The sequence below is a fragment of the Paenibacillus sp. BR1-192 genome (assembly GCF_029542445.1).
In the GTDB taxonomy this organism is placed as follows: domain Bacteria; phylum Bacillota; class Bacilli; order Paenibacillales; family Paenibacillaceae; genus Paenibacillus_AQ; species Paenibacillus_AQ lautus_A.
On record NZ_CP120718.1, the window covers coordinates 1,960,001 to 2,075,343 of the forward strand.

The following is a 115,343-nucleotide window of genomic DNA, read 5'->3' on the forward strand; positions in this document are numbered from 1 at the left end:
CGATAGTGAAGCAGTACCGTGAGGGAAAGGTGAAAAGCACCCCGGAAGGGGAGTGAAATAGAACCTGAAACCGTGTGCTTACAAGAAGTCAGAGCCCGATCTATGGGTGATGGCGTGCCTTTTGTAGAATGAACCGGCGAGTTACGTTCCCATGCAAGGTTAAGGCGAGAAGCCGTAGCCGCAGCGAAAGCGAGTCTGAATAGGGCGATTTAGTATGTGGGCGTAGACCCGAAACCGTGTGATCTACCCCTGTCCAGGGTGAAGGTGCGGTAACACGCACTGGAGGCCCGAACCCACGTATGTTGAAAAATGCGGGGATGAGGTGGGGGTAGCGGAGAAATTCCAATCGAACTCGGAGATAGCTGGTTCTCCCCGAAATAGCTTTAGGGCTAGCCTCGGAATGAAGAGTCGTGGAGGTAGAGCACTGATTGGGTGCGGGGCCCGCAAGGGTTACCAAGCTCAGTCAAACTCCGAATGCCATAGACTTATATCCGGGAGTCAGACAGTGAGTGCTAAGATCCATTGTCAAAAGGGAAACAGCCCAGACCATCAGCTAAGGTCCCCAAGTGTGTGTTAAGTGGGAAAGGATGTGGAGTTGCACAGACAACCAGGATGTTGGCTTAGAAGCAGCCACCATTTAAAGAGTGCGTAATAGCTCACTGGTCGAGTGACTCTGCGCCGAAAATGTAACGGGGCTAAACACACCACCGAAGCTATGGCTTGATGCTTTGCATCAGGGGTAGGGGAGCGTTGTATGTAGGTTGAAGGTGTACCGTAAGGAGCGCTGGACAGCATACAAGTGAGAATGCCGGTATGAGTAACGAAAAGATCAGTGAGAATCTGATCCGCCGAAAGCCCAAGGTTTCCTGAGGAAGGCTCGTCCGCTCAGGGTAAGTCGGGACCTAAGGTGAGGCCGAAAGGCGTAATCGAAGGACAACAGGTTGAAATTCCTGTACCACCGTAAACCGTTATGAACGATGGGGTGACGCAGGAGGGTAGTGACGCGGACTGATGGATGTCCGTCCAAGCAGTGAGGCTGATGTGTAGGCAAATCCGCACATCGATAAGGCTGGGCTGTGATGGGGAGTGAAAATTACAGTAGCGAAGGTCATGATCTCACACTGCCAAGAAAAGCCTCTAGTCAGGTGAAGGTGCCCGTACCGCAAACCGACACAGGTAGGCGAGAAGAGAATTCTAAGGCGCGCGGAAGAACTCTCGTTAAGGAACTCGGCAAAATGACCCCGTAACTTCGGGAGAAGGGGTGCCTCGGTAGGGTGAATAGCCCGAGGGGGCCGCAGTGAAAAGGCCCAAGCGACTGTTTAGCAAAAACACAGGTCTGTGCGAAGCCGTAAGGCGAAGTATACGGGCTGACGCCTGCCCGGTGCTGGAAGGTTAAGGGGAGCGGTTAGGGGTTAAACCCGAAGCTGTGAACCGAAGCCCCAGTAAACGGCGGCCGTAACTATAACGGTCCTAAGGTAGCGAAATTCCTTGTCAGGTAAATTCTGACCCGCACGAATGGCGTAACGACTTGGGCGCTGTCTCAACGAGAGATCCGGTGAAATTTTAATACCTGTGAAGATGCAGGTTACCCGCGACAAGACGGAAAGACCCCATGGAGCTTTACTGCAGCTTGATATTGGATTTGGGTACGATCTGTACAGGATAGGTGGGAGCCTTAGAAGCATGAGCGCCAGCTTGTGTGGAGGCGACGTTGGGATACCACCCTGATCGTATCTAGGTTCTAACCTAGTACCGTGATCCGGTACGGGGACAGTGTCAGGCGGGCAGTTTGACTGGGGCGGTCGCCTCCTAAAGAGTAACGGAGGCGCCCCAAGGTTCCCTCAGAATGGTTGGAAATCATTCGAAGAGTGCAAAGGCATAAGGGAGCTTGACTGCGAGACCTACAAGTCGAGCAGGGACGAAAGTCGGGCTTAGTGATCCGGTGGTACCGCATGGAAGGGCCATCGCTCAACGGATAAAAGCTACCCTGGGGATAACAGGCTTATCTCCCCCAAGAGTCCACATCGACGGGGAGGTTTGGCACCTCGATGTCGGCTCATCGCATCCTGGGGCTGAAGTAGGTCCCAAGGGTTGGGCTGTTCGCCCATTAAAGCGGTACGCGAGCTGGGTTCAGAACGTCGTGAGACAGTTCGGTCCCTATCTGTCGTGGGCGTAGGAAATTTGAGAGGAGCTGTCCTTAGTACGAGAGGACCGGGATGGACGTACCGCTGGTGCACCAGTTGTTCCGCCAGGAGCATGGCTGGGTAGCTACGTACGGACGGGATAAGCGCTGAAAGCATCTAAGCGTGAAGCCCCCCTCAAGATGAGATTTCCCAATTAGTAAGACCCCTTGAAGACGACGAGGTAGATAGGTTGGAGGTGGAAGTGCAGCAATGCATGGAGCTGACCAATACTAATCGGTCGAGGGCTTATCCAAAAAACACCCCAAAAAGTGAAGCAAAGCTTTGAAGCAGATGCCGAATACTTTTCGGGGACCCCGATACCACATCGGGTGAATGCTACGGATTCTAATGTGCTGCAAATATCGTTTCGTATCTAGTTTTCAGGTGATCAAAACTGAATTGTAAGTGTACAAGCTATGCTTGCAAGGAGGATGGTCACGGCATTTGGCGATGCCGTATCCTGAATATACGTTTGGTGGCGATGGCGGAAGGGTTCCACGCGTTCCCATACCGAACACGACCGTTAAGCCTTCCAGCGCCGATGGTACTTGGACCGAAGGGTCCCGGGAGAGTAGGACGTCGCCAAGCGGTACATATTCCCTGATAGCTCAGTTGGTAGAGCACTCGACTGTTAATCGAGTTGTCACAGGTTCGAGTCCTGTTCGGGGAGCCATACGGAGAGGTGTCCGAGTTGGCCGAAGGAGCACGATTGGAAATCGTGTAGGCGCCAAAAGCGTCTCGAGGGTTCGAATCCCTCTCTCTCCGCCAGCAAGGACTTTATATACGGCCCGTTGGTCAAGGGGTTAAGACACCTCCCTTTCACGGAGGTAACAGGGGTTCGAATCCCCTACGGGTCACCACTTTCTTTAATGCATCAGGGGATGAGAATCCCGTCGGTTCGTCGGAGGATAACTTCGTAAGCATAGACTTCGCAGTCGAATGAAGTGAGAGTATCCCCTACGGGTCACCATTTTCTTTAATGCATGTAACAATCCAGATGGAGGCTTAGCTCAGCTGGGAGAGCATCTGCCTTACAAGCAGAGGGTCGGGGGTTCGATCCCCTCAGCCTCCACCATAATTCATCCCCATAAAGTGAAGCTCACGCTTCGCAGGTAATTCCGATTACTTTTCGGGGACCCCATATTAGCAACCCTTTTAATGACGCGGGGTGGAGCAGTTCGGTAGCTCGTCGGGCTCATAACCCGAAGGTCGTAGGTTCAAATCCTGCCCCCGCAACCAATTTATATCGCAATAGCGATAATGCCTCTTGGAACTGTGGTGTAGAGGCCTAACATGCCTGCCTGTCACGCAGGAGATCGCGGGTTCGAATCCCGTCAGTTCCGCCATTCTTATTAGCTTCAGGGATGAGAATCCATATTGGGTTCGTCGGAGCTTAGCTTCGTTAGCATAGACTTCGCAGTCTCGAACGAAGAGAGAGTATCCCGTCAGTTCCGCCATTCTTTAACTCTTAGTAATAAGAGCCATTAGCTCAGTTGGTAGAGCACCTGACTTTTAATCAGGGTGTCGAAGGTTCGAGTCCTTCATGGCTCACCATCTTTACCAAGAGAGCTGGAAACGGAATACATATCATATTTGCGGACGTGGCTCAGCGGTAGAGCATCGCCTTGCCAAGGCGAGGGTCGCGGGTTCGATTCCCGTCGTCCGCTCCATTTTGCGCCCTTAGCTCAGCTGGATAGAGCGTTTGACTACGAATCAAAAGGTCGGGAGTTCGAATCTCTCAGGGCGTGCCATTTTTACAATCAGATGCTTAACTTATGAAATTTCTTTGTGCCGGTGTGGCGGAATTGGCAGACGCGCGCGACTCAAAATCGTGAGGGAAACCGTGGGGGTTCGAGTCCCTTCACCGGCATTAATTAACGGGATGTAGCTCAGCTTGGTAGAGCACCTGGTTTGGGACCAGGGGGTCGCATGTTCAAATCGTGTCATCCCGATTCAAACCGAAAGATCGCTTTCAGTATATCTGAAGGCGATCTTTCTTTGTTATGGATAGAAAATGATGCCAACGGCAAGAGCGGAACTGAATATTTTGACAGCATCCCGGTCACAATATGAAAAACATTGAATAGAAGGGGATAACCTTGAGTGTTTTTCATTTCTTCAAGAAACTGTTCAGAAAACGGTGGAGACGTTGGAGACGCGCGATCTGGTCTTGTTCGATCGTAGTGCTCGTAGGTGTCATGGTATGGTCCGGCCAGAATATAACCGATCAGATGAAGAGGCTGCTCACCGCTACTTTCGATGAAACGCCGCTGGCTGTGGAAACGATGCAATACCTGCAAATCGAGGATGATAAGCAGGAGGAACGCAGGCAGGATCAGAGGGAATTCATGCAGAAGCTGAATACCTCGAAGGGAAAGAAGCATGTTCATGTCCGCATCACGTATGTCTGCGGCATTGAAGAGCAGGATATGGGAAAGCTTACGGCGGACGGCATTTATGAACTGATGAATAAAAATCCTTTATGGCAGGGACGGTTGGATAATAAAGGAAATGTCTGGCTCGAACAAACCGTATCCGACCTCTCACCCGCCTGCAAGCGGCAAGCCTATATGAGCATCGATGCCAACGGGAACTTAACGTTGTTTGACGGCCCGCCGGAAGAAGAGAAGGTCATGCGCACCTTCTTCCAACTGGATGTCGGCTCGATGGAATCCTCTTTGCCTAAAGACGTGATTCAGCAGCTTGAAGAAGGTATTCGAATTCAAGATATGGAAGAGTACAACAGTGTACTGTCAACCTTTAGCGACTATGCACGGGATATGGCCGAAAATGTCATGAGTCCTAGCCCTTGAAACGTCTATGCTTGTCGCTTCATCACCAAAGCCGCAGCTGCCCGGAATTTTTCCGGGCGGTTTTTTGGTGTTTAGCCGTTCCATCGGCGGTGCCGTCAGGGAAGATATAGAACTCTGGCTTACGGGATCAAAGTTTTTCCTCAATTGAGGCCGAACTTTTGTTATAATGGGAGAACGATACATATGTTCGCTTCATCAGAGGAGAGATTGGTTTGCGCATTTTAGGAATCGACCCGGGGATTGCGATTGTGGGCTTCGGGTTTGTCGATAAGGTTGGAAGCAAAGTCACGCCGGTCCAGTATGGCTGCATCCAGACGGAAGCCCATACACCGGATGAAGAGAGGCTGCATCACGTGTATGAAGGCATGCTGCAGCTTATCGATAAATATGAGCCGGAGGCCGTTGCGTTCGAGAAATTGTTTTTTAACCGCAACGTCACCACCGCGATGTCCGTATCCCAGGCGAGAGGAGTTCTCATACTGGCGGCGGTCCAGCGCGGACTCCCGATTGCAGAATATACGCCTATGCAGGTTAAGCAGGCCATCGTCGGCTATGGCAAGGCGGAGAAGAAGCAGGTACAGGAAATGGTCAGGATGTTCCTGAAGCTTCAGAGCATCCCAAAGCCCGACGATGTGGCGGATGCTCTGGCCGTGGCAATCTGCCACGCCCATTCCTACACACTTAATTCCAAATTAAATGAGGTATTGCGAAAATGATCGATTTTTTACGGGGACAAGTTGTCCACTTAGAGAGTGAATATATTGTGCTGGATGTTCAAGGCGTAGGATACCGGGTGTTTTGTCCGAATCCGTATGCTTTTGCCAAAACGGAAGGAACCGTGACGGTCTTCACCCATCATCACGTTCGTGAGGATGCCATTCTGCTGTTTGGGTTTCCGACGCGGGAGGAGCAGAAGCTGTTCCGTAAGCTGATCGAGGTCTCGGGAATCGGCCCGCGCGTGGCGCTCGGCATACTCGGCGGAGGATCTCCGGATCATGTGGTTTCCGCGATCTATCAAGAGAATATATCCTTCTTGATCAAACTTCCGGGAATCGGCAAGAAAACAGCGCAGCGCATGATTTTGGATCTTAAGGATAAGCTTGAGGGCTTCGGGAATGCGAGCATGATGACCGGTCTTTTTGCCATCCAGGAGCCGGAATCGGATGATGGCGGCTCGGCATGGTCCGAGGCTCGCGAGGGCCTGAAGGCGCTCGGTTATACGGATAGCGAGCTGGATAAAGTCTGGCTGAAGATCAAGGATTCCGGCGCAAGCGGCGAATCCGTCGATGTGCTCATGAAACGGGCACTGCAGCAGCTATTCGCTGGATAGATAGAGAATCGCTGCAAGAGAGGAGTTATATAGATGGATGATCGAATTATTTCCGCCAATCTGATGATGGACGAACAGGCTGTCGAACTTAGTCTGCGTCCGCGTTATTTGGCTGAATATATAGGACAGAATCAAGTAAAGGAAAATTTGAAGGTATATATCGAGGCTGCAAAAATGCGCAACGAGGCGCTTGACCACGTGCTGCTGTACGGTCCTCCGGGACTTGGCAAAACGACGCTGGCTAATATTATCGCCAATGAGCTTGGCGTTAATCTGCGGACGACGTCCGGCCCGGCCATCGAACGGCCTGGCGATCTGGCGGCGCTTTTGACCAATCTGCAGGAAGGAGACGTCCTGTTTATTGACGAGATCCACCGGCTGCACCGGACGGTGGAGGAAGTGATGTATCCGGCCATGGAGGATTTTGCGCTGGATATTATGATCGGGAAAGGGCCAAGCGCACGCTCCGTTCGCCTGGATCTTCCGCCGTTCACCCTAATTGGCGCCACAACCCGGGCTGGCCTGCTCTCAGCGCCGCTGAGGGACCGTTTTGGTGTAGTAAGCCGTCTGGAATTCTATACGGTAGATGAGCTGAGCTACATTGTGTCCCGCAATGCTGATCTTTTGGGGATCGAGATATTGGGAGAGGCTGCAGAAGAGATTGCCCTAAGATCTCGGGGGACACCGCGCATTGCGAACCGCCTCTTGAAGCGGGTACGCGATTATGCGCAGGTTCGGGGCGACGGCATGATCACGCCAAGCATCGCGCAGGAAGCGCTGAAGATGCTCCAAATCGATCCGATGGGCCTGGATTTTATCGATCACAAAATGCTGAACGCCATGATCAAGAGCTTCCGCGGGGGACCTGTGGGACTGGATACCATTGCCGCAACCATCGGGGAAGAAAGCCAAACCATAGAGGATGTTTATGAACCGTATCTTCTACAGATCGGTTATTTGCAGCGTACGCCTCGGGGACGCGTCGTAACGCCTACAGCTTATCAGCATTTAGGCATTCCCTTTCCGGAGGATCGCCGCTAACTGAAGGAATCATGACATTTATGCATATACCATATCCAATTAGTTACAGGAGGAAAGACATACATGGATAGGAACTGGACGAAATCATTATTCGGTTGGACCACCAAAGGACTCTTGTCGCTGGCTGTTGCCGGAAGCTTATGGAGCGCGCCCGCCGTGCAAGCAGCCGCCCCTTCGTTAGATACGATTCGGGTTGCGATGTTCCTGGATCTGGGAAGCCAGTATAAATCGACAACCAATGCCGTGACGCTGAAATCCGCCGAGGCTCTAACCGCATCGCTGCTTGCCTCCGGTATTCATCAGACCCTGATGAGCATCCCTGCGAACCAGCAGGTCCGGATGAGCGTGGATACATACCGCGTTAAGGTACTTGAGACAACGGATTGGAAAGCCGCTTCGGAAGCAGCGAAAAAGCTGCAGGCGACAAGTGACAAACCGATGCTGTTTGCGGATGGCAAGATGTACAAGCTGTACGCCGGCATGTACGGTACAGAAAAAGCGGCCGCGGATGCGGCTGCTCGGACAGCGAAGACAGCGGCTGCATATCTGAATGGGCAAACGCCAGCCGTTAAAGGCGCGCTGCATCTGTCTGCCGGATCGTACGGATCGGAGACTGAGGCGGAGACCGTGCGCAAAGCGTATGCCGATGCCGGTCTGGATGCATTCAATGTCATGGTGCCGTCCGGGGAAACTTCGGCTTATGAGGTGTGGGTAGGCGAAGCGGCAAACACGGCCGATCTCGCTGCCGTCAAGAAAGAAGCTGCCAAGGTATCCGGCAGCCTGGTTGAACAGAACGCCAATACGCCGGGTCTTATCATAAGAAGTGACGTAAGCCTGAATCTGGCGGCTCCCCAAGAGGTGACACATTACATGCTGTCAGGTAATCAATCCGTTCTGCGGGTTGATGGGAAGTCAGGAGCGGGAACGAATGTGAAGGAGCGATCCGATCGCTCATATCGGGGCGCTTTGGAGATCGGGCAAAAGAACGGTCAATTATACCTCGTCAACGAATTGCCGTTCCAGCAGTACCTATATTCCGTCGTGGGGGCGGAGGTGCCTTCTTCTTGGGGAACCGAGGCTCTGAAGGCACAGGCCGTGGCAGCGCGCAGCTATGCACTCTTCCAAGGTAATAAATTCGAAGTAGCGCATGTCGTGGACACCACGCTGAGCCAGGCCTATTATGGGACGGCTTATGAGTATCCAAGCATTATTCAGGCAGTGGATGCAACCGATGGCGAAGTCGTCATGAAAGACGGCAAAATCGTGGAAACCGTGTTTTCTTCCAACAGCGGCGGGATGACGGCGGACTCCACCGAGGTCTGGGGCAATCGTAACGATCTGTTTGCCGCGGTGGAAAGCCCTGGCGACTCCTCATCCCAGGCCGCGCTTAAAGCTTGGTATCATGTGCTTCTTCCGAGTGGCGTTACGGGTTACGTGCGTGAGGACAATGTAAAGGAAACCGGCAATGCAACATCGGCAGGTCTTCCTTATATGACTGTTACCGCGAAGGATACCAACGTGCGCCCGCTGCCGCTGATCCAATCGAACGTTGAGCCCGTAAGCAAGATGAATCCGGGAGAAACGGCCGTCGTCCTGAACAAAGTCGCGGAATCCAACAGCTTCGAATGGGTTCGAGGCCCTTATACTTCGGATCAATTGCTGGCCACTTTAAAAGGAAAAACCGCCAATAGCCTGCCGGCCTCCATTACTACGCTGGATGTAACGGAGCGAGGCCCGTCCGGACGGGCCCTCACGGTGAAAGCCAACGGTCAAGTGCTGGACGTAAAATATCCGGATATGTTCCGCTCGGCTTTTAACGGTCTGCCAAGCACATTGTTTGATATTGAATCGACCGGAAGTTATACTGTATTGAGCGCGAAAGGTGCGGTATCAACGGTTTCGAGCGGTCAAACGGTATCCGTCATTTCCGGAAGCGGAAACGGAAACGTCAAAGGCTCCGGCACCGTCGTGATGAATGGAACGGGGACAGCACGCGTAATCGAAAGCTCTCCGGGCTTTAAATTTACCGGTAAAGGCTTCGGCCACGGACTGGGCATGTCGCAATGGGGTGCCAAAGGAATGGCTGACGAAGGGTATGATTATAAGCAGATACTCCAACACTATTACCGCAACACGACTATAACGAAGGACTGACCGACATGAATGTGGATTTGTATGATTTTGAATTACCCGAACACTTAATTGCGCAGACGCCGCTGCTGGATCGAAGTTCTTCCAGGCTTCTCACGCTGAACAAAGAGAGCGGACAGATAAGCCACCAGACGTTTGCGGATATCATAGACAGCCTGAATCCGGGCGATACGCTCGTATTAAACGATACGAAGGTAATCCCGGCCCGATTGTTCGGCGAAAAGGAGGATACCGGCGCGAAAGCCGAGGTCCTTCTGCTGAAGAATATGGGAGAAGACCGTTGGGAAGCACTCGTAAAACCCGGCAAGAAGCTGAAAAAGGGAAACGTGATTTCCTTTGGCGAGGGGAAACTAAAGGCGGTCATCGAGGAGGAAGGAGAAATGGGTGCTCGCACCTTGTCCTTCTCGTATAAGGGGATTTTCCAAGAAATCCTGGATGAACTGGGCCAAATGCCGCTCCCGCCTTATATTAAGGAAAAGCTGGATGATCGCGATCGCTATCAGACCGTATACGCGAAGCATGAAGGATCCGCAGCCGCGCCGACGGCAGGCCTTCATTTCACGGAGGCTCTCCTGGAACAAATCCGGGCCAAGGGAGTGGACATCGCCTTCATCACTTTACATGTGGGACTGGGAACATTCCGCCCGATGTCCGTGGACCAGGTCGAGGACCATGTCATGCATGAAGAGTACTATTCCCTATCCCAGGAAACGGCAGACCTGCTGAATGAAACGAAACGGCGCGGCGGCCGGGTTATCGCCGTAGGAACGACCTCCTGCAGAACGCTGGAGACGGTAGGCTCACAGTTAAAGGGCGAGCCTCTGCGCGAGAGCAGCGGCTGGACAAGCATTTTTATTTATCCGGGATACTCTTTTACCGTGGTGGATGCGCTGATTACGAATTTTCATCTGCCGAAATCCACGCTGGTCATGCTGGTCAGCGCGCTGGCCGGACGCGAACACATCATGCATGCGTACAAGGAAGCCGTTGACAAAGAATACCGTTTCTTCAGCTTTGGCGACGCGATGTTTATCTATTAATTTCGGAGGTTGGTTATTACAATGGCAGCAGCTGTTACTTATGAACATATTAAAACGTGCAAACAATCGGGCGCCAGGCTCGGCAGAGTGCACACCACCCACGGCGTAATCGATACGCCGACATTCATGCCTGTCGGAACGTTGGCAACCGTAAAAACGATGAGCCCGGAAGAGCTTAAAGCGATGGATGCCCACATTATTTTGAGCAACACCTATCACCTCTTCCTGAGACCGGGACATGATATTGTGAAGGAAGCAGGCGGACTGCACAAATTCATGAACTGGGACCGGCCGATATTGACCGATAGCGGCGGTTTCCAGGTATTCAGCCTGGCGGAAATGAGAAAAATATCGGAAGAGGGCGTACATTTCCGTTCGCATTTGAACGGAGATAAACTGTTCATCTCTCCAGAGGTCGCAATGGAGATCCAAAACGCGCTGGGATCTGATATTATGATGGCCTTTGATGAATGCCCGCCTTTTCCTGCGGAGTATGAGTACGTCAAGCAATCCACCGAGCGGACTTCCCGCTGGGCTGAACGCTGCCTGAAGAGTCATGCCAGACCGGAGGACCAAGCCCTGTTCGGCATCGTGCAGGGAGGCATGCATGAGGATCTTCGCCGTCAGAGCGCCCGTGATTTGACTTCCATGGATTTCCCGGGTTATGCTATTGGTGGACTTAGTGTGGGAGAATCGAAGCAGCTTATGTATGAAGTGCTGGATTACACGGTGCCCCTGCTGCCGAACAATAAGCCTCGCTATTTGATGGGAGTCGGATCACCGGATGCGTTGATTGAGGGCTCGATTCGTGGTGTGGATATGTTCGATTGCGTGCTTCCGACGCGGATCGCCCGCAACGGGACAACGATGACAAGTCAAGGCCGTCTTGTCGTTCGAAATGCTCAATATGCCAGGGATTACGGACCGCTGGATCCGGAATGCGACTGCTATACCTGCCGTAACTACTCGCGTGCTTATCTGCGCCATCTGATCAAGAGCGACGAAACGTTCGGACTGCGATTGACGACGTATCATAATCTGCATTTCCTGATCAATTTGATGCGGAGCGTGCGTCAGAGTATTATGGAAGACCGTCTGCTTGATTTCCGCGATGAGTTTTTTGATAAGTACGGCCTACACGATAATGAAAAAGGGTTCTAAAGCAAGATCATGGCCATCATGATAAGTTTGTGAAAGGGGGAAAGAAATGTTTGGTTCATTTGAACTCGCAGCAGCGCAAGGTCAGGGTGGAGGCATTTTGGGGTTGATTTTGCCTTTCGTTCTGATGTTCGTCATCTTTTATTTTCTGCTTATCCGTCCACAGCAGAAGAAACAGAAAACAAGAAACGCAATGCTTAGCGCCTTGTCCAAAGGCGATAAAGTGGTAACGATCGGAGGCCTTCATGGGACGATCGTGGAGATTACCGACGACATCGTGGTTTTGAAAGTGAACGACGTAACGAAGTTGACGTTCGACCGCAACTCGGTAAGCCATAGCGTGAATACGGATGCATAATCTCGTTTCACCTACATATGGAAAGTCATCGCTATAAACAAAGGCCGACTCCTTTTAGGAATCGGCCTTTGTTTTTTTATCACTGGGCGTGAAGTGCACTAAAGTCGTTGCAAGGTTTTATTTTTTTAAGTTAACCCCGAACATTCCCCCGATGGCCCCGGCAGCAAAAACCGTGGCAATCAGCGTCAAATCTCCGAGTGACAAGGAACTATCCAAGGCTAGAAAGCCGATGACGAGCAGCGTAATCCCATATACCAGCCCGGTCAGGCAGCCATAATACCAGCCTTTGTTACCTGCGCGTTTGCCGCTCACACAGCCCCCAATAAAGGCCGCGACGGCATGTACCAGAAACGTGTAGAACGATAAATCATCCTCGGCCAGTCCGCTGCCCCACAGCAGCAGGGATAGCGCCAATGCGCCAAGAAACATCCAGAAATAAGAATACAAGAGTCCTGAAAGAATCGGATTGGTGATCCTGAAAGTGAATACTCGCCGGATCGGTTCCATGAATCATCCCCCTTAACAAATCTTGATAATTCCATTGTATGGCCAAGCCTGTACATATAGTACAAACTGAACATTTTGCATCGGGTTTTGCAGGATTACCATTAATTAATCAATTGTAATCGAATGGGAAGAGCTGCGGCAGGCCAGAATAGCTGTACATGAGAATGTTCGACAAGCTAGGGAGGGATTGTTTATGTCTCATATGACTATTCTGATTCTGCGGACCGTTCTGATGTATGTGGTTATCTTTGTTACCATGAGAATCATGGGCAAACGGGAAATCGGAAAGCTGTCTATCTTCGATTTGGTCATATCCGTCATGATCGCGGAGATCGCCGTTTTTGTCCTCGAAGATGTCCATAAACCGATTTGGGACGGACTAGCTCCTATCGCCGTGTTGGTTGCCATTCAGGTAGGACTTGCCTACATCGGCCTGAAAAATCGAAGCATACGGCTGTTTGCGGACGGAAAACCCAGCATACTGGTATCCCGAGGCAAGCTTCACCGCAAAGAGATGTCAAAGCTTCGCTACAATCTGGATGATCTGATGCAGCAATTAAGGGGAAAGGACATCGACAGTTTGGCAGACGTGGAATTTGCGATTCTCGAAACTTCCGGCCAGCTCACCGTTATTCCAAAAGATGCGGATAACGGTTCGAACCGCTCGAATAGTTCATCAAGTTCTTCCAACGCCTCAAGCTCCACTCATTCTTCAGGTGCTTTATCCAAGGCCAAATCCGAAACAGGAAACCCTACCGTTGTTGATATTCCATACGATAAAATTACGTACGAAGGACTGCCCATTCCGCTTATATTGGATGGAAAGGTGCAGGACGAAAACCTTGAACTGATTGAAAAAACAAGGTTCTGGCTGAAAAACGAGATTCAAAACCACGGAGCCAAGGATTTTAAGGATATCTTCCTATGCTCCATCGACCATAAAGGACGTATTTACATCGACCGCAAAGACAGGGACTAGCGGCGGCTAAACTTGTTGAACCAGGTACCGACGACAGGGACGCGTTCCAGATCCCGGGGCGTTACCAGCTTGGTCATGAAAATCATGATGAAATAGACCAGGATGCCAACCACGATCGAGGTCCAAAACTGCAGCCAGGGGGTCGTTGAGAACGGAAGATGTCTATACCCGTAAAGAACGCAGGCACCCATAATGATCATGACGGCAGCGATTTTGACATAGTCGAGCAGGCGGAAGCGAAAGCCGATCAGCCTGGAGAGACTAAAACCGTGAAGCAATGTAACCGCGATGCTGTTAACGATGATGGCAATGACGGCCCCTATGATGCCGAAGGCGGGGTTGGATGCCAAATATACGATAAGGCTCATCTTGATGATCGCACCGAATAAGGTATTCAACAATGCCCGTCCCGGGCGGTCCAATGCTTGCAAGGCAGCTTGAAGCGGGGACTGCACATACAGAAACAAGGCAAAGGGCGCCATGATTTTGAGCATATCGCTAATCTCGGCGTTGTCGTAGAGCAGCAGGCACAGCGGCTCAGCCAGGACAAACATAATGATGGCAAACGGAGCTCCCGAGACAAGAGCCAGCCGAAGGGATTGATTCATTCGCTTATGGATGGTAGGCCGGTCGTTGCGGGCCGCTGCCTCCGATAGGGAAGGCACCAGGGAGATGGCCAGGGAAACGGTCAACGCACCGGGCAATAGCAGGAGCGGGATGATCATGCCTTGCAGAGCGCCGTATTGGGCGGTGGCCACGGATGTCGCGATACCTGCCATGGCGAGGCTGCGATTGGTCAGTATCGTTTCCAGCAGGTAGGAGAAGGACCCTACCATCTTTCCGCCCGTTACAGGCAATGCAATGCCGAATAACCGCTTCAGGATGCCTTTATTCGAAGAAGAGTCTTCCGGCGCTTTTTTTTCAGATACGGCTTCTTGTGGCTTAGGTAAAAGTTTGTTCGTTCTTCGGCCCTCGCCGGAATATTGCAGCAGCAGCGCAATCATGCCAATCAGCTCGCCCACGGCTGTTCCAAGCATGGCCCCGGCTGCCCCGTAAGCGATGCCTTTGGGCATCAGGAGATGCGCAAACCACAACATGCAAATAATTCGGACTATCGTCTCGATAACGGAGGAGCTTGCAGAGGGGATCATATTTTGTTTGCCCTGGAAATATCCCCGGTAGACCGACGAAACGGCAATGATGATCATCATGGGCGTCATGCTGATGAAGGTTTGATATACACGCTCGTCCGGCAAAAGCACGCCGGTTACCCAAGGAGCAAGCAGCAGGCTGAGTCCCGTGAAGAGAGCTCCTGCCGTAATCGTCAGCATCAGGCTGACATGCAGAATTTGCTTGGAAGCATCAGGCTTCCCGGCACCTTCCGCTTCGGCGACCATTTTGGCAATAGCTAGCGGAATACCGCCCGTGATGATGGTCACGAGCACGATAAAGAAGGGGTACCCCAATTGGTAAATTCCGACACCCTCAGGTCCGATGATCCGGGGAAGGGCGATCCGGGGGATAAAACCGAGTAGGCGGTTTAATATGCCGGCTGCAAGTAAAATCAGCGTTCCTTTAATAAACGATTGCTTGTTCACTGTCCATCCCACTCCCTGGTTAAGGCTGAATACGTTGACACGACATGGCTATTCTTATGGATATGCCCTACCTGTCCCATCTGATGACTTTACTTTTTTTTCTGGACATGGTAGGAATAGAAGGAAAGCCATATGTCATGTCGAATGTAACTTAGGGACAACAGGGAGTCAGTGAGGAGGCCATATGCATGGAACTCGAGCAAATGAGCGAGGAAGAATTGATGAGCACCATTGAGATGATATGCTTGAGCAAGGTTGAGGAAATGCATTTGATTGGGTACGAGTATGTGACGAGCGACGATATTTGGAACTGTGTCAGCAGCAAGTACGAAAAGGAAGGCGTTCCGTCCCTCCACCAATTGGTCAACGACATTCTGTCCTTGAAAGCAACAGCCTTGATGAACTATATGACAATATCAGCATATAAGGGATCTTCTTTCGATTAATCGAAGAGGTCCCTTTTGCCTTGCGGATATAAGGGTTCATCCATAAGCCCGACAAATTTTGATAAATTGACTGGGTTTTATGACATCGCTATAATAGGAATATTGAGTAAAAAGGGGGAACAAGGGACGGCATGAAGAGAATTATCAGTTTCGTCGGAACCGTGCTCGTGATCACTATTTTAATGGCCGTTACAACTCCAGGCTTGCTGAAAGACGTCCGTCTAGGTTTGGATCTAAAGGGTGGATTCGAAATCCTTTATGAAGCAGAACCGTTGATGGAAGGGCAGCAGGTTACCAAAGAAGCGCTGCAGGAAACCGCAAAGAGCTTGCAAAAGCGTGCGGATGCGATGGGAACATCGGAGCCTGAGGTTACGCCGGAAGGGGCGAACCGGATTCGCTTGAAGGTGGCGGGCGTAACGGATGAGGCCGAAGTTCGAAAAACAATGAAAGAACCTGCGAACCTCACATTCCGAAGCAATGACGGCTGTAAAGAAGGCGAGGAGTTCTGTAAAATAGAGCTCCGCGGCGACGATTTCGTCGAGAACGGCGCATCGGTAGCCTATGACCAGCTTAATCAGCCTATGATAGATATTAAAGTGAAGGACAAAGGGAAGTTTGCTGAAATTACAGAACGTCTTCTCGGTCAAGAGCTGGCTATCTTCATGGACGACCAATTGCTGTCAGCTCCAACGGTACGAGCCGTATTAACGGACGGTACCGCGCAAATTACAGGGAACTACTCGCTTGATGAAGCGAAGCAGATCCGGGATACGATCAATCTCGGCGCCCTGCCGCTGAAGCTGGTCGAGAAATATTCGCAGAGCGTAGGGGCTACGCTTGGCATGCAATCTCTTACAAAAACTTTAGAAGCCGGTCTGATCGCTTCCGTCGCGATTTTGCTGTTCATGATTATCCGATATCGCGTACCGGGCTTGCTGGCAAGTTTCGCACTTATTTTGCACACATGGCTGCTGATCCTTATTTTCGTATGGGCTGACTTTACGTTGACGCTTCCAGGCATTGCGGCATTTATATTAGGTATTGGTATGGCGGTGGATGCCAACATTATCACCTATGAACGCATTCGGGAAGAGATCAAGACAGGCAAAAGCGTGCCATCTGCAGTGAAATCAGGCGGTAAATCCTCCCTGCGCGCCATTATGGACTCCAACTTGACGACGATTCTCGTTGCCGCTGTCATGTTCGGATTCGGTACCGGTGCGGTAAAAGGTTTTGCCCTTGTATTGATTTTGGAGATCATCGTTAGTATTGCCACGAACGTTTATTTCTCCCGTTTCCTGCTCAATCTGCTTGTGAATATCGGTTGGGCCCGCAAACCGAGCCATTATGGCGTAAAGGAGCGTGACATTCGTGAGCTTTAAGAACTTCGATTTCGTAGGCAAAAGCAGAATTTTCTACGTACTATCCATTGTAATTACGATTTTGGGCTTAGTTTTTCTCCTGACTCGCGGTCTTAACTACGGAGTTGATTTCCAATCCGGCTCGAACGTGGACATTTCACTCTCCAAACCGTTGACTACGGAGCAAATCAATACCGTATTAGAGGATGCCGGAATCGGGGAGGATGCGAGCGTTACTCCGGGTAATGACCGCGTCAACATCCGATTCAGCGAGGTGCTGACCGAGGATCAGGATCAGAAGCTTCGTTCCGGCATCGAGAAGCTGGACGAGAAGGCAACCTTTGAAATTAATACGGTTGATCCCGAGATGGCCAAAGAGCTGGGACGAAACGCAATTTATGCCGTATTGATTTCCTGTATCGGGATTATCATTTATGTCAGCATCCGCTTTGAATGGCGGTTTGCGATTGCAGCGATCGTAGCGCTCCTGCATGATGCCTTCGTTGTCATCAGTATCTTCTCCATCCTTGGATTAGAGGTGGACCTGACATTCATCATCGCCGTCCTGACCATCATTGGTTATTCGATCAACGATACCATCGTTATCTTTGACCGGATCCGGGAAAACCTGCGGTTTGCGAAGATTAAGAGGGTCTCGGATCTCAAGGATCTGGTTAACAAAAGTTTGTCGCAGACGATCGGGCGCTCGATCTATACGGCCTTGTCCGTATTCATCGCTGCATTCTTCATGCTCCTCTTGGGCGGCGAGTCGATCCAGATGTTCTCGCTGGCCATTTGTATCGGTTTGGCATTCGGCGCGTACTCTTCGATCTTTATCGCAAGTCCGTTGTGGCTCCTTCTTAAAGGCCGCAACGTGAGCAATAAGCCGAATTCGCCGAAGCCAAGCAAAGATAAAATCGAAATTTAATTAAACCGCTGAAGGGCGTTTGCAGTCCAGATATCAGAAGATCCTATACAAGTGAAAGCCGCGTCGCAGGCGACGCGGCTTTCTAAAGTTAGCAGCAGGCAGCATGACGAGTACAGGATCGACAGTGACATTGAGGGGGGCCTCAAGTGAGCAATGAACGCTTGAATCATACGGAGACTGTCCTATGGACAGGCATTGTAACGGATTTGGCATTAGCCTTGTGCAAAGGGATAGCCGGTTACTTATCCGGCAGCAAGGCTCTCATCGGAGATGCCCTGCATTCTGCGGCGAATGCCGTAACTTTATTGGTGGACCGGTTGCCAAGCCTTGGCATATTCGGTACGAAAAGTCCGATGCGGGACAAACGGAACGTTTCGAGTACGACGGAGCCCGTCATATCGATCTTATTTGCCGTGTTATTGATCATGGGCGGCATTCAAATTGCGGTATCCGCGATCCAGACCATGGCATCGGATAACCTCGAGCCGCCGGCCACATCGGCGCTCCTTGCAATTTTCATATCGATGGCGGTGAACGAAGCGGTATTCCAATATCAAAGCTGGCAGATGAAAAGACTGCATGATCCCCGGTACGAAATGCTGTCGGCTGATCATCGGTTTGCCTTATATTCATCGCTAACGGTATTGATCGGTGTGTCGCTATCCATGGCAGGCTCCTATTTTGAATGGTCGCCTCTATTCTACATGGATTCCATAGCGGCTCTTACCGTGGCTTGTCTCGTGGTCCGGAAAGGATATATACTCATCGTTCATTCCGTTTACGGCACGCTTGCGGAGGAGAAACGCCATGAACACGAAGCCGAGTTCATGGATACGATTCAGCGGGTTCACGGCGTGATCACGATCGAGGAGCTGAAGGTTCAAGAATACGGACAGATTCGCCACGTGAACATCGAAGTGAAAATCACCGTGAATCCGAGAACGTCCGTATTGGAAGCTCAGGAAATTGCCGAGCGAATCCGGAAGCTGTTGACCCATCGATTTATTCAGGTTACGGATGCCAAGGTTCACGTTGTGCCTTATGAACCCGGGTACCCGTATAAATCGAACTATGACTTGATGGACAACGATATGCCGACACTGCCGCAATAAGGGCGGAGCTTTTAAGACAGCAGGAAATAGGCAGGAAAAGGAAGGTGAATCCCTGTGCTGTATTCCAAATATGAATGGAGAATACGAGAGGCAGCGTCAACGATCACCGAACGGCTGGCCCATGATTTGTCGCTGCCACCCATCGTGGCTTCACTCATGGCGTCCCGGGGGATACAATCAGCCGAGGATGGCCGGGAATTTTTATATGGAACGTTTGAGCTGACGCACGACCCTTATCTCATGCAGGGAATGCGGGAGGCCGTGCCGCGCATCCGCAAAGCGCTGGAGGATCGGGAGCATATTCTGATCTACGGCGATTATGACGCGGACGGGGTTTCCAGCACATCATTGATGATTCATCTGATGCGTTATTTGGGAGCATCTTATGATATTTATATCCCTCACCGATCCAATGAAGGTTATGGCTTACATAATCATGCGCTGGATTGGGCCCATCAGCAAGGGGTCAGTCTGGTGATTACCGTAGATACCGGAATTAGTGCGGTCGAGCAAATCGCGTATGCCAACAGCCTTGGCATCGACGTCATCGTCACCGACCATCATGAACCGCCTGAGGTGCTGCCTGAGGCATATGCATTGATCAATCCGAAGATCCCGACATGCCCGTATCCCTTTAAGGGGCTGGCCGGCGTAGGCGTGGCTTACAAATTGGCACAGGCTCTCGTGGGTGACCCGCCGGAGGAATGGCTCCAGATCGTTTCGATCGGAACGATCGCTGACTTGATGCCGCTCACGGGGGAGAATCGGGTGCTTGTGAAGCACGGTATCGAATCGATGCGAAAAACGCGGTATGAAGGCATCCGCAGCTTGCTTGAGGTATCGGGAATTCATGTAGAGCAGGTGACGGCCGTTAACGTGGCCTTCTCCATGGCACCACGGATTAACGCCAGCGGCCGCTTGGACCATGCAGGCCGTGCCGTTACGCTGCTTACAACGGAGCACAGGGAAGAGGCAGAGCGCCTTGCTTGGGAGCTGGACGGACTGAACAAGGATCGGCAGCAAGTGGTCGAAAACATCGTCCAGGAAGCGCTGGGGATGGTTCAAGACCGCTGGAGAGGGCAGGAGATCCCGCCTGTTATCGTACTGGCGGGCGAGGGCTGGAATGTCGGCGTGGTCGGCATCGTGGCTTCCAAAATCCTGGAGCGCTTTTACCGCCCCGTTGTAATTCTCGGGATTGATCCCGAAACGGGAAACTGTAAAGGCTCTGCCCGTTCGATTCCGGGATTCGATATCTATGCGGCTTTGCTTTCTTGCAAAGACGTCATGGACCACTTTGGCGGCCATCCTTCCGCAGCCGGCATGAGCCTCCATCGAGACCGCTTGGCGGCATTCGAACAGGGACTTCATCGATATGCGGAGGATGCGCTCGAAGCAGAGCATCTGATTGCCGTTTGCGAAGCGGACCTTGAAGCCAGTTTGTCGGAGGTATCCGTACCCATTCTGGAACAGATGGAACAGTTAGGCCCGTTCGGCATGGCGAATGCCGTACCGAAGATCGTTTTTCGGGACGTTGTCATCAAGGACGTCCGCAAGATCGGCAAAGAAGGGAAACATCTGAAGCTTCGTTTGCAGCAAAAGCGGGAGGTTATCGATGCGATCTCATTCGGCTGGGGCCATCTTGCCGATATTCTGCCGGTGGGTTCGGTTGTGGATGTGCTTGGCGAGCTTTCCGTCAATGAATGGAACGGGAGCCGTAAAGTGCAGCTCATGATTCAGGATATCTGCGCCCCTTATCAGCAGGTGTTTGATTACCGCGGGATCAAAGAACCGATCCGGGAGATCCAGAGGTGGAGAGCTGAACTGGAGCCGCATCTGCGGTGCCCGGCTGTCCGTTCCGCGGTGGTGTACGCAAAAGATTCACATCCGGAAATAAAAAGTCAATTGTATGATATGTGCCTTTGGGTATATGATAGGAATGCTGGCATCGTGCCGGATAATGAAATCGCCGCGAGCGGCAGTCAAGAAGACATTTCCGTTTTGTTCGTACTGGATGTACCGGAGACGGCTGAGCAGCTCGCTGCATTCATGTCAGCCTTCCATTCCGTTCCCAATATATTTATGTTACATCCGACCCGGAACCTGCGCGAACGGCTGCAAATTCCGGACCGGGAACAGTTTAAGAAGCTGTACGTATCACTCGCTGGACTGACGTCCGCTCCCATGCCGGAAAAAGAGGTCGTAGCACGTCTACAGAAGCAGACTTCGTTGTCATCGCGCATGCTGGTCAAAGTACTGGATGTCTTTGAAGAATTGGCATTCATTCAGCGTGACCAGGGACAAATTACCTTTGTACCGAAGCCGGAGAAAAAACCGCTCGACGCATCCCGTCACTTCCGGGAATTAAGCGACTTGGCGGATATGGAGCAGCATCTGCTGCATGCCGGCACCGAACAGTTAACCCAGTGGATGACGTCCCGTACAAAAGGCGTATCTTAACCGCAACTATACAGGAGGAGATTATTTTGGATTTTAAAGATTATATTCGTGTCATTCCCGATTTTCCGCAAGCGGGGATCAGCTTCAAGGATATTACCACACTGCTGAAGAATGGTGAGGTATATCGCAAAGCCATCGAGGAACTGAAGGTCTTGGTTTCCGATCTCAAAATTGATGTGATAGCTGGTCCCGAAGCCCGTGGATTTGTCGTGGGTGCTCCGCTGGCTTACGCGCTTGGCGTGGGATTCGCGCCCATTCGCAAAAGCGGCAAGCTGCCTTACGAAACGATTGAAGTGGGATATGACCTCGAATACGGTAAAGATCGCTTGGCGATGCATACCGATGCAATCGAGAAAGGGCAAAATGTATTGATTGCGGATGATCTTCTTGCAACAGGCGGTACGATTGCGACTTCGGTTAACCTCATCCGTCAATTGGGCGGGAACGTTGTTGGCGCTGCTTTCATGATCGAGCTGACGGATTTGAACGGCCGTTCGAAGCTGGATGACATCGATGTATTTACGTTGATGCAGTACGAGTAAACGACACTATTCTTCCTGATTTTCCCGGGAAATAATAAAATGCCCTGAGCAATCAGCTCAGGGCATTTTTCTGTTTGCAATAAAGTTGTCGGTTCAATCCGGCGTTTTTTCCACGAGCGGCTCATCATTCTTTTCATTGGAGAGCCCGGTAATTTCGAAGAGTTTGAAGAGGACAGCCATTATGACACCTACGATGGTCGCCAATGCCATACCCTTCAGCTCGACCGTGTTAATCTTCAAGGTTACGCCGCTGATTCCTGTTACCAGTACGATTGTAGCCAAGATCATGTTGCTTGCTTTGGAGAAATCCACCTTCTGCTCCACGAAGATCCGTAGGCCGGAAGCTGCGATTACCCCGAACAGCAAGAGAGACACGCCGCCCATAACCGGTGTTGGAATGTTCGCTACAACGGCGGAAAATGTTCCTGAGAAGGAAAGAATAATGGCAATAATGGCGGCGCCTCCGATGACAAACACGGAGTACACCTTCGTCAAAGCCATGACCCCGATATTTTCACCGTACGTTGTATTCGGCGTGGAACCAACGAATCCGGACAAGATGGTGGAAATACCGTTGCCGAGCAGGGAGCGGTGAAGGCCAGGATCCTTGGAAAGGTCTTTGCCCACGATATTGCTGGTGACCAGCAGGTGGCCGATGTGCTCCACGATAACTACGAGCGAAACCAGAATGATGGTCCAGATCGCCCCGCTATCAAAAACCGGGGTTGTCAGCTCCGGAGCCGACAGGAACTTCGCGTTTGCGATTTTTTCCGTGTCCACGACCCCAAGCGCGAAGGAAAGCGCATATCCGACCACGATCCCGATCAGGATGTGAATGATTTTGGCGAAGCCGCGGAACAAGATGGAACCCAACACCGTAACTCCGAGGGTAACGAGCGAGATGGTAATGATTTTAGGATCGATGGATTGCCCTTCTTCCGGCAAAAAACCAGCCATGCCTGCTGCAACCGGAACAAGCTCAAGCCCGATCATCGCAATGATGGCACCCATAACCGCAGGCGGGAAGACGAAGTCGATCCATTTGGTTCCCGCATATTTGACAATGAACGCCACAATACAGAAGATAATACCCGTCACGATAAAGGCGCCCAAGGCTTTGCCGTAATTGGCTTCCGGATCGCCTGCCAGTACGATCAGCACCGGTGAGATAAAGGCGAAGCTGGAGCCGAGGTAGGCCGGAATCTTTCCTTTACATAAAAAAATGTAGAGCAGCGTGCCGATACCGTTCATCAGCAGGATCATGCCGGGATCCACGCCGAATATGTTCGGTACAAGCACCGTGCTTCCGAACATGGCGAACAAATGCTGCAGGCTCAGAAGGAACCCGGGACCAAACGGAAGCTTCTCATCTACTTGAATTTCACGTTGCAAACCATTTCACTCCTCTATAGGACTTTAAATATAGGACCGTTCGCGTACGATCTTTAATAGATTAAATACAATCGTTCGTTTTTTCAACAATAATTTTTACAGTTCGTCAAAATATTCAATTCATGTCATGTTTTGATGTCCCCGTGCAGGAAAAGGGCATACTATAAGTGACCGAGCGCTCCACATGTTGACGTATAACGCCGCAAGCGTCATAATGATAGGAAAACAATCACGAGGGAACCTGCACGTTTTGACAAGGGCGGGTTCCATTTTATATAGAAAGGGAAGAGAAGGACTCCAAAATGGGCATAGAGCGATTACTCGAAAAGGCCAGCGCCTATATAAAAGAACCCGATCTTCTCCGCATCCAGGAAGCTTATGAATTTGCGGAGCAAGCCCACCACGGACAAGTGCGGAAATCGGGAGAACCTTATATTCTTCATCCGCTTGCGGTTGCAGACATCGTGGTGAACATGCAGATGGACACATTGTCCATTATTGCTGCATTGCTTCACGATGTCGTTGAGGATACAACCGTATCGCTCGAGCAGATCCGCGAGCGTTTCGGGGATACCTGCGCAATGCTGGTGGATGGTTTAACGAAGTTGGAACGCATCCAATTCCGATCCAAAGAAGAGCAGCAAAACGAAAATTATCGCAAGATGTTTATCGCCATGGCACGGGATATCCGCGTAATCGTCATCAAGCTGGCGGACCGGCTTCATAATATGCGTACTCTTAAGTACCAGTCCGAGGAGAGCCAGCGCCGCATTTCCTATGAAACCTTGGAAATCTTTTGTCCGATAGCCCATCGTCTCGGTATTTCCGCGATCAAGTGGGAGATGGAGGACATTGCGCTTCGTTACTTGAATCCGCAGCAGTATTACCGCATTGCGAATTTGATGCACAAGAAGCGTGCGGAGCGGGAGCAGTACATCGACAACGTCATCGTCTGCATCCGCGAGAAGCTTGACGAGATGGGCATTCAAGCCGATTTGTCGGGCAGACCCAAGCATATCTACAGCGTGTTCAAGAAAATGACGGTGAAGAACAAGCAGTTCAACGAAATTTACGATCTCCTTGCAATCCGCATTATTGTGGACAATATCAAGGATTGTTATGCCACGCTCGGCATCATCCACACCCTGTGGAAGCCGATGCCTGGCCGCTTCAAAGATTATATCGCCATGCCAAAAACGAATATGTACCAGTCCCTCCACACGACGGTGGTAGGGCCTAACGGGGAGCCGACGGAGGTTCAGATCCGCACCTGGGAGATGCATCGAACGGCGGAGTTCGGTATCGCGGCACACTGGGCGTATAAAGAAGGCTCAGCAGGCAACGGGGGCAGCTTCGACAACAAGATGACGTTTTTCCGCGAGATATTGGAGCTGCAGCATGAAACGAAGGATGCGTCGGAATTTGTAGAATCTTTGAAAATGGACTTTTTCTCGGATTTGGTGTTTGTGTTTACGCCAAAAGGCGAGGTGATCGAGCTGCCTTCCGGCTCCGTTCCCCTCGATTTTGCCTACCGAATTCATACCGAAGTAGGAAACCGCACCATTGGTGCCAAGGTCAACGGAAGAATCGTTCCGCTGGATCATCAGCTCAAAACCGGCGATATCGTGGAAATTTTGACGTCGAAGCATTCCTACGGTCCAAGCCAGGACTGGCTGAAGATTGCCCAATCCTCGCATGCCCGAAGTAAAATCAAGCAGTGGTTCAAGAAAGAGAAGCGCGAAGAGAATGTCGAGAAGGGCCGCGAGATGCTGGAGCGCGAAATCAAGCGCCTCGGTCTTGACGTGTCCGAGTGGACGACGGACGATAAATTAATGGAAGCGGCCAAGAAATTCGCTTTTAATGATATCGAGGATATGCTATCGGCGGTCGGCTTCGGCGGTATCACTGCCGCGCAGATCTGTACGAAGGTGACCGAGAAGCTGCGCAAGGAGCAGGAGGAAGCCAACCAGCTTGAATTAACCTCCGAGATGAAGGAAATCAAGCCGGCCGAGAAGCGCAGCCGCCCGACCAACGGCGTCCGCGTCAAAGGGATTGATAACCTGCTCGTGCGTTTCGCAAGATGCTGCAATCCCGTACCCGGCGATGATATTGTAGGCTATGTAACCCGCGGCCGCGGCGTATCGGTCCATCGTTCGGATTGCGCGAATCTGCCGACAACGGATGAGGGCGAGGATGCGGCACGCGTGATTGAGGTGGAATGGGAAACGGCCGTCGAAGCGAATTACAGCGTCGATATTGAAGTGACGGGACACGATCGCAACGGATTGCTGAACGAAGTCCTTCAGGCCGTCTCCGAGAGCAAGACGAACATTTCCGCCGTCACGGGTCGATCCGACAAGAACAAAATGGCCATGATCCACATGACCATCCTGATTCGCAATACGGATCATCTCCAATCCGTAGTGGAACGAATCAAGCGGGTGAAGGATGTGTATACCGTTCATCGGATCATGCAGTGACGGCACGATGCGCTAAGGGAATGGTCCCGGGGTTCATGACGATCCCGGAGGATAATACGAATGCGGTCTGTTATCCTGAGGGAGACAGGCCGTTTTATTTTTTGAAGATGAAGGAGCTAAACCGATGAGAGTGGTCATTCAACGATGCAAGAATGCGCAAGTCACAGTGGATAATGAAATCGTCGGCAAGATTGAAGCGGGATTGATGGTGCTGGTCGGCGTGACGCATGAGGATGAAGAGAAGGATGCCAAATACCTTGCGGAAAAGGTAGCGGGGCTGCGGATTTTTGAGGATGAGGACGGAAAAATGAATTTCAGCGTCCAGGACGTGGGCGGAGCGATTCTGTCGGTGTCCCAATTTACCCTCTATGGAGACACCCGCAAAGGAAAGCGGCCGAACTTTATGGCTGCCGCAAAACCGGATGAAGCGAATGCATTGTACGAGTCGTTTAACCGCGAGCTTTCGGCGAAGGGATTGCAGGTGGAGACCGGGGTGTTCGGAGCGATGATGGACGTGTCGTTGACCAACTGGGGACCGGTGACGCTAATTATCGACAGCCGATCCTAACCTGCGTGGAAAGGATAGCAGCATGCATCATATCGGAGAGATGGGGCATCCTGAGTGAATAATCGAAGGTTGTTATTCGCAAATAAAGGAGCCGTACGAAATGCGTCAATCCCCCAAATTTTCGATATGGAGCAGTTTGCCTGCGACGGTCGGGACCGGAGGCGTCAGGGAAGCAGCCAGCACGGAACGGATGGTTTCGGCGCCGGAAGAATCTGCACAGCTCATCAGCATCAAGGGAAATATGCGGAAGCAGCTGCCCCGATCGTAGATTCAGCACAGCGTCGCGTGTCATAAATGCGGATTTTTATAAGCGGAGCCTGAGATGATCTCAGGCTCTTTTTGGCGTTCGCCGATCATCGCCATACTCAAAGCTTCCTTCAGACAATGCCTGTTGCAGCCAAGCTCCGTTCATGGGCCTTTTTCGTGAATTCCGCTGTTATAAAAAAGAGATTCCAGGGTAATAACAAATCGAGGACATTTCAGGAAGGAGACATGCCAGATGAGTAAAGTAGCATTTCTACTAGCCGACCAATTCGAAGATTCCGAGATGAAAACTCCTTACGATGCCGTGAAGGAAGCGGGGCATCAGGCTGATATCATTGGATTGAAACAAGGACAAGAGGTAAAGGGCAAACAGGGCAAGGCTTCCTACACAACCGATAAAGCCATTGCGGACGTCAACATAAACGATTATGATGCGGTGGTTATTCCAGGCGGTTCTTCTCCGGAAAACTTGCGTCTGGATTCCCATATATTGCAGTTTGTTGCAGCAGCGGACAAGGCAGGCAAACCGATTGCCTCGATATGCCACGGGCCGCAAATTTTGGCAAGCGCCGACCTGCTGAAGGGACGCACGATCACTTCCTATCCTCCGCTTCAGGATGATATGGTAAACGCCGGCGCCAACTTTAAGGATGAGGAAGTCGTCGTGGATCGGAATTTCATTACGTCCCGGACTCCGAAAGACGAGCCGGCCTTCGTGCGCGAGCTGTTAAAAGCGCTGTAGGCGCTAAATTAGCTGTATGGTTGTCCATGTAATACCGATCTTTCAAACACGCGGGTTGAAAAAAAGGAGGAATGGACATGTCTAGACAAATTCAAGCTTATTTCAGGACGGAAGACGACGCTGAAGGCGCAAGGACGAGGCTGCTGACGTACAACACGGAACAGCTGGAAGTAGGACAGCTTCAGGATTCGGTCCGAAGCGGAGGGAATATCCTCGTGCCGCTGGTGCCATGGGGCAATGCCGGCACGGGTGGTGCTACGGCAGGGGCTACAACGATGGGGGCTCCCGGCGGCGTAGTCGGGGCTCCTGGGGTGATTGTGGGTGCAAGGGATACCAGCCGCGACATCGCCCAGGATCGGCCGGACAGGGATGATCTGCCCGGCGACGGATGGCGCGAAGCGGACGTGACCGACGGGGATTATGACGATCTCAGATATACCCTGTCCGTTAAGGTAAGGGACGAGGACTATGATCAGATCGTGCATGATTTGCGGGCGAATAACGCTTATGTGGAGCGATTTGATTAATGTCTGATTAGCAAATAGACGCGGCAGGCGATGAGTTACTAAGAGGGGGCTTATCCGCCCGAAACGCAAAAAAGGGCTGTTCCTTTGGTGGAGCGGCCCTTTTCAACTCTATGACATAAAAGCGCTTTCTTGCTTGTAATATAACTGTAATGTTTGTTCAATCTTTCTTTAATATTCCCTGTTTATAATAACAGCATGACCCCCTTTTTTATATAATATATGTTTTGGACCTACAACAGTGGTTTGTAGGTCTTTTTCTTTTTTCGGGAAATTTCTACAAAGTTTCTTGACTTTAGTGCGGCGGTTCATTAGAATCTAAAAATATAATGTTTTGGGTATACTATATTTATGAATAACGGATTTCATGACGGGAACAAGTACTCCATCCCCACAAGACCAGAGAAGAATCCCTTGGCTGTAAGGATTCGCTTGATGAGTGGACGAATGACCTCCCCGAGAACAGACGGCGAAGCAAGCACCGGTTAACCGGTGGGATAGACAGTAGCCGAACTGCGCGGCCGGGCGTTATACGGATGAAGCGGATGGTTGAACACATGTTAGGATGTGTCGCCGCCGGAATGTGGGTGGTACCACGGGTGATAAATTAAACATCTCTCGTCCCTGTTGTCTTAGGACAGCGGGACGGGAGATTTTTTGGTTTCACGGCTTGTTGAGAAATGACTCCCTAGGAGTTTTTCCATAGTTAAACAGATCTAGCAAGGGACATGTTCAAAATGTGAGTATGTCATAGGACGCGGAGGGATGAAGATGGCAAACGAGAAATTCGAGAAGCCGACAGGCACGCAGGACATCCTGCCAGGAGCCGTCGAGAAATGGCAGTTTATCGAGGAAAAGGCACGTGATCTATGCCGGAGGTACAACTACCGCGAAATTCGCACACCGATCTTCGAACAGACCGAATTGTTCGAACGCGGGGTCGGCGAAACGACGGATATCGTAGAGAAGGAAATGTACACGTTCAAGGACAAAGGGGATCGCAGCATGACTCTTCGTCCGGAAGGGACGGCAGGCGTCGTTCGGGCTTACGTGCAAAACAAGCTGTATGGAGAGCCCGATGTCACGAAGCTGTACTATATGGGGCCCATGTTCCGCTATGAGCGGCCGCAGGCGGGCCGATACCGCCAGTTCCACCAGTTCGGCGTTGAGGTGTTCGGCACCGCGGATCCGGCTATCGATGCCGAGGTCATTGCGCTGGGGTACAGCTTCTACAAGGAACTTGGACTGAACGGGGTAAAAGCAGAGATTAACTCCGTGGGAACGCCCGAGGTAAGGGCAGCTTACCGCAGCGCGCTGCTTGCTTTCCTGGAACCGATGAAAGACAGCCTTTGCTCGGACTGCCAGTCGCGCATGGAACGCAACCCGCTTCGCGTGCTGGATTGCAAGAAGGACCAAGGGAAGTTCGGTGATGCGCCTTCGATCCTGGACAGCCTGGACGAGGAGTGCAGCACGCATTTCGAGAAAGTCAAAGGGTACCTGGACGCCATGGGCATCGAGTATGAGATCAATCCAAGACTGGTTCGGGGATTGGACTATTACACGCATACCGCCTTCGAATTCAAGGCCCAGGGCATCGGCGCGATTGATACGGTAGGCGGGGGCGGACGCTTCAACGGTCTCGTCGGCCAGATCGGCGGACCGGATCAGCCGGGCATCGGGTTCGGCATCGGCCTTGAGCGTATCCAATTGATTCTGGAGCATCAAGGCGTCAATCTGTCGGCCTCGAAGCCTTTGGATGTCTATCTGGTGGCGCTGGGTGAAGCCGCCGAGCGGGAATTGGCGAAATTGATCTACGAACTCCGCAGCAATGGCGTGTCCGCGGAACGCGATTATCTCGGCCGGAAAATGAAAGCCCAGATGAAATCGGCCGATCGTCTGCAAGCCCGTTATACCGCCATTCTGGGCGACGACGAGCTGGTGCGGGGCGAAATCGCATTGAAGTCGATGGAGACCGGCGAGCAGCGAACCGTGAGGCTGGATAGCCTGGTACAGGAATTTGTTTAATCGCCGTAAAGCGGCTTAATTATACTAAAGGGGAATGATAACCGATGAAAAGGACGCATCATTGCGGTCACCTGACAACCGCGAACATTGGAGAAACTGTAACACTGAACGGATGGGTACAAACCCGCCGCGACTTGGGCGGCGTGCTGTTCATCGATCTTCGCGATCGCAGCGGCATCATGCAAATCGTATTTAACCCGGATTTCTCCGGCGAGGCTTTGGCCGTTGCCGATAAAGTCCGCAGCGAATTCGTGGTGGCCGTATCCGGGAAAGTCGTAAAGCGCGATCCGGAAACGTTCAACCCGAACCTGCCGACAGGCGAAATCGAAGTACAAGTAACCAGCATCGAAGTGCTGAACGCAGCCAAAACGCCTCCGTTCTTTATCGAAGACGGCGTGGAAGTGGATGAGCAGCTCCGCCTGAAGTATCGTTATCTGGACCTTCGCCGTCCGGAGATGCAAAAAACGCTGATGCTGCGCTCCAAAGCATCGAAAGTATTCCGCGACTTCCTCGATGATGAGGGCTTCGTGGATGTGGAGACGCCAATTCTGACCAAGAGCTCGCCGGAAGGCGCGCGCGACTATCTCGTGCCGAGCCGCGTACACGCAGGCGAATTCTTTGCGCTTCCGCAATCCCCGCAAATCTACAAGCAGCTCCTTATGGTGAGCGGGCTTGAGCGTTACTACCAAATTGCGCGCTGCTTCCGTGACGAAGACTTGCGGGCCGACCGTCAGCCGGAGTTTACCCAGGTCGACATCGAGACATCCTTCATGGATCGGGAAGACCTGCTGAACATGATGGAGCAGCTGATGGTGAAGCTGTTCAAGGAAACCATCGGCGTTGAGCTGGCGACGCCGTTCCAGCGTATCAGTTATGCCGACGCCATGGGCAAATACGGCTCCGATAAGCCGGATCTCCGCTTCGGCATGGAACTGATCGAAATGAACGATATCGTTGCAAGCAGCGGCGTCAAAGTATTCTCTTCCGTCATTGAAAAAGGCGGCGAAGTGAAGTGTTTGAACGCTAAAGGCTGCGGCACCTGGACCCGTAAGGAAATTGACGATCTGGGACCGTATGCAGCCCGTTACGGAGCGAAGGGGCTTGCCTGGATTCAAGTGAAAGAGGGCGAATTCAAAGGGCCAATCGTGAAATTCTTCAGCGAGCAGGAGATTGAAGCGGTAAGAGAACGCACGGGAGCCGAAGACGGAGACCTGCTGCTGTTCTCTGCAGACAACAAAAAAGTGGTTGCCGACGTGCTTGGCGCGCTCCGTTTGAAAATCGGACGCCAGCTTGGCCTGATCAACGACAACGAATACAAGTTTGCTTGGGTGCTGGACTTCCCGCTGTTCAGCTATGACGAAGAGGCGAAGCGCTATGTGGCCGAGCATCATCCGTTCACCCGTCCAAAAGACGAGGATCTGGAATTGATGGATACGGATCCGCTTGCCGTACGCGCCGAGGCTTACGACATCGTTCTGAACGGATACGAAGTAGGCGGCGGTTCCATGCGGATTTACAAACGCGAGATCCAAGAGAAAATGTTTGCGGCTCTTGGCATGTCGCCGGAAGTGGCGCACGACAAATTCGGCTATCTTATGGACGCCTTTGAGTACGGCACGCCTCCGCACGGCGGAATCGCCTTCGGGTTGGACCGTTTGGTCATGCTGCTTGCCGGACGCACCAATCTGCGTGAAACGATTGCGTTCCCGAAAACGGCAAGCGCAACGGATCTGTTGATGGACGCTCCTTCCCAGGTGGACGGAGGACAGCTGGAGCAGCTGCATATCAAACTCGCCAAGAAGCCGGGCGACGAGAAAAAATAAGCCTGTTGTTCTTGATAAAGGAGGTTGCTTGAATTATGCTGCACCAATTTTCCCGAACGGAATTAGCCATCGGTCCCGAAGGCCTTGAAGTGATGAAGAACAGCACCGTGGCGGTGCTCGGTATCGGCGGCGTGGGTTCCATTGCGGTGGAGGCCCTCGCCCGAACCGGAGTCGGCCGCATCATTCTGATCGACAAAGACGTGGTGGACATCACGAACATCAATCGGCAGATCCACGCGTTAACGACGACGGTGGGTCAGAAGAAAGCGGATTTGATGGTCGATCGGGTCAAACTGATCAATCCGGAATGTGAAGCGATCGCCCTGAACATGTTCTACACCGAAGAAACGTATGAAGAGCTGTTTAAGTACGAGCTGGATTATGTGATCGATGCCTCGGATACGATTATTTATAAAGTGCATTTAATCAAGGAGTGCCTGCGTCGCGGCATTCCGATCATCTCCAGCATGGGCGCGGCGAACAAAATGGACCCGACGAAGTTCCAGGTGGCCGACATCTCCAAAACCTCCATGGACCCGATTGCCCGGATCGTGCGCACCAAGCTGCGCAAGGACGGCATTAAGAAAGGGGTCAAGGTCGTGTTCTCTCTGGAAGAGCCGATGAAACCCCGCCAGGACGTGACGGAGAAAATCGTGCCCGAGAATGCTCCGGAAATCCGGAAGGCGAAGCAGCCGCCGGCAAGCAATGCATTCGTGCCGCCTGTGGCGGGACTGATCATGGTCAGCGTGACGGTGAAAGAGCTGCTCGAAAAAGGCGGCGTCTCGTTGTAACGGGGTGTCAGGACACATTAAACTCGGATCGAGAAAACGATAGACAAAAGGAAGGCAGAAAGAAAGAACAGCCTTTCGGCAAAATTGAGCGTGGTTAACCAAACGCAGTGTCCAGCAATGGACGCTGCGTTTTTTGCTGCCGTGGACAAGCGAATAGGACAGCAAACCCAAACAATACAATTCCTGTGACAGCGCTTTGCTAGTATATCCCGTTGAGTTGTGCTACAATGGAACTCCTTTTTGTGTCACGGCCCTAAAGCCAGACTTCGATACGAAAAAATATGTTCTTAGGAGGTAACTGAAAGTGTCAGAATCTTTTCAAAGTGCCTATCAAGAAGAAGAGTCAAGGCTAAACGAGGTTATCGTTGAAATTGACCGTCAGCTTGAACGGCTGCGCGGTATTCCGGTATACACGGGCCATGATTTTACGGAGCAGGTGCTCGAGGCAGGCCGGGAAGAGAAACGGCAGGCCCTCGCCAAAAGCTTGCCGGAGCCTTATTTCGGAAGGCTGGATTTTCAAGAGAACGGAACGGGGGCGAAGAAACCGCTCTACATCGGGAAGATAGGCTTCGACAAGGCGGACGCTGGTGATCACCCGATGGTGATTGATTGGCGGGCTCCGGTCGCGAGTCTATTCTACTCCTTTACGGGCGGTACCGATCCGGCTTCATTCGAAGCGCCTGAAGGAATCATCGAGGGGCTTGTGTATTTAAAACGAAACGTCGTGATCCGCAAGCAAATTTTGGAGCGGGTATCGGACACGTACAATCGGGAAAGCGGCGGACCTGCCGTATCCGATGAGTTTTTGGTCTACCGTCTCGGTGAGAACAAGGATAACCGGCTGCGGGATATCGTGTCCACGATCCAAGCGGAGCAGGATAAAATCATCCGGGCGGCCAAGAACACCGCCCTCATCATCCAAGGGGTGGCGGGAAGCGGAAAAACGACGGTGGCGCTGCATCGGCTGGCTTATTTGCTCTACCAGTACAAGGAGCAGGTAACGGCCGAGAAAATGATCATATTCGCGCCAAACCTCATGTTCCTGGATTACATATCCGATGTGCTGCCCGAGCTCGGAGTTGGCGATATTCAGCAGCGGACCTTTGGCGATTGGGCGGCGAAGCTGCTTGATATTCAGCTGTCCTCGGAGGATCATGCGCAGACGCTTCATCAGTGGTTCGAGACGGAACCGGGCCAAGGGACGCCGGATATCGACGATAATGTGAGCGGGCGCTATAAAGGCTCCTTAAGGCTGATGGATATCGTGCGGCGGTGCGTGGAGTACATCGAAGCAGAGGCCCTTCCGGACGGGGATTTCTCTCCATGGGATGGAGCCATCCTGAAGCAGGAGACGATTGCGGAATGGTTTTACCAGGAATATAAGCCCTATCCGCTGGCGAAACGAAAGGAACGGCTGCTCGCCAGATTGCATCGCTGGGTCGAGATGGAGCTGAAGAAATCGCCATCGGCGGCCGTGATGAAAGAACGGAAGAAAAAAGCGGCACAACGCGAAAAAGCTTATGCCAATCGCTGGCCGAAATTTGAGCCGATTTCCCTATATAAGCAATTGTTTGGAGCGGTCAAGGCGGCCGGCTCCTGGGTCGAAGAGCTCTCCGCTCTTATTCCGCCGGAGGTACTGGCCGCAACGCGCAAAGATCTGAAGAAGAATGTGGTCCGGGAAGAGGATTTGCCTGCCCTGCTGTATTTCCACTGCTTGCTGAACGATATTTCCTCAGAGCAGCGGTTTGACCACATCGTCATCGATGAAGCCCAGGATTTCTCTCCGTTTCAGGTGGCTGTGCTGGATCTGTTCGTAAGAGGACATTCCTTCACCATACTAGGCGATCTGTCGCAGGGCATTCATGCGTATCGCGGCGTGCACGCATGGGAAGAAATGAGCTCCCTGTTCAAGGAAGAGGAAACGGCTTATTTTGCGCTGACGCGCAGTTACCGTTCCACGATGGAGATCATTGAATTTGCCAATGGGATACTGGAGAAGGGGGTCGCAAGCGACCTGCTCGCCGTGCCCGTATTCCGTAGCGGCGATGCCGTCCGCCTCATTCCTTATGATGCCGCGAACGCCAGAAGGAAGGATTTGGAGCGGGCCATGGGGGCGCTCATTGCCAAGGAATACCGGACGGTAGCCATTCTCACCCGCACCTTGCGGGAAGCGAAAGAGCTGCATGAGGAGTTAAGCCCGTCCTGGCCGATGTTGAATCTGATCGATGGCAGCAAAGGAACGTATCAGGGCGGATATTCCGTGCTCCCCGTGTACTTGTCCAAAGGGCTTGAGTTCGATGCCGTTGTGGTGGCGGATGCGGACCGGGCGCATTACGCGGAGAAAGCTTGGGATGCCAAGCTAATGTATGTAGGCTGTACGCGTGCACTGCATGAGCTGTGGCTGCTGCACGGGGAGCCGCTGCCTTCGTATATCATGGCAGAGAATTCAGAGATCATGGCGAGCGGTTGGCCGGCGGACTAATCGTGCGATTGCGCAGCGGCTGTCGGCTCCCGGAATGTCAATAGAGAGAGTCGGAAGTCCCGCAGGGATTCACATGGCAGCATGTGTTAGCCTCTGCGGGACTTTTTTGTTGTGCAGGGGCTTGCTAGGGGTTTAACCAAGCATTTGGTAGGAGGAGCCCAGATTTTCGATAAACCGGATCAAAGTCCAGACAGCAAGGATGGAACAGGCAGCGGCCAGAAGGATGAAGAGGGTCATTTTTCGCATAGGCTTTCGTTTCAATTCCATAGTCTCCCTTCGTGGATAGTGGTTAAGCGACACGCTTCATAACAAGACCTCGTCGTCATCCTCACCCCGGATTCCCTGCCTGTACTCGTAAAGCATGATGGCTGAACGTATGAAGACGTACAAGCCGAGCAGGAACTGCAGGATAAGAACGGCATACAGCAGGTTCATCGCCAGTCTCTCATCGTCGAGGTAACCGGGGCCGAATGTTTCTTGTAAAAGATGATAGGTGCTGGCATGAAGGTAGAGCCCCAGTATACTGAACGTCATATGGATCACCGCGTTATACAATTTGCGTACGGATTTTTTGCGAGTCGTCATCACATTCTCCCCAGATCAGGCTTTTCAAACGCTTCCCTATTATATGAAACGCTTCCGGTTCGATAAAAGTTGGATATGATCAAAATAAAATGCAATATCCGAGCCATGGGACGAATGAAGCGTAGGACAGGAAGTTGCCGCAGCGCAGGCACGGCGAATTCGAATATGATATGATAGAGCGTGATGGATTGAATGGAAACGACTTATTTTTGCATCGATATCAGACAAGGAAGTGTAGCCATGGATTTATTCAGTATCGGGCGTGAAGGGGACCGGGACTCCCGGCTGCTGGCCGATCGGATGCGCCCTTCGTCGCTGGATGAATATATAGGACAAGAGCATATTATCGGACCGGGCAAACTGCTCCGGCGGGCCATAGAGGCAGACCAGGTCTCGTCGATTTTATTGTACGGCCCGCCGGGATGCGGCAAAACAACGCTTGCGCATATCATATCCCAGCAAACGAAGGGGCATTTCGTTCGGCTGAACGCGGTGGAAGCCACGGTCAAGGACGTTAGGGAAGTCATTGAACAAGCCCAGAGCAACCGCAGCCTGTACGGCACCAAAACGATCCTGTTTTTGGATGAGGTGCACCGCTTCAACAGCTCCAGACAGGATGCCCTGCTACCTGCCGTGGAGAACGGCACCATCATATTTATCGGCGCGACGACCGAGAACCCCTTTCATTATGTCAACGGGGCTCTAATGAGCCGGTCCACTTTGTTTCAGCTTCAGCCGCTGACCAAGGACCATTCCATGATCGCGATGCGGCGCGCGCTGATCGATCAGGAAAAGGGTCTTGGGTTCATGGATCTCAAGGCCGATGAGGAAGCGCTGGAGCACATTGCAGCCATGGCGAACGGGGATATCCGGCGTGCACTCAATGCGCTGGAGCTGGCCGCGATGACGACGCCGCCGGACGCAAGCGGTACGGTCCATATCACGCTGGAGGTGGCGGAGGAATCGATTCGCCGGCCTACCGTGCGTGCGGACGAGTCCACGCAGTATGATGTGCTGTCCGCCTTTCACAAGAGCATTCGGGGCTCCAGCGATGCAGCGCTGTTCTGGTTTTTGTATGCAGTCGAAAAGCTCGGCATGGACCCGATGGTGTTCATCCGCCGCCTGATTGCTGCCAGCAGCGAGGATATCGGGCTGGCCAATCCCCAAGCCATGGTGCAGGCGGTAAGCGCATTGGATGCCTACCGGAACAACGGCTGGCCGGAAGCCAAGCTGAATATCGCCCAGGCGATCCTGTTCGCCGTGGAGAGCCCGAAATCCGATGGCGTTGTATCCGCCATATCCCGGGCGATGTCCGCCATGGATGAAGTGAAATCGGCGGAGGTTCCGCTGCATCTGCGCGATGCGCATTACTCGGGGGCGGTTAAGCTGGGACATGTGGGCTACAAGTACCCGCACGATTATCCGGGCCATTACGTGAAGCAGGAGTATTTGCCGAAGGAGCTCTCCCGCCGGGTGTTCTATCAGGCCACGGAGCAGGGGAACGAAGCCAAGATCGCCCACAACCAGCGATTACGACGCGAAGAATAGGGTCGTACGGCGATAACGGGATTTACGGCCGCTAGCTTAATTAAATGGAGGAAATGAATGATGAAAACAGGGAAACAACGGTTTGTCATCCTGCTGCTGTCCGCCGGCCTTATGCTGAGCGGCTGTTCGGGAAAAAGCGCCCAGGAGCAGGTCGTTGGTGGACAGGCAGCCGAGGCGGCGCATGAGCACGGACATCAGACGCAGCTGTCCAACGGGGATATCCAGGAGGCGACGTCTTCGATCGATGAGCTGCCGACCTTTTTGAAGAGCCAGACCAGCGAGCTCCAAACGATTTATGCTTTGTCCGCGCAGGTGAGTGATGTCCTGAAATACATTCCTTGTTACTGCGGCTGCGGGGAAAGTGCCGGTCATGAGAGCAACCTGAACTGTTTTATCGATGAGATTCAGGAGGACGGCACGGTGGTGTGGGACGATCACGGCACCCGCTGCGGGGTGTGTTTGGACATTGCCGTGGAATCTGCCAAAATGAGCAGTGAGGGTATGAGCTTAACGGATATCCGGACCGCGATCGACGAGAAATACAGCACCGGCTATGCCAAGCCGACGCCAACCCCGATGCCGCCTGTGGAAAGTTAAATTGTTATTGGTCAATCAAGAAGGTACCCGATGGTGATCCAAGGATGGGACTGACCCCATAACGTGAGACAAATTAAAAACACCTTCAAGAGAATGCAACCATGTCGTAAGATATGGGGACAACTTTGGAGGTGTTTTTGCGTTGGCAACAAGAGTCAGCTATCCAGTGGAAGTGAAAAAGAAAGCTATTGAAATGAGGTTGGATGGCATTCCAGTGAAAGAAGTCATGGACCAACTGAACATACGAAATAAGACACAAGTAGAGACCTGGATGAGATGGTATCGCAGTGGCCAATGGAATCGGTTGGAGCAGCCTGTCGGTAAACAATACAGCTACGGTAAAGGGCCTGAATATACATCTGAACTCGAGAAGGTACAGGCGGAAAATCGGTTTCTGAAACAACAGTTAGATCTGCTAAAAAAGTTCGTGGAAATGCAAAGGAGGTGTCGCCAAAGGCTGTAGTGGAGTGGGTTGAGTCCGTTCGAGGAGAAGTCAGTGTAACCCAAGCGTGTGCATGGATCGGGCTTTCTCGCTCCACCTACTATCGCTGGAAGGACGCCCACGAGAACCCATGTAAAGATCACATGGTAGAGAAGATTCGTGAACTCTGTAGTCAGCATAAATTTCGTTATGGATACCGAAAGATCACGGCTCTGCTTCGGATGGAGCGTAAGATTAACCATAAACGCGTTCAGCGGATTATGCAGCGCGAGGGGCTCCAATGTCGTGTCAAAGTGAAGAAACGCAAACCTACAGGGCAGCCAGCTTACATCGCAGAACACTTGTTAAAGCGCCAATTTGAAGCCGATGCCCCCATGCAAAAACTCGTTACAGATATTACGTATTTGCCGTTTGGCGGAAAAACGTTATACCTGTCGAGTATCTTGGACTTGTTTAACGGAGAGATTGTGGCGTACAGTATTTCTGACAAGCAAGATACCGGGTTTGTTCTGGACACGCTGGGTCAGCTGCCCGCTCTACCAGGCACCATGCTCCATAGCGATCAGGGCAGCGTCTACACATCTCAGGCCTATCAAGAAGCAGTAAAGGGAAAAGGCATTACCATGAGCATGTCCCGCAAGGGTACGCCCGCTGATAATGCCCCCATCGAATCGTTTCATTCCACGCTAAAGTCTGAAACGTTCTATCTCGAAGGTTTAACCTGTACGACGACGGCAATCGTCGAGCAGACCGTTCGAAACTACATTACTTACTATAACTCAATTCGCATTCAAACAAAACTAAACAACCAATCGCCGGTTCATTTCCGGCAACTGGCTGCTTAAACTTGCAAGGTGTTTTGATCCCTGTCTCACAAACGGGGGTCAGTCCCGATCGCCCGAGGTGCCTTTCGTATTATTAGGTCAACCAGATTTCTGGTTGGCCTATTTTTGTAGGCATTATACGATGGTGGTAGCCGGGAGAACGAAGGTGGCTTAGGGACGCAGATCCCGTCAAAAAAACGGTTCTCTCACTACCGTCCAACGACTATGTTTGAGCTGGTAGAGGCTTTAGACCTCGCATCACAAGCGAAGCTATGGGGTTGGAGACCATGTGGGAATGCCGGTATCGAATCAAGGAGGTTATTATGCAGCCAGTAGTAGGAATAGACGTGGCCAAAGGGGTTAGCGTTATCCAGGCCTTTATCGGTCGCGAAAAACCCTTCGGGAGGATGGAGAAGCTTCATCATGGGCCGGAAGGTTTTGAACGGCTAGGGGAACTGTTAGGAACACTCAAACATAAAAGTGGCGTCGAGCCCGTTGTTGTCCTTGAGGCGACCGGACATTACCATCGAAGTCTGGTAGGGTATCTTAAACGTAGTGGATGGACTCATTACATCGTTAACCCTCTGCAAGCGAAACGATCGAAAGGTACGCAACTTCGCAAGGTGAAAACAGATGCAGCAGATGCATGGCATTTGGCTGAGATGTACTACCGAGGGGACGTTAAAGCGCATCGAGAGTGGGAGGAAACCTACACCGAGCTTCAACACTTAACGAGGCAACATGAGTTTGTAACCGCGATGTACGTACAGGCCAAGTTAAACAGCAGAGCTTTGCTTGAGCAGGTGTTTCCGGACTTCATCGGATTATTTCATAATCTGTATGCGACCACATCATTAAAAGTGCTAGAGCGATGTTTGGAGAACAAGGTCGAAGATGTGGGGGATCTGATCCTTGAATGTGTAGGTAAATCCCACTCCAAAGGATGGATTACGGAGAAAACAAAACGGTTGAAAGAACTCGTGTTGGGCTGGAAAACACAAGAGAGGAGTCGATCCCAGAGCATAGCGTTGACTAGCATGGTCTCCCTGCTGTTGGAATTCGATAAACAGTTAAATCATTTGGAAAAGCAGATGGAAGAACTGGCTGGGGAGTTGCCTGAAGTGGAATTGGTCAAAAGTATCCCGGGTGTAGGGAACAAACTTGCGGCAGCCATCGTGGCAGAGCTGGGCGATGCAAGCCAGTTCAAGGATGCGAAGCAACTTGTAGCCTACGCAGGATTAGATCCGGGGATTTACAGCTCAGGAAAATTCACGGCTACAAGCAACCGGATCACGAAACGAGGCTCAAAAAGACTACGGCGAGCACTCTATCTTGCCGTACAGTGCGGGATTCGCAGACGTGCAAACCGCAGGATCAGTGATTACTACGACAAAAAAAGAAAAGAGGGCAAGCCCTACAAGGTGGTCGTGATCGCTTGCGCCAACAAGCTTCTCCATCACATTTATGCCATCCTAAGTAAAAGCGAACCCTACAAAGCCTAAAAACCATATTTTCCCATAACCTTCACGCCACTGAAGGTTATTTGTGCTGTTTAGAAAAGTATATCAGTATTCTATTATTTAACCAAGTTATAATGCTTGACAAGTATTAGCTGGTTTTTTTGTAGGGCACTATCCCCTTCGGGGTTATAGCGTAAGTGCAGCCCTATTCGATTTTAAAGACCGACCATCGTGACCTATATCACAGCACTAAACTATATATGGATGTAAATTGATAAAATAAAACTATATATAGTGTGTTAACGATATGAAGAAGAGGAGTTGTTCCTATTCATGAAGGTCATGAAGAGAGACGGATGCCTGGTAAAATTTGAGACGATCCGAATCGTGGAGGCGGTGGATAAAGCTTTTATGGCGGTAGAGGGTGTTTCCCGCAAGGATGCTTCGTTGCGGATTGGAGATGAGGTTGCCCATGCCACTGCGGGGATGGACCAGGTTAGCGTGGAGGAGATTCAAGATATCGTTGTGGAGCATTTGCAAAGCACGGGTTATCCCGAAGTAGCAGCTGCCTATCAACATTACAGGGAGGCCCGCGATCTGGAGCGGATGCGGCGGGGAGAGCTTTATAAGATCAGCAGGGATGTGATCGGGGTAGCCGATTTGGACCTGCTGCGGGAGAACGCGAATCTGAACGGGGAATCCTTCAGCGGAAAAATGAGCCGGATTGGCTCCGAATACGCCAAATGGATGGCAAGCAAATTCATCCTGCCGACAGAGCTCACGAGAGCGGTGAGGGATGGGTATGTATACGTTCATGACCTGGACCAGTATGCGCTGGGAACGACGAACTGCATCTTCATCCCGTTCGGCCGGTTGCTGGCCAAGGGCTTCAATACCGGTAACGGATCGGTCAGGCCGCCGCAGAGCATCATGACCGCCATGGCGCTGGTAGCCATCATCTTTCAATCCCAGCAGAACAGCCAATTCGGCGGCGTGTCCGGCAGCAAAATCGATTGGGATCTCGCGCCGTATGTCGGCAAATCGTTTCGTCGGCATTTTCGCAAAGGGCTGGCCTACTTCGGAGAAGCGGGGCTGGGAGCGGATCGGCCGTATGAACGAGCTCTTGAGGATCACGAAATATACATAGACAATGAGCAGCTGAAGGACACATATCCGCGAATATACCATTATGCCTATCATGAAACGGTGAATGAAACAAAGCAGGCCGCGGAATCCTTGATCCATAATTTGAATACGATGAGCAGCCGGGCCGGCGGACAAATTCCTTTCACTTCGTTGAATTACGGCATGTGCACGTCAACCGAAGGAAGGCTGGTGTCCCACGCCTTGCTGGATGCCACGATGAAGGGGCTCGGCGGGGGAGAGACGCCGATATTTCCGCAGCATATTTTCCAGTGCAAGCAGGGGGTCAACCAGGCGGAAGGCGAGCCGAATTACGACCTGTTCCTGAAAGCCGTCGAGTGCTCCAGCCGCAGGCTCTATCCGAATTTCGTCAACGTGGACGCGTCGTTTAATCTCGTCTATTATAACCCGGGCGACCCGGACACGATTATTGCCACCATGGGCTGCAGGACCCGCACGATTTCGGATCGCTTTGGGCGAAACCGCCTAAGCGGCAAGGGCAACCTGTCCTTTAATACGATCAATTTGGTCCGGCTCGGGATTGAACATGGCATCGTTCAAGGAAAGCGGGAAGTGCCGGACCTGAACCGTTTCTATCAACAGCTGGATCATTATATGAGAATTGCGGTGGAGGGCTTGATTCACCGTTACGAGCTGCAGGCCGACCAACCGGCCAAAGCGTCCGATTTCATGATGCGGGAGGGCGTGTGGGAAGGCGGCGAGGCGCTGTCGCCGAAGGATAAGGTGCGCGAGCTGATCAAGCACGGCACCCTGGCGCTTGGATTTATCGGGCTGGCCGAATGCCTGAAGGCGTTGACCGGACGGCATCACGGCGAGGATGAGGACAGCCGAGGGCTGGGGATCGAGATCATCCGGCATATGCGCCGGTTTTGCGATGCAGCCGGTGAAAGGTATAACCTGAACATCACGCTGTTTGCCACGCCGGCAGAAGGGTTATCCGGGAAATTCACGAAGCTCGACCGGCAGACCTTCGGGGTGATCGAGGGTGTGACTGACCGCGAATATTACACGAATTCTTTTCATATACCCGTGTACTATCCGATGGCCGCCTACCGCAAAATCCGTTCCGAAGCTCCTTTCCATGAGCTTTGCAACGCCGGAGCGATTTCGTATGTGGAGCTGGACGGCAACGCAAGGCAGAATACGGCTGCTTTCCGGGACATCGTGCAGTTTGCCCTGCAGCAGAACATCGGATATTTCTCCGTTAACCATCCCGTCGACCGGTGCCCGGCATGCAACTACGAAGGCATTATCGGAAGTGCGTGCCCTGGATGCGGCGCCTTGGAGGCGGATGGAAACTTCCAGCGGCTGCGGAGGGTAACGGGATATTTAACGGGCAATTATACGGAGCGCTTCAATTCGGCCAAGCAGGCCGAGGTTCGGGATCGGGTGAAGCATTTGTGAATGTGTGCGGATACATCCCCGAGAGCATCAATGAAGGCCCCGGGCTTCGTGCGGTTCTATTCGTGAGCGGCTGCCGCCATGCCTGCGCCGGATGTTTTAATACGGATTCCTGGGACTTTGAAGCGGGGGAGCCCTTTACCGAAGAAATGTCAGCGGCGATACTGCAGGATATCCTGGACAATCCTTTGCTGGATGGCGTGACCTTATGCGGTGGAGACCCCTTCTTCTCCCCGGAAGAATGTGCGGCATTCGTACGCAGGCTCAGGACCCTCTGTCCCGCAAAAAACGTATGGGCCTACACGGGGTTCACCTTCGAAGCGCTGCTGAGGCAGCCGAAGCTGCGCGAATTGGCCCTGCTGTGCGACGTCATCGTTGACGGCAAATTCGAGTTGGAGCGCAGGGATGTCTCGCTTCCTTTCCGGGGCAGCTCGAATCAGCGTTTCATCGATGTAGCCGCCAGCATGGAGCAGGGAATTGCCGTGGAGTATATTCTTCGCTAGCACGCAAAAAAAGAGCACACGCTTTACGGAATATTCCGTATCAAGTGTGTGCTCTTCGCGTATCATTCAGCGGATTAATAAGGAACTTTATCCGCCGTTTCGATCGTTCCCCCTCCAAGGCATTCGTCCCCTTGATAGAAGACGACGGCTTGTCCCGGCGTGATCGCTTTTTGCGGCTTCGCAAACGCGACATGAACGGTTCCGTCTTCGCGCGGGGTTATGGTTACTTCCTGGTCCGGCTGACGGTAGCGGAATTTGGCGGTGCAGGTGTAGGCGTCTTTGGGCATAGCGTCTTGTCCTGCAATCCAATTGATTCCGGAGGCAACGAGTCCGGTCGAATACAAGCTCGGATGATCGCCTTGAACTACGTACAAAATATTGTTGGTCAAATCTTTGTCGGCTACGAACCAAGGCTCCCCGGAGCCGGATCCGCCGATCCCGAGGCCTTGGCGTTGCCCCAGCGTGTAGTACATCAAGCCGTCATGGCGGCCCTTTACTTCACCGGTGACAATGTCCACCATATCGCCGGATTGGGCAGGAAGGTATTGTCCAAGGAACTCCTTGAAATTCCGCTCGCCGATGAAGCAAACGCCGGTGCTGTCTTTTTTCTTGGCAGTATACAGCCCGGCCTCCTCAGCTAGTCGGCGGACTTCCGGTTTCGGCAGATGCCCGATCGGGAACATCGCCTTGGCAAGCTGCTCTTGGCTCAGCGCATTGAGGAAGTAGGTTTGGTCTTTGTTGCTGTCCACACCCCGCAGCAGCCGGTACTGTCCGTCCTCCTCGATGACGCGGGCGTAATGGCCGGTAGCGACGTAGTCGGCTCCCAAGTCCATGGCCTTGTTCAGAAATTCGCCGAATTTGATCTCGCGGTTGCACATGACATCGGGGTTCGGCGTTCTCCCGGCTTTATATTCATCGAGGAAATAGGAAAATACTTTATCGAAGTATTCCTTCTCGAAATTGACGGTATAGTAGGGAATGTCGAGCTGCTCGCACACGCGGCGCACGTCTTCAGCGTCCGCTTCGGCTGTGCAGTAGCCAAGCTCATCGGTATCATCCCAGTTTTTCATAAAGATGCCGATCACTTCATAGCCCTGCTGTTTGAGCAGGAGCGCTGTTACGGAGGAGTCGACTCCTCCCGACATGCCGACAACGATACGAGTGTTATGTTTTTCTTTTGACATCGTTATCACCATTTTCATATTGAATTGTGCCCATGGAGGTATTTTAACATATTGGAACAAGGTTCACACGTTTCATTTTGTCCACTCAGGGTGAACATTTTTCGAGTTTCCAGCTGGAATATTACCCATTGGGGTCCAGGATATGTTACGATAAGCTGAGGGTAATGATCGGAATACGGAGAAAAATACAGGATAAGCTGCTTTACTCATGGATTACGACGTATTTATCGCTCGCCCGCCACCTACAACTCATGTACAGGATGGACATAATATACAAATTACCGAAAGAGGTGTCACCTTTGAAGATATCAACAAAAGGAAGATACGGATTAACGATTATGATGGAGCTGGCCGCCAAGTTCGGCGAAGGGCCGACTTCGCTGAAGAGCATAGCCGAGAAGAACCAGCTGTCGGAACATTATCTTGAGCAGCTGATCGCGCCGCTGCGGAATGCGGGCTTGGTTAAGAGCATCCGCGGTGCATACGGCGGATATATCCTTTCCCGGGACCCGGCATCCATCACGGCAGGGGACGTCATCCGCGTTCTGGAAGGGCCGATATCCCCCGTCGATTTTACGGAAGAGGACGATCCGGCGAAGCGTGACCTCTGGCTCCGGATCCGCGACAGCATCGCTGAAGTGCTGGATTCCACGACGCTGGACTATCTGATCAATTACCATGAACAGTCTGCTGCAGACAACTATATGTTTTACATTTAAGGGTGACGACGGAGATGAAATCAGTATACTTGGATCATGCCGCATCAACCCCGGTTCATCCGGAGGTCGCGGAGCGGATGATGAATGTCATGACGAGCCAATACGGCAATGCTTCGAGCGTCCATGCTTTTGGACGGGAAGCGAAGAAGATCGTGAACGGGGCGCGTGATCGAATAGCGTCTTTGTTGGGATGCCATTCGGACGAGCTGGTGTTTACCGCAGGCGGGACCGAGAGCGATAACCTGGCTGTTCTGGGACTGCTGGAGTCCTTGGGCGTGGAAGGCAGACATGTGATTACGTCAGCGGTGGAGCACCATGCGGTGCTCCACACTTGCCATGAGCTGGAACGGCGGGGCTGCCAGGTTACCTATGTCCCGGTGGACCCTACAGGGCGTGTTTCTGTAGAGGACATTGCGGGCGCGATTCAGGACAACACGGCGCTGGTGACCATCATGTACGGCAACAATGAAGTAGGCACCGTTCAGCCGATCGCCGAAATCGGCGAGTTATGCCGGAGCCGCGGAATCGTATTCCATACCGATGCCGTTCAGGCATTGGGCTCGGAGGCGATCAACTGCCGCGAGCTGCCGGTGGATATGTGGAGCTTTTCCGCCCACAAAATCAACGGGCCGCAGGGCGTAGGCGCTTTGGTCGTCCGCAGGGGACTCAGCGTATCTCCCCGTCTGTTCGGAGGGCTGCAGGAGAAGAAGCGCCGGGCCGGGACAGAGAATATGGCCGGAATCGCCGGTTTTGCGGCGGCAGTGGAATGGACCGTGCAGAATATGGAGACGCGAATCCAGCATTATCGCGAACTGAGATCGACCCTCCTTGACGGGCTTCGTCAGGAGATTGGCGAGAATTCTTTTGTGATCAATGGAAACCCGGAACATCACCTACCTCACATCCTGAATATCAGCTTTCCCGGTGCCAATACGGAGACGATGCTGATGAACCTCGATATGGAAGGAATTGCGGCGGCAAGCGGCTCGGCTTGTACGTCGGGATCCCTGGAAATATCCCATGTACTCCGAGCAATGAAACTTTCTGACCCTGTTTTGCGCTCCGCGATTCGTTTTAGTTTCGGTTTGGGTAATACTACTCAAGAAATGGAGTACACTGCCCAAAAAATTGGAACCATCCTTAATCGGTTACGTAAATAGATGTTAAGGGATTTCTCCTTCTACGGAATAGGGGGTATGCGTTCGTCCATTTCATCCTTGGAAATTGCCCGTCGGTCAGCGTTTTTTGGGAACCGCGGTTGATTTCAAACCATGAAGGATGAGGAGGTGTCCACGGTTATGAAACTTCAAGAAATGATCGGACTGGCTGTATTCGACGTGGAGAACGGTAAGGAAATCGGCAAAATCCACGATTTTATACTAGATGAGAACTGGTTGATTACCGGATTAGAGCTTGAAGGCAAGGCTTTGTTTTCCTCTCATGTGAAAAGCGTCTCATGGGAAGATATCGTAGCCTACGGGGAAGATGCCGTCATGATCCGGAGCCAAGAGGCTGTCCGCAAATTGGGCGCCAACGATATACCGCTTACGTACCTTTTGGGCAAGCGCAAATTGAAAGAGATGCAGGTCCTGACAGAGGATGGTGTTCTGCTCGGTCGTATATCGGATGTTTATTTTGAGCAGGAACAGGGCAATACAATACTAGGGTTGGAAATATCCGATGGATTTGTCTCGGATTTGATCGAAGGTCGCAAATGGCTGCCTTGCACAGCGGAAATGGCTATCGGCGAGAGTGCCGTCATGGTACCCCCGATGAGCGAACAGCGTCTGGAAAAAGCCATTAATTCTGTGAACGGATAGGGTGAGGTAGGATGAAATGTCCAAACTGTAGTTCCAAAGATATCGGAAAAATCGGCTCCCACCAGTTTTATTGCTGGGGTTGCTTTATCGAATTGACGGTTAACGGAGAGAAAATGTCCGTATACCAGGTAGAAGAGGACGGCACGCTCAGCTCGCTGGATGATTTGTTCTTCGGCGATGACATGCAGCCGGATTTTCCTCAGATGCACGCGTCTTCCTGAAGAACGCGTACATAGCGTAAGATCAACGACTCCTTGCTTAAGGCCCGTGCGGCTGAGTAGCAGGAGTCTTTTTCATTTTGGCCGGCGGAAATGTTAGTTTATTTCTGGAAGCTTGTACATATACTACAGGGTAGCTTTCGAAAAAAGGAGGGTGCCTGTGTGGAACAGCTGACCGAGAACAAATGGTTTCGGTTGTTGGTTTGGTTGATGCTTGGACTCATCTCCCTTTATTTTGTCTGGCTGCTGCGCCCGCTGTTTCTGGATGTCTATCGCTTTCTTAAGGCCGTCCTGGCGCCATTTTTGGTTGCCATGATCATATCGTATGTGTTGAATCCGATTGTATGCACGCTCTCTGACCGCAAAGTTCCGCGGAGCATTGCGGTGCTGCTCATTTATGCCGTCTTCCTGACTTCGCTGGCCGTCATTCTGATCAATATGATTCCGATGCTGATCCGGCAGCTGGAGGAGCTCAACGAGCACTTGCCTGAATTATCGATGAACGCCCAAAGCCTGATGACCAATCTGGACAGCAGGCTGCTGCCCCCGGGAGTAAGGACAGGCGTCAACAGCTGGTTCCTGCAGATGGAGTCGAGGCTGGCCGGTGGAATTTCGGATTTCATGGACAATATCGGCAACACCATCAACATCCTGTTTAATGTGTTAATTGTTCCGTTCCTGATCTTCTACATATTAAAAGATTTTGAGGTGTTCCAGCGAACCGCCGTATCCTATCTGCCGCGGAGCCGCCGGAAGTCGATCGTCACGCTGCTGAAAGAGATCGACACGGCCCTCGGGAATTATGTCCGCGGACAATTTCTGGTATGCTTGATCATCGGCGTTCTCGCTTACGTGGGGTACATGATCGTGGGCATGCCGTACGCGCTGCTGCTGGCCAGCATCGTGGCGGTGTTTAACATCATCCCGTATCTAGGCCCCTTTCTCGGGGCAGCTCCTGCGCTTGTGATGGCATCCACGATTTCCTGGAGGATGGTGCTGCTGGTGGCGGTGGTCAATATGGTCTGCCAGACGCTGGAGAGCAATGTCATCTCGCCGCAAGTGGTCGGCAAGAAGCTGCATATGCATCCGCTTCTGATCATATTTGCGCTCCTTGTCGGCGGACAGGTGGCAGGAACCGTGGGTCTGATTCTGGCCGTACCGGTCTTTGCCGTCATCAAAGTGCTGCTGCAGCATGTTTTCGCTTATTATGTCAGGAAGAAATCCGGTTGACCCCTTCGGCCGATAACCAGGCATGTTCATGCATTGACAGATGGATTCCCCCTATATATACTTGAAATGATAAACCTATAACCGTTAAAATCGATGACAAAATCGAGTAGGCTTTGTGCACCTTGCCCAGAGAACAGGTTCCTGCCCGGAGAATTTCCGGCTGGCTGCGAGAACCTGGAAGCGTCCCTAGCCGAATGCTAATTTTCGAGTGTGATTCAAATTCACCGGGCGGCTCCCGTTATCAAGCTGTTACGAGGCGATCGTCGTATTCGTTATCCAAGGAAGACATGCTGGAGGATGAATGGACGATAACCAGGGTGGTACCGCGAGAACATTCGTCCCTGAATTATATTCAGGGGCGTTTTTTGTGTTCGGATACAGATGATTGTATCCCTATATTATGACTGAAGGAAGTGTAGAGATGAAAGCTAGTGAGATCCGTTCCAAATGGCTAGAGTTTTTTGCAGAGAAAGGCCACAATATTGAGCCGAGTGCATCGCTTGTACCGCATAATGACCCGTCCCTGCTCTGGATTAATGCAGGCATGGCTCCGCTCAAGCCTTACTTCGACGGGCGCGTGAAGCCGGAAAATCCGAGAATTGCCAACTCGCAGAAATGCATTCGTACCAACGATATCGAGAATGTCGGCAAGACCCGCCGGCACCATACATTCTTCGAAATGCTGGGCAACTTCTCCATCGGCGACTATTTTAAAGAAGAAGTGATCACCTGGGCCTGGGAATTCCTGACGGACAAAAAGTGGATCGGCTTCGATCCGGAGAAGCTGTCCGTAACCGTGTATCCGGAGGACGAGGAGGCTTATAAACTGTGGAACGAGAAAATCGGTCTCCCGAAGGAGCGCATCATCAAGCTGCAGGATAACTTCTGGGATATCGGCGAAGGACCATGCGGACCTTGCACCGAGATTTTCTATGACCGCGGCGAAGGATACGACACGGAGGCACCCGAATCCGAAATGTTCCCCGGCGGCGAGAACGAACGCTGGCTTGAAGTATGGAACCTCGTGTTCTCCCAGTTCAACCACAACAAGGACGGCAGCTATACACCGCTTCCGAACAAGAACATCGATACGGGCGCAGGTCTGGAGCGCTTTGCTTCCATTCTGCAAAACGTGGCTTCCAATTTCGATACCGACCTGTTCCAGCCGATCATTCAGAAGACGGCAGAACTTGCCGGCGTAAAATACAACGAGAAGACGGAATACGATATCGCTTTGAAAGTCATTGCAGACCACATCCGTACGGTTGCATTCGCGGTAGGCGATGGCGTACTGCCTTCCAACGAAGGCCGCGGCTATGTCATCCGTCGTTTGCTCCGCCGCGCGGTTCGTTACGGAAAGGTGCTCGGACTGGACAAACCGTTCATGTATACTTTGACCGGAACCGTAGGCGATATTATGGGAGTATACTACCCAGAGGTCGTTGAGAAGCGCGCCTTTATCGAGAAGGTCATTGCGACGGAAGAAGAACAGTTCCATAAAACGCTCTCGGACGGCTTGAACATCCTGGCTGACGTCAGCGCCGAAGCGAAGAAGCAGGGCAAATCCGTCATCAGCGGCAGCGACGCGTTCAAATTGTACGATACGTACGGCTTCCCGTTTGATTTAACGGAGGATTATGCGTCCGAACACGGTTTGACCGTGGACCGCGAGGGCTTTGATGCCGCGATGAAGGAACAGCGTGACCGTGCGCGCGCAGCCCGTCATGAAACGGAAAGCATGAAGGTCCAAGGCGGCGTTCTTTCCGATTATACGGTTAAAAGTGAATTTGTTGGATATAATGACACCGTCAGCGAGGCGAAAGTGCTCGCCATTGTGTCCGGTGACAGCTTTGCGGACAGCGTCAGTGAAGGCGAGACCTGTCAGGTCATTTTGGACGTTACCCCGTTCTATGCGGAAAGCGGCGGCCAGGTCAGCGATCAGGGGATGTTGGAAGGCGGATCCGTGCGTGCCCGAGTGGAAGGCCTCTTCAAGGCTCCGCATGGACAGCATGTGCATTTCGTAACCGTCGAGCTCGGCGAGCTCAAAGTGGGCGATACGGTCAAGGCGCAGGTCGACTCGGCCATGCGCAATGACATCGTCAAGAACCATACAGCGACTCACCTTTTGCATAAAGCATTGAAGGAAGTGCTTGGCGATCATGTCAATCAGGCGGGTTCCCATGTCGAACCGCAGCGTCTGCGCTTCGACTTCTCCCACTTCGGCAGCATTACGCAGGAGGAACTGGCCGATATTGAGCGCCGCGTGAATGAACAGGTATGGAAGAGCGTTCCGGTCGTTATCGAGCGCAAGGCCATTGATGAAGCGAAGGCGATGGGCGCCATGGCCTTGTTCGGCGAGAAATACGGCGATATCGTCCGTGTCGTTCAGGTCGGGGATTACAGCATCGAGCTGTGCGGCGGATGCCATGTGGACAACACGTCCCAGATCGGAATCTTCAAGCTGCTTGGCGAGAGCGGCATCGGCTCCGGCGTTCGCCGCATTGAAGCCGTAACGGGACGTTACGCTTATGAGCACCTGGAGGGCCAAATGGACCTGCTCAAGCAGGCTGCCGGCTTGCTGAAGAGCAATCTTGCGGACGTGCCGAAGCGGATCGAAGGCCTGAACCAACAGGTGAAGGATCTTGCCCGGGAGAACGAGTCCCTGCAAGGGAAGCTGGGAGCCATTGAAGCCAGCCAGCTGACCGACAAAGTGAAGCAGGTCGGCAACATGTCGCTGCTGGCAGCCGAAGTACAGGCCGGCAGCATGGACGGACTCCGCGGCATCGCTGACGAATTGAAGGGCAAGCTGCCCGAGACCATTCTTGTGCTCGGCTCCAAAGCAGGCGACAAGGTGAATTTCGTCGTAGCGGTTCCGCAGGAGCTGGTGAAGCAGGGCTATCATGCCGGCAAGCTGGTTAAGGAAGTCGCATCGGTATGCGGCGGGGGCGGCGGAGGCCGTCCGGATATGGCCCAAGCCGGGGGCAAGGATGCTTCCAAGCTTGCCCAGGCGCTGCAGCATGCGGAGGACCTCGTAGCCCGGGGCGTGTAAACATGATTTGTCCAGATTGTGTACGGCAGGCGACCGTAAGCGGGAAGCGGCATTTGCTGTACACAATCCCGAATTTTTTGGAACACTCTCTAAATATTTCGCTTTGGATTTCCGTAGAGACTTAGGATTATGTTATGATATAACTAGATCAAGCTGGTAAATATTTATTCGACGAAGCATGGTAAACATGTTCTTTGAAGAAGCGAGGTGTGTCACACATGGACTCCATGGATAAGACAGTCAAGTTCAATGTAAAAGGTGATGAAAAGGAGGCTTCCGCCCAGGACATTCTACTTTCGGTATACGATTCGCTGGTAGAGAAGGAGTACAATCCGATTAACCAAATCGTAGGGTATCTTTTGTCCGGGGATCCCGCTTATATACCTCGGCACAATAATGCCAGAAGTTTGATCCGGAAAAAAGAGCGAGATGAATTGATTGAAGAACTGGTCCGGTTCTACTTAGCCAGTCACCGTTAGGAGCACACAGGGATGAAGAAGATCATGGGATTAGATTACGGGGACCGCAGAATCGGTGTTGCCATCAGCGACGCGTTCGGATGGACGGCCCAAGGGGTTGAAGTTATCGAACGCCGCCGCGACGAAGGCGAGCTGGACAGAATTGCCGCACTCGTCAAAGACAACGAGGTCGGCGAGATTGTGGTCGGCCTGCCTAAGAATATGAACGGCACGATTGGTCCGCGGGGCGAAATCTGCATGGAATTCGCAAACACGTTGCGAGAGTCCCTATCCTTACCCGTTCACCTTTGGGATGAACGGCTATCAACAGTATCCGCTGAAAGGACATTGCTTGAAGCCGATGTCAGCCGAAAGAAGCGAAAACAGGTTGTAGATAAAATGGCGGCAAGCTTGATTTTGCAAAACTACTTGGATTCTAAAAGGTAAAGGTGAGGGTGATTACAATGGCTAATGAGCATATTGGTATGGAAGAAGAACCGGAAATTATTTATATTCCCGACGATGAAGGCAACGAGGAAGAGTTCGAAGTCATCATGAAATTCGAAGTGGATGGCTCGGATGCCAAATATATGATGGTCGTACCAAGGGAGTCTGCAGAAGAAGAGACCGACGAGGTTTACGCCTTCCGTTATGAGGAAGACGGAGAAGACCTGAAATTGTTTATGATCGAAGACGATGAAGAATGGGCCATTGTTGAAGAAACCTTCAATACGCTCGTGGAAGAGCTGGACGGGAGAGACGAATGATGTCTGATTTTTCGGTTGAGAATATCGTATGGACCCAAGCCCTTAAGGAAGCATTCGGTGAGAGTGTTGAGCTTGAGGACGATAAAGGCCATCTCGAGGTTTATGATATTGCCGCCGAATTTGAAGTGGATGGTCAAGGATATGCCATTCTGGTTCAGCCGGACCGCACCGATGAGGAGTACGAGGTTCTCCGGATCGTGAAGAATGCGGATGGCGGATTGGAGCTGGCCACCATTGATAACGACGAGGAATGGGAGAATGTGTCCGAGCTCTACGATGAGCTGACGTTTCCCGAGGGAGACGAGGACTAAGCTCCCTCCTGCAGGGCACATGCTTAATTTTCAAATGAAAGTTCAGGAAGGGGCGGAGCTGTCCGCCCCTTTTGGTGTGAAGGGATGAGTAGATTGAAGAAACTGGCAATAGCAGCATTGGTTCTGATCCTCATTGCAGGCGGGGCCGTATTCTACGTATGGAATGGTTTGCAACCCGTTCAGAGCTCGGAAACTCCCGTCGAATTCACCGTGGAGTCCGGCATGAGCACATCCTCTATCGCCGATCTGCTTGAGGAAAAGGGACTGATCAAAAATGCTCTCATACTTAAAGGTTATCTGAAGCTTAGCGGCGAAGGCAGCCGTCTCATGGCGGGCACCTATGAAGCAACGCCGGGCACTCCCTTCCAGGAGCTGTTATCCAAGATGAACAACGGCGAAGTGAAGCCTGAGGAAATGGTCCGTTTCACGATCCCCGAAGGATATACGATCCTTCAGATGGCGGAAACCATCGCTCGCGAGAGCGGCATCGACGAGAAGGAGTTCCTGGAGGTTGTGGATCAGCCATCCGGCTGGAATGTGCCCATAGCGGAAGAGATTCCCGCAGAAGCAAATCTGAGGCATCATCTGGAGGGCTACTTATTCCCAGCGACCTATGAACTGCCGGAGAAGGATCTAACGGCAAAAGGGATCGCAGAGACCATGCTGAAGGAAACCGAGAAGCGTTTGGCTGAAATTCCGGATTGGGAGAGCCAGCTGGAGGCGCGAGGCGTGACGTTCCATGAGCTCATGACCATCGCTTCGCTGGTGGAGCGGGAAGTGGTTGCGGACCAGGAGCGCGCCCTGGTAGCCGGCGTGATTTATAACCGGCTGGACGAGGATATGAGGCTTGAAATCGATGCGACCGTTCAATATCTGTTAGATAAGCCGAAGGAGCGGCTGCTTTACGCCGACCTGGAGGTCGAGAGCCCGTATAACACTTATCGTCAAAAGGGACTTCCGCCGGGGCCTATCTCGAGCCCGAGCCTGGAATCCATTCAGGCAGCCCTGAACCCGGAGAAATCCGATTATTTGTTCTATGTGACGAAGAAGGACGGTACGCAGGAGCATCTCTTTGCCAAAACGTACAAAGAGCATTTAAAAAACATCGAGGCCAGCAAAAAGATGGCACAACAATAATATGACGTGTTCAGCAAGTCCGATTGCGGCAGGCAGGCGACGCCTCAACCCTACGGCCTGAAAGAGGCTTGTTGAACAACCTCTAAAAGGGAGGAAATCATCATGAGTATCAAACCTGAATTATTGGCGGCAGCCGGCTCCGTGGCCGATGCTGCTGCTTACTTGGAAGCCGGAGCCGATGCGCTACTTGTCGGCGAAGACCGCTTCGGCATGAGATTGCCCGGCAGTTTGACCCTGGACGAAATTGCGCAAGTCGTGCAGCTTGCTCACGGGCAAGAAAGCAAAGTGTACGTAAGCTTGAACAACTTAATGACCAATGATTTGCTGCCGGAGCTTCCCGCTTATGTTAAAGCGATCGGAGACATCGGAGTGGATGCGGTGGAATTCAACGATCCCTCGGTGCTAACCACCGTAAAAGACTTGGCTCCGCAGGTAAAGCTCCACTGGAATGCGGAAATGACCGCCACCAACTATTCAACGGCCAATTACTGGGGAAGCAAAGGCGCCTCCCGGGTTATTCTGGCGCGTGAATTGAATATGGACGAAGTCACGGACATGAAGCCGCAGCTTCAGCTGGAAGCGCAGGTCCAGGTCCACGGCATGACCAACATCTATCACTCCAAGCGGCGCCTGGTGAACAGTTACATGCAGCAGCAGGGCAGACCGGTCAATGACGGCAGCCTGGGCAAAGAGCGAGGCCTGTTTCTCATCGAGGCCGAACGCCAGGACGAGAAATATCCGATCTATGAGGATATCAATGGCACCCATATCATGAGTTCGGAGGATATCTGCATTCTGGAGGATCTGCATCTGCTGATGGCAGCAGGCGTGGACAGCTTTAAGGTGGAGACCCTGCTGAAGCCGCGCCATTACAATGAGGTTGTAATTCGAACGTATCGTAACGCGATCGATCTCTATGCCGCAGACGCTTCAGCTTATGCATTTCAGGAAGAGTGGATGGACGGAATCCGCGCGATTCAGGATCCGGAACGCGAATTGTCGTTTGGATTTTTCTACAAGGAACAAGTTTATTAAGGAGTGGACAGCATGGAAGCAATGGCACAGCCAAAATACAAAGGCAAACGCTATCGCCTGGACAAGCCGGAATTGCTCGCCCCGGCCGGTAATTTGGAAAAACTGAAATTTGCGGTGCATTATGGCGCCGATGCGGTATATATCGGAGGACAGAAATACGGCCTTCGTTCGAATGCGGACAACTTCAGCTTCGAAGAAATGAAAGAAGGCGTGGAATTCGCCAAGAAATACGGCGCGAAGGTGTTTGTGGCCACCAACATTTATGCGCATAACGAGGACATCGAAGGCATCGAATCCTACCTGCGAAGCCTGGAAGAAGCAGGCATTGCAGCGATCATCGCTGCCGATCCGGCGATTATCGAGGTTGCCAAGCGCGCTGCGCCTAAACTTGAAGTACATCTGAGCACGCAGCAGTCCACGCTCAATTGGCAGGCCGTGAAATTCTGGAAGGACGAAGGATTGCCGCGGGTCGTACTGGGACGGGAGGCAAGCCTGGAGGAAATCGCAGCGATTAAAGAGCATGTTGACATTGAGATCGAAGCCTTTATCCATGGGGCAATGTGCTCCTCGTTCTCCGGTCGCTGCGTATTGTCCAACCATTTTACGGACCGTGATTCCAACCGGGGGGATGCTGCCAATCCTGCCGTTGGAAATATGATTTGTTCGAGGATGGACGAGAAGAGCAGGGACATTGGGTGTCGGAAGAGCAGCAGCTGATGGAACAGCCTGCCCCTGCTCCATCCCCGTTCAAACCGGGCGTTACCCAGATCCCGCTGTTCCAGCCGGAAGATAATCAGTTTACGATGGGGTCGAAGGATCTCTGCATGTTGGAGCATATTCCGGATCTGATTGAGGTCGGAATCGACAGCTTCAAGATTGAGGGACGGATGAAATCGATCCATTACGTTGCGACCGTGGTCAATGTGTATAGACAGGCGATTGATTCTTACATGGCCGACCCTGACCATTATGTATTGAAGCCGGAATGGATCGAGGAGATTAATAAAGCGGCCAACCGACCGCTGAATACTGGATTTTTCTATGATACGCCGGACCATGAGGATCATATTTATGAACCGGAAGAGAAGGCGGTGCCTTATGATTTCGCCGGATTGGTGATGGAATATGACGAACACTCGGGAACGGCCGTCATCCAGCAGCGGAACCACTTTAAGCCGGGGGATCAAATCGAATTTTTCGGGCCGGAAGGGACCTTCTTTAAGCAGACGGTTGGGCCTATCCAGGATGAGGATGGAAGCGAACTGGATGCAGCTCGCCATCCCCTTCAGCTCATTCGCATGAAGGTGGATCAGCCGGTGCGTCATTTTGATATGATGCGAAAACGCAAAGGATAATAAAACATAGTTCTTAAGAACTACACAATTGAGAATCCGGGTCTGTGGATGGACCTTGGATTCTTTTTGTTTACAAAAAAATTAGGATTTAAGAATTATTTTTTTGCGAAAACCCAAAGGAAAACACCCCCAATTGTCGAAATAAAGAGTAACGAATACGTTTCAGGGGATTGGACCGACGTATTAATAATATGATTGTGGTAGGTGAACAGCTAATGTCAGAAGTTGAGCAGCATGATAAGAAACCGAAAAAGGACAAGAAGCCCGGGGGAAACAAAGAGAAAAAAGAAAACGCCTTCGGCATCATCAGGGATACATACTGCCAAGTCGTTCGTTTCCAACATGGGAACGGCCATAAGCCGGATGCCGATGAACCCGGCAAAATCCGTCGGAATCCGGTTGTTCCTGATCTTTTTGTCAGCCATTGTATTTTTTGTGATCGTCCTGGGGTATCTGTCTTACAACAAGGCAAAGGACACGATTGAGAAGAATGCTGCAAACGGCAATCAGCAGACGATTATCCAAACCTCCGAGAAAATCGACATCATTCTGGATAAGTACGAGAATGCCGGCAGACAAATCTTCTATGACATTGAATTGCAGAAATTGTTGTCCGAGTACACGGATAAGAAGTTAAGCGAGTACGATGCGTTTACGGTAGAGCGGACCATCCGCGATAAACTATCCAATCAGATTACGTCGGACTCGGCCATCAGAGCCATTTATTTGATCCCTTCCAAGGGAGAGAAGATCATATCCGCAGGACAATCCTCGGAATCCTCCAAAACCGTCCTTGAGCAAAGCTGGTATGCCGAACTGAAGGAAGGCGACAAGAAGATTATGTGGCTGCCAACGATGCAGAACAGCGGTGCTCCGTATTTCACGATTGCCCGCTCCTTGGGTTCCATGAACGACCTGACGTCTACGTATGTCGTCATGTTTGAACTGAACGCCTCGGTGCTGGATGCCCAGCTGAAGGGAATTAACCTTGGCGAGAACGGTCAACTGCAATTGATCAGTCCGGAAGGCATCGTTGTTTCCTCCAGCGATTCCTCCATCGTGGGTTCGGAAACCGCTTGGACGTTTGCGAAAGAGTTTCCGGCCGACACCAAAACGGATGACGTAAGAACGAAGGATGAGGAAGGAAGAAATGTACTGGCGGTTTACAATACGCTCAGCACGAACGATTGGAAGCTCGTAGGCTCTGTCCAAACCAGCGAGCTCACGAAGGATGCCTCCAGCATACTGGTCATCACGCTGATCGTGGCTGCGATCGACGTTATTTTTGCCATTCTGATCGGTATTTGGATGGTAAGAATGATTGCCCGTCCGATAGGCAAGCTGAACCTGCTGATGAAGGAAGGCGCTAAAGGGAATTTGAATGTTCGTACAGACCATAAGAGCCAGGACGAAATCGGTCAGCTCTCGGCCAGCTTCAACGATATGATGGAGCAGATTACCGGACTCGTGCAGCAAACGAGCAATACCGCCCAGGAAGTGCTTCGAACGGCTGCAGAATTAAGCGATGCCTCGAAGAAGACTGCGATTTCGGCCAAAGAAATTGCCGTGGCTACCGAGGAAATTGCGAACGGAGCCAGCAGTCTGGCAGTTGAAGCAGAGCGCGGCAGCGATCTGACCAACAACATCTCGAAGCAGATGCAAATCGTTGTTACGGCTAACGAAGAGATGGGCAAATCGGCCCGTCACGTAGAAAGCTCCAGTGAGCTGGGAACGAAGCATTTGAGCGACTTGCTGGATAAGACCCATCAGACCGAGGATATGACCCGCTCGATGATGCATAAGGTTGATGGCTTGAAGGAAACGACATCTTCGGTTGCCAAAGTGCTTGATGTGCTTCAGAACATCACTAAGCAAACGAACATCCTCTCCTTGAATGCAACGATCGAAGCGGCCCGTGCCGGAGCAGCCGGTAAAGGCTTCATGGTCGTGGCCGATGAAATCCGCCAGTTGGCAGACCAATCCAGGCAATCCATCGATATGGTCAGCCAAATTACGGACCGCATCATGGCCGAGATTAACGAAACCGTGCAGGTACTGCTCGATGCGAACCCGCTCTTCAAAGGTCAGATGGATGCCGTTAAGGAAACGAACGATATCTTCGTATCCGTTCAACAGCAGATGGTAGAATTTATCGATCGCTTGGATTCCGTCACGCATTCGATTGATGAGTTGAATGAATCTCAAAATGTGCTTTCGGAAGCGATGAGCAATGTGAGCGCGGTAGCCGAAGAATCCTCCGCAACTTCGGAAGAGGTGGCTTCTCTCTCCACAGAGCAGCAAAGCGTCAGCAGTCAGCTGGTCAATCTGTCAACACAGCTTGAGAATGTATCGAATGAGCTGAAAGAGACCTTGTCTCGTTTTAGATTATAGAAAGTTGTTTCATAGGCTGTTCCATCCGTTAAGCGGTAGGAGCAGCCTTTTTTCTGTTACGGATAAAAATGGATTTCAGAGGGTATCATAACGGAGAATATGGTTGAAGGAGTCGAGGTCACATGAAGACGAAGCAGCCTGGCCAAACGCCTGAATTCCTGTCAACGCACCTAAAGGAAAACCTGGAAACATTAAGTCTGTTGCTCAATGACCCCAGCGACCTCACCACCAAAGTGCTTCAGGTTGGGGGTGTTTCATATACCTCGGCCATTGTCAGCTTGGAAGGATTATCCGATCAGTTGTTGATTAAGGAGCAGATTATCCAGCCGATTCAGCATAACCCGGAGCAATACGCGTCATCCATGAAGGATGTGCGGCATGTTCTCCATGAAATCGAGAATCGGATGATATCCCTGCAGATCACCAACCGAACGAGACGCTGGGATGAAGTCATTCCGGTCATTCTTTCGGGCGATACGATTCTTATGCTGGAGGGTACGGATGAGGTCCTGCTGATCAAAACCCGCAAATGGCCGGGACGGAGCATTGAGGAACCTCAAACCGAAGCGCTGGTGCGCGGCCCGAGAGTAGGATTTACGGAAAGCATCTACACTAACATCTCCCTGCTGCGAAGACATATTCGCGAGCCCAATCTGACGATCGACCCCCATATCATCGGCAGGCGATCGAACCAGTCGCTTGCGGTCGTCTATATAAAAGGATTGACGAATCCGGAGCTGATCGAAGAAGTCAACCGCCGGCTGAAGTCGCTGGATCTCGACTATGCCCCTGAATCCGGGACGGTGGAGCAATGGATCGAGGACAGCTTTTTATCGCCGTTTCCCCAGATCCTCAATACCGAGCGACCGGATAAAGTCACTTCCGCCCTGCTGCAGGGAAAAGTAGCGATTTTGCTGGACGGTACCCCTTTTGTGCTTCTGCTTCCGTTTACTTTCATTTCCCTGTTACATTCCCCGGAGGATTATTACGAACGATGGAGCATTGGTTCGCTGATACGTTTGCTGCGTCTTGTGGCCATCGGAATTACCTTGTTTCTTCCCGCGCTGTATATTGCCATCCTGTCTTTCCATCCCGGCATGATCCCGTTTAAGCTCGTATTCTCGATTGCTGCTTCACGGGAAGGGGTGCCCTTTCCTGCAGTGATCGAAGCCTTACTGATGGAAGTTACACTGGAATTGCTGCGCGAAGCGGGAATTCGCCTGCCGAAACCGATAGGTCAAACGATCGGTATTGTCGGAGGACTTGTGATCGGGGAGGCTGCGGTTCAGGCGGGGATCGTGAGCCCGATTATGGTCATCATCGTGGCACTGACAGCAATATCCTCCTTTGCCATTCCGTCTTACAGCGCAGGCATTTCTTTTCGAATGCTGCGCTTTGCGATCATGATTGCTGCAAGCTTTTTGGGACTGTATGGGATCGTGCTGACCTTTATCATGATCTGTATCCACTTGATGAGGCTGCATAGTTTCGGAATCCCGTATCTGAGTCCCATTGCCCCCTCTGTTCAGCACGATTGGAAGGATATGTTTATCCGCGTGCCGGTGACTTGGCTTACGCTCAGACCTTTATTTATGAAGCCCCAGGATATCCATCGGGCAAAAAAGCGGTGATTCGTATTGAACCTTAACCAACGAAGCAGTCAAACAATCGGCAGAAAAGAGATTGTCTACTCTGTCAGCAATATGATGATTGGACTCGGAATCCTCACGCTCCCTCATACGATTGCGAAGAAGACCCAGTTCTCGGATGGCTGGATGCCGATCATTCTGGGCGGCATGATCGCATTTGTATTTGCTTGGGCCATCGGCGTATTGGCTTCGAGGTTTCCCGGTAAAAACTATCATGCAATGGCCTCGATGATTTTGAGCCGAAAAGCAGCCCATGTGTTGACGCTGTTAATGAGTCTCTACTTTTTGTTATTTGTCAGTTATCAAGTGCGCGGCGTTTCTACGATAACGAGGCTGTATTTATTCGATAACACGCCGGAGGAAATCATCGGGCTGGTTTACTTGCTGGTATTAATCTATGCCGTTGCCGGTCCAAGCATCGCTTTGGTGCGCTTGAACCTGATTTTCTTTCCCATCGTTGTCACGATTTTGCTGCTGATCGTCCTCTTGAATCTTGGAAGCTTAAACATGCACTTTCTGCTGCCTGTGTTTAAAACCGATTGGAGAAGAATCGTTGCCTCTTCGAAGGATACGGTATTCTCCTACCTCGGACTGGAGATCATGCTGTTCTACAACATCTATGTCGCTAGGAAAAGCAAGCTTCCAGGCTCTCTCTTACGCGGGCTGCTGATACCGATCTGCATATACTTTGTTGTTTTTGTGTTTGTCATTGGCGTTTTTGGACCGATGGTGGTTTCCAATACGCTGTATCCGTTAGCCGAATTGGCCAAAGAGGTTGAAGTTCCGGGAGGAATATTCGAACGGTTTGAATTTTTCTTTTTTGTCATCTGGTTGATGACGTTGTTCAGCACGAATGCGATGGCGTTTGACGTGGCTTTATTGGCGCTGGAATCCGTATTCCCTAAACATCGAAGATTTATGATGATCCTTGTTCATGGACCGGTACTGTTCATTCTCGGTTTATTGCCGAGCTCGCTCCGAGAACTCAACGTATTTGCCGAATGGATCAGTTATATGGGGGTCGGATTCGCATGGGTGCTTCCGGCACTGCTGCTCTTGATCGCTAAAGTTCGGGGGGTGAAGGGGGATGGCTAGAAAACTCCGGATGTTCCTGGCGCTTATGCTTTTATGGCCGACAGCCGGCTGCTGGGACCGCATCGAAATCGAGGAGCGCGGATTTGTAGTCGGCACGGCTCTTGACGCGGCAGAGGAAGGAGAAATTAAGCTTACGTTTCAAATTGTCGTGCCTACGCAGATGAAAGGCTCCAGCGGCCAAAAGAGTGAGGGGGGAGCCCTTTTATCAATCTGTCCTCGACCGCGAGCAGTGTATTCAAAGCCGCACGGAAGATGTCGAATGAGATCAGCCGCTCTCCTTACCTGGCCCATAATCAAGTGATCATTATCTCCGAAGCGCTGGCCGGAACGGAGCACATAGGCGATGTACTGGATTTGTTTGTCCGGGATCCGGAGAACCGGCGAGCTTCCAATATTATGGTCGCTGAGGGAGAGGCAAGCAAGATCCTGGAGATCCATTCAAAGATCGAAACCTTGCCCGTGCAGTACATTCGTTCGACGCAAGAAAATAAGGACAAAAGCGAATCCATCACGCCTCCAACGAATATGGGGGAACTGCATCATTTCCTGTTGTCCAAGTCGAGTTATGCGCTGCCCCGGGTATCGATCACGCAAGACGACAGAGTATCCACCAGCGGCGCGGCTGTGTTTAACGGCGAGAACTACAGGTTCATGGGATTCCTGGACAACGATGAAACCACGGGCCGGAACATGATGCAGGGAACGGTAAAAACCGCATCCCTGGAACTGGTCGTTCACGGCAAACAGCTCGTTTATGAAGTCAGGGAATTCAACCGGATCATTCGAGTCCATCTGGACGATCGCGGACTTCCCGAGTTTGACGTTGAAATTTCGGTTAGAGGCAATATTGGGGAAGCTGAGCTGGAAGAGAGCGAAATCGTTCGCGAACTAAACGGGGAGATCAAACGCAAGGCGGAGGAACGGATCAAGGAAATCGCAATGGATGTCATTCAAAAGGCCCAGAACGATTATAAATCGGACTTTTTGGGCTTCTGGAAGAAATGCCAAGAGCAGGAGTACGAAACTTGGAACCGTTACAAGGACGACTGGGACCGAGGTCAAAACATTTTTTCGCAATGCAAGATCCATGTGCACGCAGACGCAAGAGTTCGAACCATTGGAACCATTACCGGGACGGAATAAGGAAGGAAGGCAGGTTGATGGAATTCATGGATCTTCGCTACGATATTTTGTTAAATCCGCTTGTCGTGATTGGTATACTGCTGCTCATCATCGTACCGTTGACCTTATTCCAAACGAACCGGTATCTGCACAAATACGGGGATCCGCCCTGGAAGCAGCGGGAGAAACCGGATGATGGTGCAGAGAGAAGCGAACATGATTGAGTCAGGTTCCATATGGAAATAATGAGGAAACAAAGACTCAATTGGAGGACGGAACCATGAGGCTAATCCGCAATAAACGAATTACATACGGATGGCTGATTTTGACGGTACTGATTGCTATTTTGACGATGCGCCTTGCCTGGGTGCAGCTCGTGATGAAGCATCAACGGGTCCCAGGAAGCCGGCATACAATGGTTGAGGCATCGCTTATCCAGCGGGAAAGGGGCATCGTGCTGGATTCGGGCCGCGGACATTTTACGGATCGCAACGGAAAACCGCTCACAGGCAATTTGATCTGGACAGCCGTATTGTTTCCGGCCGGCGAGAAGGAGCTGAGGAGCGCCCATCATCAGGTTGCCAAGCTGGCCCGCATCCTGGGAACGGACACGAATCAGTTGCTGCAAATCTGGGGCAAGCTAAAGGAGCCGCAGCTGTGGCATGGAGCGGATTCCCGCATTCCGCGTTCCTTGTCCAAGGAGCAGATCGAGCAGATTCGCGAGCTTGAGCTCCCCAAACTCAAGGTTCTTCCTTATGAGCAGCGGTACGGTAATCGACAATCGGGCATGCAGTGGCTTGGTTTTGTATCCGGCCAGCGTAAGGAAAGCCTGTTCTTTCAGGATTATCCGGAGATTTCGGGAACCAGCGGCCTGGAGAAGACGATGGATTCGCTGATCCGGGGTGAAGGACCTACGGTCGTCTATTTTCCGGTAAACAGCACGAATGAAGTGATTCAGGATATGAAGCCGATGGTGAAGGCGCCGGACAATCGGTACTATCCGTTACGGGTATCCACAACGATCGATATCGACATTCAGCGGGGGATCGAGGCCATCACGGAAAAAGCGGGCATGAAAGAAGGGGCGGTTGTCGTGCTGGATGCACGCAATGCCGATATCGTGGCGATGGTATCCAGACCGTTTTACAATCCGGAGCAGATACATCCGAAAGACGGTCAGTGGGAGAATCGCGGATTGAAAGCGGCCACGCCAGGCTCCGTGTTCAAGCTTGTCACGGCAGCGGCCATTTTGGAGAATGGTCTCAGCTCGCCAAACGAACATTTTCATTGCGATGGGGAATACGGCAAGTTCGGATTGTCCTGCTGGAAAAAGGGCGGGCATGGAACGATTGATCTGCGCGAGGGCTTTGCGGAATCCTGCAACGTCGTATTTGCCACGCTTGCGGAAAGATTAACCCCACAGCAAATAATCTCAGCGGCATCCGCGCTGGGCTTTGGTCAAAGCGTAGGCTGGCAATCACAGCAGTTTTTAGGGCTTCGCTCATTTGCACCGTTGGATCATGAAGAGAAGGGGACGGTCTTTTCCGGCTCCGCGGATGCCTCCGATGCAGGCGTAAGAGTGCAGACAGGCATAGGCCAAAGAGACGCTGCCGTATCTCCGCTCCAAGCCGCTAATGCGATGGTGACGCTGCTTCATGGCGGGGTGAAGACCAAGCCGCGTATTGTGAAGCAGATTCGGTACGCGAACGGCCAGTTGCTTCAGGATACGAATCCGCTGTACGAACGCCCGGCAGGAAACGGTATTTCCCGGGAAACCTCTTCGATCCTGCTCGAATGGATGGAGGATGTCGTTCAAGAGGGAACAGGAAGCGCTTTGAATCATCGCAAATGGACCCTTGCAGGCAAATCGGGAACCGCTCAGGTCAAAGTAAAGGGCCGCGCCCGAAACAACCAGTGGTTTGTCGGGTACGGCCCGGTGGAGAAGCCACGTTATGCGGTGGCAGTATTGGTGGAGAATCGGAGCACGAACAGCAGCAATCAGGCAACCGAAATATTCGGTCAGGTCTCCGATTTCTTGGCCTCGGTTGAAGCGGGCTCCGGCTCCGCGTAAGAGCGGGACATATCCCAAGGGGACACATCGAATTCTTCGCTCGGCAGATGGATCCACTGCTTCAGATATCCCTGCGCAAGCAATTCCTTGATGAGAATCAGCAGGATGGGAGCCAGAATCAAACCGGCAACCCCAAATATCGACAGGGAGATCATCATAAAGGACAGCATCAGAAAGGCGGAGGATACGCCGATCGAGTTACCCGTAATTTTAGGCTCAAGCAGCTGTCTGGAAATGACCACAACGGCAAGCAGAACGATCAAGCCGATTGCAAGCCCGGTGTTGCCTACAATGAACAAATAGGTGATCCACGGAATAAGAATAACGGGAACCCCGAGCAGCGGCAATACATCGAATACGGCGCAGATAAGCGCGACGGACAGGGAATTGCCCGTACCTAATATCAAGAGTCCTATGTATACAATGACAAAGGTGATGCTGACCAGCTTCATCTGGGCTTTAATATAAGAGCCGATTGCCTTGAATACATTGTCCTTCAGGAAAACGAAAGCCGTCTTAAGCGTCTTCGGCGTCTTGTCCTTGGCGATTCTCCGCCAGCTGCCGATTTCCGTGCTCAGGAAGAAAGCGAGGATAATCGCAACCCCGAAATTCGCGATGAACGAGGAGAACGACCCCATGAATCCAACGATGTAACGGAAGAACGACTCGGCAGCGCCCTGGGCAAAGGTGGTAATGTCTTGGAAGTAACCGTTCAGGCGGTCCGTCAGATCCGGCGGCAGCGCGTCGAGCTTCGTCTGCAGGAACATCAGGGTTTCCGAGAAATGCTTCTGGATCGTTTGGGTGTAAGCCGGCAAATTGTCCTGCAGGTTCATGAATTGCGATACGATGAGCGCTCCGGCTCCAAACAGGATGCCAAGGATGACGAGCAGGAAGAGCAGAACGGATATCGCCGCGGCGAAGGGCTTCGGAAGCCCCCTGCGGTGCAGGAATTTGGAGAAAGGCTCAATAATCAGGAAAACGAGGAAAGATAAAAACACCGGAGCCGCAATCTGGTAAAGCTTGCTGAATATGAGCATGATCAAGTAAACCGTAAGCACGATTAAACCTATATCGAAGGCGGTTCTCCAATATTTTTTATACAAGGGAAGCATAGTGGGATATCGGCTCCTTTATACTTTATTGATAGATATCATTGTACACGATTTGCGAAAAAAAAGCCTATTTCTTTAAGTGCTATGATAAAATAATAATAGTGTCTTTCATTAGAAAAAGAAATAAAAAGCGGGGAGTTAGCATGCAAACGTTACTGCTATGGTTGTTTTACCTTTCATCTTTTTATGCATTCATTCCCGGCATCCTGACCCGGATATTCGGTTTTCGAGTATTTCGCAGGGGAACAGGCTTGGAAGACTTCGCCTTAACCTTTGATGATGGTCCTGATCCGTTCTATACGCCAAGACTGCTGGATCTATTGAAGCGGTATAATATGAAAGCGACTTTTTTTCTGGTCGGTTCCCATGCCGAGAAGCATCCGGAGGTCGTCAAACGCATTCATAGCGAGGGTCATCTGATCGGGATTCACAACTATGTTCACAAGAGCAATTGGTTAATGCGACCCGTGACCGTCCGCAAGCAAGTCAAGCGCACGGACGATATCATCTACGCCATAACCGGCGAGCGCTCGAGATATTACAGACCGCCTTGGGGAATCGTGAATCTATTCGATTTTGCCAAGAATACCGGCTGCCGCATCATCTTATGGTCCTCGATGTTTAATGATTGGCGAAGCAAGATCGGCGCTGACAAGCTGACTCAGCGTATGCTGGCCAAGCTGAACGGCGGCGAGGTTATGCTCCTCCATGACTGCGGTACGACGATGGGAGCGAACCCCGATGCGCCGGAGCAAATGCTGATTGCCTTGGAACGCGTACTGAAAGCCGCAGAGCAGAAAGGAATGAGAAGCATCCGAATCGACGACATGATGGCTAAGGAAAGCAAAGCGAAAGCCAAGAAGCTGCCTCCTCTCAAGCGGTTGATCGTCTCATTGTGGCTCTTGTGGGAAAAAGCATTTCATGCGGTGTTCGCGCTCGAAACGGTAAATCCGGAGGATCCGATGCTGCATTTCCGAAAGCGTGCCTTCACCGGCAAAACGGTCGTGATGGAAGACGGCAGCCGGCTTGAGAAGGGAGACCAGGTGCTCGAGCTCCACTTTGACAACAAAAAATTGTTCGAGATCGGCAGCCGCTCCCGCTCGGAAGTGCAGCTTGCCATCAAAATGATTCGTGCCGTGCAGAAGGATTTGCCTTCTCTGGCGAACATGGTGCTGGACCGGCCCGAGTTTAAGGATATCAAAGGTTTGTATGCCGTAACCATGATTTCGCGGGGCCCCGAGCAATTCGGATTCCATGTGATGGATTTGCCTCGGGGGCTGTTCGCAAGCTCGTCCAGACTGTATCTGAAACTGCTGCTCAGCGTCATTCACCCGAAAGGGCAGGCCCGCCTGAAGGAGGGCACCCAGATGATGGAGCCGAAAATGCTCATCATGCCGGTGGATGTTCTGATCGGACGTTATGCGGAGAAGAAAACGCAGGTTTTGCCTCCATCGGAGGAACAGCAGGAAGTTCAACAGGAGCATGCGGGTGATCTGGCGGTTGCCAGTGTCTCGCAAGGCATGTAGTTCATCGAATCGATGGTTTCCGCTATTATGCATGGATTATCTCTTAGATGGTTTTGGTTATAAACAAGGGGTTATCCCCGCAGGCTGCTGCAAATGCCTGCGCGGGATAACCCCTTTGCTTTATTAAGGATTAGATTTTCAATACGCCGCCAGAGCTGGCGTTGGTCACAAGCTTCGAGTAGCGCGCAAGGTAACCGGTTTTCACTTTCGGTTCGAACTCAACCCATTTGCTGCGGCGTACAGCCATTTCCTCTTCGGAAACGTCCAGCAATTGAATCGTCCGTTTATTCAGGTCCAGCTCGATGATATCCCCGTCTTCAACGAAAGCGATAGGTCCGCCTTCAGCCGCTTCCGGCGAGATGTGTCCGATGCTGATGCCGCGGGAAGCGCCGGAGAAGCGTCCGTCCGTGATCAGACCGACTTTGGCTCCAAGCCCCATGCCGGCAATCTGCGAGGTCGGCGCCAGCATTTCCGGCATGCCCGGTCCGCCCTTCGGCCCTTCATATCGAATGACAACCACATGGCCTTCCTTGACCTTGCCGTTGGCAATGCCGCTTAGCGCCTCGTCCTGGGAGTCAAAGCAGATGGCAGGTCCTTTATGGTATCCGCCAACCGACGGATCGACCGCACCGACTTTGATGATGGAGCCTTCAGGAGCCAGATTGCCGTACAGTACCGCGAGTCCGCCGCGCTCGGAATACGGGGAATCGATCGGATGGATGACGTTCTCATCCTGGATTTCGCAGCCCTCTACGTTCTCGGCCAGCGTTTTGCCGGTTACGGTAATGCAATCCCCGTGCAGTGCGCCGGGCTTCTTCAGAAGCTCGTGCAGAACCGCGCTTACTCCGCCTGCCAAATGCACATCCTCGATGAAGTAATCCGAAGCCGGAGCCAGCTTGGAGATGTGAGGAACGCGGTCAGCGACTTCGTTGATCCGCTCCAGCGGGTAATCAAGGCCGGCTTCTTGGGCAAGCGCCAATGTATGAAGCACCGTGTTGGTGGAGCCGCCCATCGCCATATCGAGCGCAAACGCATTGTCGATAGCTTCCAGGGTTACGATGTCACGCGGCTTCAGGTCCATTTTGACAAGTTCCATCAATTGTTTGGCCGATTGTTTAACAAACTCTCTGCGCTCTTCGGCGATGGCAAGAATGGTGCCGTTGCCCGGCAGAGCCAGACCCAGCGCTTCGGCGAGGCAGTTCATGGAGTTGGCGGTGAACATGCCGGAACAGGATCCGCAGGTTGGACATCCGTATTGTTCCAATTCCAGGAGCTCATCGTCATTGATTTTGCCGACCTGGTGAGCGCCGACGCCTTCGAATACGGAAGTCAGGGACAATTTGCGGCCTTTGCTGTCCACGCCGGCCTTCATCGGTCCGCCGCTGACAAACACCGTCGGGATGTTAACGCGCAGGGCGCCCATCAGCATGCCGGGCGTAATTTTGTCGCAGTTCGGGATACACACCATGCCGTCGAACCAGTGGGCGGATACAACGGTTTCCAGGGAATCCGCAATGATCTCGCGGCTTGGCAGCGAGTAGCGCATGCCGATATGTCCCATGGCAATTCCGTCATCCACGCCGATGGTGTTGAACTCGAACGGAACGCCGCCGGCTTCACGGATCGCATCCTTCACGATCTTGCCGAATTCCTGAAGATGCACGTGACCCGGAACGATATCGATGTAAGAGTTGCACACGGCGATGAAGGGTTTGCCGAAATCCTCTTCCTTAACGCCTGCTGCACGCAGCAAGCTGCGGTGCGGCGCGCGGTCAAAGCCTTTCTTGATCATGTCTGAACGCATTTTTTTGGTTGTCATGATGTCGATTTCCCCCCAGATCTATTTTAAAATTGTTACGCTTTAGCGCGGTCTTCCGGCAAAGCAGCCGGGTACCTGTAAACAGCGAATAGGTTTTAAATGAGTCTATCACAAAAAGGTAGGTTTTTCTACATGATATTAATAGGAAGCGATGGAAGGAAGCCTGTCGTGAAGGCCAAGAAAAAGCCTGTCCCCCTTGGTAGGGAACAGGCTTCCTACTGAAAAGATATGCTATTTCTTGCCGCCTTTGCGGCCAATTTCCTGATAGAATTCGCGATTATGATTCCGCGAGGTGGCTTCGCCGCCCTTTTGACCGATTTCCTGGTAAAACTCGCGGCTATGGTTTTTGGACGTCGCTTTGCCGCCTTTTTTGCCGATTTCCTGATAGAATTCGCGGCTGTGTTTTTTGGCGGTGGCTTCGCCGCCAAGACGTCCGGCTTCTTCGCGGGTCATCTTTCGATTGCTGCTGGTGGCCATGAACAAATCACTCCTTTACCGTCGTATTTGCTATGCGTATATGTTACTTACCACGGTCCATTTGTCATGAATCAAAACATTCGACTAAAGATTGGTAAATTTTCAAGTCGGAGCGATTTCTTGATCCCATGCGCCAATAACGCTTAAATCAGAGTTTATTTCATGGTTTAATAAGAGTATGATCAAGAATAGGATAGGGAGGTTTTGGACCATTGCCGTTTGTTCAACTGAAAGGACGAACCGTTCCCTGCCAAGGGATCTTGTTTGATAAAGACGGTACGCTGCTTCATTTCATGGCGCTGTGGGGAGGATGGGCCGATTATGTGCTCGAGTTCATGGAGGAACGGCTGGAGCTGATGGGATCCGGCTTTACGCTGCCGAAAGAGAAGGTGCTTGGGACCAAGCACGATGCCGGCGGACGCGTATCGGGGTATGATCTGCGGGGTCCGCTCGCCATGGGCACCGTGGAGGAGACGAACGGGCTTCTGTCCTGGCAATTGTACGCAGCCGGGATGCCATGGAACGAGGCGATTGTGCAGGTCCATCAGATTACGAAAAATGCCATGTACGAAGTCCGTCAGCGAAAGCCGGCATTCCCGGTGCCCGGACTGGAACATTTTCTGGAAAAATGCAGCTTGGCCTCCGTGAAGATGGCAGTGGTGACTTCGGATCAAACCTCAGGTGCCGTGGAGCAGTTGGAATGGATGGGGCTTCGCTCGTACTTTACGGTCATTATGGGAAGAGATCAGGTTCGAAATGGCAAGCCGCACCCCGAAATGACCGAGGCTGCCTGCCGCCGGCTCGGGATCAAACCGGAGGAAGCGGTCGTCATCGGCGACAGCAACGCGGATATGCAGATGGCGAAGCATGCAGGCGCTGCGCTGGCCGTAGGTTTAATGACGGATGAAGGGGAGCCGGCGCATCTGACAGATGCCGATGTTGTCATATCCGATTATAATGAATTAGACGTGCACAGGTAGACGTGTTATTTTAAGGGCTGTACGGAGGTGTATAAGAGTGGAGAACAGGGAAAAGATCGAGCAGTTGGCAACATGGATCGAAGCGAGCGACTACATTGTTTTTTTCGGGGGAGCGGGTACCTCCACCGAGAGCGGAATACCAGACTTCCGTTCGGCAGCCGGACTGTACCAGAGCGAGCACCAGTCTCCGTATCCGCCGGAGGTCATGCTCAGCCATACTTTTTTTATGCAGCATCCGGAAGTGTTTTACGACTTTTACCGGAGCAAGATGCTGCACCCGCTTGCGCAGCCGAACGGCTGTCACCGCCTATTGTCGAGACTCGAGCATGACGGGAAGCTAAAGGCGGTCATCACGCAGAATATCGATGGCCTGCATCAGTCGGCGGGATGTTCCGAGGTGCTGGAGCTTCACGGTTCCGTGCACCGCAATTATTGCATGGATTGCTCCCGATTCTACAGCCTTCAGGAGATTCTGGACATTAAGGAAATCGTCCCGCGCTGCAAGGATTGCGGGGGGCTGGTTCGGCCGGACGTCGTGCTGTATGAAGAGGAATTGGACCAGAACGTCATCATGCGCTCGATCCAGGAAATATCGACGGCCGACTTGTTGATTATTGGGGGGACTTCCCTGACGGTACACCCCGCCGCTAGTTTGATCTCCTATTTTCATGGAAGCAAGGTAGCTTTGCTGAATGCAGATCCAACCCCATACGATCATCGGGCAGGCCTCCTGATTGCGGATCGGATCGGTCAAGTCATGACGCAGGTGGATAAACTGATCAGCACGTGAGGGGACAAAAGGCGGCGTATTGCCGTACCTATCCCTGTAATCGTTTTCTTGTCAAAGGAAGACCAAACGCGATAAGATGGAATTTAGCAATGGACCTATTCACTTAGAGAGGCAGGGATTGCAAGTGACCTATGTGGCTAGCGAAGACCGCTATGAAGGTATGAAGTATAACCGCGTGGGGCGGTCCGGGCTTAAACTTCCCGCGATCTCCCTTGGATTATGGCATAATTTCGGTGGCGTCGACACGTACGAGAACGGGCGGAACATGATTACGCGCTCCTTCGATCTGGGCATCACCCACTTCGATCTGGCGAACAATTACGGACCTCCTGCAGGCTCTGCCGAGGAGACTTTCGGTAAAGTGCTTTCCAGAGACCTTAAGGCATATCGTGACGAAATCGTCGTTTCGTCCAAAGCCGGCTATTATATGTGGCCCGGTCCTTACGGCGATTTCGGATCGCGTAAATATCTGGTATCAAGCCTCGACCAGAGCTTGAAGCGAATGGGCCTGGACTATGTGGATATTTTCTATCATCATCGGATGGATCCGGAAACGCCGCTCGAGGAAACCATGGCAGCGCTGGATCATCTCGTTCGTTCCGGCAAGGCGCTGTATGTCGGAGTCTCCAACTATTCGCCGGAGAAGACCCGGGAAGCGATATCGATCCTGAAAAGCCTGGGTACCCCGCTGCTCATCCATCAACCGAGCTACTCCATGCTGGACCGTTGGGTGGAGAACGGATTGCTTGACGTCCTGGAAGAGAACGGGGTCGGAAGCATCGCATTCACGCCGCTTGCTCAAGGGCTCTTGACGAACAAATATTTGAACGGCGTGCCTGTCGATTCCCGTGCCGCAAGCGCATCCGTGTTCCTGAACGAAAGCAGTATCACGCCTGAGGTGCTGCGCAAGATCAGAGCCTTGAACCAAATCGCCCAAGCCCGGAACCAGAGTCTGGCTCAATTCGCGCTCGCCTGGGTTCTGCGCGGCGGCCGGGTGACGTCTGCCCTGATCGGAGCTAGCAAAGTAAGCCAGATTGAAGACAACGTGGCTGCCTTGAACAATCTGGAGTTCTCGAAGGAAGAGCTGGATCGGATCGAAGCGATTCTCAAAACGGAGAATGCATCTTCTTCGGAAGGATAGATGCTGGCGAAAACACGGTGGCATTGAAATAGATACATGCCAAGGAGCGCCTTTAGGATGATAACCGACCTGAAGGGCGCTCCTTTTTTTTGCTAAGGGATGGCTTGGGCGCACTCTTTAAGTAAGCGCGGATGAAGAGATGATGTCCTTGCGGTACCGCGACGGGGATCGGCCGACGAGCCGCTTGAATTGGCGCGAGAAATAGAGCGGGTCGGTCAGTCCGACCGATGCGGAAACCTGCTCGATGGACAAATCGGGACGTTCGCGCAGCAGCCGTTTGGATTGGTCGATTCTTAATTTAAGCAGATACGTGATCGGAGTCATGCCCGTTTCCTGCTTGAAGATCCGTGACAGGTATGCGCGGTTGTAGCCTAGGCTCGTACACATCTGTTCGATCGAGACGGGATGGGCGTATTGGGAAGCCATGTAACTGATCATCTGCTTCACCGTGCGCTGAACCTGGGGCTCTGACAGCGTCAATCGGGACGGCCGGTCGCTCTGATTCATGATCTCGGCCCAGATTAAATGCAGGTAACCGATGGCGGCCATGTGAGAGCTTTCTTCCCTGGATTGAAAATGGCCCTGGATGAGGGATACATAGCCGGGAATGGGGTTGTTCTCCACGAGGTGGAGGACAGGCTTTTCGGGCGTGAGCCCCAAACGGGATATCTCTTCATCGGCGTGTTCTCCGTCAAAGGCGACCCAGCGGTAACGCCACGGCTGGCTCGCATCGGATACATAGCTGACAATCTGGCCGGGATGAATCAGGAAGCAATCGCCGGGCCCGAGCTGGTATCTGTCGGTTTCGGTCCGAAATACGCCATGGCCCGATTCGATGATGTGCAAGAGGTAATGATCGAATATTTTGGGCCCCAACGCATGCTCCGGAAGGGTCTGGCTCTCGCCGGCGAATCGCACGTGGAGCCAGCCGCCGCCTTGCTGTGCTGGGTTGGAAGCAACAGAATAGGTTGGTTTCATCATTCATTTTCCTTTACAATGAGTTTGGGAAAAAGAGGAACTATAGGGATTTCGTGATCGTGAATTTATTGTACCTCCATAAGTCACATAAATCCATATGTATCACACAAGATTTCATTATCGGTAAACGAGATTTCCATTATACTGAAGACAGTAAAACTACCATATGTACAGGATGGAGTGATAGGCAGTGACGACGCAACAGCTTATGGAAAGATTTATGGACAAGCACGGTGAGAGCCAGCATAAGGTTCGCATATTTAATGCGCCAGGGCGCGTGAACCTTATCGGGGAGCATCTGGATTACAACGGGGGCTATGTGCTTCCGGCAGCCCTGGAGTTTGGCACAACCTTGATTATCCGACCGCGTGACGATAACAAGGTGAGCTTTTCATCCACCAATATCCCCTATGAATTAACGATCAGTCTGGACGAGGATTATGGCTACAAAATCGATCAATGGACGGATTACCCGGTCGGCGTCATTACCGAGCTGAATAAAATCGGCTGCGGGCTCAGCAGCGGCTATGACCTGCTGTACCACGGGGATATCCCGAACGGGGCAGGCCTCTCGTCCTCAGCGTCCATCGAAGTGGTCACGGCTTACGCCTTCTTGAAGATGGAGGGCAAGGAGACGGATACGGTGGAGATCGCAAAGCTTTCGCAGCGGGTGGAAAACCTGTTCGTCGGCGTCAACTCCGGCATCATGGATCAATTCGCCGTAGCCAACGGCAAGCAGGATCATGCCATTCTGTTAATGTGCGATACGCTGGAGTATGAGCTGGTGCCTTTCCGGACCGGAGCATACAAAATCGTGATTTCGAATACCAACAAACGGCGCGGACTCGTCGATTCCAAATATAATGAACGCCGCAGCGAATGCGACCGCGCTTTGGAAATTTTGCAAAAGGAGCTCCCGGCGTTATCGTATCTCGCCCAGCTGAATCCGGATCAATTCGCGACCTTGCGGGACAGCATCCAGGATGAGACCGTCAGAAGACGCGCCCAGCATGTCGTCGAGGAGAACCAGCGCGTGCTTGATTCCGTGAAGGCTCTGAAAGAGGGGAATCTGGAAGTTTTCGGACAGTACATGAATCAGTCCCATGACTCTTTGCGTTATCTGTACGAAGTCACGGGCGACGAGTTGGATGCTCTGGTGGAAGAAGCCCAGCGGATTCCGGGTACGCTCGGTTCCAGAATGACGGGAGCCGGCTTTGGCGGCTGCACGGTATCCCTCGTGCACGAGGACGCGGTGGAACGTTTCATCGCGGAAGTGGGACAGCAATATGAGGCCAGAACGGGACTGAAGGCGGACTTCTACGTATGCGGCGTAGGTCAAGGCGTGCATGAAGTAAAGGAGGGCGAATAATATGGCTATTTTAGTGACCGGCGGAGCAGGTTATATCGGTTCACATACCGTGGCGGAGCTGCTGGAGCAAGGGGAAGACGTTGTAGTCATCGACAGCCTGGAGACGGGTCATCGCGAAGCGCTGCTGGGCGGAAAGCTGTATGTCGGCGATCTGCGCGACAAGGCGCTGCTGAAGCAGCTGTTCTCGGACAACGATATTGATGCCGTTATCCATTTTGCCGCGAATTCTCTGGTCGGCGAGAGCATGAAGGATCCGGTGAAATATTACGATAACAACGTGTACGGCACGCTGTGCCTGCTGGAAGCCATGAATGAGGCGGGCGTTCGAAAGATCGTCTTCTCTTCAACGGCCGCGACCTACGGTGAGCCCGAGAAGGTGCCGATCGAGGAAACGGACCGGACCCAGCCGACGAACGTGTACGGGGAAACCAAGCTGATGATGGAACGGATGATGTCCTGGTTCGATACCGTGCTCGGGGTGAAGTATGTCTCCCTTCGTTACTTCAACGCGGCCGGCTCGCATGCCAGCGGCAAGATCGGCGAGGATCACCGGCCGGAGAGCCACTTGATTCCGCTCGTTCTGCAAACCGCTTTGAAGCAGCGCGCCAGCATCTCGGTGTTTGGCGACGATTACGCAACTCCCGATGGCACGTGCGTCCGCGATTACATTCACGTCAGCGATCTGGCGAATGCGCATCTGCGCGCGGTTGAATACCTTCGTCGCGGCGAGTCCAGCAATGTGTTCAATCTCGGCAACGGGCTCGGGTTCTCGGTCAAGGAAGTGATCGAGACATCGAAGCGGGTGACGGGTGCCGACATTCCGGTTGTCATGGAAGCCCGCCGTGCGGGTGACCCTGCGGTATTGGTGGCGTCTTCGGACAAAGCGCGCACGGTTCTCGGATGGACGCCGTCCAGAACGACGCTGGAGGAAATTATCGAGAGCGCATGGAAGTGGCACAGCAGTCGTCCGGACGGTTACGGCGACAATTAATCCAAGGGGGACGATGAACATGAATGCTGCAACATCAAGTACTCCCGAATCCAAGCAGGTTCTGCATGCCATTGAAATGCTGGTGCGATTCGCGCTTCATAAAGGCCTGATCCAGGCAGCGGATGCGGATTACAGCCGCAACCTGCTGCTGGAGGATTTCGGGTTCAGCGAGCCGTACGGCGACGAAGTGAACGACCCGATGCCGGATGGCCCCCAGGCTATGCTCGACATCCTGATCGATTACGGTGCGGCGCATGGCATGATCCCGGAAAATACCGATACGTACCGGGATTTGCTGGACGCCAAAATCATGGGCCGCCTCATGGCAAGACCTTCGGAAGTAACCGCTCGGTTCCGGGCGGTAGAGCAGGAGCAGGGGATCATCGAGGCTACCCGGCAATTTTACAGCCTGTGCATCGACTCCAACTACATTCGGATGGATCGCGTAGCCAAAAACGAATACTGGCGGCATGCCAGCGCGTACGGCGATATTGAGATTACCATCAATCTATCCAAGCCGGAGAAAAGTCCGAAGGAAATCGCCATGGCCAAACTGCTGCCTCCGCCGATTTATCCGAAATGCCAGCTCTGCCGGGAGAACGTGGGTTATGCAGGCAGGGTCAATCACCCGGCACGGCAAAACCTGCGCATTATCCCGCTGGAGTTGAACGGTGAACCATGGTTCTACCAATACTCGCCGTATGTTTACTATAACGAGCACTGCATCGTGTTCCACCACGATCACGTGCCGATGAAGCTGACCAAGGAGACGCTTGCCCGCCTCTTGAGTTTTGTTGATGCTTATCCGCATTATTTTCTCGGATCGAACGCGGATCTTCCGATTGTCGGGGGCTCCATTCTCACACATGATCATTTCCAGGGGGGCGGCATACCTTCCCGATCCAGAAAGCGCCGAAGGTGGCCGGGTTTACGCACGGGGATTATCCGGAGGTATCCGTTGCCATCGTGAAATGGCCGATGTCGGTGATCCGCCTATCCTCAAGCGATCGGGATTCGCTGCTTGAATGCGCGAACGGCATTTACGAGGGCTGGAAAACCTACAGCGACCCTTCGGCAGACATTGAGGCCTTCAGCGAAGCGGACGGCGAACGGGTCCGCCATAATACGGTGACTCCGATTGCCCGCCGTAATGACGAGGGCATCTATGAGATGGATCTGGTTCTGCGGAACAATCGCACCAACGAGCAGCATCCGGAAGGGATCTTTCATCCTCATCGGGAGATGTTCCACATCAAGAAGGAAAACATCGGCTTGATCGAAGTGATGGGGCTGGCGATCCTGCCGGGCAGGCTCAAGGAAGAGCTGGATCAGATCGCCGAGATTCTGGCGGGGAACGAGGCACTGTATGCGGACAGCCAGGTCGCTGACCATCCGCTCGCCGTCCACGGCGACTGGATCGAGGAGCTGCGGGGCCGGGGCATAGCCGCATCCGATAAAGCCGGGGCCACCCAGCTGGTACGCCGGGAGGTCGGCAGCAAATTCACGACGATTTTGGAACATGCCGGGGTATACAAACAGACGGCGGAAGGGCAGCAGGCATTTCAGCGATTCCTGAGCCATATGGGGTACGTCCCTGACAGCAGATAAATATTCTTGGATGGAAATATGATGTATTGAAGCTAACGATAACTAGGATCATCATTCAAACAGCCGATCTTCCGAAAGAAGGACGGCTGTTTGTTTTGCTTAATGGGAATGGTATAGAATGAAAAAGCACGCATGAATGAATTAGATGCAAACCAGATGCGATGGAGGTAATGTGACATGAGACCTTTTGTCTTTCATAATCCGACTCAGTTGATTTTTGGCAAGGGCAAGCTGAGTGCTTTAAGCGGAGAAGTGGCCAAATACGGCCGGAACGTTTTGCTGGTGTACGGCGGCGGCAGCATCAAGCGCAGCGGCCTTTACGATCAGGTCATCGCCTTGCTGAAAGAAGCGAATGCGGTGGTGACGGAGCTTGCCGGGGTGGAACCGAACCCGCGCCTGTCAACGGTACATAAAGGAGTGGAGTTGTGCCGGGAACATCACATTGACCTCATTTTGGCCGTAGGCGGCGGAAGCGTCCTCGACTGCTCCAAAGCGATTGCCGTAGGAGCCAAGTATGACGGAGATATGTGGGATTTCGTAGAGCGCAAAGCCGTACCGCAAGCGGGTCTGCCGCTTGGAACGGTGCTTACGATGGCCGCAACGGGATCGGAGATGAACGGCGGCTCCGTCATCACCAATGAAGTGACCCAAGAGAAGATGGGCTGGGGCAGCCCGCATGCTTATCCCGCCTTTTCGATTCTGGACCCTGTGCATACCTTCTCCCTTCCCCGGGATCAAACGGTGTACGGCATCGTGGATATCATGTCCCACGTACTGGAGCACTACTTCCATCAGGATACCAATACGCCCGTGCAGGACGGTTTCTGCGAAACGATTCTTCGAACCGTTATCGATACGGCGCCGAAGCTGGTTGAGGACCTGGAGAACTATGAGCACCGCGAGACGATCATGTACTGCGGTACGATGGCGCTGAACGGCATGATCAACATGGGAATGGCCGGCGACTGGGGAACCCATAACATCGAGCACGCGGTGTCTGCCGTATACGACATTCCGCACGGCGGCGGCCTGGCAATCCTGTTCCCGAACTGGATGAAATATAATCTGAACGCGGATCCTCAGCGCTTCAAGTCGCTTGCCGTGAATGTATTCGGTGTTGATGCTGCCGGGAAAGCGATGAAGCGTCCGGACTGGAAGGAATCGAGGCGCTCCGCCGCTTCTGGACTTCCATCGGTGCGCCGAGCACGCTGGGAGATTACGATATCGACGACCGCGAGATCGGGTCCATGGCCGATAAAGCGATGCGCTTCGGTCCTTTTGGCAACTTCCGCAAAGCTGCAGCGCGAGGACGTCGTTGAAATCTATCGGATGTCGTTATAGGGGTTGTCCTGTCGTTAGCTGACAAGGAATAAAAATGGTTTTAAAGCCTGCCGGTTCAAGCCGTGCAGGCTTTTTTGCTGGGGCGTCGAATATAGATATGAAGAGATTTTCATACGTTTGAGGCAAATAATTGAAACTTTAGCAAACATTTTGCCGTATTACTTGTTATACACAGTAAGGAATTCCAGAGGGGGCAATCAACATGGAAGCGTTATATTGGGGCTGTCTGATCGGGGGCGTGATCTTCGCCATCGTAACCGTGGTGCTAGGCGACATACTTAGCTCGGCGCTTGACGGATTGTTGGACTTTTTGTCAGTGGATTTTTTCAATCCGGTTGTGATCGCCGGGGGAATCACCGTATTCGGCGGGACCGGAATCATGCTGACGAAATACACGGAATTGGCGGCAGGTGCCCATGTAACGCTATCTGTCTTGGCGGCCATCGTCATTTCGATTCTCGTCTACTTCGGGTACGTGAAACCGATGGAGAACAGCGAGAACTCGACGGGCTTTTCCATCAAGGAGCTTGCGGGCAGGATCGGCGTTGTCACGGTGCCGCTACCTGCTGAAGGATTCGGGGAAGTGATGGTCAAGGTCGGGGCAGGCAACACGATGCACATTGCCTCAAGCTTTGATCGTCAAACGCTTCCGGCAGGTGTCCGCGTGGTGGTTGTCGACATTGTTGATGGCGTCCTGAGGGTGTCCGAACTGGAAGAACGAAAAGGAGAGGATTGATTCAATGCCAGAGTACTTAGTAATTCCGTCGATTGTTGTAGGCGTCATTGTCGTGTTAGGACTTGCGTTCTGGGCCCGCTACAAAACGGTGAGCCCGGATGAAGCGATGATTGTCACCGGTTCTTTTTTGGGAAGCAAAAATTTGTCGGAGGACGAATCCGGCCGCAAAATCAAAATCGTTCGCGGCGGCGGCGCTTTTATACTCCCCGTGTTTCAGCGCTCCGAATTCGTATCGCTCTTATCTCATAAACTGGATGTCATGACGCCTGAAGTGTACACGGAGCAAGGCGTGCCGGTTATGGCGGACGGGGTGGCCATCATTAAAGTGGGAAGCTCGATCGAAGATGTGGCGACCGCAGCCGAGCAATTCATGGGCAAGCCCATTGAAGCGCTGAAGGGTGAAGCCCAGGAGGTGCTGGAAGGCCATCTTCGTGCCATTCTCGGTTCCATGACAGTAGAGGAAGTATATCGTAACCGCGACAAGTTCGCGCAGGAAGTTCAGGGGGTCGCAGCAAGAGACTTGAAGAAGATGGGTCTGCAGATCGTTTCCTTTACCATTAAGGACGTTCGCGATAAACACGGGTATCTGGAAGCGCTTGGTAAACCGCGGATCGCTACGGTCAAGCGGGATGCGGAGATTGCCGAAGCCGAAGCGATGCGGGATGCGCGGATTCAGAAGGCGCGCGCCGAAGAAGAAGGACAGAAGGCCGAGGTCGTACGCGATACCAATATCGCGGAAGCCGAGAAGGAACGGGAGCTGAAGGTCGCGTCCTTTAAGAAGGAGCAGGATACGGCGAAGGCCGAAGCGGACCAAGCTTATCATATTCAGGAAGCCCGAGCCAGACAAACGGTGGTTGAGGAGCAGATGAAGGTTGAGCTCGTTCGCAAGGAACGCGAAATCGACCTGCAGGAGAAAGAAATCATGGTTCGCGAGAAGCAGTATGACGCGGACGTGAAGAAAAAAGCCGAAGCGGATCGCTATGCGGTTGAGCAGGCTGCCGAAGCGGATAAGGCCCGGAAGATGCGCGAAGCGGATGCTGTGCAATACTCCATCGAAACGCAGGCCAAAGCGTCTGCCGAGCAGAAGCGCCTAGACGGTATGGCGGTTGCGGATGCCGAGCGCGCGAAAGGTACGGCCGAAGCCGAAGTCATCCGCCTGCGCGGTATTGCCGAAGCCGATGCCAAAGAGAAGCTGGCGGAAGCGTTCCAGAAGTTCGGCGAGGCTGCTGTGCTCGATATCATCGTGAAAATGCTGCCTGAGCTTGCCGGCAAGATTGCTCAGCCGATCTCGTCCATCGACAAGCTGACCGTTGTGGATACTGGGAAGGGCGAAGGAGCAGCTCGCGTGAGCAATTATGTGACCGAGCTGATGTCCACGGCGCCTGAGATGCTGAAGAGTGTGTCCGGGATTGACGTGGAGGATCTCATAAAGGGATTAACAACGAAAAAATCCGCCACGGCTCAAAAGCCGGTGTCCATCGAGCAGGAACTTGTACCGGTCCCTGTAGAGACAAGTGCCGCTAAGGAAGAGTAGATCAAGCCGCAAGCAGGGGCCGGAATACATGGTGGCAGGCAGCGGTACGGCACCTTGAAGACTTTGGCAACCACAAATGATTTTGCCGCGCTCTTATATTTCTGATAAGATATCCGAGTATACGCGTATGAATCAAAAAGAGGTGCGAACGTGAGCAGCTTACAAGTGGCTAAAGTGTTGAACAATAATGTAATCATAGCGAAGCATCCTCAACATGGCGAGGTTGTTGTTATCGGCAAGGGCATCGGCTTTAACCGGAAGAATAAAGACCGTATCCCTGCCGCCGCTGCCGAGAAGATGTTCATTTTGACCAAACCGGAGGAGCAGGAGCAGTATAAGCAGCTGGTGCCTCACATCGACGAGAAGCTGATTGAGGCGATGAATGATATTATTCTGAATGCCGCCAAGTCCAGCGACGCTCCTCTGAATGAGCATATCCACATTGCCTTGACGGATCATATCGCATTTGCCATTAAACGCCATGCCCAAGGTCTTTATATCCACAATCCTTTTTTATACGAAACCAAAGAGATGTACCCTGAAGAGTACGAGATGGCCGAATATGCCGTCCGTACCATTCGGGAGAAGCTCGGGGTTGACTTGGGCCAAGAAGAAATCGGATTCATTGCCCTTCATTTTCACGGTGCCCTTACGAACCAGCATATCTCCGAGGTCCGCAAGCATTCGGAGCTGATCGCGGACTTGGTACATACCGTCGAGCAGCAGCTGGAGTACGCCATCCCGAAGGATACGCTGGATTATTCCCGATTGCTGACGCACCTCCGGTTTGCCTTGGAACGGGTTCGGCGGGGGGAAGGGGTGAACGAGACGAGTTCGCTTGACGGCCTTTTGAAGCGTGAATATCCCGAGACCTATTCCCTGGCATGGAAGCTGACCAAAATGATGGAGCAGCGGCTGAAGAAACCCGTCTATCCCGCTGAGGCCGGTTATTTGACCATACATCTGGAACGGTTGGTCCAGCGTAAAGAGCAGGGCGGGCAAATGTGAAGATTTTATTAAGTCCCTTACCATGTGGTTGCAACGATAAATGAACGGTGTTACAATACGAACAGTTATGAACCATAAAACTTCAAATCCAACGTGTAACTGATTCGATCAGGCATGAGTATTGCAGGAATTTGGTTGTTATTACCCATTTTTGGGTAATCTAATCCATGAGATTAGTCATCCATTTACCTGTGGTTGCTCATGCCTTTTTTGATTTGATGGCTTTATGATGATCTACCTACAGCTTGTGATAACAACTAGAGACAGAGGGTGAGAATTTTCATGTTTAAGCGGCTTTTTGGCGTACTGCAAAGGGTCGGTAAAGCTCTGATGCTGCCAGTGGCCATATTGCCGGCGGCCGGACTATTGCTCGGTCTTGGAAATATGCTGGTCAACCCCGATTTCCTGCAATATGCACCTTGGCTGGATGCGGCCTGGGTTCAAGCGGCTGCCACGGTCATGATGAATGCGGGACAAATCGTATTCACGAACCTATCCTTGCTGTTTGCAGTGGGGGTTGCGGTCGGTTTGGCCGGAGGTGAAGGCGTAGCGGGACTGGCCGCGATCATCGGTTACCTTGTCATGAACGTCACCATGGGCAGCGTGATCGGCGTGACGCCGGCCATGGTCGGCACGAATTACGAATATGCCAGCGTGCTTGGCATTCCGACGTTGGCTACCGGGGTATTCGGCGGAATCATCGTCGGTATATTGGCAGCCAGCATGTACCGACGGTTTTTCAAAATCGAGCTTCCGTCCTATCTGGGCTTTTTTGCAGGAAAACGTTTTGTTCCGATTATGACGGCCGCAACGTCCGTTTTGCTTGGTCTGTTGATGGTGTTTATATGGCCGCCGATCCAGTCGGCGCTTAACACGGCGTCGCATTTCATGCTGGAACAAAACCTGACGCTGTCCGCTTTTGTGTTCGGCGTCGTGGAACGCGGATTGATTCCGTTCGGACTGCACCACATTTTCTATTCCCCGTTCTGGTTTGAATTCGGGGAATACCTGAACCAGGCAGGACAATTGGTTCGAGGGGACCAGAACATATTCATGGCCCAGCTTCGGGACGGCGTCGAGTTTACAGCAGGCACATTCATGACGGGTAAGTATCCATTCATGATGTTCGGTCTCCCTGCGGCAGCGCTTGCCATCTATCATGAGGCAAGACCGGAGAACAAAAAGTTCGTGGCCGGCATCATGGGGTCTGCGGCGCTGACTTCCTTCTTGACCGGGATCACGGAACCGCTTGAGTTCTCGTTCCTGTTCGTCGCACCGATCCTGTTCGCCGTGCATGCGCTGTTTGCCGGCCTGTCCTTCATGACCATGCATATTTTGGGCACCAAAATCGGCATGACCTTCTCCGGCGGCCTGATCGACTACATGATCTTCGGTGTCATTCCGAACCGGACGCCATGGTGGAATGTTCTCATCGTGGGTGCTATTATGGCTGTAATCTATTACTTCGGCTTCCGGTTTGTCATTCGGAAATTCAATCTGAGGACGCCGGGGCGCGAGGAAGCTTCGACGACAGAGCCGGAATCAGGCTCTGGAGCAGCGGTCGCTGGCAGTAAAAATGATCTGCCGTCTAATATCCTGACTGCACTGGGCGGCCAGCCTAACATCGCGCATCTGGATGCATGCATCACTCGTCTTCGCGTAGAGGTAAAAGACAAGGGCCATGTCGATAAGGCAAGGCTGAAGCAGCTGGGTGCGTCAGGCGTGCTGGAGGTGGGGAATAATATCCAGGCGATATTCGGAACCCGTTCCGATACGATCAAATCGCAGATTCAAGACATCATGTCGGGAATCACGCCGACCACTGCGCCTCAAGCAGCGGCTTTGGAGACGATGCCGACGGCTCAAGAGGAACAGCAGGCCGGACAGGACGGGGAAACGCTCGTTAAGGAGGAAATCGTATCCCCGGCCGATGGAGAGCTTATGGATATTTCCCATGTGCCTGACCCCGTGTTTGCCGAACGGATGACAGGGGACGGATTTGCGATCGTGCCTCATAACGGAACGATTGTGTCTCCCGTTAACGGCACCGTGTTCAATGTGTTCCCCAGCAAGCATGCCGTCGGCATTATGTCGGATGGCGGCAAGGAAGTGCTTGTCCATATCGGCGTCAATACCGTTAAGCTGAAAGGGCAAGGATTTGAAGTCCTGGTGCAAGAGGGGGACCTGGTCTCCACCGGTCAACCGATCATGCAAGTGGATCTGGATTATGTGAAGGAGAATGCCAAATCGATCATTTCTCCTATTATCTTCTCGAATCTGCCGGAGGGAGCTTCCGTGAAGCTGAACAAGACCGGTGAAGTAAAAAGCGGCGAGGAAGGGATCATTACCCTATTGAAACCTTAACCTCGCGATGGTTTCCAGGATTCTAAAAATTAAAATATACGAAAGTAGGATGATGAACATGCAACAAACATTCAGAATTATTGACGAAGATGGAATTCACGCACGCCCGGCAACCGCATTGGTGAATACGGCTAACAAATTCCAGGATACCAACTCTTTTGCCGAAGCTAACGGCAAAAAAGTAACGCTGAAGTCGATTCTCGGCGTTCTGTCCCTCGGATTGGAGCAAGGCGACACATTGACACTGATCACGGAAGGCGGCAATGAAAGCGAGGCGCTGACAGCATTGCAAGAAGTGATGGTGAACGAAGGGCTAGGCGAGCTTCATGAATAATTTGAAAGGTATCGCGGCTTCCGCAGGTATTGCGATAGCACGTGCTTTTACGCTGGAGCATCCCGATTATTCCGTCACGGAGAAGCAAGTGACGGACACGGATGCGGAGCTCGCGAAGCTGGATGCGGCGCTGGCTCAGTCACAGGCTGAGCTGGAAGCGATCAAAGCCCGCACGCTTCAGGAACTCGGGGAGAAGAAGGCTGAGATTTTCGAATCTCACCTTCTCATCCTGAATGATCCCGAATTGATTGAACCGGTCAAGGCGAAAATCGTTTCCGAATCGGTTAACGCGGAATATGCGCTGAACGAAACGGCAACCCAGTTCATTCAAATGTTCGAGAACATGAAGAGCGCCTACTTGCAGGAGCGAGCAGCGGATATGCGCGACGTCACCAAACGCATCCTGAAGCATCTGCTCGGCTTGAATTATGTCAGCCCTTCGGAGATCAGCGAAGAAGTGATCGTGGTTGCAGAGGATTTGACTCCGTCGGATACGGCGCAGTTGAACCGGAACTACGTTAAGGGCTTCACGACGAATATCGGCGGACGTACCTCGCACTCCGCCATCATGGCCCGTTCCCTTGAAATTCCGGCTGTTGTCGGGACGAAGAACGTGCTCTCTGCGGTCAAAAACGGGGATATGATCATCGTTGACGGATTGGAAGGGGATGTCATCGTTAATCCTACGGAAGCCATCGTAGAACAATACCGTGCGAAGCAAGACGCCTATGCCAAGCAGGTGGAGGAGTGGAAGAAGCTGCGCTCCGAACCGACGGTTTCCAAGGACGGAATCCATGTGGAGCTGGCTGCCAACATCGGGACGCCGAATGATGTGACCGGCGTGCTGGAGAACGGCGGAGAAGCCGTAGGATTGTACCGTACGGAATTCCTGTACATGGGCAGAGACAAACTTCCTTCCGAAGAGATCCAGTATGTTGCTTACAAATCGGTTCTGGAGAAAATGGAAGGCAAGCCGGTTGTTGTTCGCACGCTTGATATCGGTGGGGATAAGGAGCTGCCGTATCTGGATCTTCCCAAGGAAATGAATCCGTTCCTCGGATTCCGTGCCGTCAGATTGTGCCTGGACCGCCAGGATATTTTCAGAACACAGCTTCGGGCGCTGCTGCGTGCAAGCGTCCACGGCAACCTGCGTATCATGTTTCCCATGATAGCGACACTGGGCGAGTTCCGCGAAGCCAAAGCGCTTCTGGAGGAAGAGAAGGCTAAGCTTATAAGCGAAGGCATTTCGGTTTCCGAAGAAATCCAGCTGGGCATCATGGTGGAGATTCCATCTACCGCCGTGCTTGCCGATCAATTTGCCAAAGAGGTGGATTTCTTCAGCATCGGAACCAATGACCTGATTCAATACACGATGGCCGCCGACCGCATGAATGAACGGGTGGCGTATCTGTACCAGCCATACAATCCGGCGATTCTGCGACTGGTTAAAATGGTCATCGATGCCGCCCATCGCGAAGGCCGCTGGGTAGGCATGTGCGGCGAAATGGCCGGCGACGCGACTGCTATTCCGATTCTGCTCGGTCTGGGGCTGGATGAGTTCAGCATGAGCGCGACCTCCATTCTGCCGGCTCGCAGCCAGATCGGGAAGCTGTCCCGCAGCGACATGCAGGCACTTGCAGCCAAAGCGCTTGAAATGAGTACCGCAGAGGAAGTAGTGGCTCTGGTGGAATCCATTGAGGCTGCAGCCGAGTAAGAAGGAAGACAACGTACAACTTGATCGATCCCTTGCAGTCGTATTACGTTTGTTTCTGGGGACTCTACCAATCTTTTTCCATGATAGCATCACATTGACAACATCTGTCCATAGCGGACAGATGTTTTTTTGTCAAAAGAAAGACACCGGGCATATTTGCTAGTATAATAGCCTAAATATATAGTGAATTGGCTTGGAACCCAAACCAATTCAGGGCTTTTGGCATACCATGATATATGAAAGCGTTCTAAATTCATGTGCTAGAGGTCTGTCTTATGATTCAGGCGCCCATACTAGGAAGTAAATCTACTATAAGTGACGGTGACGATGAGTATGGACATGATCAAGAGCTGCACAAGCGTTAAGCTGGGAGCGACCTACCGAAGAGAGGGAACGGCCTTTCAGGTATGGGCTCCGGATGCGGTTAATGTAAAGCTGGCTTTATATGAGGGTCCGGGAGAGTATAACGAGCAGGGTCTTGTGACGGATCACGAGGGCGGTACGCTGTATGCGATGGTCCGGAATGAGGAAGGCGTATGGTCGGCTCAGGTAAACCGTGATCTCCATGGAACTTATTATATGTACCGAATCGAGTCTGCGGAGGGAGGCGTCTGTTATGCCGTTGACCCTTATGCAACCGCTGTGTCCGCGAATGGCTGCCGCGGCGCGGTGGTCGACCTGGCGAAGAGCAATCCGCCGGGGTGGGAGCAGGATGTTAGACCGAACCTGCTAAAGCCTACGGATTCGGTGCTCTATGAGCTGCATGTACGCGATTTCTCGATCCACACGGATTCGGGAATGAAATATAGAGGAAAATATAAGGCATTTACGGAGGGCGGTCTGCGAGACTCCGAAGGAAACGCCCTTGGTCTGGATCATCTTGAGGAATTGGGCGTGACCCATGTGCATCTGCTGCCGGTATTTGATTTCCGGACGGTCAATGAGCTGGACGGATATGCAAGCGGGCGTTTAAGCCGCGAGTATAATTGGGGCTACGATCCGCAGAATTACAATGTGCCTGAAGGTTCGTATGCAACAGATCCCATGGATCCGATCGTGCGCATCCGGGAGCTGAAGGAGATGGTTATGGCCCTTCATGCAAGGGGAATCCGCGTCGTCATGGATGTGGTTTATAACCATACGTATACGGTGGACGACGGCCCGTTCGAACGATTGGCGCCGGGGTACTTCTATCGCAAGGACGGATACGGGAATCTATCGAACGGTTCGGGCGTAGGGAATGAGCTGGCCACGGAGAAGCCGATGGTGCGCAAATACATCAAGGATTCGTTAAAATACTGGGCCCAGGAATATCATATCGACGGATTTCGGTTCGATCTGATGGCTCTGATCGATACAACGACGATGAAAGAGATCGTAAGCGAGCTGCGCCGAGAGGTCGACCGTTCTCTCTTGTTCTATGGTGAGCCATGGACGGGAGGAATGAGCCCGTTAACGGAGCAAACCGTCAAGGGAAGCCAGAAGGGCCAAGGCTTCGCCGTATTTAATGATCATTTCCGGCATGCCATCAAGGGGGACAATGACGGGCGCGGCCGAGGGTTTGCTACGGGCGAGCCATGGTACGAAGGGGCCGTCGTTGAAGGAATGATGGGCTCGATCCATGATTTTGCGCTCCACCCGGAGGAAACGGTGAATTATGTCACCGTGCACGACAATTTGAATCTGTGGGACAAAATTTTAGTGGCGCAAGGCATGGAAGAGCAGGCAGGGCTTCTCCGTTTGACGGATGGGAAGCTGGTTAACGAAGGAGATGTATGGCAGGCAACCGCTGCGTCCACACCCTATGCCGGCATACCCGATGAAGATGTGATGTCGGCTGCGGCCGTGCGCCGGAGCTTGCTGGCTAACGGCATCGTGCTGCTCTCCCAGGGGATTCCGCTGCTGCATGCGGGCGATGAGCTGCTACGCACGAAATACGGCGATCATAACAGCTACCGCAGCGGGGACGCCATCAATGCCATTCGCTGGTCCAATAAGCGGCGCTTCAAACCTGTGTTCGATTATTACAGAGGTCTTATCGCCCTGCGAAAAGCCCATCCGGCGTTCCGGATGGCATCAAGAGAAGAGATCGAAGGCCATATGGAAGTGCTGCGAAGCAGCGATCGGATCATTGCTTACCGCCTTACGAAGCCAGCCGAACAAGGCAGCTGGGGCCAAATCGTCGTCATCGTTAACGGCAATGAACATGAAATGCCGGTGGATCTGCCGCCTACCCCTTACCGCTGGAACATCGTGGTGAATGATCGTCAGGCGGGGATAGATACGATCCAGACGCTGGATCAAGGGAAGGCAGTCATTCCAGGTCTGTCGCTGATGGTGTTATATGAGGATCTGGCCCATATGAAACAGGGGCTGACGGCCGTTGAGATCGAATATGAGAGACGTGACCAAGCATACGAGGGATGGAACGTATGGGTATGGGGAACGGGCGTGCAGGATGGCAGCATTCCATTCTCCCGCACGGACAGCGGCAGGGCACGGGCGGTCTTCTACGCGGCTTCCGGAACCGATCGGATCGGCTGTATCGTCAGGCTGAATGAATGGGAGGACCGGGAAGGCGAGAACGATTGGTTTATCGATATTCCGCCGGATGAAGCAGAGGTTCGGATAACGCTGCGAAGCGGTCAAAGCGAAGACAGCGACACTAAAGAGCAGCGGGATATCGCCAGTTAGAATAGGATGAAATAACAAGGAGCCCTTTCCATGGTGAAAAGGGCTCCTATTTACATATTTTCAAAAGGGGTACTCTTTATTACCCGCTGCATTGTCATTTAAAACATCGAAATTCCATGATTAGTTAGCAGGTAAATAGGGTAATAATGAGATAGACTTTGTTTTCGATAAAGGAGGATGTCACTCATGTCAAAAGGAAACACAGTTCAACTGAAAGCCAATGTGCGTGATGAATTTACCCGGGCTTCTCGCCGAGAGCTTCGCGAAAGCGGCGGACTTCCCGGTGTTGTATACGGTGCGGGCGAGGAAAGCATCCCCGTAGCTGTTGATTTCAAGGATACGGCTAAGCTGTTCCACACCGGGCGTTCCGAGGTGTTTCAGCTAGATATTCCGGGCTCTGGCAAAGTGCCGGTGTTGATTAAGGATATTCAGAAGAGACGCGGCAACGTATCCCATGTGGACTTCCTGCGCATCTCCATGAACAAGCCGGTGCGTGTCAGCATCCCGGTGGATTATCAGGGCACTGCTGCCGGAACGAAGTCCGGGGGCATCCTGCAAACCCAGGTCACGGAAATCGAAGTGGAGGGTTTGCCGGGCGATCTGCCTACTACCCTGGAAGCGGATGTATCCGCCCTGGAGATTGGGGACAAGCTCACGGTAGCTGATCTTAAGGTGCCGGAGGGTATCACATTACACGCTTCGGAAGAGGAAATTCTCGCCACGGTCATCGTGCCTCGCGCGGTGGAGGCGGCGGAGACCGAGAGTGAAGCGGACGCTGAGGAAGCGAATGCGGAAGAGGCCACAACCGAAGAATCATAATAAGCATGATAAAAAAGGCGCTTGCATTGCTGGTATCCAGCAGAGCAAGCGCTTTTTTTGGCGCAAGGCAGGAATGGCTTTATTTAACCTTGCGGTCATGAATGCCTTTGTAACTGATCGGAGCGTCCCCGAAGTATTTGTTCCATATGGTCAAATACGTTCCGTCCTGCTGCATGGTAGCCAGGGCATTATCCACGGCCGCCACGAGATCCGGATTCCCTTTGACGAAGGCTGCGGAAATCTCGGATACTTGATCGGCGGATTCGGCGGCAGCGACCGGTATATCCGGGAACTGCTGCTTTAGGTTGGTGACGGATAGCTGGTCCGAAATGACGGCATCCAGGTCTCCATTTGCGAGCTTGTTAGCGGCGTCGGATATATATTTAATCGGGACCGCTTCCGCTCCGTACCGCTTGGCCATATCCTTATAGATTCCGGTTGGGTTCAGGCCGACGCGCTTGCCCTTGATATCCGAAAAGGTACGGATCTGAGCTTCGCCCGAGGAATGAACCAGGAGGACGGGGGTAGAGGATAAATAAGCGACGGAAAAATCATAGAGCGCCCGCCGGTCCGGCCGGTCTTCGATCTGGTTGAAGACGGCGTCGTATTTGCCTTCCGTCAGCCCAGGCAGCAGATTCTCCCACCCGGTCTCAACGAATTCGGCCTTTAGCTCCATATGACGGGCAACCTCTTCAGCGATTTCCACATCGAATCCCGTAAGTATTCCGCCTGTACCATGGTAACTGAAAGGGGGGTAATCCCGTTCCGTGGCGATTCGCAGGGTTCCGCGTTCCACGGCATTCCGAAGCAGGAAGCCGGTGTTCACCCGGTATGGATTAACGCCCATGTTCGGGGACGGGACCCGGTCGTTGCTGTTCACCGTACAGCCGCTAAGCACAATGGAACCGAAGAGAGAAAGCAAGCAGGCAAGACTGACATAACGTATCGATTTTGTTCCGCGCATGACTCCAAAAACCATCCTTTCTTTATTCACGGTCCTTCGAGGCCCATTTCGTAAAGTTAGCATGTCCCAAAGGATGGTTCGTATATTCGCGAAATGTCAGTGCCCGGCCATAATAACGTGTACTAATTCAACGTAAGAGTAAACGAACAAAAAGAGGCTTTGCCTCCTCCGGCTGCGGCAGCAGCAGAAAGCGCAAGGCCTCTTATCGCTAGAATCGGTTGGAGCTCACTACGGCAAGGCTTAAAGATAACGCCGTTTCTTGGTTAACGGGCCATCCATCCGCCGTCCACGCATAACACATGCCCGTTCATGTAATCCGAAGCGGCGGAAGCGAGGAACACGGCAGGGCCTCCGATATCCTCGGGCTTGCCCCAGCGTCCGGCCGGAATGCGGTCCGTAATGGACGTGCGGCGATCCTCGTCCTGACGGATGGCTGCCGTGTTATCGGTTTCGATGTAACCGGGAGCAATGCCGTTCACCTGGATGCCGCTGGCTGCCCATTCGTTGGCCAAAGCCTTGGTTAAGCCGGCAACGCCATGCTTGCTCGCCGTGTAACCGGGCACATTGATTCCGCCTTGGTAGGACAGCATGGAGCAAATGTTAATGATCTTGCCGCTGCCGCGTTCGATCATATGTCTCCCGGCCAGTTGGGACAGCAAAAAGACGGTGTTCAAATTCAAGTCGATCACGTCAAGCCAATCCTGCACGCCGTGATCCTTGGCCGGGGTCCGGCGGATAATGCCGGCATTGTTTACCAGAATGTCCACATGCCCGGTCAGCTCCAGCGCTTGATCAAAGGTCTGCTGAAGTTTGCTTTGGTCGCTTAAATCGACCCGAATCTCGGAGGCTTTTCTGCCGAATCCCTTGATGGCTTCAATCGTTTCGGCGCTTGTATTCATGGACACGGCAACGATATCCGCGCCGGCCTCGGCCAGCGCTATGGCGATGCCTTGCCCCAGTCCGCGGGCCGAGCCGGTGACGATCGCCGTTTTGCCTGATAAATCAAACCTGTTCATGCTCCGTTAATCCCCTCTCATATGTTCGCTAAATGGATGCAGTACGAAACTAGGCCGTTCGTTATAGAGGTAAGAGTCTCAAGCGGGCGGTTACAGCAGGGTAACGCCGGCTCCCTCGTATTGCTTTACCGTCTCGGGAGACAGTCCCGCATCGGTCATGATGCCGCTGATCTCCTGCAAGGATGAAAAAGTCCGCAAGGCCGTCTGACCGAATTTATGATGATCGACGACGGCATAAACCTCCGCCGAGGTTTCGATTAAGGCCCGTTTGAACGGAATCAAATCCCCGGTATAGATGGACAACCCATGGTCAAGATGGACGCCCGTGGCAGATACGAAGGCTTTTTGAATGTTCAGCTGCGTTACGTACGCTACGCCTTCCGGGCCTGCGAGCATGTTCCGCACCCGGTAGCCCCCCGGAACGACCAGCCGGATATGATTCTTGGTCGCCAGCTCGCTGATGATATAGACATCGTTCGTAATGATTGTTAACGGCATATCCTCCAGCCTGCGGGCGATCTCCAGCGTGGTGCTGCCGCCGTCAAGGGCAATGATGTCGTCCGCGTTGATATGCTTCAGTGCCTTCTGCGCGATTTCGGTCTTCTCATCCGGGTGCTTGGCCAGCGGTTCTTTTGAGGGCAGGATGCCGAATTGGTCGCTGTGCGCCAGCACGGCTCCGCCGTGCACGCGGACGATCAGACCCTGCTCCTCGAGCTTGGTCAAATCCTCGCGTATGGTTTTTCCGGTTACCTGAAGCTGCTGGCTCAAATCGGCGACGGTCACTTCTTTATGGGTTAGAAGGTACTCCATTATTTTTTCATAACGTCGTAACGGGTTCATATGGTTCTCAACTCTTCCGTGGGTTAATGGATATTCCCCTCTATTTTAAATCCTTCATGGACACGGGGTCCATATCATCATAACGTTTGTTGTCCCCGGCCATGCCCCAGATAAAGGTATAGTTGCTTGTGCCTACTCCGCTGTGGATCGACCAGCTCGGCGAAATCACGGCCTGTTCGTTGCGCATGACGATGTGGCGCGTTTCGCTCGGTTCACCCATCAGATGGATGGCGACCGCATCCTCCGGCAAGTCAAAATACAGATACGCCTCCATGCGTCTTGGATGCGTATGGGCAGGCATCGTGTTCCACATGTTCCCTTCCTTCAGCAGGGTCATGCCCATGACAAGCTGGGCACTCTGAATGCCTTTTTGATGAATGAAGCGATAGATCACGCGATCATTGGAATTTTTGATGTCGCCCAAAGCGCTGGAATCGGCTTCTTCAAGGGTGGCTTTGGCCGTCGGGAACGATTGGTGGGCCGGGGCCGAATTCAAATAGAATTTGGCAGGATTGGCCGGATCGGTGCTTTGGAAAATGACCTCTTCGGTCCCCATGCCAACGTACAGGCATTCTTTGTTGTTCAGCTCATGCTCCGTCCCGTCAACCAGGACGGTACCGTGTCCGCCGATATTGATGATGCCAAGCTCACGGCGCTCAAGGAAAGAGGAAACGCCAAGCTCTTTAAGGTCGGTATCCAGCTTGACCTGCTCCCGTACGGGTGCGGCCCCCCCGATAATCAAACGGTCTTCATGCGTCAGGACCAGCTCCAGCTTGTCGGGCGTAAACAGGACGGGAATATGGAATTCCTTCCGAAGCCGTTCCGTGTCAAATTGTTTCACTTCATTCGGATGTGAGGCATAACGTCTTTCCATTGCATGTCATCTCCTTAAGAGTCATTTTATAATCCATTCATAATGTTCATATAAGTACAAATTACTCCATTTACGTTCATATTACAATAGCCAAAATTCAAAATGAACGAATTGTTGAGTCTTGAAAAGCCGTTTTCCTCCATTTTTACCGACTGAAAAGGGGGAGGAAAGGGAAGAATTAGCTTGAGAAGATATGACAAAGGATGAGCGGACTTAGGAAGTCATAAAGCGAACAAAGCAGGACTAGGAGATGGGAAGCCCTATGAAAAGAATGATGGTTATCTTTGCTGCTCTGCTGGCAGTAACCGGTTCCCAAACGGCAGCCGACGTGCCTCATTATCCATTTCATCATGCCAGGGAACGAGAGGCCTGGATCAGGTCCGGGGATGAACGCGACGAGTCCTGGGTCAATATCGCCCATCGGGGGGCGTCGGGTTATGCGCCTGAGAATACGATGGCTGCGTTTGTCAAAGCGTTTGACATGGGAGCGGATATGCTGGAGCTGGATGTTCAGCTGAGCAAGGATGGAGAGGTCGTGGTGATCCATGATTCCACGGTTGAGCGAACCACCGACGGGCAAGGAGAAGTGGGCGGCCTAACCTTGGAGGAGCTGCGGCGGCTGGATGCGGGTTCGTGGTACGATTCGTCGTTCAAAGGAGAAATCATTCCGACATTGGCGGAGGTGCTTGAGCACTTCGGTGGCCGGATCGGATTGCTGATCGAATTGAAATCGCCCTCCCGGTACCCGGGCATCGAGCAAAAGGTTGCTGGCGATTTGAGAAGATATGCCGCCCAGACTGATGGATTAAGGTACAAGGACCTGATTATCGTTCAGTCTGCCGATACGGACTCGCTGGTTCGGTTCCGCCAGCTGATGCCCGATATCCCGCTAGGCGTAGTTATCACCAATGCGGGCGACTTATCCAAGCAGCGGCTGGATAATATGAAGGCGTACACGGACTACGTGAGTATATCGATGAGGCTCGTCTCCAAGGGTCTGGTCCAAAAGATCCATCAATCGGGGATGAAAACGATGGTGTGGACCATTCGGGATATGCTGCAAATACCTTACGTGCTTCAAATTAACGTTGACGGTATCATTACGGATTATCCGGACCGGGTGCCGATTACGATTTCGAACAGGAACATGACCAGATAAATAATGAACGACGGCAGTCTCTTGAGAAATCAAGGGCTGTTTTTTATTTTACGTCAATAAAAATAACACATCATAAAGAAAATTCATTCTATCATTATATAATCACAAACTGAATGTTATTTTATATAACACAAAATAGGGGATTAACACGACAATTTTACTAAAAATGAAAAAATGAAATAAAATTATGTAAGAATTATTGACACAAGAAATATAAGGCAACTATAATGTGGAATAACGAACAGAGTAGAGAGGTTATAGACGGAATGTTCGGAAACGGAAAAAGGGAGTGGGGAACCAATGAAAAAACAAAGCGTAATCGTTAAAGGATGGGCCTCGTTTGTATTATGCGCCATTTTAATGTCAGGCTGCGTGACGGAAAAGGAAACCGCTCCAACCGCCGGAGCGGGTAACGGGAGCCCGCCGGTAGAAGCCGCAGGCGATTCGATCAAGGTCGGCATTCTTCACTCGCTCAGCGGAACGATGGCGATCAGCGAGGTGTCCGTTAAGGATGCCGAGATGCTTGCGATCGAAGAGATCAATGCGGCGGGCGGCGTGCTCGGCAAGCCAATCGAACCCGTGATCGAGGACGGCGCCTCGGATTGGCCGACCTTCGCGGAGAAGGCGGGCAAATTGCTGCAGCAGGATAAGGTTGCCGCCGTGTTCGGAGGCTGGACCTCAGCCAGCCGGAAAGCCATGCTCCCTGTTTTCGAACAAAACCACGGTCTTTTGTTTTATCCGGTTCAATATGAAGGGCTGGAATCCTCACCTAACATTTTCTATACGGGCGCAACAACCAATCAGCAAATCGTGCCTTCGGTGTCCTGGCTGCTCGAGAACCGCGGCAAAAAAATGTTTCTGCTCGGCTCCGATTATGTGTTCCCAAGAACGGCCAACAAGATCATTAAGGCCCAGCTGACGGCCGAGGGCGGCGAGCTGGCGGGAGAGGAATACACGCCGCTGGGCCACACCGATTTCAGCACGATTATAGCCAAGATCAAAGATGCGAAACCCGATATCGTCTATAACACGCTGAACGGCGATAGTAATGTGGCCTTCTTCAAGCAGCTGAAGGATGCGGGCATTACCTCCAAGGATATGACCACGCTGTCCGTAAGCGTAGCGGAGGAGGAAATCCGCGGCATCGGCGCCGATATCCTGGAGGGCCATCTGGCAGCCTGGAACTACTATCAGTCCACGGATACTCCGGAAAACAAAGCTTTTGTTGATAAATACAAAGCGAAATACGGCGCTGACCGGGTCACGGCCGACCCGATCGAGGCAGGTTATACCGCGGTGTATTTGTGGAAGGCTGCGGTAGAGAAGGCGGGAACCACGGACGTGGATAAGGTGAAGGAAGCGGCCAAAGGCATTGAGTTCGCCGCCCCCGAAGGCAAAGTGACCATCGATGGCGACAATCAGCATATTCATAAAACGGTGCGCATCGGCGAAGTGCAGGCTGACGGACAATTCAAGGAGCTCTGGAACTCGGGCGAACCCGTCAAACCGGACCCCTATCTGAAAACATACGATTGGGCAAAAGGTTTGAGCGGCGAATAAAACTTCATCTCATGCATGAAAGGCCTGCGGGCCTCTCGTGAAAGGAGGTTCACCCCGGATGGATATGACGATCCTGCAGGTGTTTAACGGACTGAGCGTCAGCTCGATATTATTATTGATCGCGCTCGGTTTGGCGGTAACGTTCGGCTTAATGAATGTCATTAATATGGCCCATGGCGAGCTGATCATGATCGGCGCTTATTCCACGTACGTTACCCAAGGTTTGTTCTCCGCTTATATGCCGAAATCGTGGTTCGATACCTATTTCATCGCCGCATTGTTAGTATCCTTCATGGTTGCCGCCGCGGTCGGCTGGCTGCTTGAAACGGTGCTTATCCGCCATTTGTACGGCAGACCGCTGGATAGTCTGCTCGCCACATGGGGCGTCGGGATGATGCTGCAGCAGATCGCAAGGTTCATCTTCGGTGCACCGAACGTGGCCGTAACCAGCCCTTCCTGGCTGAACGGCGGGCTTGCGATCACCTCAAGCATCATCCTTCCTTACAAGCGGCTGTTCATTGTCTTGCTCGTGGCCGTCGTCCTGACGGCGATGTATCTCTATATTTACAGAACGGTTCAAGGCCGTAGGATGCGGGCGGTGATGCAGAACCGAAGCATGGCCGGTTGTCTCGGCATTTCGACCCGGCGCGTGGACGGACTGACGTTTGCGATCGGCTCGGGCATCGCCGGTATTGCGGGCTGCGCATTGACGCTGCTCGGCCCGATCGGACCGTCGATCGGAACCTATTATATCGTCGATGCTTTCATGGTGGTGGTGCTGGGCGGCGTCGGAAAGCTGGTCGGCACGGTTGCCGGAGCGCTGGGCATCGGCGTGTTCAACACGCTGTTTGAGACCTATACTTCGGCATCCATCGGCAAAGTGCTGGTATTCGCCTGCATCGTGGCTTTCCTGCAGTGGAAGCCCCGCGGGCTCGTCGCGCTGCGAACGCGCAGTTTGGATTAGAGAGGAGGGGAATGCATGGTGCTGAAATGGTTGACAGGAAACCCCGGCGGCCGATCGAAACGGATTCTATGGAGCGCGGTGCTGCTCCTGATGTGTTTGGCCCCCTTGTTCACGACGCCTTTTCGCCTCGGATTGCTAACGAAATTTTTGGCTTTGGCGATCCTTGCGGTCGGGCTTGACCTGATCTGGGGATACGGCGGCATTCTGAGCCTTGGACATGGCGTGTTCTTCGGGCTGGGCGCTTATGCCATGGCCATGTACCTGAAGCTGGATGCCAGCGGCTCGGCCCTGCCTGATTTTATGGGATGGAGCGGGGTGGCGTCCCTGCCCTGGTTCTGGGAGCCTTTCCGATCGTTCCCGGCGGCCTTGATACTCGGGATGCTGCTGCCGGCCCTGCTGGCGTTGATACTCGGATTCTTTACGTTCCGCAACCGGATCGTCGGCGTGTATTTTACGATTCTGACGCAGGCTCTCGTCATGATCGTGGTTACGCTGTTTGTCGGCAAGCAGGAGTGGACGGGGGGCACGAACGGGCTTACGGGCTACAGCTCCATTTTGGGATTTAACCTGAATGCGCCCTCCACGAAAATAGGATTGTATTTTATTACGCTGGCCGCTTTGGCAGGAGCCTATATTCTATGCAGAAGAATTGTGAACAGCCGCGTGGGCCAGGTGCTGGAAGCGTCGAGGGATGGGGAGAACCGGGTACGGTTTCTGGGATTTGATCCTTCCCGCTACAAAACCTTTGCGTTTGCCGTATCGGGGGGGCTGGCCGGGCTAGCAGGCATGTTGTTTGTCCTTCAGGTCGGCATTATTTCGCCGTCCATGATGGGCATCGTCCCGTCTATTGAAATGGTGCTCTGGGTCGCGCTTGGCGGCAGGGGAACGCTGATCGGCGCCATAATCGGCGCCGTGCTGCTGAACGCGGCCAAGACCGGGATCAGCGAAGCTTATCCCGAAGGGTGGCTGCTGGTATTGGGCGCATTGTTTGTCATCGTTGTGGTCTTGATGCCTAAAGGATTGACCGGGTTGTGGAGCAAGGCGGCTTCGTCATTATCCAAAAGAGGAGGGACTGTCCATGCAGCCGTACGCAAAGAGAGCTGATGTTTCGCTAGCCGCACATGGGGAGGTCAGGGGCATCGGCATGTCGCCAACCGTTCTGTCCGCGGAAAATATAACGGTGGCCTTTGGCGGGTTTGTAGCGGTAAACGGCATGAATCTGGCGCTTCGCCAGCATGAGCTGCATTTTCTGATCGGCCCGAACGGGGCAGGGAAGACCACGATGCTGGATGTGATCTGCGGAAAGACTAAGCCTGGGGCGGGGCGGGTGCTGCTCGGCGACGGTCTTGAGATTACGAGGAAGCGGGACTATGAAATCGCGGGTCTCGGCGTGGGCCGGAAATTCCAGGCACCGTCGATATTCCCCAATCTGAGCGTCAAGGAAAACCTGGAGCTGACTGTCGATTCGGGCCGAAGCGTGCTCCGGGCGCTGAAGGTCAGGAGAAATCGATGCACTACGTTCGAGATGAAGAAGGTGCTGGAATTGATCGGACTTCCCGATCGGCTTCATGTTCGGGCAGGTTCCCTGTCGCATGGAGAGAAGCAGTGGCTGGAGATCGGCATGCTGCTGCTTCAGAAGCCGCGGCTTCTGCTGCTGGATGAACCGGTAGCGGGAATGACGGACGAGGAAACGATGAAGACCGGCGAGCTCCTTCAAGGCATTGCTAAGGAATGCTCAGTCGTTGTTGTCGAGCACGATATGGAGTTTGTACGCTCTTTTGCCGCCAAGGTTACCGTCATGCATGAAGGGAAACTGCTGAAGGAAGGGTCCATGCAGGAGATCCAGCGCGATCCGCTGGTGGCCGAGGTTTACCTTGGAAAAAGGAGGGAGGCGAATGCTCAAGCTGCAGGGCATTGAATCGGGTTATGGGGAGAGTGCCGTCCTGCGCGGCGTGTCCATGGTCGTGGACCCCGCAAGGATTGTATGCCTGGTTGGGCGTAACGGAGTCGGGAAAACCACACTGATGCGAACGATAACCGGGCAATTGAAAATCCGGCAGGGGCGGATGAGCCTTGGCGAGCAGGAGGTTACCGGCTGGGATTCCGTAAAGAGAGCAAGAGGCGGGATCGGGTATGTCCCGCAAGGGCGCGAGATTTTCCCTCAACTCACTGTAAAAGAGAATCTCCTGCTCGGCCTTGAGCCATGCGTGCCTCGTACGAAGGCATTCCCGGAGGATGTGTTAGCCTTGTTTCCGGTACTGCCGCAAATGTATCACCGCCAAGGCGGTGACCTAAGCGGAGGACAGCAGCAGCAGCTTGCTTTCGCGAGGGCGCTTGCCTCCCGGCCCAAGGTGCTGCTGCTCGACGAGCCGACCGAAGGCATCCAGCCTTCCATCGTGGAGGAAATTCAAGACGTCATCCGCGGGATCAAAGCCAAAGGAGAAACGTCGGTCATTCTGGTGGAGCAGAGCATCGAATTCGTCCGAAGCGTGGCCGATTATATCTATGTCATGGATAAAGGGACGATCGTAGCCGAAGGGGTGCAGGATGCCATCGATATAGAGCAGTTCGAGCATTATTTGACGGTCTAAAGAGTTTTCATGAAAGCTGGTTCGCATTTGGAGGTAGACCGTCAATGAGATTTGAATGATAGAGGTTGTCTCTATGGGTTCGTTGTTACCTATAGGGGCAGCTCTTTTTTTATTTTGATCTTGCTATTTTGGAGATGCGGGGGTAGAATGTGAGTGATTCAACTTGTACGTACATGTTTTTAATGATTATTTATTTATATATAAAGGTATGTACAAGTTAGTGAGCAATCATTCGTACAGGAGGCGTTATAATCATGAATTTGAAACCGCATTCTTTTTGGTTTGTCACCGGAAGCCAGCACTTGTATGGTCCCGAAACGCTGGAGCAGGTCGCCGAGCACTCCCGCATCGTGGCAACGGAGTTTGACAAAGATCCTGTATTTACGTACCCCATTGTATTCAAGCCGATCGTAACGACACCCGATGAAATATACAACCTGATACTTGAGGCTAACAACGATGAGTCCTGCGCAGGCATCATGACGTGGATGCACACGTTCTCCCCGGCCAAAATGTGGATCGCGGGCCTATCCCAGTTGCAGAAGCCGCTCCTTCATTTCCATACCCAATTCAACCGGGACATTCCTTGGGAAACGATTGATATGGACTTTATGAACCTGAACCAGTCCGCTCACGGCGACCGCGAGTACGGCCATATCGGTGCTCGTCTGGGCATCGCACGCAAGGTCGTCGTGGGCCACTGGGAAGACGGGGAGGTTCGCGGCAGCATTGCCGGCTGGATGCGGACTGCCGCGGCCTATGCCGAAAGCCGCAGGCTGAAGGTAGCCCGCTTCGGCGACAATATGCGTCAGGTAGCGGTAACCGAAGGGGACAAAGTGGAGGCGCAAATCAAGCTTGGCTGGTCCGTTAACGGTTACGGCATCGGCGACCTTGCGCAGTCCATGAACGAAGTCGGCGATGAAGAGGTCAAGGCGCTCCTGAACGAATACGCGGAGTCGTATTCGATTACCAAGGAAGGGCTTAGCGACGGTCCCGTGCGCGATTCGATCGCGTACCAAGCCCGGATCGAGATTGCGCTTCGCCGTTTCCTCGAGGAAGGCGGCTTCGGCGCATTCACGACGACCTTCGAGGATCTGCACGGAATGAAACAGCTCCCGGGACTCGCCGTGCAGCGCTTGATGGAGTCCGGTTACGGTTTCGGCGGGGAAGGCGATTGGAAAACAGCGGCCCTGACACGCGTGTTGAAGGTGCTTGCAGACAATAAAAGCACTTCCTTCATGGAGGACTACACCTATCATTTCGAGCCGGGAAATCATATGATTCTCGGATCGCACATGCTGGAGGTATGCCCGACCATCGCGCTGGATAAACCCACGCTTGAGGTTCATCCGCTCGGGATTGGAGGCAAGGGGGATCCGGCACGACTCGTGTTTAACGGCCAAGACGGCCCTGCCGTCAATGCTTCCCTGATTGATCTCGGGCACCGCTTCAGACTGCTGGTGAATGTGGTGGACGGCGTCAAGGTGGAGCAGCCGATGCCGAAGCTGCCGGTAGCCCGCGTGCTGTGGAAGCCGCAGCCATCCCTTCGCGAATCTGCGGAAGCGTGGATTTTGGCCGGCGGCGCGCATCATACCGTTCTCTCTTATGCCATGACGGCCGAACACTTAAGCGATTGGGCGGAGATGGCCGGCATTGAAGCGGTCATTATCGACAAGGATACAACGATACCGCGCTTCAAGAACGAGCTCCGCTGGAGCGAAGCCGCATACCGTCTGCGGTAACTGGTTCTGTCGGCATTCGCCTAGCCTGTGTTACAATAGCGAGATAGCTTAGGATTGCAGGGGATCCTAATATAATGAGTGCGTGAGGCTAGAGGTGAATGATGAATAATAGACGGATACCCAAATATATTGTATTAAAAAACGAACTGCTCTCGTGGTTTGAATCCGGCCGGCTTCAAGCAGGCAAACAGGTTCCTTCGGAGCATGAAATCGCGGACCAGTTCGGCGTAAGCCGCCAGACGGTCCGCCAAACCTTCGGCGAGCTGGAGCAGGAAGGCTGGCTCGAACGGATTCAAGGCAAAGGAACCTTTGCCCGCAATCCGGAGCGGCGGGAAAGCGAGCAGGTCAAGACGATCGGCATCATGACGACGTACATCTCGGATTATATTTTCCCGCATATAGTCAGGGGAGCGGAGGCGGAGCTGCGCAGCAAGGGATACCGCCTGCTGCTCTCCAGCACCGACAACAACAAGGAGAAGGAGATGGAGAGCCTTCGGCTCATGACCAGCCAGCCGCTGAGCGGGCTGATTATCGAGCCGACCAAGAGCGCGGAGGGCAATCCGAATCTGACATATTTCCTGTCCCTTGCAGGAGAAGGGGATTCCGTTTCTGATGATCAACGAGAAGTATCGGGAACTGGAATGCCCTTGCCTTAAGCTGGACGATGAGCTTGGCGGTTACAAGGCTACGCGGCATTTGATCGAGAACGGCCATTCGGCGATTGCCGGATTCTTCAAGCGGGACGACCTTCAGGGCGTAAACCGGCTGAAGGGCTTCTTGCGGGCGCATCGGGAGGCGGGCATTCCCGTTTTGCCGGAGCGGGTGGTTACGTATACAACGGAACAGAAGGGCCGTTTCCCTTATGAACAGGCCGTCCAATTGCTGAAGCAGCCGATCGGGCAGCGGCCGACGGGATTCGTATGTTATAACGACGAGCTGGCCGTGTCTTTGGCGGAGGCGGCAGGGGATTGCGGGCTGCACATTCCGCAGGACGTGTCCATGGTCGGTTTCGATGATTCCACCCTAGCCGTTGCTTCCGGCGTGAAGCTGACGACGATGACCCACCCGAAGACGGAGATGGGGATCATGGCGGCCAGGCAGTTGATCAGCATGATCGAGCATCATACCGTATTTGAGGATACGGTTTATCAACCGGAGCTTGTGGAGAGAGAATCGGTGGACAAACGATAGAGAATAGGGAGTTTAAGGTCCGATATTTCGGACCCTTGCTTGCCGACTTGTACGTACAACTATATTTTCAAGGCTGGAGAGGAGCGGTTGTTCATGTTGGAGGATTTGAAGCAGCAGGTGCTTGAGGCGAATCTGGAGCTTCCGAAGTACGGGCTCGTTACCTTTACATGGGGAAACGTCAGCGGCATCGACCGTGAACGCGGACTGTTTGTCATTAAGCCGAGCGGCGTGCCGTACGAGGATTTAAAAGTGGACGACATGGTCGTGCTGGATTTGAAGGGGAATGTCGTTGAAGGGGATTTGCGCCCTTCCTCCGACACCCCGACTCATCTGGTGCTGTATCAGAACTTTAAGGAGATCGGCGGGATTGTGCACACCCACTCGCCATGGGGAACGAGCTGGGCTCAGGCGGGTCGCGCGCTGCCTGCTTACGGAACGACGCATGCCGACTATTTTTACGGGGAGATTCCGGTTACGCGGCCCATGACCCGGGAAGAAATCGAAGGGGCCTACGAGCTGGAGACGGGCAATGTCATCGTTGAACGATTCGCGGATCTGGATCCGAACATGGTGCCCGGGGTGCTTGTGCATTCCCATGCGCCGTTCGTGTGGGGCAAGGATGCCCATAACGCCGTGCATAATGCGGTGGTGCTGGAGGAGTGCGCCAAGATTGCAGCCCGGATGCAGCAGATCAATCCCGAAACCGAACCGATGGATCAGACGCTGCTGGATCGCCATTTTTTGCGGAAGCATGGAGTTAATGCTTATTACGGTCAAAAGTAACGCATATATTCATCATTCATGATTTCATCGGTAGGAGGAAATGAGATGGGGAATAAATACACCATTGGTGTCGATTACGGAACGCAGTCCGGACGTGCGGTATTGGTTAATCTGGCGAACGGGCAGGAAGTGGCGGATCATGTAACGCCTTATCGGCACCATGTTATTGATGAGTTTCTGCCGGGTTCCGGAAAGCGGCTGGAGCATGACTGGGCGCTTCAGCATCCGGGGGATTATCTGGAGGTTCTGCAGGTATCGGTGCCTGCCGTCATCCAACAATCCGGTATTGATCCGGCGGATGTGATCGGCATCGGCATCGATTTTACGGCTTGCACCATGCTGCCGGTTGACGAGCTTGGCGAGCCGCTCTGCTTCCATCCGGAGCTGGCCGATCAGCCGCACAGCTGGGTTAAGCTGTGGAAGCATCACGCGGCCCAGCCGGAAGCAGACAAGATCAACGCGATCGCCGCTGAGCGCGGAGAAGCTTTTTTGCCCCGTTATGGCGGGAAGATCTCATCCGAATGGATGATAGCCAAAGTCTGGCAGATTCTTGACGAGGCGCCGGCCATCTATGAACGCGCGGATCGGTTCCTGGAGGCCACGGATTGGGTCATCTCCCAAATGACCGGCCATATTGTCCGCAACAGCTGTACGGCTGGTTACAAGGCGATATGGCATAAGCAAGACGGATATCCAAGCAAGGATTACTTTAAAGCGCTGGATCCCAGATTGGAGGATCTGGCCGATACGAAGCTGCGCGGAGAGGTCCGTCCCCTTGGGAGCAGCGCCGGCGGCTTGACCGAGAAGATGGCGGAAATGATGGGCTTAACGCCTGGCATAGCCGTGGCCGTCGGCAACGTTGACGCGCATGCCGCGGTACCGGCGGTCGGCGTCGTAACACCGGGCAAGCTGGTCATGGCCATGGGGACCTCGATCTGCCATATGCTGCTCGGCACGGAAGAGAAGCAGGTCGAAGGGATGTGCGGCGTCGTCGAAGACGGCATCATTCCGGGATTATACGGTTATGAAGCCGGGCAATCGGCGGTGGGCGATATTTTTGAATGGTACGTTGAGGAAGCGCTTCCCGCGTACGTTAAGGAGGCTGCGACCGAGGAAGGAATCGGCGTGCATCAATGGCTGGAACGGGAAGCGGCTGCATACAAACCGGGCCAGAGTGGTCTGCTAGCGCTGGATTGGTGGAACGGCAACCGCTCGGTGCTGGTGGATACGGATCTGACCGGGTTGATGTTAGGGATGACGCTGTTGACGAAGCCGCAGGAAATCTATCGCGCCCTGCTGGAGGCGACGGCTTTCGGCACGCGCAAAATCGTGGACGCCTTTCATGAGAACGGCGTGGCTGTGGATGCTCTCTATGCATGCGGCGGACTGCCGCAAAAGAATCGTCTCCTGATGCAGATTTATGCGGACGTTACCAATCGCGAAATCTATGTGGCTGATTCCAAACAGACGCCGGCGCTTGGTGCCGCGATGTTCGCCGCAGTGGCGGCGGGTCAGGCGAAAGGCGGATATGATTCCATTATCGATGCGGCCGAGAAAATGGCACGGGTGAAGGAAGAGACCTTCAAGCCGATACCGGAGCATGTGGAAGTGTATGAGCAGCTGTATCAGGAATACAGCAAGCTGCATGATTATTTCGGCCGCGGGGAAAACGACGTCATGAAAAGGCTGAAGCGGATTAAGCAGACGGCAGAATAGGCTGGCGGAGCAGCGCAAGACCAGAAGAGGATCGTCCCGCCCTGCATATAGAGGGCGGGACGTCCTTCGAGACAAATATAGACCAGATGCTTGGATCGTCAACATGGGATGGGATGAAAGGGGAGGAGCTGCATGACGGATTATTTGAACGAAGCAAAAGGTTTAATGAGCCGAATGAGGGAAGTCCGGCCGGCGTTCCGCGGACTTGAAACGATGGAGCTGGAGCCCGGCGCTATTTCAGCTGTGCCGGCGTACCTTAAACGGCAGGGCCTCAATTCACCGATCGTGGTGGCTGATGCGAATACGTATGAAGCTGCGGGTCAAACGCTGATGGAGCGGCTGGAAGCGGAAGGTCTGGAACCCCGGCTGTGCTTGATCGAGCCTGATGAGTTAGGCGATGTGGTGGCGGATGAACGCTCGCTGATGCAGCTTTTTATCGAGGTGGAGCCAGAGCGGACAGGATGCCTCATCGCTGCCGGATCCGGTACCCTTCATGACATTACCCGCTTTGTCGCTCATCGGTGCGGGAAGCCGTTCGTCTCTGTACCTACGGCACCTTCGGTAGACGGCTTTACTTCGGCCGGCGCGCCGATCGTGGTTCGGGGGATCAAGCAGACCTATGCTGCAACGGCTCCCATCGCCATATTCGCCGACCCGGATATCCTTGCGAAAGCCCCGCAGCCGCTTATAGCGGCGGGGTTTGGCGATATGCTCGGCAAATATACGTCGCTGCTGGATTGGAGATTCTCCTCGACCACGGCCGGCGAGCCCTATGATGGCCAAGTGGCAGAAATCACGGAGCGGGCACTGGAATCTTGCATCCAGCACGTGGAGGCCATCGGCCAGCGCACGGAGGAAGGCATCCGCATTCTGATGACGGCTTTGATTGAATCCGGGATCGCGATGCTGCTGTTCGGGCAGTCCCATCCTGCCTCAGGGGCAGAGCATCATTTGTCGCATTACTGGGAGATGGAGTACTTGCGCCGCGGCAACCGGGCGCTGCTTCATGGCGCCAAGGTAGGGGTAGCCTGCAGCGAGATATCGAGCCTTTACCATGCTGCGGCTGATCAACGAGTGTATCCTTATGCCGAGCCCAAGCTTTGGGAGACGTATGGGGAGCAGGTTCGGGAGTGGCTTCGGAAGGTTCCTTCGAAGGAGGAGATCGCCGGGCTGCTGCGGCAAGCGGGAGGTCCTTCCAGCCTGGAGGAGCTTGGCATTGATGAGGAGCTGTTTGGGGAGAGCCTGCGGGAGGCGCATAAGCTGCGCGACCGTCATACCATCCTGAGGGCACTGAACGAGGCTGACGGGGCAGGACAACCTGTGACTTCATACAGATAGCACAGCAGAGAGCGGGCCATGTCCGTCCGCCGACCTAAAGAATGGGCTTGCTGATAAGGTTATAGAAGGTATTCCGTTTAGCTAAAAAAGGCCTCTACATGATCGAATGATCATAGAGAGGCCTTTTTTGCGTCGTTCTCTTATCCTTCCTTCACATCATACAGAACGCGGGCCAAGAGATCTTGACTGTAGTTTCCGAAATGCTTGCCGTAAATGGTTAAGCCGCGTTTATTCACCGACTGCTCGTTAACGGCAATCCTGAAGGTAAGCTCGCTCTTGTAATCGAGCTGTATTTGGTCCAAACCGACATCCGAAATGCGGCACCCGTCGATAAAGCTGCCTTCTTTATTAATTCGGATGAGCTTCAGCATGCCGTATTGGTTTAAGTGGGGTGGCCACCATTCAGGGTTGAAGGTACCGCGTTTGTCCCCGAAATCCCCCGGACTTGTCCAGCTGCCGATTTCGATCCCATTGACGTAAAAGAAAATATCCGACGGGTAATTATCGCAATGTCCCGGTGCTTCAGACCCCAGCTCCAAGGAGAATTGGATCTCGCGGAACGATTGGTTGGATTTCAAATAATTCGGGATCCGATATTCCAGGAAACCTTCGGTCAGCCAAATAATCTCCGAATTGATGCGCTCCGGATCGGCGAAATAGCGCGGATCGTCGAAATCCCCGATGATACTGTCCTTGGTCGCAAGTCCGCAGGTCGGGATGGCTTGGTAGTCGCTGTAATGGCCGACCCGAATTTCCACCTCGTACAGATTATTAATATCCTTGCTTCGCAAATCGACCATCAAGGTGTCTTTATTCAGATAGCAGATCTTCTGGATGCCATGCTTCCCGCCCGTGGTATGGATTTCGATCAAGCCGCTTTCCTCCAGCTTCTTGATATGCATGGTAATGGCGCCATTGCTGAGGTTCAGCCTGTTTGCGAGATCATTCAGGTTCAGGCTTTGATTCTTGGCCAGCAGCTCCAAAATTTGAATGCGGATCTCGGAGCTGAGCGCTTTGAAGATATCAAGTCCGCTCATTAAATCTTTAATGTAGATCATCTTATTTCAAACCTTCTTCCGATTAAGGGATTTATAAGGATGGGATGTTTGCAAACGTTTATTTCAAATAATTATAAATCAATATGAGCGTGAAATAAAGATGCGTTCAAAATCTTCAGAAAACTTGTGCGTGAAACAATAAAATCGATGCGGAAAACGCTTTTATTTGAGGATTATATTAAATTAGGATTGCGAAAAACAACTGATTTCGGCTATTTTCGACAGAAAATGCACTGTTTTTTTGATCATAAAAATTTATTTTTTATTTATATAAATCATTTTACATTTGTATATTTACAGAGACTCCCTCATATGATATTTTAAATTTGAAAACGAATTCATTTAATTATATTTGAATTGTTTTACAATTATATCAAACGGAAGGTGAAGAACTTGGCAGCTGAGAACATGAAAGCACGCATGATCGTGGATAAGTCGTTTCGGATCGCGCAAGTTGATAACCGCATTTATGGTTCATTCATTGAACACCTAGGCCGCGCAGTATATGGCGGGATTTACGAGCCCGGCCATGAAACCGCGGATGCGGACGGTTTTCGGAATGACGTAAAGGAATTGATCAAGGAGCTGGACGTCCCGATTATCAGGTATCCCGGCGGGAATTTCGTTTCGGGGTATAACTGGGAAGATGGCGTGGGGCCTGTTGCCGAACGGCCAAAACGGCTGGAGCTGGCTTGGAGAACGCTGGAGCCGAACGATGTCGGCACGAATGAGTTTATATCCTGGGCCAAGGAAGTAGGCTCGGATGTCATGATGGCCGTGAATCTGGGGACGCGGGGGATCGATGCCGCCAGAAACTTGCTGGAATACACCAACCATCCGGGAGGCACGTATTGGAGCGACCTGCGCCGCCGCCATGGTTTTGAACAGCCGCACAAGATCAAGACCTGGTGCCTCGGCAACGAGATGGACGGACCTTGGCAGATCGGACACAAAACGTCCGAAGAGTACGGCCGGCTTGCGCTCGAAACGGCAAAAGCCATGCGGCTCGTCGACCCGACCATTGAGCTGGTTTCCTGCGGAAGCTCGAGCACGGGCATGCCGACATTCCCTGAATGGGAAGCCGTAACGCTGGATCATACGTATGAGGCGGTCGATTACATATCCCTGCATCAATATTACGGCAACCGTAATAACGATACCGCCAATTACCTGGCACTTACGCTCGATATGGACCACTTTATTCATACGGTGAAATCCACCTGCGATTACATCAAGGCCAAGAAACGCAGCAAAAAGACGATGTATCTGAGTTTCGATGAGTGGAATGTCTGGTATCATTCCAATGACGCCGACAGGCAGATTGATCCATGGAGCATCGCTCCCCCTCAGCTGGAGGATGTGTACAACTTCGAGGATGCGATTCTTGTGGGCAGCATGCTGATCACGTTCCTGCGCCATGCGGACCGGGTCAAGATGGCTTGCCTGGCACAGCTCGTGAACGTGATCGCTCCGATCATGACCGAGAACGGCGGACGATCTTGGAAGCAGACGATCTTTTATCCGTATCTTCATGCATCCAAATTTGGCCGGGGCGTATCCCTGCTGCCGATCGTCGACTCGCCGAAATACGATTCCAAGGACTTTACCGACGTTCCTTATCTGGACAGCGCGGTCGTTCATAACGAAGAGGATGAAGAAATTACGATTTTTGCCGTGAACCGCCATCTGGAGGAAGCCTTGGAGCTCGAATGCGATGTTCGCAGTTTTGAAGGTTACCGGCTGTTGGAGCATATCGTGCTGGAGCATGAGGATCTGAAAGCGGTGAACACCGCATCCGAGGAAAAAGTAAAGCCTCATCATCAGGGGGGCGCGAAACTCGATAACGGTATGGTTAACGCAAGGCTTGCCAAGGCATCATGGAACGTCATCCGCTTGAAAAAAGCCTGATAACAGCAAGGGGGCGGTCCTCGATGTGGGCTGCCCCGTCTCCCAAACACTCATATCAAATTACACACAATATGAAAGCGCTTTATTTCTGAGGAATAGCAGAAGTACCGATGTTCGAAGTGTAGGTTTGTATGAACGAAAATTAAGGGAGGTCCAGTAAGATGATGAAAAGATGGATGATTGTATTCATGGTGTTATGTATGACGCTCTTCCTGTGGGGATGCGGCAAATCGAACAATGCCGGCGGCGAAACCTCGGTCCTGGACGGGGGGCGGGAGAAAGCGCTACGGAGCTGTCGTATTGGACGTTTGTTGAGCTGCACGGCCAGCACTTCGAGAAAATGCTGGGCAAATGGAACACGGAGAACCCCGATCGCCAGATCAAGCTGAACGTAACGGTCATGCCTTATGACGACATGCATAACAAATTATCCATCGCGGTTCAATCGGGGACGGGTGCCCCCGACATTGCGGATATCGAGCTTGGGAAATTTCCGGATTTCCTTGCCGGCACGCCGCAGCTTGAACCGCTCAACGACGTCATTGATCCATACCGGGATACCATCGTGAAATCCCGTATCGACCTTTACAGCAAGGAGGATGTGAATTACGGCATCCCGACCCATGTCGGAGCTTCCGTCGCCTTCTACAATACCGAGATTTTGGAGGAGGCCGGGGTCAATTATCAGGATATCGTGACTTGGGAGGATTTCAAGCAGGCCGGTATCCAGGTGTATGAAAAAACCGGCAAGTATATGGGGACGGCCGATACAAGCGCAGCTTGGCAAGCTTCCATGCTGCTCGCTCAGCAAGGCGCGGATCTGACGGACGATTCCGGCAATCCGATCGTGAATTCGGAGCCGATGGTGAAGGCCATGACGCTGCTCAAGGATCTGCAGGACAGCAATGTCATCGCGACCATCGCCGGCGGTCAGCCTGACACCGAAGAGGCCTACGGCGAGTTTAATGCAGGAAATTATGCCACGGCTTTCATGCCGTTATGGCAAATGTCCAGATATACCAATTACATGTCCGATTTGTCGGGAAAAATAGCCATCGCGCCGATTCCGGTCATCGAAGAAGGAATGCCCCGGTCGGTTGGCGGCGGCGGAACCGGCACGGTCGTGACCAAGACGGCAAAAGACGTGCAGCTGGCAAAAGATTTTCTGGCCTTCGCCAAACTGTCCCTGGATGCCAATAAAGAAATTTGGAACACGCTTGGATTCGATCCGGTCAATATGGACGTCTGGGATATGAAGGATGTTACGCACAATGCCGAGAATCAGTTCGTGAAATATTTCGTCAATAACCCGTTCGATGTCCTGAATGAGATCCGGGATGAAATCCGGTTAATCAAATCGACCTCCGCATCGCCCACCATCAACAACGTCCTGTGCACAACCACCTTCAACGAGATTTTTGAGGACGGCAAGGACATTACCGAAGCCCTGAATGACGCCCAGAAGCAAATCGAACAGGAATTGAAATAACGTTCGCTTATACGGTACAAAAACGAAGAGCTGCTCATGGATCGTCGGTGAGCGGCTCTCATTCAAAGGAGTCGAATCATGATTAAAAAATTTCTGTACTCTCAAAAGGTTGCTCCTTACGTGTTTGTCCTGCCGTTTATTCTGGTATTCCTCGTATTCTGGGTGTTTCCGCTCGGCAGCTCATTCAGCATGAGCTTTCAGAAAACGCAGCTGGGGCAGGAAGCGGATTGGGTCGGCTTGGCCAATTACGGGAAGCTGATGGGGGACGGCGTCTTTTTGAAGGCAGTCACGAACAGCGCGATTTACATGATGTTGACGCTCCTGATCCTGATTCCGTTTCCGATGCTGTTCGCGGTGCTGATCAACAACAAGTTCATGTGGGGAAGGGAGTTCTTCAAGTCGTCTTTTTTCTTCCCTGCACTGACGTCGGTCGTTGTGGCAGGCACCATCTTCCGGCTCATGTTCGGCGAGATGGAAGGATCCCTGATCAACAGCATCCTGGGGTGGTTCGGGATCGATCCGGTGAAGTTTCTGAAGGGACAGGTCACCGGCTTTATCGCGCTGGTGGCTCTCGCCACTTGGCGGTGGACGGGGGTCAATATGCTATATTTTTTATCGGGACTCAAGAACATTCCGGGTGAATATTACGAGGCGGCATCCATCGACGGTGCCTCGGCCTTCCAGAAGTTTACCAAAATCACGATGCCTTTGTTGAAGCCGACCACGATTTATGTGTTAACGATCAGCATTTATGCGGGGCTTGCCATGTTTATCGAAAGCATGATGCTCTGGAACGGCAACAACTCTCCGAAGAATATCGGCCTCACGATCGTCGGTTACCTGTACCGTCAAGGCATCGAGAAGAACAATTTGGGTTATGCCGCCGCTGTAGGGATCGTGCTGCTGGCAATCACCATGATCATTAACCTGACGCAGCTGAAGCTCTCCGGCATGTTCAAGAAGGAGGATTGAGGATGAGAAGAGAAACGCTGGTCAAAATAATCCTCTTGATCTTGTTCTCCATACTGTGCTTTCTGATCCTGGTGCCTTTTTATGCCGTCACCATCGCTTCCTTTAAACCCGGCGAGGATTTGATCCGGTATGGCCTGAATTTGAAATTTGATCTGTCGGTGATGAGCCTGGACAATTTCGCCTACCTGTTTACGGGCGATCACTCCTACTTCATGTGGTTTTTTAACTCCTTGCTCCTCACGGTGGTGCAGGTTACGTTAACCCTGCTGGTCAGCGCAACCGTTGCCTATGGGTTTGCAGCCTATGATTTCATCGGCAAGAACTTCTTGTTTATCTGCGTGCTTTTGATTATGATGGTTCCTTTTGAAATTCTTCTTCTTCCGCTATACTCCCTGACGTACAATCTGGGCCTCATGAATACGTACTCGGCGATTGTGCTGCCGGGGATCGCAAGCGCGGCCACGATTTTCTTCTTCAGGCAGTATTTAAGAGGGGTTCCAAAAGAAATGATTGCGGCAGGTCGGGTCGACGGGGCCAGCGAATACGGGATCTATGTTCGGTTGATCCTGCCCGTGATGAAGCCGTCCTTTGCAGCCATGGCGATTCTGAACGGCATGAACAGCTGGAATAATTTCCTATGGCCGTTCATGGTGCTCAGCGATGATCGCAAGTACACGCTTCCGATCGGGTTGAAGACGCTGTTGACTCCTTACGGGAACAACTATGATTTATTGATTGTCGGCTCCTTTTTCTCGATCATCCCGATTTTCATCTTGTTCATGGCCTTCCAGAAATATTTCATTGACGGGATGACGGCGGGGGCGGTGAAAGGCTGATCGTTCGGTCGGTATGACCGGTCCTGCCCTTGCTGTCGGCACCTCAAATCCATTATGATACAAGGAAACCTGCGTATTCTGATGAATGAGGTGACATATCGTGCATCCTGTAACAAAGGCTCTACTATGGATTGGCGGCGCTCTGATCGTGATCGGGCTGCTGTGGCCTGTCATCGGCCGATTCGTCGGCCGGCTGCCGGGCGACATCGTCGTGGATAAACCCAATGTCAAAATTTATTTTCCGATCGTAACCTGCCTCGTCATCAGCGTGGTGGGTTCGTTGATTCTGTTTCTGATCCAGCAGTTTCGCAAGTAGTCGGGATTTCATAAGAAAAACGTCTATCGACGTACTTTTTCAGAAGACAGACCGCGGTATGTTTTTCTTGCGATATCAGGAAGGCCTAAGCTTCGGAGTTTATACTTTCTGATATCTAAAAAAACAGGCCGGTTAGGGGAAACCCTTAACCGGCCTGTTTACGTGGAACAGCCGTTTTATTTTTGGATGATGGTGATTTCGGCATTCGGATCCAGGCTAAACACGATGGATTTGAGCCTGGGCATTTCCAGAATGTGAACCCGGTAGACCAGCTGCTGCGAATGGGCGGCGTCACCGTGGTTCGCGCCTTCACCCTTGGCATGTGCCGATAGGGGATCATACCCCATGATGGCTTTCATGGTGTGCCGGATTTCCGCTTCGCTGATGCTTAGAATCCGTACCTCCCGTTTAAGCGGAAGGCTTGAAGTCGTAACGCGCCCTGTCTCCAGTGCCATCAGGCACGCGATGGCGGAATACATCGCCCGTTCCCAGCCGAGGAGGAGCCCCGCCAAAGTCAGTACCAACAGATTGATCATGATATGGACGTAGGGCAGCTTCAGCCGGGTCAGCAGCTGCGATAGCTGCTGGGGGATCTTCGGCATCTGGAGCGTATCCAGGACGACGCCGTAACGAAGGCCGATGCCGATGCCGAGACCGAGGAAAATGCCGCCGATGCCTGCGCTCCCGATCTTGCTGTCGATGAGAGCGGGGATCGGAAAGAACAGGATCGAGCATACGGAAAACGTAAGCAGCCCGACGGTTGCGATGACGGCTTTTTCCCGGTTCGACCGGCGATAGGCCAGCAGAAGCAAGGGCAGATTTAATGCAAACAAAAACATGCCCGTATGAAGTCCCGTCAGATGCGAAGCGAGCGCAGAGATTCCCGTTACGCCGCCCGCGATGATTCCGCTAGGAACAAGAAATAAATCCAAACCGAACGCTGCGATCAGGCCTCCGATGGCAGCCATGCTCAGTCTTCTTCGTGTACTTGCCTTGCTTGCGGCCTCTTGTGCACCGTTCGTTGTCCGAACCGGGGCTTGAACCATAGGCAATGTACCCTCCTTTATCCGCTGGCACTTTCATCCTTTAGCTTCGGTTTAACCGGTTTCTTCTCCTTATGATCTTTAAATTTAAATATTTTGTTCAAGAAGTTATAGACGTGCTTGGACTCCTTGGTCAGCAGCGGTCCGAGTATGGCGAGTATCAGTACATACAGGGCAGCGAACGGTTGAATGAAGGTTGCAAGCCCGCCGGCTTTCCCCATATTGGCGAGAATGATGGAAAACTCCCCGCGGGATACAATCGTCAGACCGATATTGGAGGATGCTTTCGAAGACAATCCGGCGCTGCGGCCGGCAAGCATGCCTGCAATGAAGTTGCCAAGAAGCGTGATGATCACGGCGATCAGCGATAACCACACAGCTCCGCCAAGCTCGGACGGTACTATCGTTAAACCGAAGC

Annotated in this window: 92 protein-coding genes, 11 tRNA genes, 2 rRNA genes and 6 pseudogenes (2 of these 111 running past the window's edge); 95 read left to right on the forward strand and 16 right to left on the reverse strand. The window is 52.6% G+C overall.

Translation table 11 applies throughout. From position 1 onward, the window contains the following. The 21 genes from P0X86_RS08355 to yajC form a co-directional block, all read left to right on the forward strand. A 23S ribosomal RNA gene (locus P0X86_RS08355) occupies positions 1 to 2,437 on the forward strand; it begins 492 nt to the left of the window's first position. A 217-nt stretch (positions 2,438 to 2,654) separates the two neighbouring features. Further along, a 5S ribosomal RNA gene (gene rrf / locus P0X86_RS08360) occupies positions 2,655 to 2,771 on the forward strand. 9 nt (positions 2,772 to 2,780) lie between these two features. Next, positions 2,781 to 2,856 (forward strand) — tRNA-Asn (locus tag P0X86_RS08365). Between the two features lie 3 nt (positions 2,857 to 2,859). Further along, positions 2,860 to 2,951: transfer RNA gene (locus tag P0X86_RS08370), tRNA-Ser, on the forward strand. A 17-nt stretch (positions 2,952 to 2,968) separates the two neighbouring features. Then, a tRNA-Glu gene (locus P0X86_RS08375) sits at positions 2,969 to 3,043 on the forward strand. 139 nt (positions 3,044 to 3,182) lie between these two features. Beyond that, positions 3,183 to 3,258 (forward strand) — tRNA-Val (locus tag P0X86_RS08380). 87 nt (positions 3,259 to 3,345) lie between these two features. Next, positions 3,346 to 3,422: transfer RNA gene (locus tag P0X86_RS08385), tRNA-Met, on the forward strand. A 30-nt stretch (positions 3,423 to 3,452) separates the two neighbouring features. Then, a tRNA-Asp gene (locus tag P0X86_RS08390) sits at positions 3,453 to 3,529 on the forward strand. 132 nt (positions 3,530 to 3,661) lie between these two features. After that, a tRNA-Lys gene (locus tag P0X86_RS08395) sits at positions 3,662 to 3,737 on the forward strand. Between the two features lie 41 nt (positions 3,738 to 3,778). Continuing rightward, positions 3,779 to 3,853 (forward strand) — tRNA-Gly (locus P0X86_RS08400). 4 nt (positions 3,854 to 3,857) lie between these two features. Further along, a tRNA-Arg gene (locus P0X86_RS08405) sits at positions 3,858 to 3,934 on the forward strand. A 39-nt stretch (positions 3,935 to 3,973) separates the two neighbouring features. Continuing rightward, a tRNA-Leu gene (locus tag P0X86_RS08410) sits at positions 3,974 to 4,053 on the forward strand. 8 nt (positions 4,054 to 4,061) lie between these two features. Beyond that, positions 4,062 to 4,135: transfer RNA gene (locus P0X86_RS08415), tRNA-Pro, on the forward strand. A 147-nt stretch (positions 4,136 to 4,282) separates the two neighbouring features. After that, complete coding sequence (locus P0X86_RS08420; RefSeq protein WP_015734032.1) at positions 4,283 to 4,996, forward strand: BofC C-terminal domain-containing protein; 714 nt, start codon at positions 4,283 to 4,285, stop codon at positions 4,994 to 4,996. Positions 4,997 to 5,208: 212 nt separating this feature from the next. Beyond that, on the forward strand, positions 5,209 to 5,712 hold the full coding sequence (gene ruvC / locus P0X86_RS08425; protein WP_009592782.1) for a crossover junction endodeoxyribonuclease RuvC: 504 nt from the start codon (positions 5,209 to 5,211) through the stop codon (positions 5,710 to 5,712). Next, positions 5,709 to 6,326, forward strand: a complete 618-nt coding sequence (ruvA, locus tag P0X86_RS08430; RefSeq protein WP_009592777.1) for a Holliday junction branch migration protein RuvA — start codon at positions 5,709 to 5,711, stop codon at positions 6,324 to 6,326. The genes ruvC and ruvA overlap by 4 nt, the downstream gene beginning before the upstream one ends. A gap of 33 nt (positions 6,327 to 6,359) precedes the next feature. Further along, complete coding sequence (gene ruvB, locus P0X86_RS08435) at positions 6,360 to 7,367, forward strand: Holliday junction branch migration DNA helicase RuvB (RefSeq protein ID WP_009592741.1); 1,008 nt, start codon at positions 6,360 to 6,362, stop codon at positions 7,365 to 7,367. Positions 7,368 to 7,430: 63 nt separating this feature from the next. Continuing rightward, on the forward strand, positions 7,431 to 9,521 hold the full coding sequence (locus P0X86_RS08440; RefSeq protein WP_277748307.1) for a SpoIID/LytB domain-containing protein: 2,091 nt from the start codon (positions 7,431 to 7,433) through the stop codon (positions 9,519 to 9,521). A 5-nt stretch (positions 9,522 to 9,526) separates the two neighbouring features. Further along, positions 9,527 to 10,558: a tRNA preQ1(34) S-adenosylmethionine ribosyltransferase-isomerase QueA gene (gene queA, locus P0X86_RS08445; RefSeq protein ID WP_096772924.1), complete on the forward strand. Its 1,032-nt coding sequence runs from the start codon at positions 9,527 to 9,529 to the stop codon at positions 10,556 to 10,558. A gap of 21 nt (positions 10,559 to 10,579) precedes the next feature. Continuing rightward, positions 10,580 to 11,719, forward strand: a complete 1,140-nt coding sequence (tgt, locus tag P0X86_RS08450; protein WP_277748308.1) for a tRNA guanosine(34) transglycosylase Tgt — start codon at positions 10,580 to 10,582, stop codon at positions 11,717 to 11,719. Positions 11,720 to 11,765: 46 nt separating this feature from the next. Then, positions 11,766 to 12,074 carry a preprotein translocase subunit YajC gene (yajC, locus tag P0X86_RS08455; protein WP_015734037.1) on the forward strand — a complete coding sequence of 103 codons (309 nt, stop codon included), beginning with the start codon at positions 11,766 to 11,768 and terminating at the stop codon, positions 12,072 to 12,074. A gap of 117 nt (positions 12,075 to 12,191) precedes the next feature. Here yajC and P0X86_RS08460 read toward each other — a convergent pair whose 3' ends face one another. Continuing rightward, positions 12,192 to 12,581: a TIGR04086 family membrane protein gene (locus P0X86_RS08460; protein WP_015734038.1), complete on the reverse strand. Its 390-nt coding sequence runs from the start codon at positions 12,579 to 12,581 to the stop codon at positions 12,192 to 12,194. Positions 12,582 to 12,774: 193 nt separating this feature from the next. Between P0X86_RS08460 and P0X86_RS08465 the strand changes: the two genes are divergently transcribed. Continuing rightward, positions 12,775 to 13,560 carry a YetF domain-containing protein gene (locus P0X86_RS08465; protein ID WP_015734039.1) on the forward strand — a complete coding sequence of 262 codons (786 nt, stop codon included), beginning with the start codon at positions 12,775 to 12,777 and terminating at the stop codon, positions 13,558 to 13,560. Here the strand turns inward: P0X86_RS08465 and spoVB are convergent. Beyond that, positions 13,557 to 15,158, reverse strand: coding sequence for a stage V sporulation protein B (spoVB, locus tag P0X86_RS08470; protein ID WP_096772929.1), 1,602 nt, complete (start codon positions 15,156 to 15,158; stop codon positions 13,557 to 13,559). The genes P0X86_RS08465 and spoVB overlap by 4 nt on opposite strands. A gap of 188 nt (positions 15,159 to 15,346) precedes the next feature. Between spoVB and P0X86_RS08475 the strand changes: the two genes are divergently transcribed. The 6 genes from P0X86_RS08475 (at position 15,347) to P0X86_RS08500 (ending at position 22,004) form a co-directional block, all read left to right on the forward strand. Further along, entirely contained in the window at positions 15,347 to 15,604 is a 258-nt protein-coding gene (locus tag P0X86_RS08475) for a post-transcriptional regulator (RefSeq protein WP_277748309.1), read from the forward strand. A gap of 131 nt (positions 15,605 to 15,735) precedes the next feature. Continuing rightward, positions 15,736 to 16,986 carry a protein translocase subunit SecD gene (gene secD, locus P0X86_RS08480; RefSeq protein ID WP_009592810.1) on the forward strand — a complete coding sequence of 417 codons (1,251 nt, stop codon included), beginning with the start codon at positions 15,736 to 15,738 and terminating at the stop codon, positions 16,984 to 16,986. Beyond that, entirely contained in the window at positions 16,976 to 17,893 is a 918-nt protein-coding gene (secF, locus tag P0X86_RS08485; RefSeq protein ID WP_049788676.1) for a protein translocase subunit SecF, read from the forward strand. The genes secD and secF overlap by 11 nt, the downstream gene beginning before the upstream one ends. A gap of 146 nt (positions 17,894 to 18,039) precedes the next feature. Beyond that, positions 18,040 to 19,005, forward strand: coding sequence for a cation diffusion facilitator family transporter (locus tag P0X86_RS08490; protein ID WP_277748310.1), 966 nt, complete (start codon positions 18,040 to 18,042; stop codon positions 19,003 to 19,005). A 54-nt stretch (positions 19,006 to 19,059) separates the two neighbouring features. Further along, positions 19,060 to 21,462 carry a single-stranded-DNA-specific exonuclease RecJ gene (gene recJ, locus P0X86_RS08495; RefSeq protein ID WP_251493454.1) on the forward strand — a complete coding sequence of 801 codons (2,403 nt, stop codon included), beginning with the start codon at positions 19,060 to 19,062 and terminating at the stop codon, positions 21,460 to 21,462. A gap of 26 nt (positions 21,463 to 21,488) precedes the next feature. Continuing rightward, positions 21,489 to 22,004, forward strand: a complete 516-nt coding sequence (locus P0X86_RS08500) for an adenine phosphoribosyltransferase (protein WP_009592753.1) — start codon at positions 21,489 to 21,491, stop codon at positions 22,002 to 22,004. Positions 22,005 to 22,097: 93 nt separating this feature from the next. Here the strand turns inward: P0X86_RS08500 and uraA are convergent, their stop codons facing one another. Next, positions 22,098 to 23,396, reverse strand: coding sequence for a uracil permease (uraA, locus tag P0X86_RS08505; protein ID WP_015734044.1), 1,299 nt, complete (start codon positions 23,394 to 23,396; stop codon positions 22,098 to 22,100). A 302-nt stretch (positions 23,397 to 23,698) separates the two neighbouring features. On the opposite strand from uraA, the gene P0X86_RS08510 reads away from it, so the two are divergent. The 9 genes from P0X86_RS08510 (at position 23,699) to P0X86_RS08550 (ending at position 35,095) form a co-directional block, all read left to right on the forward strand. Then, positions 23,699 to 25,876: a RelA/SpoT family protein gene (locus P0X86_RS08510; protein WP_009592739.1), complete on the forward strand. Its 2,178-nt coding sequence runs from the start codon at positions 23,699 to 23,701 to the stop codon at positions 25,874 to 25,876. Between the two features lie 124 nt (positions 25,877 to 26,000). Then, positions 26,001 to 26,444 carry a D-aminoacyl-tRNA deacylase gene (gene dtd / locus P0X86_RS08515; RefSeq protein ID WP_192569311.1) on the forward strand — a complete coding sequence of 148 codons (444 nt, stop codon included), beginning with the start codon at positions 26,001 to 26,003 and terminating at the stop codon, positions 26,442 to 26,444. Positions 26,445 to 26,544: 100 nt separating this feature from the next. Continuing rightward, positions 26,545 to 26,712 (forward strand): hypothetical protein, encoded by a 168-nt coding sequence (locus P0X86_RS08520; protein ID WP_009592793.1) that lies wholly within the window; start codon positions 26,545 to 26,547, stop codon positions 26,710 to 26,712. A 231-nt stretch (positions 26,713 to 26,943) separates the two neighbouring features. Then, complete coding sequence (locus P0X86_RS08525; RefSeq protein ID WP_009592768.1) at positions 26,944 to 27,450, forward strand: type 1 glutamine amidotransferase domain-containing protein; 507 nt, start codon at positions 26,944 to 26,946, stop codon at positions 27,448 to 27,450. Positions 27,451 to 27,527: 77 nt separating this feature from the next. Then, entirely contained in the window at positions 27,528 to 27,977 is a 450-nt protein-coding gene (locus P0X86_RS08530; RefSeq protein ID WP_192569310.1) for a hypothetical protein, read from the forward strand. A 768-nt stretch (positions 27,978 to 28,745) separates the two neighbouring features. Continuing rightward, positions 28,746 to 29,999, forward strand: a complete 1,254-nt coding sequence (hisS, locus tag P0X86_RS08535; RefSeq protein WP_192569309.1) for a histidine--tRNA ligase — start codon at positions 28,746 to 28,748, stop codon at positions 29,997 to 29,999. 44 nt (positions 30,000 to 30,043) lie between these two features. Next, on the forward strand, positions 30,044 to 31,822 hold the full coding sequence (gene aspS, locus P0X86_RS08540; protein ID WP_009592809.1) for an aspartate--tRNA ligase: 1,779 nt from the start codon (positions 30,044 to 30,046) through the stop codon (positions 31,820 to 31,822). 35 nt (positions 31,823 to 31,857) lie between these two features. After that, positions 31,858 to 32,613 carry a tRNA threonylcarbamoyladenosine dehydratase gene (locus P0X86_RS08545; RefSeq protein ID WP_009592791.1) on the forward strand — a complete coding sequence of 252 codons (756 nt, stop codon included), beginning with the start codon at positions 31,858 to 31,860 and terminating at the stop codon, positions 32,611 to 32,613. A 304-nt stretch (positions 32,614 to 32,917) separates the two neighbouring features. Beyond that, positions 32,918 to 35,095, forward strand: a complete 2,178-nt coding sequence (locus P0X86_RS08550; RefSeq protein WP_277748311.1) for a HelD family protein — start codon at positions 32,918 to 32,920, stop codon at positions 35,093 to 35,095. 303 nt (positions 35,096 to 35,398) lie between these two features. Here the strand turns inward: P0X86_RS08550 and P0X86_RS08555 are convergent, their stop codons facing one another. Then, positions 35,399 to 35,680, reverse strand: coding sequence for a hypothetical protein (locus P0X86_RS08555; RefSeq protein WP_192569306.1), 282 nt, complete (start codon positions 35,678 to 35,680; stop codon positions 35,399 to 35,401). A gap of 240 nt (positions 35,681 to 35,920) precedes the next feature. Here P0X86_RS08555 and P0X86_RS08560 point away from each other — a divergent pair, with 240 nt between their 5' ends. The 6 genes from P0X86_RS08560 to nrdG all read left to right on the forward strand — a co-directional run bounded on the left by P0X86_RS08560 (position 35,921) and on the right by nrdG (position 43,619). Then, entirely contained in the window at positions 35,921 to 37,228 is a 1,308-nt protein-coding gene (locus P0X86_RS08560; protein ID WP_213577306.1) for a replication-associated recombination protein A, read from the forward strand. 57 nt (positions 37,229 to 37,285) lie between these two features. Beyond that, a complete protein-coding gene (locus tag P0X86_RS08565) occupies positions 37,286 to 37,825 on the forward strand; it encodes a PCYCGC domain-containing protein (protein ID WP_192569304.1) in 540 nt (179 codons plus the stop codon). 142 nt (positions 37,826 to 37,967) lie between these two features. Beyond that, positions 37,968 to 39,112, forward strand: a protein-coding gene (locus P0X86_RS08570; RefSeq protein ID WP_277748312.1) for an IS3 family transposase whose coding sequence is annotated in 2 segments (ribosomal slippage) — positions 37,968 to 38,262 and positions 38,262 to 39,112 — 1,146 coding nt in all. Because the reading frame shifts where the segments join, the coding sequence is not laid out codon by codon here. A 302-nt stretch (positions 39,113 to 39,414) separates the two neighbouring features. Next, positions 39,415 to 40,593 carry an IS110 family RNA-guided transposase gene (locus P0X86_RS08575; protein WP_277745938.1) on the forward strand — a complete coding sequence of 393 codons (1,179 nt, stop codon included), beginning with the start codon at positions 39,415 to 39,417 and terminating at the stop codon, positions 40,591 to 40,593. Positions 40,594 to 40,884: 291 nt separating this feature from the next. Next, on the forward strand, positions 40,885 to 43,119 hold the full coding sequence (locus tag P0X86_RS08580; protein ID WP_213577308.1) for an anaerobic ribonucleoside triphosphate reductase: 2,235 nt from the start codon (positions 40,885 to 40,887) through the stop codon (positions 43,117 to 43,119). Continuing rightward, entirely contained in the window at positions 43,116 to 43,619 is a 504-nt protein-coding gene (gene nrdG, locus P0X86_RS08585) for an anaerobic ribonucleoside-triphosphate reductase activating protein (RefSeq protein WP_096772944.1), read from the forward strand. Before P0X86_RS08580 ends, nrdG begins: the two co-directional genes overlap by 4 nt. Before the next feature lie 74 nt (positions 43,620 to 43,693). Here the strand turns inward: nrdG and mnmA are convergent, their stop codons facing one another. Next, positions 43,694 to 44,803: a tRNA 2-thiouridine(34) synthase MnmA gene (gene mnmA, locus P0X86_RS08590; protein ID WP_186326400.1), complete on the reverse strand. Its 1,110-nt coding sequence runs from the start codon at positions 44,801 to 44,803 to the stop codon at positions 43,694 to 43,696. Between the two features lie 299 nt (positions 44,804 to 45,102). Here mnmA and cymR point away from each other — a divergent pair, with 299 nt between their 5' ends. From cymR to P0X86_RS08685, 20 genes and pseudogenes are all read left to right on the forward strand, one after another. Further along, the gene (gene cymR / locus P0X86_RS08595; RefSeq protein ID WP_015734056.1) at positions 45,103 to 45,522 is read left to right on the forward strand and encodes a cysteine metabolism transcriptional regulator CymR; all 420 of its coding nucleotides are present in this window, start codon (positions 45,103 to 45,105) and stop codon (positions 45,520 to 45,522) included. Between the two features lie 14 nt (positions 45,523 to 45,536). Next, complete coding sequence (locus tag P0X86_RS08600; RefSeq protein WP_096772945.1) at positions 45,537 to 46,682, forward strand: cysteine desulfurase family protein; 1,146 nt, start codon at positions 45,537 to 45,539, stop codon at positions 46,680 to 46,682. A gap of 138 nt (positions 46,683 to 46,820) precedes the next feature. Continuing rightward, positions 46,821 to 47,342 (forward strand): PRC-barrel domain-containing protein, encoded by a 522-nt coding sequence (locus tag P0X86_RS08605; RefSeq protein WP_009592754.1) that lies wholly within the window; start codon positions 46,821 to 46,823, stop codon positions 47,340 to 47,342. Positions 47,343 to 47,353: 11 nt separating this feature from the next. After that, a complete protein-coding gene (locus P0X86_RS08610; RefSeq protein WP_015734058.1) occupies positions 47,354 to 47,563 on the forward strand; it encodes a hypothetical protein in 210 nt (69 codons plus the stop codon). 159 nt (positions 47,564 to 47,722) lie between these two features. Continuing rightward, entirely contained in the window at positions 47,723 to 48,790 is a 1,068-nt protein-coding gene (locus tag P0X86_RS08615) for an AI-2E family transporter (RefSeq protein ID WP_009592785.1), read from the forward strand. 421 nt (positions 48,791 to 49,211) lie between these two features. After that, positions 49,212 to 51,839 (forward strand): alanine--tRNA ligase, encoded by a 2,628-nt coding sequence (gene alaS, locus P0X86_RS08620; protein ID WP_277748313.1) that lies wholly within the window; start codon positions 49,212 to 49,214, stop codon positions 51,837 to 51,839. 218 nt (positions 51,840 to 52,057) lie between these two features. Then, the gene (locus P0X86_RS08625; RefSeq protein ID WP_006208869.1) at positions 52,058 to 52,318 is read left to right on the forward strand and encodes an IreB family regulatory phosphoprotein; all 261 of its coding nucleotides are present in this window, start codon (positions 52,058 to 52,060) and stop codon (positions 52,316 to 52,318) included. Between the two features lie 12 nt (positions 52,319 to 52,330). Continuing rightward, complete coding sequence (gene ruvX, locus P0X86_RS08630) at positions 52,331 to 52,744, forward strand: Holliday junction resolvase RuvX (protein ID WP_015734060.1); 414 nt, start codon at positions 52,331 to 52,333, stop codon at positions 52,742 to 52,744. Positions 52,745 to 52,761: 17 nt separating this feature from the next. Further along, the gene (locus tag P0X86_RS08635) at positions 52,762 to 53,064 is read left to right on the forward strand and encodes a DUF1292 domain-containing protein (RefSeq protein WP_015734061.1); all 303 of its coding nucleotides are present in this window, start codon (positions 52,762 to 52,764) and stop codon (positions 53,062 to 53,064) included. Beyond that, entirely contained in the window at positions 53,064 to 53,375 is a 312-nt protein-coding gene (locus tag P0X86_RS08640; RefSeq protein WP_277749016.1) for a DUF1292 domain-containing protein, read from the forward strand. Before P0X86_RS08635 ends, P0X86_RS08640 begins: the two co-directional genes overlap by 1 nt. A 93-nt stretch (positions 53,376 to 53,468) precedes the next feature. Beyond that, positions 53,469 to 54,512 carry an endolytic transglycosylase MltG gene (gene mltG, locus P0X86_RS08645; protein WP_277749017.1) on the forward strand — a complete coding sequence of 348 codons (1,044 nt, stop codon included), beginning with the start codon at positions 53,469 to 53,471 and terminating at the stop codon, positions 54,510 to 54,512. Positions 54,513 to 54,614: 102 nt separating this feature from the next. Then, positions 54,615 to 55,547, forward strand: coding sequence for a peptidase U32 family protein (locus tag P0X86_RS08650; RefSeq protein ID WP_277748314.1), 933 nt, complete (start codon positions 54,615 to 54,617; stop codon positions 55,545 to 55,547). Between the two features lie 12 nt (positions 55,548 to 55,559). Beyond that, positions 55,560 to 56,902: pseudogene (locus P0X86_RS08655) on the forward strand (peptidase U32 family protein). Between the two features lie 369 nt (positions 56,903 to 57,271). Beyond that, positions 57,272 to 59,293, forward strand: coding sequence for a methyl-accepting chemotaxis protein (locus tag P0X86_RS08660; RefSeq protein ID WP_277748315.1), 2,022 nt, complete (start codon positions 57,272 to 57,274; stop codon positions 59,291 to 59,293). 122 nt (positions 59,294 to 59,415) lie between these two features. Further along, positions 59,416 to 60,924, forward strand: a complete 1,509-nt coding sequence (locus P0X86_RS08665; protein ID WP_192569298.1) for a spore germination protein — start codon at positions 59,416 to 59,418, stop codon at positions 60,922 to 60,924. A 6-nt stretch (positions 60,925 to 60,930) separates the two neighbouring features. Then, positions 60,931 to 62,037, forward strand: a complete 1,107-nt coding sequence (locus tag P0X86_RS08670) for a GerAB/ArcD/ProY family transporter (RefSeq protein WP_277748316.1) — start codon at positions 60,931 to 60,933, stop codon at positions 62,035 to 62,037. Positions 62,038 to 62,062: 25 nt separating this feature from the next. Beyond that, positions 62,063 to 62,338: a Ger(x)C family spore germination protein gene (locus tag P0X86_RS33285; protein ID WP_481858294.1), complete on the forward strand. Its 276-nt coding sequence runs from the start codon at positions 62,063 to 62,065 to the stop codon at positions 62,336 to 62,338. Next, entirely contained in the window at positions 62,290 to 63,180 is an 891-nt protein-coding gene (locus P0X86_RS08675) for a Ger(x)C family spore germination protein (protein WP_277748317.1), read from the forward strand. Before P0X86_RS33285 ends, P0X86_RS08675 begins: the two co-directional genes overlap by 49 nt. A gap of 17 nt (positions 63,181 to 63,197) precedes the next feature. Beyond that, on the forward strand, positions 63,198 to 63,383 hold the full coding sequence (locus P0X86_RS08680) for a hypothetical protein (protein WP_192569295.1): 186 nt from the start codon (positions 63,198 to 63,200) through the stop codon (positions 63,381 to 63,383). Positions 63,384 to 63,439: 56 nt separating this feature from the next. Then, positions 63,440 to 65,230: a peptidoglycan D,D-transpeptidase FtsI family protein gene (locus tag P0X86_RS08685; RefSeq protein ID WP_213577316.1), complete on the forward strand. Its 1,791-nt coding sequence runs from the start codon at positions 63,440 to 63,442 to the stop codon at positions 65,228 to 65,230. Here the strand turns inward: P0X86_RS08685 and P0X86_RS08690 are convergent. Beyond that, a complete protein-coding gene (locus tag P0X86_RS08690) occupies positions 65,179 to 66,342 on the reverse strand; it encodes an AI-2E family transporter (RefSeq protein ID WP_015734070.1) in 1,164 nt (387 codons plus the stop codon). The genes P0X86_RS08685 and P0X86_RS08690 overlap by 52 nt on opposite strands. A 143-nt stretch (positions 66,343 to 66,485) precedes the next feature. Between P0X86_RS08690 and P0X86_RS08695 the strand changes: the two genes are divergently transcribed. After that, positions 66,486 to 67,868: a polysaccharide deacetylase family protein gene (locus tag P0X86_RS08695; RefSeq protein ID WP_277748318.1), complete on the forward strand. Its 1,383-nt coding sequence runs from the start codon at positions 66,486 to 66,488 to the stop codon at positions 67,866 to 67,868. Between the two features lie 130 nt (positions 67,869 to 67,998). On the opposite strand, the gene ilvD is transcribed toward P0X86_RS08695, so the two are convergent. Both ilvD and P0X86_RS08705 read right to left on the reverse strand, forming a co-directional pair. Next, positions 67,999 to 69,687, reverse strand: a complete 1,689-nt coding sequence (gene ilvD, locus P0X86_RS08700) for a dihydroxy-acid dehydratase (RefSeq protein WP_015734072.1) — start codon at positions 69,685 to 69,687, stop codon at positions 67,999 to 68,001. A 237-nt stretch (positions 69,688 to 69,924) separates the two neighbouring features. Then, positions 69,925 to 70,164: pseudogene (locus P0X86_RS08705) on the reverse strand (KGG domain-containing protein); the annotation flags it as partial. Between the two features lie 212 nt (positions 70,165 to 70,376). Between P0X86_RS08705 and P0X86_RS08710 the strand changes: the two are divergent. The 3 genes from P0X86_RS08710 to mgrA all read left to right on the forward strand — a co-directional run bounded on the left by P0X86_RS08710 (position 70,377) and on the right by mgrA (position 73,075). Further along, a complete protein-coding gene (locus tag P0X86_RS08710) occupies positions 70,377 to 71,144 on the forward strand; it encodes an HAD family hydrolase (RefSeq protein WP_277748319.1) in 768 nt (255 codons plus the stop codon). A gap of 37 nt (positions 71,145 to 71,181) precedes the next feature. Beyond that, positions 71,182 to 71,934 carry an NAD-dependent protein deacylase gene (locus P0X86_RS08715; RefSeq protein WP_096772956.1) on the forward strand — a complete coding sequence of 251 codons (753 nt, stop codon included), beginning with the start codon at positions 71,182 to 71,184 and terminating at the stop codon, positions 71,932 to 71,934. 124 nt (positions 71,935 to 72,058) lie between these two features. Beyond that, positions 72,059 to 73,075 (forward strand): L-glyceraldehyde 3-phosphate reductase, encoded by a 1,017-nt coding sequence (gene mgrA, locus P0X86_RS08720; protein WP_096773491.1) that lies wholly within the window; start codon positions 72,059 to 72,061, stop codon positions 73,073 to 73,075. A 117-nt stretch (positions 73,076 to 73,192) separates the two neighbouring features. On the opposite strand, the gene P0X86_RS08725 is transcribed toward mgrA, so the two are convergent. Next, entirely contained in the window at positions 73,193 to 74,056 is an 864-nt protein-coding gene (locus P0X86_RS08725) for an AraC family transcriptional regulator (RefSeq protein WP_015734076.1), read from the reverse strand. A gap of 187 nt (positions 74,057 to 74,243) precedes the next feature. On the opposite strand from P0X86_RS08725, the gene P0X86_RS08730 reads away from it, so the two are divergent. The 12 genes and pseudogenes from P0X86_RS08730 to P0X86_RS08785 all read left to right on the forward strand — a co-directional run bounded on the left by P0X86_RS08730 (position 74,244) and on the right by P0X86_RS08785 (position 90,565). Beyond that, positions 74,244 to 75,422 carry a galactokinase gene (locus tag P0X86_RS08730; protein ID WP_015734077.1) on the forward strand — a complete coding sequence of 393 codons (1,179 nt, stop codon included), beginning with the start codon at positions 74,244 to 74,246 and terminating at the stop codon, positions 75,420 to 75,422. A 1-nt stretch (position 75,423) separates the two neighbouring features. Continuing rightward, positions 75,424 to 76,413, forward strand: coding sequence for a UDP-glucose 4-epimerase GalE (galE, locus tag P0X86_RS08735; protein ID WP_015734078.1), 990 nt, complete (start codon positions 75,424 to 75,426; stop codon positions 76,411 to 76,413). Positions 76,414 to 76,432: 19 nt separating this feature from the next. Continuing rightward, positions 76,433 to 78,021 (forward strand): annotated as a pseudogene (locus P0X86_RS08740) (UDP-glucose--hexose-1-phosphate uridylyltransferase). A 177-nt stretch (positions 78,022 to 78,198) separates the two neighbouring features. Beyond that, positions 78,199 to 79,362, forward strand: a pseudogene (locus P0X86_RS08745) (iron-containing alcohol dehydrogenase). Positions 79,363 to 79,564: 202 nt separating this feature from the next. Further along, the gene (locus P0X86_RS08750; protein WP_015734081.1) at positions 79,565 to 80,098 is read left to right on the forward strand and encodes an NfeD family membrane protein; all 534 of its coding nucleotides are present in this window, start codon (positions 79,565 to 79,567) and stop codon (positions 80,096 to 80,098) included. A 4-nt stretch (positions 80,099 to 80,102) separates the two neighbouring features. Next, positions 80,103 to 81,632, forward strand: a complete 1,530-nt coding sequence (locus tag P0X86_RS08755) for a flotillin lipid rafts scaffold protein FloT (RefSeq protein WP_009591831.1) — start codon at positions 80,103 to 80,105, stop codon at positions 81,630 to 81,632. Positions 81,633 to 81,782: 150 nt separating this feature from the next. After that, positions 81,783 to 82,640, forward strand: coding sequence for a glucose PTS transporter transcription antiterminator GlcT (gene glcT / locus P0X86_RS08760; RefSeq protein ID WP_277748320.1), 858 nt, complete (start codon positions 81,783 to 81,785; stop codon positions 82,638 to 82,640). Positions 82,641 to 82,922: 282 nt separating this feature from the next. Further along, positions 82,923 to 85,004 (forward strand): glucose-specific PTS transporter subunit IIBC, encoded by a 2,082-nt coding sequence (gene ptsG, locus P0X86_RS08765; RefSeq protein ID WP_213577326.1) that lies wholly within the window; start codon positions 82,923 to 82,925, stop codon positions 85,002 to 85,004. A gap of 58 nt (positions 85,005 to 85,062) precedes the next feature. Beyond that, positions 85,063 to 85,338, forward strand: a complete 276-nt coding sequence (locus tag P0X86_RS08770) for an HPr family phosphocarrier protein (RefSeq protein ID WP_009591829.1) — start codon at positions 85,063 to 85,065, stop codon at positions 85,336 to 85,338. Next, positions 85,331 to 87,052, forward strand: a complete 1,722-nt coding sequence (gene ptsP, locus P0X86_RS08775; protein ID WP_213577328.1) for a phosphoenolpyruvate--protein phosphotransferase — start codon at positions 85,331 to 85,333, stop codon at positions 87,050 to 87,052. The genes P0X86_RS08770 and ptsP overlap by 8 nt, the downstream gene beginning before the upstream one ends. Positions 87,053 to 87,385: 333 nt before the next feature. Then, positions 87,386 to 89,746: a type I pullulanase gene (pulA, locus tag P0X86_RS08780; protein WP_481858295.1), complete on the forward strand. Its 2,361-nt coding sequence runs from the start codon at positions 87,386 to 87,388 to the stop codon at positions 89,744 to 89,746. A gap of 186 nt (positions 89,747 to 89,932) precedes the next feature. Then, entirely contained in the window at positions 89,933 to 90,565 is a 633-nt protein-coding gene (locus tag P0X86_RS08785; RefSeq protein ID WP_015734086.1) for a 50S ribosomal protein L25, read from the forward strand. Positions 90,566 to 90,644: 79 nt separating this feature from the next. On the opposite strand, the gene P0X86_RS08790 is transcribed toward P0X86_RS08785, so the two are convergent. From P0X86_RS08790 to kduI, 4 genes are all read right to left on the reverse strand, one after another. Then, the gene (locus tag P0X86_RS08790; protein WP_192569289.1) at positions 90,645 to 91,529 is read right to left on the reverse strand and encodes a transporter substrate-binding domain-containing protein; all 885 of its coding nucleotides are present in this window, start codon (positions 91,527 to 91,529) and stop codon (positions 90,645 to 90,647) included. A gap of 263 nt (positions 91,530 to 91,792) precedes the next feature. After that, the gene (gene kduD / locus P0X86_RS08795) at positions 91,793 to 92,545 is read right to left on the reverse strand and encodes a 2-dehydro-3-deoxy-D-gluconate 5-dehydrogenase KduD (protein WP_009591832.1); all 753 of its coding nucleotides are present in this window, start codon (positions 92,543 to 92,545) and stop codon (positions 91,793 to 91,795) included. A gap of 90 nt (positions 92,546 to 92,635) precedes the next feature. Beyond that, entirely contained in the window at positions 92,636 to 93,385 is a 750-nt protein-coding gene (locus P0X86_RS08800) for a DeoR/GlpR family DNA-binding transcription regulator (RefSeq protein ID WP_277748322.1), read from the reverse strand. A gap of 40 nt (positions 93,386 to 93,425) precedes the next feature. After that, positions 93,426 to 94,259: a 5-dehydro-4-deoxy-D-glucuronate isomerase gene (kduI, locus tag P0X86_RS08805; protein ID WP_009591835.1), complete on the reverse strand. Its 834-nt coding sequence runs from the start codon at positions 94,257 to 94,259 to the stop codon at positions 93,426 to 93,428. A gap of 262 nt (positions 94,260 to 94,521) precedes the next feature. Between kduI and P0X86_RS08810 the strand changes: the two genes are divergently transcribed. The 11 genes and pseudogenes from P0X86_RS08810 (at position 94,522) to P0X86_RS08860 (ending at position 107,303) form a co-directional block, all read left to right on the forward strand. Further along, complete coding sequence (locus tag P0X86_RS08810) at positions 94,522 to 95,418, forward strand: glycerophosphodiester phosphodiesterase (RefSeq protein WP_277748323.1); 897 nt, start codon at positions 94,522 to 94,524, stop codon at positions 95,416 to 95,418. A 300-nt stretch (positions 95,419 to 95,718) separates the two neighbouring features. Further along, the gene (gene urtA, locus P0X86_RS08815) at positions 95,719 to 96,978 is read left to right on the forward strand and encodes an urea ABC transporter substrate-binding protein (protein ID WP_277748324.1); all 1,260 of its coding nucleotides are present in this window, start codon (positions 95,719 to 95,721) and stop codon (positions 96,976 to 96,978) included. A 58-nt stretch (positions 96,979 to 97,036) separates the two neighbouring features. After that, entirely contained in the window at positions 97,037 to 97,942 is a 906-nt protein-coding gene (gene urtB / locus P0X86_RS08820) for an urea ABC transporter permease subunit UrtB (RefSeq protein ID WP_015734091.1), read from the forward strand. Between the two features lie 15 nt (positions 97,943 to 97,957). After that, the gene (gene urtC / locus P0X86_RS08825) at positions 97,958 to 99,046 is read left to right on the forward strand and encodes an urea ABC transporter permease subunit UrtC (protein WP_015734092.1); all 1,089 of its coding nucleotides are present in this window, start codon (positions 97,958 to 97,960) and stop codon (positions 99,044 to 99,046) included. Further along, positions 99,021 to 99,860 carry an urea ABC transporter ATP-binding protein UrtD gene (gene urtD, locus P0X86_RS08830; RefSeq protein ID WP_277748325.1) on the forward strand — a complete coding sequence of 280 codons (840 nt, stop codon included), beginning with the start codon at positions 99,021 to 99,023 and terminating at the stop codon, positions 99,858 to 99,860. Before urtC ends, urtD begins: the two co-directional genes overlap by 26 nt. Then, the gene (gene urtE, locus P0X86_RS08835; RefSeq protein ID WP_096772970.1) at positions 99,838 to 100,533 is read left to right on the forward strand and encodes an urea ABC transporter ATP-binding subunit UrtE; all 696 of its coding nucleotides are present in this window, start codon (positions 99,838 to 99,840) and stop codon (positions 100,531 to 100,533) included. The genes urtD and urtE overlap by 23 nt, the downstream gene beginning before the upstream one ends. 254 nt (positions 100,534 to 100,787) lie before the next feature. Further along, the gene (gene araA / locus P0X86_RS08840) at positions 100,788 to 102,275 is read left to right on the forward strand and encodes an L-arabinose isomerase (RefSeq protein ID WP_277748326.1); all 1,488 of its coding nucleotides are present in this window, start codon (positions 100,788 to 100,790) and stop codon (positions 102,273 to 102,275) included. A 101-nt stretch (positions 102,276 to 102,376) separates the two neighbouring features. Continuing rightward, a pseudogene (locus tag P0X86_RS08845) lies at positions 102,377 to 103,466 on the forward strand (substrate-binding domain-containing protein). A gap of 93 nt (positions 103,467 to 103,559) precedes the next feature. Beyond that, a complete protein-coding gene (gene araD / locus P0X86_RS08850; RefSeq protein ID WP_277748327.1) occupies positions 103,560 to 104,249 on the forward strand; it encodes an L-ribulose-5-phosphate 4-epimerase in 690 nt (229 codons plus the stop codon). A 45-nt stretch (positions 104,250 to 104,294) separates the two neighbouring features. Then, on the forward strand, positions 104,295 to 105,965 hold the full coding sequence (locus tag P0X86_RS08855) for a ribulokinase (RefSeq protein ID WP_096772974.1): 1,671 nt from the start codon (positions 104,295 to 104,297) through the stop codon (positions 105,963 to 105,965). 132 nt (positions 105,966 to 106,097) lie between these two features. Further along, entirely contained in the window at positions 106,098 to 107,303 is a 1,206-nt protein-coding gene (locus P0X86_RS08860) for a sn-glycerol-1-phosphate dehydrogenase (protein ID WP_096772975.1), read from the forward strand. Positions 107,304 to 107,443: 140 nt separating this feature from the next. Here the strand turns inward: P0X86_RS08860 and P0X86_RS08865 are convergent, their stop codons facing one another. Continuing rightward, positions 107,444 to 108,361 carry an ArsR/SmtB family transcription factor gene (locus P0X86_RS08865; RefSeq protein ID WP_009590874.1) on the reverse strand — a complete coding sequence of 306 codons (918 nt, stop codon included), beginning with the start codon at positions 108,359 to 108,361 and terminating at the stop codon, positions 107,444 to 107,446. Positions 108,362 to 108,769: 408 nt separating this feature from the next. On the opposite strand from P0X86_RS08865, the gene arfA reads away from it, so the two are divergent. The 5 genes and pseudogenes from arfA to P0X86_RS08890 all read left to right on the forward strand — a co-directional run bounded on the left by arfA (position 108,770) and on the right by P0X86_RS08890 (position 113,882). Further along, positions 108,770 to 110,269, forward strand: coding sequence for an arabinosylfuranosidase ArfA (arfA, locus tag P0X86_RS08870; protein ID WP_213579778.1), 1,500 nt, complete (start codon positions 108,770 to 108,772; stop codon positions 110,267 to 110,269). 161 nt (positions 110,270 to 110,430) lie between these two features. Next, positions 110,431 to 111,758: pseudogene (locus P0X86_RS08875) on the forward strand (ABC transporter substrate-binding protein). Positions 111,759 to 111,836: 78 nt separating this feature from the next. After that, positions 111,837 to 112,730: a carbohydrate ABC transporter permease gene (locus P0X86_RS08880; RefSeq protein ID WP_277748328.1), complete on the forward strand. Its 894-nt coding sequence runs from the start codon at positions 111,837 to 111,839 to the stop codon at positions 112,728 to 112,730. A gap of 2 nt (positions 112,731 to 112,732) precedes the next feature. Beyond that, positions 112,733 to 113,566, forward strand: coding sequence for a carbohydrate ABC transporter permease (locus P0X86_RS08885; protein WP_015734103.1), 834 nt, complete (start codon positions 112,733 to 112,735; stop codon positions 113,564 to 113,566). A 100-nt stretch (positions 113,567 to 113,666) separates the two neighbouring features. Further along, positions 113,667 to 113,882 (forward strand): DUF2905 domain-containing protein, encoded by a 216-nt coding sequence (locus P0X86_RS08890; protein ID WP_009591958.1) that lies wholly within the window; start codon positions 113,667 to 113,669, stop codon positions 113,880 to 113,882. A gap of 176 nt (positions 113,883 to 114,058) precedes the next feature. Here the strand turns inward: P0X86_RS08890 and P0X86_RS08895 are convergent, their stop codons facing one another. Both P0X86_RS08895 and P0X86_RS08900 read right to left on the reverse strand, forming a co-directional pair. Beyond that, positions 114,059 to 114,928 carry a YitT family protein gene (locus P0X86_RS08895; RefSeq protein ID WP_277748329.1) on the reverse strand — a complete coding sequence of 290 codons (870 nt, stop codon included), beginning with the start codon at positions 114,926 to 114,928 and terminating at the stop codon, positions 114,059 to 114,061. Positions 114,929 to 114,945: 17 nt separating this feature from the next. Continuing rightward, positions 114,946 to 115,343, reverse strand: the end of a protein-coding gene (locus P0X86_RS08900; RefSeq protein WP_096772978.1) for a cation:proton antiporter. 847 nt of this gene lie beyond the right edge of the window; the window shows 398 of its 1,245 coding nt (coding positions 848-1,245); its start codon lies off the right edge, out of view; its stop codon occupies positions 114,946 to 114,948.

Coding starts and splice junctions, on each gene's coding strand:
- ruvA (WP_009592777.1), top strand. CDS start 5,709: ATGATCGATTTTTTACGGGGACAAGTTGTCCACTTAGAGAGTGAATAT.
- ruvB (WP_009592741.1), top strand. CDS start 6,360: ATGGATGATCGAATTATTTCCGCCAATCTGATGATGGACGAACAGGCT.
- P0X86_RS08440 (WP_277748307.1), top strand. CDS start 7,431: ATGGATAGGAACTGGACGAAATCATTATTCGGTTGGACCACCAAAGGA.
- queA (WP_096772924.1), top strand. CDS start 9,527: ATGAATGTGGATTTGTATGATTTTGAATTACCCGAACACTTAATTGCG.
- tgt (WP_277748308.1), top strand. CDS start 10,580: ATGGCAGCAGCTGTTACTTATGAACATATTAAAACGTGCAAACAATCG.
- yajC (WP_015734037.1), top strand. CDS start 11,766: ATGTTTGGTTCATTTGAACTCGCAGCAGCGCAAGGTCAGGGTGGAGGC.
- P0X86_RS08460 (WP_015734038.1), bottom strand. CDS start 12,581: ATGGAACCGATCCGGCGAGTATTCACTTTCAGGATCACCAATCCGATT.
- P0X86_RS08465 (WP_015734039.1), top strand. CDS start 12,775: ATGTCTCATATGACTATTCTGATTCTGCGGACCGTTCTGATGTATGTG.
- P0X86_RS08475 (WP_277748309.1), top strand. CDS start 15,347: ATGGAACTCGAGCAAATGAGCGAGGAAGAATTGATGAGCACCATTGAG.
- secD (WP_009592810.1), top strand. CDS start 15,736: ATGAAGAGAATTATCAGTTTCGTCGGAACCGTGCTCGTGATCACTATT.
- P0X86_RS08510 (WP_009592739.1), top strand. CDS start 23,699: ATGGGCATAGAGCGATTACTCGAAAAGGCCAGCGCCTATATAAAAGAA.
- dtd (WP_192569311.1), top strand. CDS start 26,001: ATGAGAGTGGTCATTCAACGATGCAAGAATGCGCAAGTCACAGTGGAT.
- P0X86_RS08520 (WP_009592793.1), top strand. CDS start 26,545: ATGCGTCAATCCCCCAAATTTTCGATATGGAGCAGTTTGCCTGCGACG.
- P0X86_RS08525 (WP_009592768.1), top strand. CDS start 26,944: ATGAGTAAAGTAGCATTTCTACTAGCCGACCAATTCGAAGATTCCGAG.
- P0X86_RS08530 (WP_192569310.1), top strand. CDS start 27,528: ATGTCTAGACAAATTCAAGCTTATTTCAGGACGGAAGACGACGCTGAA.
- hisS (WP_192569309.1), top strand. CDS start 28,746: ATGGCAAACGAGAAATTCGAGAAGCCGACAGGCACGCAGGACATCCTG.
- aspS (WP_009592809.1), top strand. CDS start 30,044: ATGAAAAGGACGCATCATTGCGGTCACCTGACAACCGCGAACATTGGA.
- P0X86_RS08545 (WP_009592791.1), top strand. CDS start 31,858: ATGCTGCACCAATTTTCCCGAACGGAATTAGCCATCGGTCCCGAAGGC.
- P0X86_RS08555 (WP_192569306.1), bottom strand. CDS start 35,680: ATGACGACTCGCAAAAAATCCGTACGCAAATTGTATAACGCGGTGATC.
- P0X86_RS08560 (WP_213577306.1), top strand. CDS start 35,921: ATGGATTTATTCAGTATCGGGCGTGAAGGGGACCGGGACTCCCGGCTG.
- P0X86_RS08565 (WP_192569304.1), top strand. CDS start 37,286: ATGATGAAAACAGGGAAACAACGGTTTGTCATCCTGCTGCTGTCCGCC.
- P0X86_RS08575 (WP_277745938.1), top strand. CDS start 39,415: ATGCAGCCAGTAGTAGGAATAGACGTGGCCAAAGGGGTTAGCGTTATC.
- P0X86_RS08580 (WP_213577308.1), top strand. CDS start 40,885: ATGAAGGTCATGAAGAGAGACGGATGCCTGGTAAAATTTGAGACGATC.
- mnmA (WP_186326400.1), bottom strand. CDS start 44,803: ATGTCAAAAGAAAAACATAACACTCGTATCGTTGTCGGCATGTCGGGA.
- P0X86_RS08600 (WP_096772945.1), top strand. CDS start 45,537: ATGAAATCAGTATACTTGGATCATGCCGCATCAACCCCGGTTCATCCG.
- P0X86_RS08605 (WP_009592754.1), top strand. CDS start 46,821: ATGAAACTTCAAGAAATGATCGGACTGGCTGTATTCGACGTGGAGAAC.
- P0X86_RS08610 (WP_015734058.1), top strand. CDS start 47,354: ATGAAATGTCCAAACTGTAGTTCCAAAGATATCGGAAAAATCGGCTCC.
- alaS (WP_277748313.1), top strand. CDS start 49,212: ATGAAAGCTAGTGAGATCCGTTCCAAATGGCTAGAGTTTTTTGCAGAG.
- P0X86_RS08625 (WP_006208869.1), top strand. CDS start 52,058: ATGGACTCCATGGATAAGACAGTCAAGTTCAATGTAAAAGGTGATGAA.
- ruvX (WP_015734060.1), top strand. CDS start 52,331: ATGAAGAAGATCATGGGATTAGATTACGGGGACCGCAGAATCGGTGTT.
- P0X86_RS08635 (WP_015734061.1), top strand. CDS start 52,762: ATGGCTAATGAGCATATTGGTATGGAAGAAGAACCGGAAATTATTTAT.
- P0X86_RS08640 (WP_277749016.1), top strand. CDS start 53,064: ATGTCTGATTTTTCGGTTGAGAATATCGTATGGACCCAAGCCCTTAAG.
- P0X86_RS08650 (WP_277748314.1), top strand. CDS start 54,615: ATGAGTATCAAACCTGAATTATTGGCGGCAGCCGGCTCCGTGGCCGAT.
- P0X86_RS08660 (WP_277748315.1), top strand. CDS start 57,272: ATGAACCCGGCAAAATCCGTCGGAATCCGGTTGTTCCTGATCTTTTTG.
- P0X86_RS08665 (WP_192569298.1), top strand. CDS start 59,416: ATGAAGACGAAGCAGCCTGGCCAAACGCCTGAATTCCTGTCAACGCAC.
- P0X86_RS33285 (WP_481858294.1), top strand. CDS start 62,063: ATGCTTTTATGGCCGACAGCCGGCTGCTGGGACCGCATCGAAATCGAG.
- P0X86_RS08675 (WP_277748317.1), top strand. CDS start 62,290: ATGTCGAATGAGATCAGCCGCTCTCCTTACCTGGCCCATAATCAAGTG.
- P0X86_RS08680 (WP_192569295.1), top strand. CDS start 63,198: ATGGAATTCATGGATCTTCGCTACGATATTTTGTTAAATCCGCTTGTC.
- P0X86_RS08685 (WP_213577316.1), top strand. CDS start 63,440: ATGAGGCTAATCCGCAATAAACGAATTACATACGGATGGCTGATTTTG.
- P0X86_RS08690 (WP_015734070.1), bottom strand. CDS start 66,342: ATGCTTCCCTTGTATAAAAAATATTGGAGAACCGCCTTCGATATAGGT.
- P0X86_RS08695 (WP_277748318.1), top strand. CDS start 66,486: ATGCAAACGTTACTGCTATGGTTGTTTTACCTTTCATCTTTTTATGCA.
- ilvD (WP_015734072.1), bottom strand. CDS start 69,687: ATGACAACCAAAAAAATGCGTTCAGACATGATCAAGAAAGGCTTTGAC.
- P0X86_RS08725 (WP_015734076.1), bottom strand. CDS start 74,056: ATGATGAAACCAACCTATTCTGTTGCTTCCAACCCAGCACAGCAAGGC.
- galE (WP_015734078.1), top strand. CDS start 75,424: ATGGCTATTTTAGTGACCGGCGGAGCAGGTTATATCGGTTCACATACC.
- P0X86_RS08750 (WP_015734081.1), top strand. CDS start 79,565: ATGGAAGCGTTATATTGGGGCTGTCTGATCGGGGGCGTGATCTTCGCC.
- P0X86_RS08755 (WP_009591831.1), top strand. CDS start 80,103: ATGCCAGAGTACTTAGTAATTCCGTCGATTGTTGTAGGCGTCATTGTC.
- ptsG (WP_213577326.1), top strand. CDS start 82,923: ATGTTTAAGCGGCTTTTTGGCGTACTGCAAAGGGTCGGTAAAGCTCTG.
- P0X86_RS08770 (WP_009591829.1), top strand. CDS start 85,063: ATGCAACAAACATTCAGAATTATTGACGAAGATGGAATTCACGCACGC.
- ptsP (WP_213577328.1), top strand. CDS start 85,331: ATGAATAATTTGAAAGGTATCGCGGCTTCCGCAGGTATTGCGATAGCA.
- pulA (WP_481858295.1), top strand. CDS start 87,386: ATGGACATGATCAAGAGCTGCACAAGCGTTAAGCTGGGAGCGACCTAC.
- P0X86_RS08785 (WP_015734086.1), top strand. CDS start 89,933: ATGTCAAAAGGAAACACAGTTCAACTGAAAGCCAATGTGCGTGATGAA.
- P0X86_RS08790 (WP_192569289.1), bottom strand. CDS start 91,529: ATGCGCGGAACAAAATCGATACGTTATGTCAGTCTTGCCTGCTTGCTT.
- kduD (WP_009591832.1), bottom strand. CDS start 92,545: ATGAACAGGTTTGATTTATCAGGCAAAACGGCGATCGTCACCGGCTCG.
- P0X86_RS08800 (WP_277748322.1), bottom strand. CDS start 93,385: ATGAACCCGTTACGACGTTATGAAAAAATAATGGAGTACCTTCTAACC.
- kduI (WP_009591835.1), bottom strand. CDS start 94,259: ATGGAAAGACGTTATGCCTCACATCCGAATGAAGTGAAACAATTTGAC.
- P0X86_RS08810 (WP_277748323.1), top strand. CDS start 94,522: ATGAAAAGAATGATGGTTATCTTTGCTGCTCTGCTGGCAGTAACCGGT.
- urtA (WP_277748324.1), top strand. CDS start 95,719: ATGAAAAAACAAAGCGTAATCGTTAAAGGATGGGCCTCGTTTGTATTA.
- urtB (WP_015734091.1), top strand. CDS start 97,037: ATGGATATGACGATCCTGCAGGTGTTTAACGGACTGAGCGTCAGCTCG.
- urtC (WP_015734092.1), top strand. CDS start 97,958: ATGGTGCTGAAATGGTTGACAGGAAACCCCGGCGGCCGATCGAAACGG.
- urtD (WP_277748325.1), top strand. CDS start 99,021: ATGCAGCCGTACGCAAAGAGAGCTGATGTTTCGCTAGCCGCACATGGG.
- urtE (WP_096772970.1), top strand. CDS start 99,838: ATGCTCAAGCTGCAGGGCATTGAATCGGGTTATGGGGAGAGTGCCGTC.
- araA (WP_277748326.1), top strand. CDS start 100,788: ATGAATTTGAAACCGCATTCTTTTTGGTTTGTCACCGGAAGCCAGCAC.
- araD (WP_277748327.1), top strand. CDS start 103,560: ATGTTGGAGGATTTGAAGCAGCAGGTGCTTGAGGCGAATCTGGAGCTT.
- P0X86_RS08855 (WP_096772974.1), top strand. CDS start 104,295: ATGGGGAATAAATACACCATTGGTGTCGATTACGGAACGCAGTCCGGA.
- P0X86_RS08860 (WP_096772975.1), top strand. CDS start 106,098: ATGACGGATTATTTGAACGAAGCAAAAGGTTTAATGAGCCGAATGAGG.
- P0X86_RS08865 (WP_009590874.1), bottom strand. CDS start 108,361: ATGATCTACATTAAAGATTTAATGAGCGGACTTGATATCTTCAAAGCG.
- arfA (WP_213579778.1), top strand. CDS start 108,770: ATGAAAGCACGCATGATCGTGGATAAGTCGTTTCGGATCGCGCAAGTT.
- P0X86_RS08880 (WP_277748328.1), top strand. CDS start 111,837: ATGATTAAAAAATTTCTGTACTCTCAAAAGGTTGCTCCTTACGTGTTT.
- P0X86_RS08885 (WP_015734103.1), top strand. CDS start 112,733: ATGAGAAGAGAAACGCTGGTCAAAATAATCCTCTTGATCTTGTTCTCC.
- P0X86_RS08895 (WP_277748329.1), bottom strand. CDS start 114,928: ATGGTTCAAGCCCCGGTTCGGACAACGAACGGTGCACAAGAGGCCGCA.